Here is an 85,491-nt window from a genome sequence, read left to right on the forward strand (position 1 = left end):
TGTTCTTTCGTCCGACAAAAGATCATGCAGCGATCCGGATTTTCAGCGACGAGGACATCTTTCAAAATCGCGAATTTTGTCTTATCCGTTACCGAAATATAACTATGCGTGATTGTCGAGACGACGGTCTCACCCGCTTCGATTCGTTTTGGTGCGTCCATGTAGCGATTGCTCAACTGTTCGATATCATCAGGGAAGGTCGCAGAGAACAACAGTGTCATCCGCTCTTTTGGTAACTCGGACAGGATGGCATCGACTTGATCGAGGAAGCCCATATTCAGCATTTCATCCGCTTCATCTAAGACGACATAACGGACTTTCTCAAGCGATAACGTGCCTCGCTCGATATGATCGCGTACGCGTCCCGGTGTGCCGACGACGACGTGTGTCTTTTGTTTGAGCTCCGTGACTTGTCCGCGGAACGGTTGCTTGCCGAAGACAGCTGTCGCTTTGATGCGCTTATAACGTCCGATATTCATAATATCTTCTTTGACCTGTAAGGCAAGCTCACGTGTTGGTGTCAAGACTAAGACTTGTGGTTTATTTTCTTCCCACTCGACGAGTTCACACAGTGGAATCGCAAACGATGCCGTCTTTCCGCTCCCTGTCCGTGATTTGACGATGACGTCTTTTCCAGATAGTACGACCGGAATGACGGATTGCTGGACTTCGGTTGGTGTCGTGTAGCCGAGTTGCTCGATTGAATCGAGAATTGGTGTACTTAAGTTAAAATCATTGAATCGTGTACGTGTCATAGAATGTCCTCATTTCTTATCGTAAAAAAAGCTTCCCACCGAAACGATGAGAAGCCCAACGAATTATTTGGATGCTACTTTATCTTTTTTGATTTGCTTACTACGTAATTGACCACACGCCGCATCGATGTCTGTTCCGTGCTCAAGACGAACACCACAGTTCAAGCCGTTCTTTTTCAACGTATCGTAGAACGTCGTGATATCTTCAGACGTACTGCGCTGATATTGACCATGCTCATCGACCGGGTTGTACGGAATCAAGTTGACATACGTCAGGTGGCGTTTGTCTTCGAACAGTTTTGCGAGTTCGACTGCGTGTTCCTTTTGGTCGTTGACGCCACGAAGCAAGATGTACTCGATCGTGATTTTACGGTTCGTCGTTTGAACGTAATAGTCGATTGCTGGCATCAATTTCTCAAGCGGGATCGCCCGGTTGATTTTCATGATTTGCGTACGCAATTCATTGTTTGGTGCGTGAAGCGAGATCGCCAAGTTGACTTGGAGTTTCAAGTCAGCGAACTTGTAGATCTTGTCTGCCAAACCACTTGTCGAAACCGTGATGTGACGTGCACCGATTGCAAGACCATTGTGGTCCTTGATGACGTTCAAGAAATCGACCATGTTGTCGAAGTTATCGAACGGTTCACCGATACCCATGACGACGACGTGGCTGACACGTTCTTCGTTACCGACTGCATCGAGGTGATGTTGGACGTTCATGATTTGCTCAACGATTTCGCCTGCTGACAAGTCGCGGCTCTTCTTGATCAGACCACTTGCACAGAAGCTACAGCCGATGTTACAGCCGACCTGTGTCGTAACACAGACAGAAAGACCGTACTTATGACGCATTAGAACCGTTTCAATCAAGTTGCCATCATATAATTTGAAAAGGAACTTGATTGTTCCGTCTGCTGATTCTTGCTTGACCGCTTCTGTCATCGAGTCAATCGTAAAACTCTGATCTAACAACTCAAGGCAATCCTTGTTGACATTCGTCATTTCCGCGAAAGTCGTGACACGTTTACGGTAGAGCCAATCCCATACTTGTTTGGCACGGAATGGTTTGTGCCCTTGATTCGATAACCATTCTGTCATCTGCTCAAGCGTTAATCCATAAATGGATGGTTTATTCATTTCGAAAGACCTCATTTCTTTTTCCAGAACTACAACATTCCTTTATCTTAGTAAAAATCAGCGCTTGACGCAACGTTCAAATCCTAAATGTTCACTTTCTGTAAAGTTTTTGCGCCACTTTCGATCAAATCGACAGACTCCGACGTCCGAATTGAACGACTGCTCCGGTCAAGAACACGAGACAGAGGACGAGTAAAATAATCGAATGAAGAAGAAAATGATTCGTTCCTTCTAGTAATTGCGTCGTATTGAATAAGGAGAAGACGGATAGATAACGGAGCCACTCCGTCTTGTCACTTAGTTCCGACAGAATCGTCAAGACGATCGATAGGACAAGCACACTACCAGCAAGCGAAAAAGCACGACGTTCTTCGTCAAATAACGTCGCAACGAATAACGTAAAGGCACCGATCGCCAAGAGTAACAATAGCGCATTGAGTTGAATCCGCCATAAGATGACGTCATTGATCGAAATATCTGTCATCCACCAGTCGGATACCATCAAGACGAGTCCATTCAGTCCTACGAAAACCATACTTGCGATACCCATGACGATCGCGACAGCAAACGTATACGTATTCCGGGTGATCGGGGCTGCGAGATAGACGATCAGCTCTCCATTGTCGATTGGTCGCGCAACGAGTCGCGCTGCTAATGAGAGCAAGAATAGACTCGCAATGACTTGAAAAATCAGTCCATAATAGTTCCCCCCGAGCAGATCCAGTACATTCTCGAACCCTGTCATCTTATCGTATTGAAATGCTTTTAAGACTTCTGGAGGTAACGCTTCTAGTTTTGCTTCTAGTAAACCTGTCTTCATCATCGATGGATATAGCAACGCAAGTATCAATAAGTAGAGACTCGTTCCAATCGCATAAGCAAGCACGGGCTTTCTGACCTGCTTAAATAAAGAGCGGATCAGCAATATCACGACGATTCCTCCTCCCCATAATAATGCAAGAAGACCTGTTCTAAATCATCTGCTGACGGACGAATCAGCCGTACATCATACTGGGTTAAATAAGCGATCACCTGATTTAAGCTCAGCGTCTCGTCCGTTTGAAAACTGACTTCCAGCCGCTTCGGTTCAACACCGACTTGCATCGCGAACTGTGCCGCCTCCACCTCTGTTCGGAAGACGATCGTGTACGTCTTTCGACTCGATCGAACCAACTCATGAATATCCGATTCGACGATGATGCGCCCTGCTTTGATTAAAGCCGCTCGATCGCACGATTTTTCCATCTCCGGAAAGTGATGTGAACTCATCAGAATCGCTTTTCCAGCATGTTTCTCCTGTTCGATCCACTCTAAAAAACGCTCTTGCATCAAAGGATCGAGTCCACTGGTCGGCTCATCAAGTAGATAGACCGGTGCGTCCTTCATGAAGCAACCGACTAGTGCCAGTTTTTGTTTCATCCCTTTTGACATTTTGCGGATTTTCGTCTTCGTCTCAAACGGAAATCGTTTCAACAACAGTTGCCGCCGTGTCGGATCGCTACCATGTAGTCGTTGCATCAAATCGAGCATGTCTGTTCCTGTCATGTCTCCAGGTAAACTAATCTCTCCCGGCAAATAACCGACCAACTGCTTCACTTCTTTACTTTGCTTCCAGCAATCGAAACCGCCGATCGTCGCCTTTCCACCGTCCGCAGCCAGTAGTCCCATCAGATGTCGGAGTGTCGTTGATTTTCCAGATCCGTTTGGTCCGATGAAACCGAATATCGTCCCCGGATCAACTGTAAAACTGACATCGAATATTCCACGCCCCGGTGCAAACTCTTTCGTAACATGCTCTAAACGGATCATCATCCGACCTCCTTATCTTTTATTTCTTTCCTCACTGTATTCATACCCGTTTTGAAGCAGTTTGTTCGGATCAAAGCGATAGATGACGAACCGCTCGTCATGATTTTTTTCATAGAGGTCTCGTAATCGAATCTCATCGACTTGCTCGAATACGGTATGACGCTCCAGGTACTCCCGGTATTCATCGGTCGGGTAATACAAGATGAGATCAACCGAACGCGGGGAACGTTCGACCGAACTTAAAATGTGATCGATCACTTTCATGAAAATTTGTGAAGAGAATGGATTGAAGAAATAAAACTTATTCGTCTCATCCGGAATGGCATACTGCTCGGCATACGTCTGTTCAAATCGTAAACTTCCGGAACGCCGCTTCCGTCGACTTTGGTAGTTCGCCATATTCCGGAGTGCGTCCTCGTAAAATTGTCCGTTCATCTCGATTCCGATGACGGAACAATCGAATCGGTCGTGTAAGTAAAAGTTCAAACGCCCTTTCCCACACCCGAAATCAATGACCGTGTCCTGTTTTTGAAACAAATACGTTTCGCATAATTCGTCTAGTGCCGCATAAGGCGTTGGTTCATAGCGATTGTAGTGACTAAACACACCATAAAGATGTTGCATCTCAATGGTCTCGATTCGTAATCGTTGATCGTATTCCTGTTCATTCATTGTCGTTTGTTCCTTCTTTCCGGCATTCTTGCCTTCATCGTACTATACTGAAGAAGTACGTTACTCGTTTTTTGAAAGGGGATTTTATGATGATCGTCGTTACGAACCGGATTAAAGTCAAAAAAGGGATGGCTGCAGCTCTCGCTCCTCGTTTTACGCGTCCAAGTGGACTTGATACGATGGACGGATTCATCCGCGTCGAGGTCTTATTGACGCAAAACATCGAAGAACATGATGAAATGAACGTCAACATGTATTGGGAAGACATGAAGAGTTTTCAAGCATGGCGTGAGAGTGACGATTTCAAAGCGTCACATAGTCGACCTGCGAGTAGTGAGGCAGGAGAATCGCCAATGCTCGGCAGCGAGATTCTGACATATGAAGTTGCTTCGGTCAAAGAACGCGCATGATGCACGAAAAGGACTCGTCTCGAGTCCTTTTTTATATACCTATACACAAATAGTGAAAGGGTGTAATTGTCTCAAATGGTATTATTTGTTATTATAGTGCCAATACAGAGAGAGAGGGTTCTTCATGAATTCATTAACTATATTTGAACAAGCCATTCGTAGCTTACCTGATGATCGTACGTTACGACGTGATGAATTATGGACGGACGATTTTTTATTGCAACAGGAGAACGAGCTGACCGTCTATTACTCTCCGATTGGCGAATATGTCAATACTGAAGCAAAAGTCGTCATCATCGGGATCACACCAGGTTTTGAACAGATGCGAATCGCTTTCGAAGAAGCAACGGATGCCCTCCATCATGGGGCTTCACTAGAAGGGACGGCACGCATCGTCAAATATGCAGCCAGTTTTGCCGGAACGATGCGACGTAACCTCTTCCAGATGCTTGATACACTCGAGCTTCCAGCATTGCTCGGAATCGAGACAACAGCTAGCTTATTTCATCAACACCAGGAATTGTTACATCCGACGTCGCTGTTAAAGCAACCCGTCTTTTATCGCGAAAAGAATTACTCGGGTCATCAACCGAAGATCAATCGCAGTCCTTTATTGAGGCACTACGCGGAAGAACACTTCGTCGCTGAGATCAATCAGTTACAAAAACCAGCGTTATTAATTCCACTCGGTCGGGTCGTCGAGACGCAAGTCCGTGGATTGATTCAGGATGGACGAATCGAACAGCATCAGCTTCTTTCCAACTTCCCCCATCCATCTGGCGCGAACGGTCATCGAAAAAAACAATTCGAAGAAAACCAAGCCTATTTGATGAAACAGCTCATTCAACATTTTGCAGAGTAACTTATTCTTTTTTGTAAAAAATGACGCCATCCTCATACGGATAGCGTCATTTCAACTTAAACCATTAATAAACATACATCATTCGCGAACGCGACTGGATCCTCGAGTGGGAGTCCTTCGACAAGCAATGCTTGTTGATACATCAGTTTCGTATAGCGCTCGAATTTCGAACGATCGTTTTGATAAGCCGTCTCAAGAGACTCGAACACCGCGTGTGACGGATTCAATTCAAGAATCTTGACCGCTTCTACCCCTTCATTATTCGGCATCGCCTTCAGGATTTTCTCCATCTCGATCGAGACGGCGCCGTCCGTCGCAAAGCAGACGGGATGCGATTTTAGGCGCGTTGAGGCTTTGACTTCCTTGACTTGTCCACTCAACACTTCCTGCATGGCTTGGAACATCTCTACTTGTGCATCCGTCGTCTCCGCTTCTGCTGCTTCAATCCCTAAATCGCTGCTCGTGACCGACTTGAACGTCTTCTCGTTGTACGTCATAAGCATCTGGATCGCGAACTCATCGATCTCTTCCGTGAAGTACAAGATATCATACCCTTTATCACGGACGAGCTCGGATTGTGGTAATTTATCCAGACGATTCGTACTCTCACCAGCAGCGTAATAGATATGTGCCTGATCTTCCGGCATCGCTGCGACGTATTCTGCGAGTGTGATCAACTTCTTCTCCTTGGCTGAGTAGAAGAGGACCAGATCCTGCACCTGTTCTTTGTGCATGCCATAATCATTATACATACCGAACTTCAGCTGGCGTCCGAACGCTTGATAGAACGTTTCGTACTTCGTGCGATCCTCGCACAGGAGGGCTTCGAGTTGTGTCTTGATCTTACTTTGGATATTTTTCGCGATCAGCTTCAATTGACGATCGTGCTGTAGTAACTCACGCGAGATGTTGAGCGATAAGTCTTCCGAGTCAACCATCCCTTTGACGAAACTGAAGTGATCCGGCAACAAGTCGCTGCATTTTTCCATGATCAAGACACCGTTGGCATAGAGTTCAAGACCCTTTTCAAATTCCTTCGAATAATAATCGTACGGTGCCTGCTCTGGAATGAATAAGATCGATTGATAACGAACAGCGCCGTCAACACTGATATGAATGTGTTTCGCTGGTGTGTCGAAACCATAACGTTTTTCTTGGTAGAAGTTCGTATAGTCCTCGTCTGTCAATTCCCGTTTGTTCTTCCGCCAGATCGGCACCATACTGTTGATCGTCTTGACGACTTCGACCTCTTCCATTTCATCACTGCCTTCGATCGGCTGACGTTCGAGTTCCTTCATCTCGATCGGATAACGGATGAAATCCGAGTATTTTTTGATGATGCTACGCAGACGATATGTCTCGAGGTATTCGTCATACGATTCTTCTTCCTCGTTCGCCTTGATGTGGAGTGTAATCTCCGTTCCGACGGTTTCCTTGTCGACTTCCTCGATCGTATAACCTTCGACACCACGCGATTCCCATTTATAAGCGACTGCACTGCCGAACGGTTTCGTAACGACGGTAACGACGTCTGCGACCATGAAGGCAGAATAGAATCCGACACCGAATTGTCCGATGATATCATGACCATCTTGTGCTTCATTCTCTGCCTTGAAGGCAAGCGATCCACTCTTCGCGATCGTACCAAGATTCTCTTCTAGTTCTTCCTTCGTCATTCCGATTCCCGTATCACGAATGATCAGTTGACGCGCTTCTTTATTTGGTTCGATCGTAATTTTGTAGTGTTCCTTCTCGAACGAAATCGTCTCGTCCGTCAATGCTTTATAGTACATCTTATCCATGGCGTCACTTGCATTCGAGATCAATTCGCGCAGGAAAATCTCCTTATGCGTATAGATGGAATGAATCATCATCTCCAGCAATCGTTTTGATTCCGCCTTAAATTGTTTCGTTTCCATGCTCATTCTGCCTCCCTTTTTTAGCACTCAATCATATAGAGTGCTAATTCATCTCCTATTATTAGGGAGTTCGAAATATCTGTCAATCTCCTTTTTCACTGTATGTCGTGACTTTTTCAAGGACGATCATTCCGATCTGACGTAAGTGTTCTGCTGACCCATAGGTGCCATGGCTGACGCCGTTTTCATCCTTTCGATTACCGAGACCGATGAACTGTTCACTTGGTTTGAAATGGAGCCCGACGACGGGTACCTGAAATCGTGACGAAAAGCCAACTTGAAAGATCGCGTCCGGGTAATCCGTTGGTCGATAGGTCGTCCAATCGATGTGTGGTTCGAGCTTCGCAAATCGTTCCGTGTGTTCCTTACCGAGCAGGATGATTCCTTTTATCGAAAACAGTTCAAGCAGGCGTAACAAAAATGTCTGACCGAACAGACTATCTTCCAACAATCCACGTTCTTTGATTGCTCCCATGTAGTGGTGTGTCGGAAACGGGAAAAAATCCAAGTGAATGACTGGATCAAACGTCTTCTCGTAAAACGACGCACCCAATCCATTCAAGAATCCTTCGAGCTTACCGCCACCTGGTCGACCGAACCAGGTTCGGTACACATTTGGTTGTTTGAAGTAACGATTGAAGCGTCGAATCGATTCCGTCAATGTCTTTTCTTGTAAATACGCATTCCACGTCATGGATTGTGGACGTATGAAAAGTGGACCGTGCTCGTCAAATCGTAATGCACCTGTTCGGTCTAAAAACTGCGATCGGGATGGGTTCGTCGCGATCGTTACCCAACTGCTACGCGTCGCATCACCAAACCAGAGGACAGGTGTCGTTTGGTCGATCAATTCACTTGCGAATGCACTCTTCTCGAGTGTCATTTGGTACTGGACGGCTTCGTGTAATAAGTTTTTAGCAAGTTGCCATTGATTGGATGTCAGCGTTCTCATCTCCCTCTATATAGCGATTGTGCTGTTGTAGATGTACCCCCTATCCTCTAACACTAGACGCATCGATGGGTTTAATCTCCATTTCTCCGGGAATGTTTCATAAGGTGAACGATACGACTTAGGAGGGATTTAACAATGGGTAGACTCGATCAAAAAGTAGCTGTCATTACCGGCTCGGCAACAGGGATTGGACAAGCGACCGCGCTTGTCTTCGCAGAACAAGGAGCAACGGTCGTCTGTGCCGATGTCTCACTTGAAAAAGCACAACAAACAGTAGAACAGATTACACAACAAGGTGGGAAAGCGGAGGCCGTCCATGTCGACGTCTCAGACGTCGAGAGTGTCGAGCAACTTGCGAAGCACGTCAAAGAGACATACGGTACGATCGACGTCCTCTTCAACAATGCCGGAATCGATGAACAAGGCGGGAAAGTCCACGAGTATCCAATCGATTTCTTCGACCGGATCATCGCGGTCGACTTGCGCGGTACATTCCTCGTCAGTAAATTCTTGATTCCACTCATGCTTGATAACGGTGGTTCAATCATCAATACGTCATCGATGTCTGGTCGCGCAGCTGACTTGAACCGATCCGGTTATAACGCAGCGAAAGGTGGGATTGCGAACTTCACGCGCGCGATGGCAATCGATTATGCGCGTCATGGCATTCGTGTCAATTCGTTATCACCAGGAACAATCGAAACACCACTCATCGATACACTTGTCGGTGAAAAAGAAAAAGAGCAAGGCAAACAGTTCCGCGATGCGAACGCTTGGATTACGCCACTCGGACGACTCGGTAAACCACGCGAGATGGCAACGGTCGCTCTCTTCCTCGCTTCTGACGACAGCTCATATGTCACAGGTGAGGATATCACAGCAGACGGCGGCATCATGGCTTATACGTGGCCGGGGGAGATGTTGATTGATTCGAAGTGGAAAGACGAAGCAGAAAAAAGTGAATGAGCAAGGTACGGTGTAACCCTCTGGTTGCACCGTTTTCTTTTATCTCAAGACGTTCAGCTCCGTAAATTATTTTCCGAATTCGTTTACCTCCCTGAAGTATTTTTATCAGGGTACAGGATAGGTAAAGGGGGAAATACTTATGCAAACAGCAATTACTTACTTACAACGGTGTCTTCAAATTCCAAGCGTCAACCCGACGGACGGAGAGGAAGCCGTCGCACGTTATGTGTACAATGTACTGGTCGATCATCACATCTCGACAGAATGGATTGAAGTTTCACCAAAACGAATCTGTCTCGTCGCGACCGTTCCTGCGAGCGAGGAGTTTTCACGTCCTGCTGTACTCGGATTATCTGGTCATCTCGATACGGTTCCGGTCCAAGGAGACGGCTGGACGAAAGATTCATACGGTGGTGAAATCGAAGACGGACGCATTTATGGTCGTGGGGCTTCAGATATGAAATCAGGTGTCATGGCGATGGTGCAAGCGCTCATTCAATACAAGGAACGTCAAAACCGTCCGAATACCGTCAAACTTCTGATTACATCCGATGAAGAGAATGGCATGACAGGAGCTCGTCATTTGACCGAACAAGGGCATGCGGATGATTTAGATGCTCTACTGATCACAGAACCGACGAGTGGGATGATTGGGTATGCACAAAAAGGGGTCGTTGGGATTGAAGTGACGTGCCGCGGAAAAAGTGCGCACAGTTCTGCTCCACAACTCGGACGTAATGCGATTGATGACGTATATCGTGTCATCCAGGAAGTGAAGTCGGAACGCTTCTCGATCACGACGAATCATCACCCAGCACTCGGTCCGGTCGTCGCGTCAATCACATCCATAAAAGGAGGCGAAGGACCGAACGTCGTTCCGAGTCAAGCCTCGTTCTATATGGATATTCGGACGATTCCTGGATTCGGTCGAGCGGATGTTCTTGCTGCCTTTACGGATATGGAGCGTCGACTTGTTGCCGAAGATCCTGACTTTGACATGAGCGTAACCGTCATCAAGGATATTCCTTCCTGTGAAACCGATGAACAAGCGCCTTTCTTGCAACAGGTCGCGGATACGATGGAGCAGGTCAGCGGTGTGACACCGCGAAAAATCGCCATCCCAGGCGGAACGGATGGTGCGATGTTCAGCCAAGCAAAAAAAGCATTCCCGATTGCGATTGCTTCTTTCCATGATTTCCGTCTTGCGCATCAGGTCGATGAGTCGATTCCGTTATCCGAATATGAACAAACGATTGCGTTTTGCTTCAACTTGATCAACACACCATTACATCAACCTCTTCCATCACACTAAATAAAAGAAGGGACGACTTTCGGGTGCAATACCCAAAGTCGTCCCTTCTACTTTTACTGTGTTTAGTTTAGTACACACCAAGCTGTGCCAACGCCTCACTTAAATAACTTTGATCACTACGAAATTCTTGACTTGTTTGCCCATCAGACCAACTGATGAAGACACGACCAAGCCGGTCATATCGTAAACGGAGACGTATCACGCCCTGTTCGAATACGACTTCACCGTGTAACGACTCATGGACGCGAGCAAAGTTACGGATGAACGCATCATATTGATTAAATGTAACTGAAAACTCGTGTGCACTATCTTGTTCCGTCATCTGAATCATTAGTTCCTCTTGCTTTGGATATACGTGTAAGATGTCCCACGATAGACTGCTTTCTTCTCCTCGAAACACGATGCGATGCTTCATTCGATTTCCACCTCTGAGTTACAGGATATTTACTAGTCTTTCTCGAAAGTAACCGATATCTTCTTCATCCGAAAGGAGTCTGCTTATGTCTGATACGCCAAAAACAGGTCCTACCGAACAGTCCGTTGATGCTTTTCTGGCACAAGTCGAACCGCCATTACGTCAAGCAGATGGTATCACGTTACGTCAGTTCTTCGAAGATGTCACGGGATACGAAGCCGTCATTTGGGGGTCTTCCTTGATTGGTTTTGGTGCCTATCATTATCGCTATGCCTCTGGTCACGAGGGCGACAGCTTTTATGTCGGCTTTTCTCCGCGCAAGACGAACCTCGTCCTTTACCTCGCGCTTGGTGAAGACGATGTATCGGAACGACTGCTTGCCACTCTCGGTACGTATCGACGCGGCAAGTCCTGCCTCTACGTAAAACGACTGACTGACATCGATTTAAACGTCCTTCGGGAAATGATTGAGCACTCAATCCGCACGTTAAAAGACATGTACCCGTCTTGATTTCAATCAAAAACAGCCGAAGCGGATTCGCTTCGGCTGTTTTTTGAAATTAATGTCCGCCTTCTGTCCGATCGATATGGCGAATGTGTTTGAGATTGACCCCGATGATGATGACGGATAAGAGGACAAAGCCACTTCCGACATAAAACGGTAAGTTTGCGTTGAAGATTTCAGCCAATTTACCGGCCATGAATGGCGCGATGGCTGCCCCGAGAAAACGTAGGAAACTGTATGCCGCAGATGCTGTCGAACGTTCGACAGGTGCTGCGTCCATGACAGCGGTCGTGATGAGCGTGTTGTTATTCCCAAGCACGGCTCCCGCCAAGATGACACAGACGATGACGACGGCTGGTGTTTCCGTGAAGATCCCCATTAATAGAAGCAAGATTGCGAATGTGATCAACATCATGACCATCGCTTTGATTGTTCCGAACCATTGTTTCAGTTTCGGAGCCGTTAAGACCGATGTGATCGCAAGCAACATTCCCCAGCCGAGGAAAACGAATCCGAGTCCTTGCGCTGGTAGTTTCATGACGAATGGTGCATAGGCCATGATCGTAAAGAACCCCACGTTATAAAGTGCCGCTACGATCCCGAGCGTCAAGAGTGAACGATGCTTCATCGCTTGAAACGGTGCTTTTAATGATAACTTCTGTTTCGGTGCAGCAGATGCTGCTGGTTTTGGCATCAAGAAGAGCAAGACGAGGAACGCGATGACCATGATTGTTGCAACACCCATGAATGGCGCGCGCCATGTGATTGAACCGAGCGTTCCGCCTAACAGTGGTCCAATCGAAATCCCAAGACCAACGGCTGCTTCATACAAAATGATGGCTTTTGCTGTTCCGCCTGACGACAGCGAAACAATCGCAGCAAGTGCGGTTGCGACGAACAAAGCGTTCCCAAGTCCCCATCCACCGCGTAACGCGACGAGCGTCCAAATGCTATCTGCTTGTGAAGCAAAACCAGCAACGGTTGCGATGACGGCGATCCCGAGCATCAATGTTCCTTTTTGACCAATCCGTGATGAGATCGCGCCTGTAATTAACATCGCGAATGCCATGACGGCGTTATAACTTGTAAATAAGAGCGTTACTTCACTTTTTGACGCTTCTAAATTCTCGGCAATCGTCGGTAAGACGGGATTGACGAGACCCATTCCCATGAATGCTGTAATACTGGCGAAAAAGACTGCCCAAACAGCAACCGGTTGATGGAATAATCCATGTTTGCTTTCTGCTAATACCGTTTCCGGCTCAAGCGTCGTTGTTTTTTCAGCAAGTGCCATAGTGTCCCTTCTTTCTATTGAATGTGTTACATGAACTGTTTAAACGAATGGCGAATGACGTCGCCTCGACTAATGATCCCAACAAGCCGTCCTGCTTTCAGGATCGGAAGCTTTTTGATCCGTTTTGCGCCAAGTGTCGCCGCAATCTCTTCTATTTCTGTTTCAGCGTCCGCTGTTACGACTTTCCGACGTGCCAGTTCCATGACAGGTCGATTCAAGATATGACGAATCCGATCTTCGTAATCTTCTTCGTCTCCTTTGATGACATCTACATATAAGAATGTATCGACGATGATGTCCTTGTGTTTTCCAATCGCGCGCATGATATCTCCGTCACTGATATACCCGACGACCTCTTGCTCAGCATTAATGACAGGTACGCCGCTAATACCAGATTGAATGAATCGTTCGATGACCGTACGAATCAGATCTGTATCGTTTACTGTGATGACCTCTTGTTTCATCGACTCATAAGCTTTCATCTGAATTCTCCTTTGTCGTTCGTTTCTCATATGAAAAAGTTGTATGATACAATTAAAAGAACAAAAATGATTGTATAATACAACTACAACTCTGTCAAGCCTCCTGCTTTTCGCATTGACAGCTTATCCACATTGGGTAATCATGAGGGACAGAGAGACCTTATTGAAAGGGGAGATACCCGATGTCTCAACAAGCACTCGAAACCATTGAATTAGAGTTAGCAATTCTGATCCGGCGCTTGACGACAGCGACGGCAGACAATCGTAATTTGGATCGTGCTTCCTACCTTTTACTGCGACAACTAGCGGATTCCGGCAACGTCGGTGTCAAAACACTTGCTCGTGAACTCCAGCTTGATGTCTCGACCGTCAGTCGCCAAGCTGCAGCGCTCGATCAGAAGCAACTTGTGGAAAAAGTAAAAGATCCGACAGATGGTCGTGCCTTCTTCTATCATATTACGGATAAAGGACAAGAAGAGCTCACGATTTACCGGACAGCGCGCCTCGCGAGCATCGAACGTCTACTGACGGACTGGCCATCGGATGATGCCGAAGATTTTGGACGTCTATTGCAACAATTCAACCGTGCCTTGCGCGAGCGGTAACGAAATCACACCATTTAAAGGAACGGACGCGAAATCAATCGATTTCGCGTCCGTTTTTTCATCATTATTCATGATGTATGAGAAACCTGACAAACCGAACGAATTTGTGCGATATGTTCAGGTGACGTTCGGCAACAACCACCGATCAATCGTGCCCCTGCCTCATACCATGTCTTCGCGACGGTTTGGAACGATGTACACTGATTCGTACCTGACCACGTTTTTGCGACCGGATCATAGACCTCACCAGAGTTCGGATAGACGATGATTGGCACATCCGTCAACGCCTTGACGTGACGGATAAAGTCGGTCGCATAAGATGCCGGAAAACAATTTGCACCGATTGCTGCGAGCTGTGGATGTTGTCCGACCGTTTCAATACACGTCGCAAGTGCCGTTCCTTCACTAATGTGTGTCGCATCTTGAAGCGAGAACGTCAGCCAAGCAGATACTTCCGGATACGCTTCGAGAATCCGGAACAACACGACAGCTTCCTCGAGCGACGGAATCGTCTCAAATGCCAGCAGATCAGCCCCCGCTTCAATCAATGCTTCGATCCGTGGTCTGTGGAAGGCTTCTAGCACATCTGCTGACACCCCATAATGACCGCGATACTCAGAACCATCTGCTAAGTAGGCACCATAAGGACCCACTGATCCTGCGATTAATGCGTCACGCTTTCCGCTACGCGTGCGTGCGTTTTGCGCCAAGGTGACCGTTTGTCGAATCAGCGCCTGTGCTTCCTCTGTCGTGATATGACGTTGCTTGAACCCTTCGATACTTGCTTGATAGCTTGAAGTGATGGCGACATCAGCACCTACTTCAAAGTAATCACGATGGACACGCTCGATCTGTTCCGGTGCTTCGATCAAGAGACGTGCTGACCAAAGCGGGTCGTTCAGATCGAATCCCTTCTGTTCAAGTTCGGTTGCAAGGGCACCATCTAAAATGAGAAAGGGAACTTCCTGTAATCGTTGATCAACTGGATTTTTGATTCGGGACATCTTCAACACTCCGTTTCTGAGAAGAATTCGTGAACGCATGAACGATATAACAGATCACGATGAATGGAATACCACAGTACAAGGCAATTCGTTGTGTCGGATCAAATCCGATACCAATCAGAGAAATCAAACAAACGACGAAAGCGGCGATCGGTACGAATGGAAAGAGTGGTGTGCGATAGACCAATTCGTCGACCGTATGCCCTTCACGAAGAAATTGCTTCCGGAAGCGATACTGGGCAACGCTGATACTCATCCAAACGACGACGACAGCAAGACCGGAAATCGAGACGAGCGCGATATAGACACTCCCTGCTGCATAGATGCTAGACAGCAAGGCAAGTCCTCCGCCAAGCATGCTGAACAATACAGCTCGAAGTGGAACCCCACTTGGTGTCACCTGGGCGAAGAAGCGTGGAATCATACGTTCGTTCGCAAGCGACCAGAGCATCCGAGAGGCGGCGTAAAGTCCAGAGTTCGCTGCCGACAAAATCGCTGTCAAAATGACGAAGTTCATCACGTCTGCTGCGTAGGGAATTCCGATCCGTTCGAACACGGCGACGAACGGACTTTCGAGTACACCTTTCCCATCCGTTGGCAATAAGACGGCTAACACGATGATCGTACCGACGAAGAAGAGGACGAGTCGCAAGATCGTCGTCCGGATCGCAAGCGGAATCGTCCGTTTCGGATCGACTGCTTCACCCGCTGCGACACCGATCAGTTCCGTTCCCGAGTAAGCAAAATTCACGGCAAGCATCGTCATGAAGATGACGAAAGCACCATTTGGGAATAATCCACCTTCCGTTAAGGAAGAAAAGAATGGGGCTGGGCTACCATCTTGCAGTGGAATGAAGCCGACGATCGCTCCCGCACCAAGTAAAATGAACGCAATAATCGTCACGACCTTAATGGCGGAGAACCAAAACTCGACTTCAGCGAACACGCGAACCTTCAAGACGTTGATACCAAGGATCATCGCAGCGAATAAGGCACTGAACACCCAAACCGGAATCGATGGGAACCAACGTTGCATCAAAATGCCTGCTGCCGTGAATTCTGAACCAAGGGCGACCGTCCACGTCAGCCAGTAGAGCCAGGCTACTGTATAACCGGTGCCGGGTCCAATGTACTTCGTTGCGTACTTATGGAATGATCCGGTTTCCGGCATGTGCACGGCGAGTTCACCGAGACTTAACATGACTAAGTAAACGACGACGGCTCCGATCAAATACGATAAAATCGTTCCGACACGTCCTGCTTGTTCCAACGTATAACCTGTACTTAAAAATAATCCTGTTCCAATGACACCACCTAACGACAGCATGATCAGATGACGTGATTCCATCTTGCGTCGAAATGCTCCGCTCGTTTTCATGAATCCATTTCCTCCTCGTTCCACCTATTTCAAACAAAAAACGCATCCTCACGGATGCGTCGGTCGACAATTCGGAAATCTTATCGATCGGGTGCAGCACCCGCAGGAATTAGCACAGTATCTTTCGACCTGTTGCTGAGGTTTCATAGGGCCAGTCCCTCCACCTCTCTGGATAAGTATGTAATTGTTCCTAACCATATCAGAATGCAGATAATTCAGTCAACAGGCATTTCCCGATTTTTTTGATAGATCCATAAATTAGATTCAATCAGTTGAAGATGACGTGAAGAGCGTGTTTCGAGCAACGTACTAAAGAAATGTTTCACTTCGACGGGCTGACCCTTTTCCATGTCCCGTAACATTGACGATTTCATCGTGTCTTCCATTGCATGCATCTGCTTCAGCAAGACCGCTTCTACATCGTCATTAAAGACTGCGCCTTGTTCTTCCATCGCTTGCTTCGCTTCCTTCATGACGTCTTGAATCATCTGATGACCAATTGGGTCCTTGCGAATTGGACCGATGGCAGAGCGAAATAGTGTCGTCACGCCCGCAAATGTCGAAATGAAGAGGTACTTTTGCCACATGTCATCCATGATATGCATCGAGTACGCCATCGGTGCCTTCGCTTTCGCAAAACGTGTTGCAATCTCCTCTAAACGCGCTGTTGGTTTACCGGTTCGTGAACCAAACAATAGCCGATGCGACGGGCTTGTCTGTATAATACGCCCTTCTGCATCAAGCGTCGATTCAATGAAGCAAAGCCCGCCCAGTACTCGATCTTCTCCGAAGACTTCTGTTAACCGTCGTATATGCTGCATGCCGTTCAACAAAGGAATGATGTACGTCTCGCTCGAAACAAATGGCGCAAGATCCTGTAGGACATCATCCAAGTGATAGGCTTTCGTCGAAAGTAAGACGACATCAAATGTGTGATTCAGTCGCATGTCTCGTGTCACTAACTGAGGCGTGATCATAACATCACCATGAGGACTAGTGATCTGTAACCCTGTCTTTTGTAATTGTTCATAGCGCTTCGGACGAACAAGGAATGTCACCTGTTCCCCTTGCTCAGCAAGACGTCCCCCGAAATAACCTCCAACTGCTCCGGCACCTACGACTAAAACATGCATATGCATTACCTCCTTTTTAACTAATCGATTCGTTACTTACTCCTTCACCCTAACATATCGGAAACCATTTTCCTGATTCCTGCTTGAATCACTAAAATGTAAGTTAAGCGTTTGCATTTTAGAAAAAAACGTTTATACTAACTTGTATACAAGTATACTCACTTTAGAAATCAGGTGATTCCATGTCAGAACTGTTATACCCCTTGAAGTGGTTAGCAAAAGCTTCCGCTGGAGATCGTGTCGCACACGAGCTACGGATGCGCATCATTTCAGGAAAGATTGAAAGCGGTACCATTTTATCCGAAAACAAATTAGCCTCTGATTTTTCAGTCAGTCGCTCACCCGTCCGTGATGCGTTAAAGGTTCTTGCATCCGAACAATTGATTCGTCTCGAACGAATGGGAGCGGTCGTCGTCGGTTTGTCTGAGCGCGACATTCAGGAAATCTATGATGTCCGGCTACTCATTGAAACGTTCGTCTTCGAACGACTCGTCAAAATCGAACGGGCAGAACTCGTCCGTGAACTCAGTAAAATTCTCGAAATGATGAAAGTTGCCATCAAATACAAGGATGCCGATGAATTCTCCTTCCAGGACGTTCTGTTTCACGAAACAATCATCCGCTCGATTGATCATGGATATGTCAGCATGATTTGGCAAAATCTCAAACCGGTCATGGAAAGTTTCATCCTCCTATCGATGCGGGTACGATTCGAGGAAGACATCGAAGACTTCGAACGCATCCTCGCGAACCACGCCTTGTACATCGAAGCGATCGAGACAGGGGATCGTGAACGGATGGTCGCTTCCTTGCATCAGAACTTTGATGACGTCCAGGAAGTCGAAGATCTCTGGAAAACGCAACAAATGATGTCGAAAGGAGTCGATTCACATGACTGAATACATGTTAGGCGTCGATATCGGAACGACGAGTACGAAAGCGGTCTTATTTACGACAAAAGGAGAGGTCATCGGACAAACGAACGTCGGTTACCCGCTCCATACACCGAACCGCTCGACGGCAGAGCAGAATCCGGAAGAAATTTTTGATGCTGTACTCGAATCGATCCGTTTGATCACGAAACGTCATCCAAGCATGCCACCGAAGTTCGTCGCGTTCAGTAGTGCTATGCACAGCTTGATCGCGATGGACGCACAACATCAACCATTGACTGCCTGCATCACATGGGCAGACAGTCGGAGTGAAGCATGGTCGAACAAGATCAAGGAACAATATGGTCTATCGATCTATCACCGGACCGGAACACCGATCCATCCGATGTCACCGCTCAGCAAAATCAGTTGGCTCGTCGAAGATCGTCCTGATCTCCACGCTCAAACGAAAAAATATATCGGGATCAAGGAATTCGTGTTCCAAAGACTGTTCGGCAGATATGTCATCGACCACTCTCTCGCTTCAGCAACCGGTCTCTTCAACATTCATGAATTAGGCTGGGATACGGGCGCGTTACACGTCGCGGGAATCGATGCAAGCTACTTATCGGAACCCGTACCGACGACGACGTCATGTACTGGACTGAATGCTGATTACGCACGACAAATGGGACTCTCCGTCGATACGCCGTTCCTAGTCGGTGCCAGTGACGGTGTCCTTTCTAACTTAGGTGTCAACGCGATTCGCAAAGGGGAAATTGCGATCACGATCGGAACGAGCGGTGCCATCCGAACAATCATTGATCGTCCGCAGACCGATGAAAAGGGACGGACGTTCTGTTACGCGCTGACCGAGGACCACTGGGTCATCGGCGGACCCGTCAATAATGGTGGAATGGTCTTACGGTGGATCCGAGACGAACTCGCTTCAGCCGAAGTCGAGACAGCAAAACGCCTTGGCATCGATCCGTACGCTGTTTTGACGAAGATTGCCGAACGCGTCCGTCCTGGATCCGACGGGCTATTGTTCCATCCTTACTTGTCCGGTGAACGAGCGCCGCTCTGGAATCCGGATGTCAGCGGTTCGTTCTTCGGTTTGACACTTTCGCACAAAAAAGAGCATATGATCCGGGCGGCACTAGAAGGCGTCATCTACAATCTCTATACCGTCTTCCTCGCCCTAATCGAGTGCATGGACGGTCCCGTGACACGGATTCAGGCAACAGGTGGGTTTGCCCGGTCCGAAGTCTGGCGCCAAATGATGGCGGACATCTTTGAATCAGAAGTCGTCATTCCGGAAAGCTTTGAAAGTTCATGTCTTGGTGCTTGTATTCTCGGACTGTATGCGACAGGGGAAGTCGATTCGTTCGAAGTCGTCTCTGAGATGATCGGGGAAACGCATCGCCATATACCAAATGAAGAAGCGATGCATGAATATCGTCAGCTCTTACCAATTTTCATTAGTCTAGCGCGGACATTGTCTGAGGATCATAAACGAATCGCTACGTATCAACGGAGCTTGATTCAAGAAGAAAACTAACTTAATCTTTTGGGGGAAGTCATCATGCCTTTAGTCATCGTAGGAATTGGGATCGTCGCGTTGCTCGTTCTCATCATGGGGTTGAAATTAAATACGTTCGTCTCACTCATCATCGTTTCCTTTGGCGTTGCACTACTACTCGGCATGCCGCTCGATCAAATCGTCAAGACGATCGAAGCCGGTATCGGAGGAACGCTTGGTCACTTGGCACTGATCTTTGGTCTTGGTGCCATGCTTGGAAAGCTGATTGCTGACGCCGGGGGAGCGCAGCGAATCGCCATGACGCTTGTCGCCCGATTCGGGGAAAAGAACATCCAATGGGCAGTCGTCGTCGCTTCGTTCATCATCGGGATCGCCCTCTTCTTCGAAGTCGGACTCGTTTTGTTGATTCCAATCGTCTTTGCGATTTCACGTCAACTTCGTGTCTCGATTCTATATCTCGGGATCCCGATGGTCGCTGCCCTATCCGTCACGCACGGATTCTTACCACCTCACCCAGGTCCGACCGTCATCGCTGGGGAATATAAAGCCAATATCGGGGAAGTCTTATTGTATGGTTTCATCGTTGCTGTTCCGACGGTCATCATTGCCGGACCAATTTTTACGAAAATCGCAAAACGACTCGTACCTGAATCGTTTACACGGACAGGAAACATCGCGTCACTCGGGGAACAAAAAGAATTTGATTTAGAAGAGACACCAGGCTTCGGCATCAGTGTCTTCACGGCGATGCTACCGGTCCTCTTGATGTCGGTCGCAACGATCTTCACGCTCTTACAAGAAACACTCGGTTGGGGTGAAAATAGCGTCATCTCGGCAATCGAGTTCATCGGGAACGCTTCAACGGCGATGTTGATTTCACTACTCGTCGCGGTCTACACGATGGGGATCGCGCGTCAGATTCCGATGCAAACGGTCATGGAATCCTGCACGACGGCGATCGCCCAAATCGGGATGATGCTATTGATCATCGGTGGTGGTGGTGCCTTCAAACAAGTCTTGATTGACGGTGGTGTTGGGAAATACGTTGCGCACTTATTTGATGGATCAGCGTTATCCCCAATCCTACTCGCTTGGTTGATTGCTGCGATTCTGCGGATCTCACTCGGTTCCGCAACAGTCGCTGCCCTTTCGACAGCAGGTCTCGTCATTCCGTTACTGGAGCAATCCGACGTCAACTTAGCGCTCGTCGTTCTCGCGACTGGTGCAGGTAGTCTGATCGCTTCACACGTCAATGATGCAGGCTTCTGGATGTTTAAAGAGTATTTCGGATTATCATTAAAAGAAACGTTTGCGACATGGACTGTGCTTGAGACGATCATTTCCGTTTGTGGACTTGGGTTCGTTCTTCTCCTCAGCCTCGTCGTCTAAGAAAAGGAGTCGTTCTACTTATGCAACATTCTATCGGAGTCATCGGGCTTGGCGTCATGGGACGCAACCTGGCACTGAATATGGCGAGTCATCAAGAAGAAGTCGCCATCTATAACTACACACGTGATTTAACGGACGATCTCGTCGCACATGATGAAGGACTACCCCTTCATCCGTACTACGACATTGAAGCATTCGTTCAATCACTCGCTCGCCCACGTAAAATCTTCATGATGGTCACGGCTGGTAGCGCGATTGATTCAGTCATCGAATCGTTGCTTCCGCATCTCGAAACAGGCGATATCATCATGGATGGTGGGAACTCTCACTTCCTCGATACAGAGCGTCGTTTCGACGAGTTACAACGCCATGGGATCGAATACATCGGCGTCGGTGTATCGGGTGGTGAAGTCGGTGCGCGGACCGGTCCTGCGATCATGCCTGGTGGATCGAAAGAAGCTTACGAACATGTCGCACCGATCTTGACGAAGATCGCCGCTCACGTCGAAGGAGATCCATGTTGTGTTTATATTGGTCCGAAAGGCGCTGGTCACTTCGTCAAGATGGTCCATAACGGAATCGAGTATGCGGACATGCAACTGATCGCTGAAGCGTATAGCTTCCTTCGCTTCCGTCTCGGACTCGACGTCACGGAAGTCGCGGACATCTTCGCTGAGTGGAACGAAGGTGAACTGAAAAGTTACCTGATTGAGATCACAGCGGACATCCTCCGAAAAACGGATGACGAGACAGGGCAACCGTTGATTGATGTCATTCTCGATCAAGCCGGTCAAAAAGGAACTGGAAAATGGACGAGCCTACAAGCCATTGATAATGGGATCGCCTCTTCGATCATTACAGAAGCCCTGTTCGCGCGTTACCTTTCAGCTATCAAAGAAGAACGCGTCGCAGCGTCTGCTGTCCTAAAGGGACCAGAAGACTTGTCAACGCTTGAGCGAGACGCGTGGGTCGAACGGATTCGTCAAGCGCTTTATATGGGGAAAGTTGCCGCATACGCGCAAGGCTTCACCCAGTACCGAACGTCGTCTGAGTTGTATGACTGGAACTTACGCCTCGAGGAGATCGCCTTGATCTTCCGTGGTGGATGTATCATCCGTGCCGACTTCTTGAACGTCATCAGTGAAGCGTTCAAAAATGATGCGAACCTCTCGAACTTGATGCTTGCCCCTTTCTTCGCTGAGAAAGTACAGGCGTATCAAGAATCGTTACGTCACGTCGTTGCCGAAGGTGCGTTATCTGGTTTTGCACTCCCATCTCTATCGACGTCACTGACGTATTACGATAGCTACCGGACGGCGAATTCGAATGCCAACATGTTGCAAGCACAACGCGATTATTTCGGAGCTCACACGTATGCTCGGACAGATCGCGAAGGGATCTTCCACACGGACTGGCAATAAAGAATACAGCTCCCGACTCCTGTTTCATTTAGGAGTCGGGATTTCTTTTTTTGTTCACACAATCTTTCCTGAAATAAGAAATTGCCGATTATACCTTGACAAAAGTGTTGGTCTATATGAAATTAGTATTAGATTAGAATTATTCTAGTGTGATAAATACAGATTCCTTGTATGCACTAGAACAGATTCTAAAAATAGAACCCTTGAGGAGGATTTTTATCATGTCTTTAATCGGAAGTGAAGTAAAACCATTCAGTGCATCAGCATTCCACAACGGAGAATTCGTTGACCTAACGGATGCCAACCTTCGCGGTAAATGGAGTGTCGTATGTTTCTACCCTGCAGACTTTACATTCGTTTGCCCGACAGAACTCGAAGATCTTCAAAACCAATACGAAACACTCAAAGCGCTTGACGTTGAAGTTTACTCTGTTTCAACAGATACGCATTTCACACATAAAGCATGGCACGAAACATCAGAAACAATCGGTAAAATCGAGTACGTCATGATCGGCGACCCATCACACGTCATCTCACGTAACTTCGAAGTCTTGAACGAACAAGATGGTCTTGCTGACCGCGGTACGTTCATCATCGACCCAGACGGCGTCATCCAAACTGTTGAAATCAATGCAGGCGGTATCGGTCGCGATGCAAGCACGCTCGTCAACAAAATCAAAGCAGCACAATACGTACGTAACAATCCAGGCGAAGTCTGCCCAGCGAAATGGGAAGAAGGCTCTGCAACACTCACACCAAGCCTTGACCTCGTCGGAAAAATTTAAGGAGCGGATTCGCGATGGCTTTAGCACCAGACATTAAAGCACAACTCGCGCAATACCTCGAGCTTCTCGAAGGCGATCTCGTCCTAGCGGTTAGCGCTGGGACAGACGCCGTCTCGCTTGAGATGAGCGCACTCGTCGAAGAGATCGCAAGCATGACACCACGCATCTCCGTCGAGCAGGCAAGCCTTCCCCGGACACCAAGTTTCACAGTCAACCGTGTCGGTGAGACAAGCGGCATCACGTTCGCGGGAATCCCACTCGGTCATGAGTTCACGTCCCTCGTTCTCGCTCTGCTACAAGTCAGCGGTCGAGCACCGAAGGTCGATGCGGAAGTCATCAAGCAGATTCAAGGCATTCAAGAAACGTACCACTTCGAGTCGTACATCAGCTTGAGCTGCCACAACTGCCCAGATGTCGTACAAGCATTGAACGTCATGAGCGTCCTCAACCCGAACATCAGTCACACGATGATTGATGGTGCGGCATTTAAGGAAGAAGTCGAACAAAAAGAGATCATGGCTGTTCCGACGGTCTTCGTCAATGGCGAAGCGTTCGGTAACGGACGGATGTCACTTGAAGAAATCTTGGCGAAGCTTGGCACAGGTGCCGATGCTTCTGATTTCGCTGATAAAGATCCATACGATGTCCTCGTCGTCGGTGGTGGTCCAGCTGGATCGAGTGCTGCCATCTATGCAGCCCGTAAAGGTATCCGGACAGGAATCGTCGCAGAACGCTTCGGTGGACAAGTCATGGATACGATGAGCATCGAAAACTTCATCAGCATGAAGTACACGGAAGGACCAAAACTCGTCGCAAGTCTTGAGGAGCACGTCAAGGAATATGGCATCGACGTCATGAACCTACAACGGGCAACTCGCCTTGAGAAGAAGGACCTCCTTGAGCTCGAGCTTGAGAATGGTGCTGTCTTGAAAACGAAGAGTTTGATCCTTTCAACAGGTGCACGCTGGCGTAACGTTGGTGTCCCAGGCGAACTCGAATTCAAGAACAAAGGCGTCGCCTACTGCCCACACTGTGATGGTCCGTTGTTCGAAGGAAAACGTGTCGCAGTCATCGGTGGCGGAAACTCAGGAATCGAAGCAGCCATCGATCTCGCAGGAATCGTCAAGCATGTCACGGTCCTTGAGTTCGCACCGGAATTAAAAGCAGACGCTGTTCTTCAAGAACGCCTCGCTTCACTTCCGAACGTCACGGTCGTCGTCAACGCACAGACGAAGGAAATCACAGGAACGGACAAAGTGAACGGTATCACGTACATCGAGCGCGAAACGAACGTCGAACGTCACGTCGAGCTCGAGGGTGTCTTCGTCCAGATCGGTCTCGTACCGAACACAGACTGGCTCGGTGAAACGGTGAACCGTAACAAGTTCGGTGAAGTCCAAGTCGATCGCCACGGCGCAACGAACGTACCAGGCGTTTTTGCCGCAGGAGACTGCACAGATAGCGCGTATAAACAGATCATCATCTCGATGGGATCTGGTGCAACAGCTGCACTCGGTGCTTTCGATCACTTGATCCGGAATTAATGAAAAAGAGCGGAACTCAAACGAGTTTCGCTCTTTTTCTGCCTCAATAGTAGATTTCACCGTACCATGAACAATGATATTCTTTCGTGATGTGATGTCTTGTTAAGATGCCTTGCTTCGCGTATGTACCACTGACCGTTACGACCATCGTTTGCAAAGCATCGATTGGAGTACCGGAGAATCCGGTTTGCGTCCACTTTCCACCATCGATCGCAAGAGACGTCATCGAAAAGACATCGGATAATCGTTGGCGTTTACTCTGTTCCAAGAGTTCCGTCTCGAAATTTCCGATGATCCGGACATCGTTTCCACGTTCCGTACGTTCAAGCGTTCGTTCACTATCCCACTCTAAGCTCGTTTGGACACGTAGCGGCTTCAACCGTTCGAGTGCCCGTTCTTGAAAACGTTCCGGCGAAACCCAGTCCTCGTCTGCGAATTGATTTGCTGCAAGCAACGTGACGTCCGCATTTTCATGTGTCCGATTTATGTTTTCCACGATTTTTTCATATGCTGCGTAATAACGTTGGTGTTGTGTCGTCTGGTCCTTTGCCTCCGATGTGACTGATGACAATGAAGCGAATAAAAAAACAGCTGTCGCAATCTGATATTTCACTGACTTCCCCTCCCTTTCGCTGTTCATTGTACGAAAAAAACGAGGAATAGATTCGAAAACGACAACCGTTTTATGGATTTTTTCATTCAAGAGTGTATCAATAGATCGTACTCTTATGGAATTAAGAACAGATCAAGATTTGTATTCAAAACTGACCCCTATAAATAATTCAAAGTTGACACTTTTGACTAGTCCAGTCATCTGATAGATTGAAGATATCTAAAAATCTATCATAAAGAAGGTTAGCCACATGCAAAAAGCAGCACCGTATTCTAGCACTCGTACCCGCCAGCTCGTCATCACTGCGATGTCAATCGCACTTGTTCTTGTTGCAACGATGTTCATCAATATTAAATTACCCATCGCTCCAAACGGTGGTCTCATTCATATGGGAACAGCGATGCTCTTTCTTGTTGCCATTTTATTCGGTCCACGGACAGCATTGATTGCCGGTGCTGTTGGAATGGGCTTATTTGATCTTCTATTGGGCTATACGATTTGGGCCCCTGGTACGATCATCGCACGTGGACTTCAAGGGCTGATTGTTGGTTACATCGCGTGGTCAGGTGGTCGCAACGGAACGAATGTCACATTCAACTTGATCGGGATGATCGCTTCCGCTCCTGTCATGCTGCTCGTCTACTTCGTACATGAAGGGATTATGTTCAGCAACTGGGTCGCACCATTCGGTTCCATTACAGGAAATATCATTCAAAATGTCGTCGGAATCCTCGTTGCGATTCCAGTCGGGATCGCACTGAAGAAAACACGCTTCTTCCGTAACTTCCGCTAAATCAAAAAAACCGTCCGGCTCCTCGTAGAGTCGGACGGTTTTCGTTTAGCGAATCGGTTGACCTTGTTCGAGTTCGAGCGTTTTTGCTGTTTCGGCATGGATCTGTTCGAACAGCTCCGGATGTTCAACGAGTGAGATCCCGTAAGACGGAATCATCTCCTTGATTTTTGCTTCCCACGCTGGTAATTCGGACGGGAAACATTTTCCGAGTACTTCGAGCATGACTGGAACCGCTGTTGAGGCACCTGGTGACGCCCCGAGTAAGGCAGCGACAGATCCGTCGGCTGCACTGACGACCTCTGTTCCGAACTGGAGTGTCCCTTTTCCTTGTGGTGTATCCTTGATGACTTGGACACGTTGACCAGCGACGACGACATCCCAGTCTTCTGTCTTCGCATTCGGAATGAACTCTCGTAATTCGTTCATCCGTTGTTCCGTCGACAAGAGGACTTGCTCGATCAGATACTTCGTCAATCCCATCTCTTTAGCTCCCGCAGCAAGCATCGTCAAGACGTTGTTCGGTTTGACGGACGCAATCAAATCCAGATTTGATCCTGTCTTGAGGAACTTCGGTGAAAAGCCAGCGAACGGTCCGAAGAGGAGTGATTTCTTCCCATCGATATATCGTGTATCCAAGTGCGGTACTGACATCGGCGGTGCTCCGACTTTCGCTTTTCCGTAGACTTTCGCATGATGCTGTTCAATGATTTCAGGATTTTTACAGACGAGGAACAAGCCACTGACTGGGAAACCACCGATCTGCTTCGATTCCTCGATGCCTGTTTTTTGGAGCAATGGTAAACTACCGCCGCCACCCCCGATGAAGACGAACTGAGCCGTATGATGCTCGATCCGGTGATCGCGCTCATTCTTCACTTTGACTTCCCAACCTCCGTCAACACGTTTCAAATCCTCGACACCGTGCTGATAGTTGATCTCTACATCGTGCTGTTCGAGATATTCAAACAGGATTCGTGTCAACGCACCAAAGTTGACGTCCGTTCCTGAATCGATTTTTGTCGCAGCGATCGGCTCAGGTGACGTCCGACCGTTCATGATGAGTGGAATCCACTCGGCTAATTTCGCTGGATCCTCTGAATATTCCATTCCCGCAAACAACGGATTTGCTGATAGCGCTTCCAATCGTTTTTTCAGAAATTCGACGTTTTCTGTTCCTTCAACCATACTCATATGTGGAATCGGCATGATGAATTCTTTCGGATTCGGCAAGACACCTTCCTTGACGAGATGCGACCAGAATTGACGTGATAGTTGGAACTGTTCGTTTACTTTGACCGCTTTACTGATATCGATCGAACCATCAGCATTTTCCGTCGTATAGTTCAGTTCGCATAATGCGGCGTGACCTGTTCCTGCATTGTTCCACTCGTTCGAGCTCTCTTCCCCGGCACTCGCGAGTTTCTCGAATACCTTGATGTTGATCTCAGGCGCGAGTTCTTTTAATAAGACCCCTAACGTCGCGCTCATGACTCCGGCACCAATTAAAATAACGTCTGTTTTTTTAGGCATACTGCTCATGATATCCTTCCTATCCCCGTTGATATTATGGACTACCTGTCATGAAAAACTTCCCCCTCATGACGACAACTTACCTTTCCATTATAACCCTATCATAGCTTGCGCAGAAAGGAACTTCTTTTACATTCAGAAATGTGCCGAGGCAGCTGATTTTACAAAATCGTCTGCCTCTTTTCGAAGCAGACGATTCCGCTCATTTGATGCGTAATCCTAAGTTTCCTTTAATGGTTTCATACCAACGATAGGTGTGATAGCTTTTTTGAATCACTGGCTCCTCCATCGAAATAGCCATTACCTGCTGCCCATAGTCATCAAAGCGTAGATAAACAAGATAACTCCCCCGCTCCATTTGTTTGGGTAGCTCTACCCGCAAGCGATAATAATGATTTTCAAGATCTATGACATCTGTCTTTAAAAGATGCGTTTCTTCCATCCAATTACGATGTTGTAACGAAATCCCTTCTACACGAATTCGACGATCTCCAAGTGTTTGAACCGTTAGCTCGAGTCCCTTTTCTGTCAGTTCTAATTCGTGCACCTTCACATATAGAGGGAGAGCTAGCATTTGTTTCTGACCACTGCCTAATGGAATACTCCAGTAAGGTTGATCATCCACCCATTCGATTTCCTTTGTTTCTTTCGATTTCGACCACTTGACAGCATCCATGAAATCATCAAAACGTCCGGTGTTCCAGTAATGATACAACAGACGATTGAACGGCTTTTCAATCAATGAATCGATGGGATAGGAACGGTGTTGCGTAAATAAGGCAACGACGCGCGCAAACATTTGATGATAGGCTGACGGATCATGACTTTTGAGAAAGTGCTTTCGATCATATAAGCGTGTGATGCAGTCAAACTCAATCAGTCGATTGAGGATGAGACGCTCCTTTTCAACAGGTAATTTATATTCCAACACACGTCGTAAGACGATAAGATTTGTTTCCATCTTTTCCATGATATCAGTCTGCTTCGTTAATGAGTCATTTTCCTCGAGACGGTTCAAATAATAGATGGGAGCCGTGACCGTTGATATCGCATCCGTTCGTATTAAGACATCGATAAAAAATTGTTTATCTTCGGCGAATTTCATCGAAGGAAATTGAATCGCATGACGTAGCAGAAAGTCTCGACGCATCATACGGGCACGTGGACCGAGATGATAAAACGCATGCTTTAACGTATAAGGAGAAACGTGATCACGATTACGATTCGATTCGTGAACACCGATGATTCGGTTCGGTTGATTCGTAGACACTTGAATCGTACGTCCGACGGCGTAGTCCACTCCGGTTCGATCCATCGTCTCATTCAAAATTCGTAATCCATCATGCGCTAACCAATCGTCCGCATCCAAAAACGTAACATATTTCGATCGTGCAAGAGCCAAACCTAGATTACGTGGCATCGCAGGCGTGCCCGTATTGTTTTTCAGCAGTATGCTGACAAGTTGAGGATATAAGGAAGATAAGCGTCTTAACAGACGGCGTGAGCCATCTGTGGATTTATCATCTACCGCAATGATCGTCACGTTTCGAATACCGATCGTCTGTACTAAAACGGAGTTAATCGTTCGTTCAAGATAGATAATCGCGTTGTACACTGGAATAACGACTGTAACAGCAACATGACGTCTTAGACGTTTTGCATTTAAAACCTCATAGTCTTTTGGTACTGATGAAATCTTTGACCTCACTTGATTCACTCCTCATCCTCAAAGGTGATTCAATTTATCAACTATATTGGTTTTTAATGTAAAATACTTATAGTATAAACAAAATTTAATTGTCCTGCAAGTATCGTTTGGAACACACACGAACGTATGAATTTATTCAAAAAAGGTAATCATATAACAAAGATAAAGGAGGGACTCTCATGGCGACACGCTGGATATTTGGTAATCAATTGAATCACGATCTCCCCTTATTGCAGGAAGCAAACAAACAAGATGACGTCATCCTAATGGTCGAAGCGTCCTCACGCTCCAAATGGAAGACGTATCATAAACAAAAACTTGTCCTCGTCTTCTCGGCGATGCGGCATTTCGCGGAAGAACTACGCGAGAAAGGCTTCACCGTTGATTACCGGGAAGCCGACTCGTTCGATCAGGCATTCAAGGCGCACCGGAAAGATCATGATCCGGATCATGTATTCTATACGGCGATTACGGACGAACCGATGCGCAAGGCAATGCACAAGTGGCAAGACGCCTTACCGAAGAAGATCACGGTCGAGGTCTGTTCTGACGTTCCGTTGTTTTTACTGACACAGGAAGAAGCGATTGAAGCAATCGGCGACAAACCATACAAGATGGATCGGTTTTATCGCAAACTGCGTAAGGAACGAAACGTTCTCATGAACGGCTCTAAACCGATTGGTGGAAAGTGGTCGTTTGACGCCGAGAACCGAAAACCAGCGAAGTCCGGAACGACGTTTCCGGATCCCGTTCAGTTTCGTCCCGATCGCATCACAAAGGACGTCATCGACAAGGTCGAGCGTGATTTTTCCGATCATCCGGGAGCACTTGATTCCTTCCATTGGCCGGTTACGCGAAAGGAAGCGACGCGGGCTCTCCATCGTTTCATCGAAGAACGACTCGAGACGTTCGGGACATATCAAGACGCTATGCTGACCAGTGAAGATACGTTATCGCACTCACTCTTGTCAGCAGCAATCAATCTCGGCTTGCTGACACCGGAAGAAGTCATTCGTCAAGTCGAAGCTGCCCTCGAAGATCAAGATGCTCCGCTCAATGCGGTCGAAGGTTTTATTCGACAAATCCTCGGCTGGCGTGAATACATGCGCGCTGTTTACTTAGCCGAGATGCCGGACTATGCTTCCGTCAATGCGCTACGTCACGAAGCGGATCTACCGGACTTTTTCTGGACCGGGAAGACGAACATGAACTGTGTCGCAGAATCGTTACGTCCCGTCGTCGAGCATGCCCACAATCACCATATCCAACGCTTGATGGTGCTCGGGAACTTCGCTAATCTGTTTGCGATCTCGCCGCAACAGACGGCAGATTGGTTCAATGAGATGTACATCGATGCCTACGACTGGGTCGTCTTACCGAACGTCCTCGGAATGGCGCTTCATGCCGATGGGGGAACGTTATCGACTAAACCGTACATCGCTTCGGCGAATTACATCCATAAGATGAGTGATTATTGCAAGGGATGCCCGTTCCATCAAAAGGACATGCTCGGAGAGGATGCCTGTCCGTTTAACGCCTTGTACTGGGACTTCATCGACCGGCATGAAAAACGCTTCGCTGATAATCAGCGGATGTCGATGATGTATCGGCAATGGGGAAAGCGCGATGCGGACAGCAAACGCGATATTCGCAAGAAAGCGAAAGCACTTCGGAAACAATTACAGGATGGTGCTTTCGATACACCATAAAACAAGCCGGTCGGATTAGATCCGACCGGCTTGTTTTGGCTTACGCACTTTTTTGATTAGCTGCTTGTTGTTTCTTTTTTCGGAGGTGATACAGTCCGAATAGTCCGAGGAACCAGACCGGTGTCAACAACAAGGCTGGACGTGTATCGTCAGCAAACAGCATGACGACGAGAATGACTGCAAACAATCCGAGCACGAGGTAATTGACGAGTGGTGTCAATGGCGCTTTGAACGTCGACGCCGCATGCAGTTCCGGATTTTGTTTCTTGTACCGGAGATGACAGACGAGGATGACACCCCAGACCCAGATGAAGCAGATCGCACTAATCGTCGTGACGATACTAAATGCTTGTCCTGGTAACAGTTTACTGAGCAAAGCACCGACTGAGACGACGATCGTCGAGACGAACAAGGCGTTTGCCGGAACATGGTTTTTGTTCAACTTCGAGAACTTGTTCGATGCTTGCTGTTGATTTCCCAGGTTATACAGAATCCGGCTCGTTGAGAACATTCCGCTGTTACACGCAGAAGCAGCGGACGTCAGTACGACGAAGTTGATGATTCCTGCTGCGAGCGGAATCCCGATCAGACTGAACGTCTTGACGAACGGACTTTCTGTTGCACTTAATCCTGTCCATGGGTTGATCATCAAGAGGACGAGTAAGGCACCGACATAGAAGAATAAGATCCGAAGCGGAATCTTATTGATTGCGGACGGAATGTTCTTCTTCGGATCCGCTGTTTCTGCTGCGGATACCCCAACGAGCTCTACGCCGACATAGGCGAAGACAACCATTTGGAACGATAGCAGGAATCCAGTAATTCCGTTTGGCATCCATCCGTCATGTGACCAGAGATTCGATACCGTCACGGGACCAGCGTCTGTTTTAAAACCAATCGCGAGTAAGACGATTCCGACACCGATCAAGGCAAGGATCGTCACGACCTTGATCAAGGCGAACCAAAACTCGAGTTCACCGAACAATTTAACGGTTAATAAGTTAAAACCAAGTAAAATCAAGAGTGCAAGAACGGCTGGAATCCATTGCGGGATATCAAACCAATACTTGACGTATACACCGACGGCGATAATGTCCGCCATCGCTGTCATGATCCAGCAGAACCAATACGTCCAACCGGTCACGAACGCGGCACGTGGTCCGAGATAATCTTCTGCGATGTCTGTGAGTGACTGATAACCTGCTTTTGACAATAACAATTCCCCAAGTGCCCGCATGACGAAGAAGATCGCGATCCCGACGAGTAAGTAGGCAAAAATGATCGATGGTCCTGCGAGTTGGATCGCTTTTCCTGATCCTAAAAATAACCCTGTTCCGATTGTTCCACCAATGGCAATCAACTGTACATGACGATTCGATAAATCCCGCTTTAATCCTTGCTGTTCCAAACCTGAACTCCTCCTTGTGATGGTTTCTCTACGCTTCAGACCGTTCTGTCGGTCCTGAAAAAGAAAAAAAGAGACTGGACGAATGTCCAATCTCAACAAAATCAAAGGAATAACCCATACACGCCACTACGACATTCCATGAATGCCCGTCGCTGCATGTGATTACTCTTCTGTCCGTTTGCCTGAGATTGTGAACCCTTCGGCGCCGTGTCGACACGGTCTCTCCAGAAGCTGCTCCTGCCATAGTGTGACCCATGACAATCATAGCTTTCTCTTTATTTGATTATCCGATGCGTCGCTGCATCGATGAATTGTTTCTAATTCTAGTAATCTCTAAAGCGTTTGTCAACGCCTTTTTCAAAATGATTTTTCAATCTATGAAAAGGACTTTACCATCTTTTCCAGAAATCATACAGCACGACTTGATCACGAAAGGATGAAACATTCATGTCGACGATTTACTTGATTCGCCACTGTGAAACGACTGGTCAAGCACCGGAAGCCCCGTTAACACCTCGTGGAGAAGAACAGGCGCAACGACTGTGTACGCAGTTATTTGAGCTTCCAATCACACATCTTATTTCGAGTCCGTATCGCCGAGCGCTCGACTCGATTCAACCACTTGCGACTGCTCTGAAACTACCCGTTGCACAAGAAGAGGACTTAAAAGAACGACGGTTAAGTGCTATTCCACTTGACGATTGGCAGGATCATCTTCGTCGAACGTTCATCGATCCAGACTATACGTGTCCTGGTGGTGAATCTAGCCGGATAGCAACTAAGCGCATCACGCGTGTCGTTGAAGAAGCGTTGCAACAGCATGATGGTTCCATTCTCGTGACACATGGGAATTTGTTATCTTTATATCTGCATTCGATTGACCCTACGTTTGGATTCGAAGAAAGTTTACAGCTGAAGAATCCGGATATTTTTAAGGTGACACGTATTCAGCAACAAACAATCGTCGAACACTTGGAAGCTTTTTGAAAATCTATTCATTTTAGGCATATGACTTGATATAATCTATTCTTTTTACTTATGAAAAGCATAAGAACTATCTATTTTACTTCCCTTCGAAACGGCTTTATATTAAACGAATTGATAATAAAGTTAAGTAGTTTTCGATTCAGGTATGAAACGGAACTTCAGAAAAGAAGGGATTTTTATGTCTACCACAAAAAAAGGCTATTTCATGATGATCGTCCTCTGGTTCGCCTATGCGACCTTCGCCATGAACTGGGTTGCAGGTTCGTCGTTGACGCCACAAATCACGGCGCATTTCTTCGGCAATCAGACCGTTGACCCCCTCATCTCACAACTCGTCAATTATTCGATTACGACGGCGCGTGTCTTCGCCAACATTCTCGCCGCGCTCATCTTGATGAAGCTCGGTCCGAAAAAAGCACCGTTACTCGCACTGTTCTTCCTGATGATGTCGATTGTCGCCATCTACCTGCCGAACTACTGGGCGTATACGGTCGCTCGCATGGTCATGGGACTCGGTGGTTCAATGGTCATCGTCTATATGAACCCGGTCGTGACACGTTACGTTCAAGATCCGGCTGAAAAATTACGCATCAACGCTTTCAATACTGTCTCCTATAACGTCGGTGCATTCGTTGTTTCGCTCTTGTTCACCTTGTTCGCTGATCAATTCGTCAGTGACTGGAAACTGACGTTGACGATCTTCGCGAGTCTGACAGCGATCCTCTTCTTCGCATGGTGGATCGGTAGTGAATCGTTCGAGTTGAACGATGCTACGGACGCGGACGAAACGCCTTACGGTTACGGAAATGCTGTTCGTGATCCATTCCTCTGGAAATATGCGGTTGCTTTCGGCGGTTTCCTGACGCTCTATATCTTATCGCTCGTTGGCTTGAAACCTGTGTTCGATACGTACACGCAGTTGAACGGTTCGCTCGTCAATCTGCTAGTCTCCGGTGCCGGAATCGTCGGAACGTTCGTTGGTCTACGGATCGGTAACAAAGGAACACCTCGTAAACCGATTCTGTTGATCAGCGGGACGGTCATGATCGCGAGTTTCCTCGTCACGGTCTTGTTCGGAAACATCTCGCCACTCGTTTCGTATGTCTTTGCGTTCATTTCCGGATTTGCGATGTACATCCAGTATCCGATCTTCATGAACTTGGCACACGAACGAAAAGGGATGACACCGCAAAAGATTACCGTCTTATTCGGTCTCTTCTGGGCAATCGCTTATGCGACGCAGACGATCTTTACGATCATTTGGAGTTACGCACTCGGCCATGCGGGATATACGGTCTCGATGATCGTCTTCTTCCTCTGCTGTTCCGTGTATCTGTTCTTTACGTTCTTCTTACCAGAAACAAAACCAAAACGGACGAATGCACTTCGCAAATCCGCTTAATCAAGCAACAAGCCCTTCCGAATTACCGGAAGGGCTTGTTTTTATGTCTCGTTATGCGCGCCGTAACTATGGCGAAGGGCAAATAACAGCCGAATCAATGATTCATGATAACCGATGAACCATCCTTCTTCGATTCCGTTGACGATGGCTTCTTCTGTCATCCAAGCGACGCGTTGGACTTCTTCTTCCTGCAACGTCAGCGTCGTCAAATCCACTTCCTGCTCGACGAGATAATAATCATCAAAACCGATTTCAAACGGAATCGTCAGATGAGGACGAATGCCTGTGAAATCGATATCGAGTCCAAGCTCTTCCAACAGTTCCCGTTGCGCTGCCATCTGACTCGTATCCCCACTAATCGCACTGCCTCCGACCGTCACATCCCACATGTTCGGCCAACCGGATTTGAACGGTTGCCGTTGTTGGACGAGCATCTCTCCTTTGGCGTTAAAAACACAGACGTGAATCGTCATGTGATAATCGCCGGCTGTATGTGGCGTTCCCCGTGTCCAGAGCCGTCCTGTTTTCTTACGATCTGCTGTGTATACGTCCCACTGTTCCATCCTAAATCATGCCCCTTTTAATCAATGAAAGATGTAGAGTTTGAACTTTCCTCCGCCTTGACGCAATCAATCGCGACGACGAGGGCGATCAACAATTCTTCCATTGCTTCATCTTCGACTTCAATGATGTACTGATCGGTCCAAGAAATCCATTTTTTCTGCACGCGACCAATCCGTTGTCCCTGTTGTAGAACTTCAAAATCGACATCCCACCAGTCACCCGTCACTTCGAACTGATCCGAGTTAATCGTATAGCGGTCCTTGAAGAAGGTAAGCTCTTTAATAATTTCAAATGATTGCCCTGCTGCTTCGACATAAAAGACCGGTCGGAAACTGAACGTTTTCTTCTCGATTTCGGCGACGACTTCTCCGTTTCGGTTCGTTACGGTAAAGGTCTTCGGTAATTTCATAAAACTACCCTCGATGTGATAGGCATCGTGCCCTACCTCGTCTTGAATCGAGAATCGTCCACGTAAACTGAACGCTTTTTCTTTCATATAGAGTGTATGCATACCGGTCTCCTCCTTTAGTGTATAGTCTCATTTACGCGATCATCGACGGAAAAGATTCAATATCTGGAAATTATCGTTTGTGTCCGGAATTTCGGTGGTATCAACTTACATATCACGAATCTACGGGAAAGAAGGAATTTTGATGTCTATCGATACGATTGTTCTCTTCATTTTACTCGCCATCGCCCTGTTGATCATACTTGTCCCACCGCTTCTTCTTTGGCATGTCTGGCGCGCCGATCGTCGTCAGCAAGAACACGCGGTCCTGCGAAACTTCCCTGTCCTCGGAAAAATGCGCTATATCCTCGAGAACATGGGACCGGAACTCCGCCAATACTTATTTCTCAACAATAACGAAGGGAAACCCTTCTCCCGTAATGAATACAAGACGGCCGTCCTTTCCGGCAAATATCAAAGTCGGATTCTCGGTTTTGGATCGGAACGTGATTTTGAAGAAGCTGGTTTTTATGTACAAAACGCCCTCTTTCCAACGAATCGTCAGGAATTACGCATCGACCAGTCGGAACGTGTCGACACACACATCTATCAGATTGACCGCGATGAACTATTTACACGTAAAGAACATCTCGTTGCGAAGCAAATTTCACCATACCTCTTAAAAGAGGAGGATGCTCCGGTCATTGGCGCGACGACGTGTCGGCATCCCTATCAAGTGAAAGGACTGATCGGTCAATCCGCGATGAGCTTCGGGGCACTCGGTGACCGGGCGATCACTGCGCTCTCGATCGGACTGGGTCGCGCTAAAGGCAGCTGGATGAATACCGGTGAAGGTGGGCTATCCGATTTTCATCTAAAAGGTGACGTCGACATCATCTGTCAGATTGGTCCCGGTCTGTTCGGTGTCCGAACGGAAGACGGTGACTTTTCGTTCGATGAGTTCCAGAAAAAAAGTGAGTTACCGCAAGTCAAAGCCTTCGAACTCAAGCTCGCCCAAGGGGCTAAGACACGCGGTGGTCACCTCGAAGGATCAAAGGTTACGGAAGAGATTGCTGCTGTCCGGAAGGTCAAAGTCGGTGTCGGCATCGATAGTCCGAACCGCTTCAACGAATTCACGACACCAGAGACGATGCTCGACTGGGTCGAACGTCTACGTGAGATCGGCGGGAAACCGGTCGGAATCAAAGTCGTCGTCGGTAATCTTGAAGACATGCGGCAGTTGATTGCTTATATGAAAGAATCCGGACGTCATCCGGACTTCATGACGGTCGACGGAGGTGAAGGAGGAACAGGCGCGACGTTCCAAGAACTCGCGGATGCTGCCGGTCTACCACTCTTTTCCGCCTTACCGTTCGTCCACCAACTCCTGACGGAAGCTGGTTTACGCGACAAGGTCAAAGTGTTTGCGTCCGGTAAGCTGATCAGTGCCGATAAGATTGCGATAGCTCTCGCCCTCGGTGCCGACTTCGTCAATATCGCACGTGGTCTGATGTTTAATGTCGGCTGTATCCAAGCGCAAGTCTGTCACACGAATCACTGTCCGGTCGGTGTCGCGACGACCGACCCGAAGCTGCAAAAGGCGCTGATCGTCGACGAAAAAAGTTTCCGCGTGACGAACTACATCATTTCGTTACGAGAAGGTCTTTATAACCTGACGGCGGCAGCAGGACTCGTCTCGCCGACGGAACTTCGCCCAGAACACGTCATCTACAAGGACGAAGCCGGACACCTGATTCCGGGACCGGACTGGATGACACGGCATATGATGGATCGCTCTCTTTCCTCACGGTAACGAATAGCACTCACTTGCACTTTTTAGCCAGAGCGCTTAAAGTGTATAGTTGATGAAATTCTTTAACCACACATGTGCATTACCTTAAGGAAAGGGTTTAATATACTATGAAAAAGAACTTTTGGCAGGACTTACCACGACCATTTTTCGTCTTAGCACCGATGGAAGACGTCACCGACGTCGTCTTCCGCCACGTCGTCGCAAAAGCGGCGCGTCCGGACGTCTTCTTCACGGAATTTACGAATACAGAAAGCTATTGTCATCCGAAAGGCAAGCAGAGCGTCCGCGGACGTCTCGAGTTCACGGAAGATGAACAACCAATGGTTGCTCACATCTGGGGCGACAAACCAGAATATTTCCGCGAAATGAGTATCGGCATGGCAGAGATGGGCTTTAGCGGGATCGACATCAACATGGGCTGTCCCGTCCATAACGTCGCCGTGAACGGAAAAGGCTCCGGCTTGATCAATCGTCCGGAAGTCGCGGCTGAACTGATCCAAGCTGCAAAAGCGGGCGGTCTCCCAGTCAGCGTCAAAACGCGTCTTGGCTACACGAAGGTCGAAGAGTGGTACGATTGGTTGCGTCACATCCTCGAACAAGATATCGCGAACCTCTCGATTCACCTCCGGACACGTAAAGAGATGAGCGCCGTTCCAGCGCACTTCGAATTGATTCCGGAAATCAAAAAGTTACGCGATGAGATCGCACCACAGACGTTACTGACGATCAACGGGGATATCAACGATCGCCAGCACGGGCTTGAACTCGTCGAGAAATACGGTGTCGACGGTGTCATGATTGGTCGCGGGATCTTCCACAACCCGTTTGCGTTCGAAGTCGAGAAAAAAGAACATTCGAGCCAAGAACTCCTCGATTTGTTACGTCTCCAGCTTGATCTGCACGATCATTACTCGGCTCAATTCGAGCCACGTCTCTTCAAACCATTACGCCGGTTCTTCAAGATTTACGTCCGCGGATTCCGCGGCGCGAGTGAACTGCGGGTCAAATTGATGGAGACGAACTCAACAGATGAAGTACGTGCCTTACTCGACGCTTTCGTTGAAGAAGAAGGAATTCACGAGGTCAACTCGTTTTCAATTTAACAGCAAAGCACGCCTCCTCGTCTCGAGGAAGCGTGCTTTTTCGTGTCACCAGTGTTCGACGGTTTGCCGCGTATCCGCACACCACTGTTCAAAGTCAGACTGATGCGTCAGCAACAGGAAGCGCCGTTTACCGAGTCGTCGGTCGAGACGTGCGATGCCACGGATGAAAGGATGTGGATGAACGAGCGCTTGTTCAAACGCAAGGTTCGGGTACTGCAACAAGTCCTGTTGCATCTCGTAGTTCTCCATGTACCCGTCCTGTTTGACCTGTCGTTCACTCTCAGCGGATAACGCATGCGACTGCTTCAACCAGTCGGACTGCCATAACGATCCGGCTGGTTTTTCCGGTAACTGTGCAGCTTGTAATGCATAACGCCGCTCGACTTCCCGCTCGAAGTGAAAGTCGTCTGCTCCGAGAATCTCTTCTCCGTCAAACGTCACCCAGACGCGACTAGGACTATCTTGAATCCGGTAGACAGCTGCATGAAAAGCAATCCGTCCCTGTAACGACGGGGCGAGTAGTTGCTCGACCCGTTTTTTGATGATGGAAAACTGCACGCAATCCGTCCTTTCCGTCCGGCTAATCTAATCAGCCGTTCTTCATATGAAACGATTCCGCAAGCGTAAACGTCAACTCTTTTAACTCGAGACCACCGAGTGCAAAGTAGAGTTTCAAATAGTTGTGCGGGTTGAAGACGAAGACGTCCTTCGTCTGACTGATCCACTCGCCGTTCGTTCCATTGAAGGTGAAGGTCGCAACCGGCATGTTGTTCGCAAACAATGTCACTGGCATCTGCGCCAGTTCACCAGCATTCGAACGTGCCGTCAACGTGACCTGATACATCCCTGTCTCTTCCGCCGTGACAGCGAAGACATGACTGCTTCCTGTCGTCGTCGTGACGTCCGTTAACGGGAAGGCATCTCCACTGATGAGGCGTTGGTGCGAGACCGCTTGCTCTTCGAGCGTCTCCTCTTCGACCGGTGCCCCGAGAACTTCGACCGGTGATACTGTTCCCATCACACGGTCCATGACCGGTGAGCGTAACAGGAACTGACAGATGTTCGCAGCACTCCGCAGTAACTCGGAACGTCGAAGTGTTCCGTCAGCGAGAGCCGTCAACGTATCATCCTCGAACGGATTCGTTCCCGGTTCGCCGACGACCATATAGAGATCGTTTTGCGAACGGACCATCGTCGCCGTTTGCTGACGGTTTGCTTCCGTTCCTTCGGCGTTGATCTTCGCCCACCAGTCGGTCATGACGATTCCGTCAAAGCCCCACTCATCGCGCAAAATACGTGTGTTCTGATCATATAAGCCGGCAGTCCAGATGCCATTGACGGCACCATACGTTGTCATGATCGAGTAGGCTTTCCCGTCCTTGACTGCCATCTCGAACCCTTTCAGGTACAACTCACGTAACGCCCGTTCTGATACGATCGAATCCAGATCATGCCGGTGGAACTCTTGGTTGTTGGCACTGAAGTGCTTCAATGTTCCCGTCACACCAACCCGGTGCATCCCGTCGAGCTGTGCCACGGCCATTTTTCCAGTCAGATACGAATCCTCCGAGAAATACTCGAAGTTCCGTCCGTTGAGTGGATGACGGTGAAGATTCATCCCTGGTCCAAGCAACGTATCGATCTCGTTCTTCCGTAACTCAAGACCTGTCATCTCAAATAGATTGGCGATCAACGTCGTATTGAACGTCGAAGCCAGCAACGTTCCGTTCGGTAACGAGAAGGCTTTCGTTCCGATGTCCATCCGGATTCCGGACGGACCATCCGCACAACAGCCTGCTGGAATGCCAAGTGCTTCGAGTTCTGTCGTCACGCCACCAAAGGCACCCGCCGTTCCTGGTGTGACACGCGGTGAGTTCATCCCTTCCCCCCGGACGATTGCCGCGAGATCCGCATCCGTCAATTGATCGAGGAACGTCTCGAGCGTGACACGTTCTTCTTTGACGTCGCGTAACTTCCAACCAGCGTCTTCCGTCTGCGTCCGCTCAACGGGACGCTCCTGTTGACGACGTTGTTCCGGATCAATCGTCCGCAATGGTGTCGCTTCATACGTCACCGTATATCCCGTTTCGGTCGCTTGCGGTTTGATGCGTTCAAACGCCTTCACCGGTGCCATGTTCTCCGTTAAGACGTCCGTGACGTCAAGCGTCTCGACGGAATGGCTTGCGACTGGAACCGCCGACCTGACGTCCGTTCCGAGATAGAGCTGATACGTGCCAGGTTCTATGACATAAGACGATTTATGCCCGGTGACGCCACTATCGTCATAACTCGCAAATGAGGCGAACGGTACGACGAGTGTGAGAGATTCTTGCTCACCTGGTGCGAGTTCTTCTGTCTTTCCGAACGTAACAAGTTGACGCGTCGGGTTCCCGAGTTGTCCCTGTGGTTTCTCGAGGTATCCTTGTACGACTTCCTTCCCACTCGTCTGCCCGGTATTCGTCACCGTCGCTGTAACAGTCCAAGCATCAGCTGACGTCGTCACGTCTGTCGTAAGGTCAAACGACGTATACGATAATCCATAACCGAACGGATACAAGACCGCTTCCGGTGCGAACGTCTCGAAGTAACGGTACCCGACATAGATGTCTTCTTGATACAACGCGCGATCAGCATGACCGAAGTGTGGTGTTGACGGATAATCATCGAGTGAACGGACGATCGTATCTGGTAATTTTCCGGACGGCGAGACGCGGCCGAGCAAAAGATCACTCAGTCCAGTTCCGCCTTCCATCCCTCCTTGCCACGCGTAAAGGACAGCACTTGGCGCCGTCTCTTCGACCCAGCGCATATCGATGATATTCCCGACGTTCAAGACGACCACAGTTTGTTTGAAGTGTGTCGTCACGAGTCGGAGCATCTCCCGTTCCGTCTCCGTTAAAAAATAACTCCCTGGGTCCGCTGTATTGTCGCGGTCTTCCCCAGCCGTACGACCGATCATGATCAAGGCAACATCGGAGTCAAGCGCTGCTTGCTGAACGAGTGTCGCGTCAAGCGGCATCTCTTCTTGCGACCACGGCTCGGCTGCCCAGCCTTCACCTTGGTCAAACGGATGGTCTTCAAGCCACGTCTCGTACGCCTTGAGGACGTCTGCGTTCAGCGTTACGTCTTCGCGTAGCATATCGAGCGGACTGACGACGTTCGTAACGTTGACCATCCCGCCTGATCCTGTTCCACTTTTATAGTAGTTGAACTGATTACGTCCGAAGACAGCGACCGTCGATGCGGGTTGCAACGGGAGCACACCATCATTTTGTAAGAGGACTGCCCCTTCCGCGACGGTTTGTCGAGCGAGTTTTGTATAGGCTTGCCAATCGAGTGTGTATGTCATACGTCATCCACCTTTATTAGTTAGTTTGAGAAAAGAGTCGTTTTAAGTCCTTCGCAATTTCGTCTAAGCTGTCTTCGGCTTGCGGATACAGACCGAGTTTATCAAGAAAGGCATGTTCCATCCCGCGGTAGTGGAGATAACGAGTCTTGACGCCAGCGCGTGCCAGTTTTTTCGCATACGCTTCCCCTTCAAGACGTAAGTAATCAAACTCTCCTGTAATGACGAGTGCCTCTGGTAGATCATCGAGCGTCGCGAACAACGGTGAGATCCGTCGATCCGTCGAATCACTTGCTTGAACATACCATTGCTCGAGGACACCTTCTTCATCTTGAAGCGACAAAATGATCCGTTCGAGTAACTGCGGTTCCGTTTGTCGGTCATACGCTTCAAGCGTCCAGTCATATTCCGAATTTGGATGTTCCCCAACGTTGACGACTGGATAATACAAGACTTGATAGCGGATATACGGTATCGGACGCTCGCGGTCGAGCAAACAACAGACCGTCGCTAAGTTCCCACCGGCACTATCACCGGCGACAGCGATTGCACCTGGATCAATCCCAAGTCGATCAGCGTGCTCGACTGCCCAATCGATCGCTGCATGACAATCCATAAGCCCTGTCGGAAACGGATGCTCTGGCGCCAATCGATAACCAACGGACAAGACGGCGACGTTCCCTTTATCGGCTAATGCCTTACACGGATTCTCGACCGTCTCGAGCGTGCCCCCGAAAAAACCACCGCCATGGAAATAGACGACGAGCGGGATTGGACGCGCCGCTTCCGGACGATACAGCCGTGCTTCGATCGTGGTACCGGATCTTGGAATCACGAGGACATCCGTCGCAATCTGTCGGGTCGTCACGTCTTCGTTGTCCCAGCCCATGCCGGCACGCGCCAGTTCGACTGGCGACGCCCCTTCTGGAATCGAGACCGATGGACGCTGCGTGAGGACGACCTCACGGACACGCGGATCGAGTGTTCCTGGAGTCGAGACGTCAGGAATCGGCTTATCGACGATTTCGAGTCCATCTTGATGAATCGATGAACGATTTCGTAACGTTCGTAGTAAATCTTGCATCGATGCGGTAGACAAATGGATCGCTTCCTTTCTTGTCAAACTGCTATCGAAAGCGCTTTCGATAACTACTAAAAAAATTTCGAATGCCTCTTTTTCAAAAAAGAGACCGCTTACATCACAATATACCTGTCTTTGACAGGAGAAGCAAATGTTTCACCTAAAAAAATCAGCGCAGTCGCCTGCGCTGATCCTCATCGTAATTGTTCTTGTGAAACGATCGTAAAGCCATCGATGACCGTGTCTTCCTCGACCTCGATCAACAAGCAGCGTTTTCCTTGGTAGTTGACTTGTTTGACGTACTTCAAGTCTTGCGGACTGATCGCGATGTTTGCGACCTTCGTATTGATTTTAATCGATTTCGCTTCATAGTTCGGGACGATATTACTCGCCTTCATCTCGTACGTCGGATCATCAACAACCGTCTTGAACGCCCGTTCGACTTGTTCTGTACTGACGTCTTCGACACCGCTTGCCTTGAGGACACGCTCGACTTCCTGAACGTCGAGCATCGGTACTTCTTCTTCATCCTGATCCTCTTCGACGACGATCAACTGGTTGATGTTTTCATAGACACCAGCTAACGTCTTCGTATCCATCGATTCACCCACGACTGATTTGACGATTTCCTCGAAGATCGCTTTATCCTCATCTGCCGTGACGATCGGTTGACCGTTCAAGACGTTTTCAAGGAAGCCAAAATCCGGTTTATTCGGCTTGCCCGCCGCATACAAGACATGATTGACGTCTGCTGCGTTGTCGGTGAAGGTCGGGAAGAGAAATCCACCGATCGGCGATGCCAGTTTGATGACCGGATTGATGAATAAGTTCGACTTGAATTCGCGTTCGACAAAATCAAAGACGAGTGATTGTTTCGGTAACTCCGTTAAGTTAAGGCTGCCGAGAATGAACGGTGTCGTATAGACGTCGTCATTCGGATCGATCTCTGTCTCATCTGCTTGGCGCTTCGTCGTTTTATAGTATTGTCCGCGAATGAACGTGACGACGAGGTCATTCTCGTACTGGACGTCTTGAACCATCTTCAACGCCATCGTCTGCATCTGTTCGACCCAGTCCTCCGGCTCTTCCGCATACAGTCCTTCGTAAAGGAGCTGCTGCGTATGACCCGTCTCCCCTTCTTCCGGATGCGTGAACTTGACCTCGAACAGCTTGACGTCGAGTTTTCCACCTAGTACCTTCTTGAAGTTCGCAAGGAACAGCTCCTGTTGCTCCGGATCAAGCAATGGAAACGGTCGGGCTTCCTCATGATAGATTTCACTCGTCTCTTTTCGAATATAGACGTTGTAGATTTCATGGATTTTTAGTAAATCGGCATCCATCTTGAAGTGACGACGGATGTCGGCGATGTCTTTTTTATTCATGCATACCAGCTCCTCGAATCATTAAAATCCTGCTTCCTGAAAAGCGTACCATATGCGAGATGACCCGACATCTTTTAGAAAATCAATGCGCACGGAATGAATACGCGCGTGTGACAGGATTAACGATCTCATATTCATATTCCTGGTGGGCAGCGCGAGCTTGCGCGATACAATTTTCTAGTTCTTTTGTGTTGAAATAACGTTGCGCTTCCGTCAACGTGCCACTTACGACTAAAAAGATTCCGAACACGATCAACCATCCTCTGATTCGTTCGTTCATTATGTAGTCCCCTTTCTTCTCCACCTAAATCCTAACATCAGACCCTTCTATATAATGACAAAAGTTTAATTTTAATAACATTTACACGATATTCATTTTTTCCTAAATAAGTGATGCCATACTAAAAATTGTGAAGGGTGTCTTCACATCATCTCGTCTCATACATAGGAGGAATGACACGTGTTCAAAGCCATCAAGTCCATCGTCATCACTACGCTCGTCTGCCTGACCGCTTTCCAATTCGATACGACGTCTGTTTCCGCGTTACCATCGGGCATCTCATCGAAAGCGACGGCCCAGTCTCAACTCGATGCCTTAACGGTTAAAACAGAAGGCAGCATGACCGGTTATTCGCGTGATTTGTTCCCGCACTGGAGCAGTCAAGGAGGCGGCTGTGATACACGACAAGTCGTCTTAAAACGTGACGCTGATTCATATGTCGGATCGTGCCCCGTTACATCTGGTTCTTGGTATAGTTACTATGACGGACTGACATTCACGAATCCGTCTGACCTCGACATCGATCACGTCGTACCGCTTGCGGAAGCATGGCGTTCAGGAGCAAGCAGCTGGACGACGACGACACGTCAAGCATTCGCAAACGATTTGACAGGTCCGCAATTGATTGCTGTCTCTGCAAGCTCGAACCGTTCAAAAGGGGATCAGGATCCGTCGACATGGAAGCCGACACGGGCAGGTGCGAGCTGTGCCTACTCGAAGATGTGGATCAATACGAAGAGCCGCTGGAACCTCAGCTTACAATCGAGTGAAAAAACAGCGCTACAGACGATGTTGAACACATGTACATACTAAAAAGGAGTCGATTCGATGGAAACGAAAACCTCTACCTTTACTGCCACACATGGTGTGATGACGCAAGAAGTTGGTGTCATCAGCGGTGAACTCGAACTCCGGACGACTTGTCAGGAAAACGGAACGTTGGAACTGAAGATTGCTTACGTCGGGGCGATAGACATCTATACGTTACCTGGCAGTTATCGTGTCCACGATGTCCGGGATCATGACGTCATCCATCAGATGCTCGTCAATGTACTGGAGCGAACATAATGAAAAACAGACGCCGTCCAAGTTAATGGACGGCGTCTGTTTTGTTCTCAACTATTTTAAATGAGATTGTTATTATTTGGTTCATCACCATAACGCTTGGTCGTTAATTTAACGACCCTCAAGGCGCTGCATCCAGAAAGACAGAAGTGACTGCTTTCGCCATCCCAGGTGCAAAATCACTGACTACAGAACGAACACCTCCCAGTACATCTTGGAGCACAGCCGTAATCGCCGATACATCCCGCCCGAGACGATGGATAGAAGACGTCCAGCCTTGGCATCAAGAATGATTTTCGCATAGTGATGTCCTTTTCTCGTGGCGAACTCCTCGATAAGGATGTGTATCACCTGTCCCACTGTATCGACTGAAGCGTACTGATAAAACAACCGTTCCACAGTCGTATAAGGAAGTTCATATTCACGTGCTACATCTGAAATCGTCCGGCCATGGCAACGTGGCAGCAATGAGAACGCCGATGACCTTCTGCATGAATTCTTCCCAAAAGGAACGAACTTCGGGATGGTTGACTCAGCAGAACTAGATTACGCACTCTCTCGAATCAACAATCGTCCACGAAAGTGTCTCAATCGGAAAACAGCATACGAGGTCTTTTCTGAAGAAGTGTTGCTCTTAATTTGACAAACCGTCCCAATAGAAAAGCAGATGGTTTTGAAATCCATCTACTTACTTAGTATCATTTCGTCTTACTCGACCACAATCCAATTCAATTGTGACAAACTTTGCTTGAGTTCATTCAATTTTTTCAATCTTTGTATGAAAAATATCTCAATCTCATCTATGTGGTCTTGTGTACTTAAGAAATGCGTCAAAGATTGGTCAGCGTACAACATAAACCAGTCATTTCGCTCTTCTGGCGCTTCATAGACCCATCCTTCATTCACTTCTGCGAATTGTTTGAATGCATCCATCAAAATTAATCTGTGTTTACTGTTCGGGTGAACCTCTATATAGACAGACACTTCTGGATAATCAGCTTGTTCAAAACTAAATCCGCAGCCGATAAATTTCCAATCACTTTGATCATTTTGAATGACGTACCGATTATAATCACGAAGTTCAATCGCACGATTCCCCCATGGTTTCGGCTTTCCAAATAAATTCGTAAACATGTGCATCGTCTTTTCGTTGAGACATTGATCTAACATCGAAATGGTTCTTCCTAAGTTTTGAATCGCATATACATCTTGAGGTAGGAATGTTCTTGATTTATTCAATTCAATATCCTCCATATATTTGAGCACTTGTTTGTAGTACAAATCCTGTTTGTTATTTTCCTGCAGCATCATGTAAAGTTGAAACCATTGCAATTGAAAGAACTTGGTTGAGAATGTAGCAACTTGTTTGGGATCAAAATATTGAGTGATATAAAACAGGTATGTCGAAAATCCTTCTTCTTCACTTTGCTCAAGATGTTCTCGATAACGTTGCAATTGATGATGTCCTTCACCGCTACCTAACTTATTCTCGATAAATACAATGTGTGGAGTTTCCCTTTCACTAAACGTGATGACGAGATCGGGTCGACTGTCGGTATCATGTGTGTGTAGTTTATTATACGTTTTTTGTGTATATGCCTTCACATGACTAATTTCATACAAATCCACATTTGCAAACCGTTTAAAAAAATTCGTCAATAAATCCGGTTGTTCGAAAATCGGAGCAATGATTTCGGTCAAATAATCTTCGTAGGGATTAGATTCAGATTGACGTAACAGGTTATAGATTTTCGAATACGATGACAACATCAGCTTCGCTCCCTTCGCAGAGTTTTAGCATTTTACCAACATATATTAAAACATTTTTCAAAAATCTTTACCGTTAGTCCTCTAGAATACGGATACATTATATATTTCAAAAATACATATTCATTTAATCCATTTTATTCTATGGTAATCCAGAAAGGAGAATAACGTCGGACTATTCCATTGGTCAAGCTGCCAAAACGAGTAATTCATTTCTCAATTACGCTATTATGATAATCAAGGACTCTTGCCTTTTCTAAAGCGTATCCCAAAAGAAAATCGTATCTTTGATGAAGATGCTATGATTAAACAACACGAAACCAATGTTATCCGTAAAATGCGTGAAACAGAAGAGTGCTTAAAAAATCCAAGTAAAATCACCCGGCTAGAAAAAGAATTAGATAAGTAAGTATGTTGTCCCCCCTAAGCTACATTGCTTAGGGGGGACAGTTTATATGAGTTCAACAAAACTAGCTTGTCACATTTAATCTATTAATCTTACTTAAATTAGGGCAAGCTCATTGTATTTGATTTAAGTGATATGGTCCATTTCTATACTCACTTCATTTTTCCTTACATCTTCATTTGAATAGGAGATAGAATTCAATCCAATTAATTCAATACCATTCTTTCTTTAAATAAAATTTAATAGATCTGTCGAATAGTGATCATAATGATGCTTCCTGACTTTTGTTTAGAAATTTACTTATGATACGGCTCATTCCGATTAATCCGATACGCCCGATAAATCTGTTCACAGAGGATCATCTTCATCAACTGATGCGGGAATGTCATCTTCGAAAACGAGATTGTATCATTTGCACGCTGCATCACTTCTGGTGCAAGACCGAGTGATCCACCGATGACGAAGGCAATCTTGCTCTTGCCGTATGTCGCGAGTTGATCGAGTTCTTTTGCGAACTGTTCACTCGTCCGTTGTTTTCCTTCGATAGCAAGTGCGAGGACATGAACGTCTGGTCCAATCTTCGCTAAAATCCGTTCGCCCTCTTTTTTCTTCACTTGCGCCATCTCCGCTTCACTCAACTGCTCCGGTGCCTTTTCTTCCGCGACCTCGATTTCTTGGATCGAACAGTAGGCGCCGAGACGCTTCGTATATTCGGCGATGCCTTGTTTCAAATACTTCTCTTTTAGCTTTCCGACCGTAATGATGGTAATTTGCATCTTTTTTCTCGCTTTCTGACAGAAAATTCAGGAGTTATCCACAGAGTTATCCACAAATCCACATGTTGATATTTATTTTTTGCTTGACACAAGATATGTTGCCGGTGCCTCGCAGTATTCACAGATAATGTTTTTTTCTGGATTTAGCTGATCGAGAATCGGGTATTGTTCTGTTTCATCTACGATTTCGTCAAGCGCAAGCTCGACATGTTCTAAGCAGACGTACTTATCCACAGGTTGTCTCCTCCTTTCACTTATCCACATTTATCCGCTTCCAGTATAACAAATATCGACCTTCCTGACCGAAAAAGTCGCAGGTTTCCATACTCAAAAAAACCATCCACAGGTCGGACCTGTGGATGGTTTTTAGGTGATACCTTACTGAACGGTTGGCGACTGAGCCGACAACTTCACATCTGCTTTCTGTTTTTCACCGCCACGGTAGAACGTGACTTTGACCGTATCACCGACTTTTGCATCCCGGTAGAGAACGCTTTTTAGATCGGCGAACGATGCGATCGCTTTTCCGTTGATCTCAACGATGACATCGTTTGCCTTCATTCCCGCTTTTTCGGCTCCACTATTACGGGTTAGACCAACGACGACGATTCCTTTCGTGACATCATTCGGTAATTTCAGTCGATCTTCGCGGTACCCGCTTGGGAATTCCTGCACGTCACGAATCTGAATCCCGAGCTGTGGACGAACGACTTCACCATTTTGCTCGAGGTCACGCATGATTGGTAACGCTTCGTTGATCGGAATCGCAAATCCGACCCCTTCGACACTTGCTTCTGCAATCTTCATCGAGTTGATCCCGATCAATTGACCGGCTGTGTTGATGAGCGCTCCACCGGAGTTCCCCGGGTTGATTGCTGCATCGGTTTGAATGACTTCTGTATTAAAGTCTTGCTGCCCATCCTTGTTCGTATCGACGGGGACAGACCGTTCCTGCGCACTGATGACACCTCGCGTGACGGAGTTCGCAAAGATCCCGAGTGGGTTTCCGATCGCAAGCACCGTTTCACCGGCACGTAACGTATCCGAATCCCCCAGTTTTGCGACTTGTGTCACTTTCGATGAATCAATCGAGAGGACCGCTAAATCGTACGTCGGATCTTCCCCAAGGACTTTTGCCTCGAGTGCTGTTCCGTCAGATAACGTGACAGACAAGCGGCTCGCCCCTTCAACGACGTGGTAGTTCGTAACGACGTAAGCTTTATTGCCGTCTTTTTTATAGATGACGCCGGACCCTGCACCCGTTTCCTGATCGGTTCCTTGGAACGAGCTCTGAAGGTTCGTCACGCTCACGACGGCTTCCTTCGTCTTACCGACCGCACCGACGATGTCGGCCTCATCCTCTGTCGTCTGTGTCGCAGTCTGTTCCGCTGTCGTCGACGAAACCGGAGTCGGACTCGTCATCTCATCGCGGACGAACGGCCACGCGACGAGGGCAATCAACAAGGCTCCGACGATTCCGCCGATCAGACCGACGAAAAAGGCTTTTCCGGCACCGCGACGACGCGGTGGTTCTGGTTGTTCTTCATATGGTTCACGATAAGGGCTGACCGGTTCGCTCGTTGCCGGCTGACGGGGCGGGAAGCCGCTCTCATCGGATGACTGTTCGTATCGTTCGGATTCGTTCCGTGGTTCTTCCGGTCGATCCATCGACATACGCCTCCTTTATGACTCTCTTTACACAAGTATACCCCCATCACGTGGCAAGTGAGCCAAATGTGGGGGTCTTTTGAGCATATTCAGTAATTTCCCATAATCAAAGCTTTAGGAGCGGTGTCGGAATGACCGGATCCGTGTCGAGAAGCTGAATCTTACTCAAATCGACGTCACGGCTCGCGAGCGTCTGGGAGACGCTCATCCGGGCGAGTTCCTTCATGTTGTTGTCCTTGCTCAAGTGGGCCATGTGGATCCGTTTCGTCCGGTCATCCAGGACCTCGCTCATCGCGATCGCGGCGTCCTCGTTCGAGACGTGTCCGTAATCTCCGAGGATCCGTCGTTTGACGCTCCACGGGTAATGTCCCATCTGAAGCATGCCGATATCATGGTTCGCTTCGAAGATATAGGCATCAGCGCCCCGAATGACACCTTTCATCCGGTCCGAGACGTATCCGGTATCCGTGATGTGCGCCAACCGTTTTCCTTCGTGCGCGAACTGGAAGAACATCGGATCCGCTGCATCATGACTGACGTTGAACGATTCGACTTCGATGTCACCGAACTGCTTGACCTCTCCGACTTCCCAGAGGAACTTCAGCGCCGGATCAATCTTACCGATCTTCGCTTCCATCGCCGCCCACGTCTTTTCATTCGCATAGAGCGGGATATTGTACTTCCGTGCCATGATGCCGACGCCTTTGATATGGTCGGAGTGCTCATGGGTGACGAACAGACCATCGATGCCATGTGGCGACCGGTCGATCTGGTCGAACAAGGCGAGCATCGCCTTGCCGGTCAATCCCGCGTCGACGAGCAAGCGGGTCTGTTCACTTTCGATATAGAGGGCGTTCCCCGTCGAGCCACTGGCCATGACGCTGTAGTGTAGGCTCATCGTGCATTCCTCATTTCTCTGAGACTGTATCCAATCGTTCGACGGTCTGGACACCGCCGTCAATCGCATTGACGAAGTAGACTTCCTCGTTGTCGAGCTCGATTTGCCACGTCGGCGGCAGGATTTGAACCGATTCCGTGCCTTCCGTGACGAGACAGAAATAACCGAGCTTGTGACTCGTCAACCGCTTCGATGCCGGGAACAAGCCTTGCTCCGACAACTGGACGATCGCTTCACTTGCCGATAACAACGTCACGTCCTGCGCTTGCCGGACGACCTTGTTCAAGTGGCGTTGTTTGTAGCTGACGATTTCCTTCGCATCGTTGAGCTGCAAGACGAGCAGGGACGGTCCGATCATCGCATCGTCCTCACGCGACTGCTGTGGTGTCGAATAGAGCGGCTGTCCCTTATACGTCTGAACGAATGTCATCTCCTGATACTTACTATCATACTTCCAAAATGTATATTCGGCACCATACCGAACGGACGCTTGAACAAACGATGAAGCGGAATCCCGCATCGTCTTCGCATCGAGTCGATACGGTTTCGTCAACCGGACCGACCACTCGACATCGTTCTTGACGGAAGCGACCGCGTCACGAATCGGTGAACTCGCAAGTGGCGCCAGTGTTCGCGCATCGACTTCGGCTGTTAAATAGCCGATGTCTCGCGTAACCGGTTGTAGTTTTTTCTCATCGATTTGACGATCCTTCAAGATCGATTTACCGGTCGCACTCGTCGCGACGATCCGCGGCTCGACCATCCGGTCCATCAATTGAATGGCAAGGTAGACGTTCAGGATCAAAAAGGTCAGCATCAATAAGGTCTTCGCTTTACTCCAGTCCATTCATCCTCACCCCTCATTCCCGACAGCTTGATTGATCGATTGCCAGACACCGTCAATTTTGATGAACCACGTTGGCTCAAAGACGGCATAGCGGCTCGTTGAAATCTTATACGTCATCTCATATCCAATCCGGATTCCACTGATCTCTTTTAAGAGGTCAGCACGACTCAGACGTTCGAGAACCGTTTCAACAGCTGGCACCGTCTCTTCCCGAAGGATGAGCTTCCGCTTCGCTCGGAGCATGCTACGACTGAGCGACCGGACTTGATTTTCCTCATACATGATCTTCAGTGTCGCGAGATCGAACTTCGTCTGTTCGAGCAGCGGACCACTCTCCCCAAATACCGGATACCGGTTCAGATACAATCGGAACGTCGCCGTCTGTTCCTCACTCTTTTTACTCATCTGATCAAAGTAATACCGGAAACCACTGCGTTGGGTATCTTGATCGAGCCAGCCCCCATGAATGTTGACATAGCTGACGAGCGTGCTGTAATCGACGGTCGAGCTTTGGGTATTCGGCGATAACGTGTTGAAGCGATAGACATTATAGTTTCGGTCATACGTCGAAACGCTGACACCGTCCGTCAAGACGTCGAGATCATCCCGACTCTTGATTTGCTGGACGTTCGAGTTCTCGGCAAAAAAGGCACTCCGGATGCGATCGAGTGGTTTTGGCGATTGTCCGACCTCGTCATAGACGAAGACTTGCTCTAGTCGCGTCGTACCACTCGCGACATACGTATAATCGCCACCTTTGAGCTCGACGCGTGTCATCGGTTTTTTCTTATCATGTGCGAACAGTCGCTTCAGAACCGTCTCATCGCCGACGAGCTTGAAGTCCTTCAGGCGACCGGTCGCCGACTCGAGACGGAGAATTGGTCCATCATAATCGAGTAAATAGAGCCGTTTGATTGGTTCCGAGAAGGCGATTTGTTTTTCGCCGAGTAACTCTTCAAGAATCGTCGCACTGATCGGTGTCGGGAAAATCATCTCGACACTCCGGTCACCAACCGGGATGTTATTCGCTTTATCCGTCAAGACGAGGACACCGATGTTAAACGACGCACCGATGCGGTTAAGGAAGGTCCGACCGATGATTTGTGTCTGATAGATCCCTTCCTGATCCGAATAGACGAGTAGTTCCGGGTTAATCAGTTGGTTGCTTTCAATCGTCTTTGAGGCATCGATCTCGTTAAACGAGACCTGTTCCCGCTCGATTGATTCACTGCTTGGATGATAGGTCCAGAGCATCGCTGTCTGAGCGATCGAACCGGCGACAAGTAGGACGAGTAACAGCGAACTCCAGTGTTGTTTCTTCATCCGGCATCCACCTCTTCGATCACCTCATACGGAAGCGTGAAGTAAATCGTCGTGCCGCGTCCCCACTCACTTTCTGCCCAGATGTCGCCACCATGTGCTGAAACGACGTCTTTTGCGATCGACAGACCAAGACCGGTGCCGCCGATTTTACGGGCACGGGCTTTATCGACACGATAGAAGCGTTCGAAGATTTTTTGGAGATTCGCTTTCGGGATTCCGACACCTTCATCCTTGATGCTGATGACGATCCGTTTTGCCCGGAGCATCGTCCGGACGGTGATCGTTCCGCCTTCCGGTGAGTACTTGATTGCATTCGTCAGGATGTTGTCTGCGACCTGAATCAATTTATCCTGATCCCCACGGATATAGACTTTCCGCTTCATGATCTTACGACGGAAACGAATCCGTTCCGGCTTCGTCATGTCATGGCGATCGAGAATCTCATTCAGGAACTGAATGTAATCGAAGCGGACCTTGTTCATTTTGTATTCCTTACTGTCCATCTTCGACAGTTGTAAGAGATCGGTGACGAGGCGGATCATCCGCTCCGTCTCGTTTTGTGTCGTCTCAAGGAAACGCGGGGCGAGTTCCTCGTCCTGATACGCGCCTTCTGCCAAGGCTTCAAGATAGCTGCGCATCGTCGTCAGTGGTGTCCGGAGCTCGTGACTGACGTTCGCGACGAATTCGCGACGATCCTGTTCGACTTGCTCCTGTTCCGTGACGTCATGCAGGACGACGATCATCCCGGTTATTGGACCACTGTGTTTCTTGACGGGCGAGAAGAATGCCCGGACGAGGAACAGTTCATCCTCACTACTGAAATCAAGCAGACGCGGTGGCATCGTACCGTCTTCCGGAATCATGAAATCATCACCGAGTGCCAGTAAGTCCTTCAGGTTCGTGCCGACGACGCTCGCATCATCTGCACCGACGATATCCTTCGCTTGATCGTTCATCAAGATGACGCGCAGCGTCCGGTCCGTCGCGATGACGCCATCGGTCATGTTCTCTAGGACGCTCGTCAACTTCCGCCGTTCAGCTTCCGTCGTCGCGTTTGCTTCGAGCAACTCATCCGTCAATTCGTTGAACGAACGGGCAAGCTGACCGATCTCATCGTCCGAATAGACCTTAACCTTCCGCGAGAAGTTCCCGCGTCGCATCTCGATCGCTTGACGCCGCATATCGGAAATCGGGCGCGTGATCGTCCGCGACAGCAAGACACCAAGAATCGACGTGATGACGAGAGCGATGACCGTTCCGGTCGCAAGAATCCGCGTGACCTGTTGCATCTGCGAATAGATCGACTCCATCGAGGCGCGGACATAAATCATACCGGTCGTGACGCCGTCTCGTTCCGAGGTGACCGGTACGGCAAAGATCCGGATCTTATCCTCTGATTCCGGATCAAGCACGGTGTCCGTCCGGGTCGAGCTCGTTGCCTGTGCTTTTTTAATCAATGAATTCGTCGCTCGTTGTCCGACCGCCGACTGGTTCTCGTTATCCGATGTCGCCTGGATGATCGAGTCCTGGTCGATGATTTGAACTTCGAGGATGTCGTTCCTTGAGGTGGAGCCATTACTAAACTCAGACAGCAGTTGCCCTAGTGATTGGGACAACTGCCGTTTGGAGGCTTCATCATCGCCTGTTTTATCGAATTCCTTCCCGACGTTATAAGCGACAAGACCTGCCCGGTCCTCGACCGACTTCGAGAAGTTCGTAATGTACTGCTTTTCAAGGGAACGAACGAAATAGACGCCAATGACCTGCATCGCCACTAAGATCAATAAGGCATAGATGACGACGAGTTTCCATTGGATGGATTTAAAGAAGTTCGTTCCTTTTAACATCGTTATTCATTCTCCCCGTCTTGGAGATAGTAGCCGACACCACGACGCGTCATGATATAGACCGGCGTACTTGGGTTGTCTTCGACTTTCTCACGGAGACGACGTACTGTCACGTCGACTGTCCGGACGTCACCGAAGTAGTCATAGCCCCAGACCGTCTGTAACAAATGCTCACGTGTCATGACTTGACCGATGTTTTTCGCGAGGTAGTGCAACAATTCGAACTCACGCTGCGTCAGCTCGATTTTTTGATCCTTACGTGTCACCGTATGCGAATTCGTATCGATATACAGTTCTCCGACTTTGAGTGGACCTGGTCCAACGGGTTGTGGTGTAGCTTCCGGACTCGTGTTGCGTAAATGGACTTTCACGCGGGCAAGTAACTCGCGCGAGCTAAATGGCTTCGTCACGTAATCGTTCGCGCCAAGCTCAAGACCAAGTACCGTATCGATTTCGGAATCCTTCGCTGTCAACATGATGATTGGAATCTTCGACGTCTTCCGGACTTCCCGGCAGACTTCCATCCCGTCCATTAACGGGAGCATGATGTCGAGCAACATCAAATCCGGTTTGAACTCCTCGAATTTCTCTAATGCCTCCACGCCGTCATTTGCGATCGCGACCTGGTAGCCTTCTTTTTCTAATTTAAACTTGAGTATATCTGCAATCGGTAACTCGTCATCGACGACTAGAATTTTGCGTTCCGTCACTGGGTGTGCCCCCTTAAAAATTTCTATTCAATCTATTTTACCTGTTTTTTCGGCATATAGAAAGGTGGCGACGGAAACTCCCGGCGCCACTCTCTCTGCTGTTCGTCGTCTCACGAGAGAGGTTCCACGTGAAACACTGTATTTAGTATACCTGTTTTTGCTTCCGTTTGTGAACCATTTCGCACAAAAAACGGTGCTGACTCAAAAGTCAGTCTCGACAAAGATAGGGGTGGCAGAATGATGATCTGCCACCCCTATTCCGTAATAAAAAGAATGACGCTCACACGCCACTCCTACAGGAAAAGCGCATTGATGCGCTGTCAGAGACAAACAAGACCCGCTTTCCTGCTTAAATGAAGCAGGAAAACTGGCTTGTGTCTCGCCTGAGGAAAGGGCGTGAAAAGACGCGTCATTCTTTTTTAAGTCAGTCCTGTTGAGACTTATGCTTCTTCGTAGAGATCACGCAAGACGACTGTCTGTTCACGACCCGGTCCGACCGAGAACGTGACGAGCGAGATACCTGTGAGATCCGCAATCCGCTTAACGTAGTTCTGTGCGTTCAACGGTAGATCTTCAAAGCGACGGACACCTGTGATGTCCTCTTTCCAGCCCGGCAGTTCTTCGTAAACTGGAACACATGCTTCGAGATCACGGAAGCTTGCTGGGTACTCATCGATCTGTTTTCCGTTGAATTCGTATGATGTACAGATCTTCAACGTGTCGAGTCCTGTCAAGACGTCGATCGAGTTGAGCGCAAGATCCGTCAACCCACTTGTACGGCGCGAGTGGCGAACGACAACAGAGTCGAACCAACCAACACGACGCGGACGTCCTGTCGTTGTTCCGTATTCACGACCGACTTCACGGATTTGGTGCCCGATGTCATCGAACAATTCCGTTGGGAACGGACCGTCACCGACACGTGACGTGTACGCTTTACAGACACCGACGACGTGGTCGATCCGAGCTGGACCGACACCGACACCTGATGCGACACCGCCAGCTGATGCGTTCGACGATGTAACGAACGGGTACGTTCCGTGGTCAAGGTCGAGTAAGACACCTTGTGCGCCTTCAAACAACACTTTTTCGCCGTGATCAAGGCTATCGTTGACGACGACGGATGTATCGCAGACGTATTTCGCGAATTCTTGTCCATAGGCATAGTATTCTTCGAAGATATCGTCGAACGCGACTGGTTCAGCGTCATACATCTTCGTGAACATGCGGTTCTTTTGGTCGAGAACGATCTTCAACTTCTCAGCGAACGTTTCTTTGTCGAGTAAGTCTGCCATCCGGATACCGATTCGTGCGGCTTTATCCATGTAGCACGGTCCGATTCCTTTTAGCGTCGTTCCGACTTTTGCGTCGCCCTTCGCTTCTTCTTCTAACTGATCCTGCAACTGATGATACGGCAAGATGACATGCGCCCGATTCGAAATTAACAAGTTATCCGTTGAAACACCACGATCGTGCAGATACTTCAATTCCTTGACGAGTGATTTCGGGTTAACGACGAGACCGTTCCCGATGACACATTTCTTATCCGAGTAAAAAATACCTGATGGGATCAAGTGCAATTTGTACGTCTCGTTATTGAATACGATCGTATGTCCTGCATTGTCTCCACCTTGATAACGTGCTACGACGTCGGCTTGTTTCGAAAGAAAATCGGTGATTTTCCCTTTTCCTTCGTCGCCCCACTGTGTTCCGACTACTACTACTGATGACATCTTATCATCCACCTCCACGTACGATTCAAAACCACGACTAAGTGTAACGCGATAAAAAAAAGAAGTCAACCAAATACCGAACAATTAATTGTTACAATTCTCTTTCGTTCGTTTAATTATCGTTTTTGATGAATAAACTGAGAATCTTTAGGTGAAAATAAAAAAAGCTACGTTTTGTCTCCGATGATCGAAGACAAAGCGTAGCTTGGATTAAGCTGGTGGCGCATACGAGTTACTTGGCTCGAGATCCACGAACTTGTTGAATTCTTTTCGGAAGGCGAGTTTGACCGTTCCGGTTGGACCATTCCGCTGTTTTGCGATGATGATCTCAATCGTATTCGCATCTTCCGTTTCTTTATTGTAGTAATCGTCACGATACAAGAAGGCGACGATATCGGCATCTTGCTCGATCGCTCCCGATTCCCGGATATCCGACATCATCGGTCGTTTATCTTGACGACTCTCAACTCCACGGGAGAGCTGCGATAAGGCGATGACGGGGACTTCGAGTTCACGCGCGAGTGATTTCAAGGAACGGGAGATTTCCGAGACCTCTTGTTGACGGTTGTCGCTGGAGCGACCATTCCCTTGAATCAGCTGCAAGTAGTCGATCATGATCATCCCAAGACCGTGCTCCTGCTTCAAACGACGGCACTTCGCCCGGATATCGTTAACCCGAATCCCTGGTGTATCGTCGATGTAGATGCCGGCTTGAGACAGGTTACTCATCGCAAGCGATAACTTGCCCCAGTCCTCTTCTTCGAGTTGACCAGTCCGCAGACGCTGCGCATCGACGTTTCCTTCGGCACAGAGCATCCGCATGACGAGCTGTTCGGCACCCATCTCAAGACTAAAGATGGCAACGTTCTCGTCAGCGCGTGTCGCGACGTTTTGCGAGATGTTCAAGGCGAACGCCGTCTTCCCGACCGATGGACGTGCTGCGACGATGATTAGATCGTTACGCTGGAAGCCGGCCGTCATCTTATCGAGATCCTGGAAGCCAGTCGGAATCCCCGTCGTCTCGCCGCTTTGCTTATGCAATTTATCAATCGTTGCATAGGCACTCGTCAAGACGTCCGAGATCGGGATGAAGCTCGCGCTCCCTTTTCCTTGTGATACTTCGAGAATCTTCCGTTCTGCCTCGTTCAGCAGGACATCGACCTCGTTTTGCCGCTCGTATCCATCAGTGACGATTTCACCCGCCGTCCGAATGAGACGCCGAAGCGTCGACTTCTGGTCAACGACGTTGACGTAGTAATTGATGTTGGCTGCGGTTGGTACACCTTCCGCTAGTTCCGCTAGATACGGTAGACCACCGATCTCATCTAGGATGCCAAGCGTACTCAGCTCGGCTGTGACCGTGACGAGGTCGATCGCTTCGCCTCGGTCGGACAGCACGAGCATCGCTTCGAAGATCCGTTGGTGAGAGGCACGGTAAAAGTCCTGCGGTAACAGACGTTCTGATGCACTGATCAAACGATCCGCATCAATCATGATCGCCCCTAGGACGGCTTGTTCTGCCTCGATACTTTGGGGAGGCATATTTTGCATGACTTCACTCATCACCGTTCCCCTTTTCTACTCACGCCTCTTTGACCTGAACGTTCAGCGTCGCTGTCACTTCGTTGTGTAGCTTCAATGGTACCTTCGTAAAGCCGAGTGCCTTGATTGGGTGCTCGAGCTCGATTTTACGTTTGTCGATTTTGTAGCCCATGCTCTTGAGTGCTTCCGCGATCTGTTTGCTTGTGACAGAACCGAAGACACGACCGCCTTCACCGGCTTTCGTCGAGACGACGATCGTCTCTTTTTCGATTTTCTCTTTTAACGCTTGTGCGTCAAGCAAGTTCTGTTTCGCTTCTTCTGCTGCTTTACGTTCATGTGCTTCATGTTGCTTCAAGTTGCCAGTCGTCGCAGGACGCGCCAACTTTTTCTTGAAGAGTACGTTATTTGCATAAGCATCGGCCACGTCTTTGACGTCTCCTGCTTTACCTTGTCCTTTTACATCTTGTAAGAAAATAACCTTCATTCTGATTCCTCTCCTTTTGTCTCATCTTCTAGATATTGATCGATCGCTTTACGCAACGCATCCGCGACCGTGACGACCGATTCTGACATCTGTGTCGCCGCGTTCGTCAAGTGACCGCCGCCTCCGAGCGTCTCCATGATCAACTGGACGTTGACTTCTCCGAGTGAACGGGCACTGATCGCTGTCCGTCCGTCTTGAAGTTCCGCAATGACGAAGGCAGCACGAATGCCTTGAAGCGACAACAATTGATCAGCCGCTTGTGCGATCAAGACTTGATCGTGAATGACGCCAGGTTCTGCTGTCGCAATCGCCATCCCTTTCGTATAGACCTCGGACCGCTCGAGGATATGTGACTGCTCAACGTACGTCTCAAGATCCTGACTGAGGAACTCTTGCACGAGCACCGTGTCAGCACCTTGTGAACGCAAGTAAGAGGCAGCATCGAACGTCCGCGAGCCGGTCCGAAGGGCAAAGCCTTTCGTATCGACGATGATTCCGGCAAGTAACGCCGTCGCCTCAAGCATCGATAGCTTCTGATTCGTCGGCTGGTACTCGATCAACTCGGTGACGAGTTCTGACGTCGACGATGCGTAAGGCTCGAGATAAACGAGGACCGCATCTTCGATGAAGTCCTCCCCACGCCGGTGATGATCAATCACGACCATATGCTCGAATCGATCGAGTAACGTCGGCACGACGACGAGCGACGGTTTGTGGGTATCGACGACGACGAGTAACGTCTGATCGTCAATTAACTGATCGGCTTGAAACGCATTGACGAACCGTGTCTCGAGTTGTGGTACTTCAGCGATCTCGTCCATCATCCGGCGAATCCCACGACCGATTTCTTCTGGCGGTAAAACGATATGCGCTTCCTTATCGTTCATTTCCGCAAGCTTCAAAATGCCGATCGCTGATCCGAGTGCATCCATATCCGGATTCTTATGCCCCATGATCAGGACACGGCTCGATTCCTGCATTAAGTCACGAAGCGAGTTGGCAATGACACGTGCTCGGACACGTGTCCGTTTTTCTGTCGGATTCGTCTTGCCGCCATAAAAGCGGACTTTTCCATCGCGTTTGATGACGACTTGGTCGCCTCCCCGTCCTAATGCGAGATCGAGACTCGACTGAGCCATCAGACCAAGCGCCGGAATCGGGTCACTTCCGCAACCAATTCCGATCGATAACGTCAACTGGACACCACGCTGACTCGTCTCTTCGCGCACGGTATCGAGAATCGTGAACTTCGATCGTTCGAGAATCCGAAGATTCTCTTCTGTCGTGACGATGAAGTACCGATCAGATGCGGTTCGTTTGATATACGTTCCGTGTTCGGCTGCCCAGTGATTCAACAGTTGCGTAACTCGGCTGTTCAACTCACTGCGCAACTGATCTTCGATACCTTGTGTCATCTCATCGTAGTTATCGAGATAGATAACGCCGATGACTGTCTGATTATCGACGAGTTGTTGTTCGACTTGTGCTTCTTCTGTCATATCGAACAGATAGAACGTCCGATTCTCATGATTTGAAAAAACGCGATATACGGCATCACCGATTTCAAGCGTCGCTTGGTCCTCGTTCGTCGCGACCATTTCGATGAATAAGGGATCGAGCTCATTGAGCGTCTGTCCCATCGCTACATCATCAAAGATCTCCCGCATCGGATCATTGAACCAGGTGACGAGGGTTTCCTCATCGTATAACAAAATCCCGATTGGCATGTTCGTCAACGCATCTTGTCCCGTCTCCTCGACTTGCATCGAGATTCCGGCGACGTATGCCTCCCATGCCCTGCGTGCACGGCGTTCTTCGAATAGGTGCAATCCGAAGAGGAGGGCAGTCACGACGGCTCCGATAGCAGAGATGATCGGTTCACGTACAGCGACGACGAGAAGCAGACCGACGATTAATAGATACGGAATGAAGCGAACGATGCGTCGTTCTCGTTCCGGTGATACTTGTTGACCTGACTCCATCGTGTCCTCCTTATATGCTCTATAGGGTTCATTTAAATTTTTAGTAACTTGTTTATTATAACCGAAAAGCAGGAGGGGATGAAAGGGAAGCGAAAAAAAGCACCATCCTCACGCATGAGGATGGTGCTACGAAATCAGTCAGCCACGTATGGGATTAAAGCCATTTGACGTGCGCGTTTGATTGCGATTGTAAGTGGACGTTGGTATTTCGCTGAAGTACCAGTCACACGACGTGGAAGAATCTTACCGCGTTCCGAAATGAAACGTTTGAGAAGTTCTACGTCTTTATAATCGATATGAGTGATGTGGTTCGACGTGAAGTAACATACTTTACGACGACGTTTTCCACCTGGACGACGTGCCATGTGATTAACCTCCTTTTTAACTTGGATTTTTCAGGACGATTTCCTTAGAACGGGAGATCGTCGTCTGAAAGGTCGATCGAACTACCGCCGCTGAACGGATCAGCGCCGAAGCCCGAATTCGATGAAGCGGGTGCTGGCGAGGAAGAGTTGTTCTGCTGTTGCTGTGAACCCCATCCTGCAGCATTCCCGTTTCCACCAGTAGATGAAGCGTAGCCTTCGCTACCATCCGAAGAACGGCTCGCGTTACGTGACTCAAGGAAGCGGACGCTATCAGCGACGACTTCCGCACGATAACGGCGTTGCCCTTCTTTATCGTCGTAGCTGCTAATCTGGAGGCGACCCTCTACACCAGCAAGACTACCCTTCTTCAAATACTGAGCAACGTTCTCTGCTTGCTTGCGCCAAACGACGCAATCGATGAAATCAGCTTCTCGCTTCCCATCTTGCCCTGTGAAAGGACGGTCACATGCGAGTGTGAATCGCGTTACCGCAATCCCGCTCTGCGTATAACGCATTTCCGGGTCACGAGTTAACCGACCGACTAAAACGACGCGGTTAATCATCAGAATCACTCTCCTGTTTCAGCTTATTTCTCGTCTTTTGTGATCATTAAGCGAACGATATCGTCACTGATCTTCATGAGACGGTCAAGTTCTTTTGTAGCTGCTGGTTCAGCAGAAACATTAAGAAGAACGTAGAACCCTTCACGCATATCATTGATTTCGTAAGCGAAACGACGTTTACCCATTTCAGTTGTTTTATCAACTGTACCACCGTTATCAGTGAGGACTTTGTTGAAACGCTCCACTGTTGCTTTGCGTGCTTCCTCATCAAGTTCCGGACGGATGATGTAAAGTACTTCGTATTTACGCATATCTGTCACCTCCTCTTGGACTGGCGGCTCGAATGTTCGAGCAAGGAGCAATAATTCATTACTCACATTCGTTAATACTACCAAAGTATTTTGCTTTATGCAATAACGATTCGTTTTCGATTAGACGTTGAAGCGGAATGTGACGACATCGCCGTCTTGGAAGACATATTCCTTACCTTCTGAGCGGTAACGTCCTTGTTCCTTGACTGTCGCCATGTTGCCTGCCGCTGCTAAATCTTCGTACGAAACGACTTCTGCACGGATGAATCCACGTTCGAAGTCCGAGTGGATGACACCCGCACATTGCGGAGCTTTCATCCCTTTTTTGAACGTCCAAGCGCGTACTTCTTTTTCACCTGCTGTGAAGTATGTCGCAAGACCAAGCGTGCTGTATGCTGCATGGATCAATTGATCAAGACCTGATTCTTCGATTCCGAGATCGACGAGGAACTCTTGACGTTCTTCTGGCTCAAGCTCTGCAATCTCTTCTTCAATCCGAGCACAGATGACGATGACTTCAGAACCTTCTTTTTCTGCGAATTCGCGTACGAGACGGACGTTTTCGTTATTGTCCGCGTCTGCGACTTCATCTTCGCCAACGTTTGCAACGTAAAGCATCGGTTTCATCGTCAACAATTGGAAGTGTTTGACGAGAGCTGCTTGATCTTCGTTCAATTCAGCGAGACGTGCTGGTTTCTCGTCTTCGAGTAATGCTTGCACGATTTCAAGTGCTTCGAGTTCAGCCGCTGCGTTTTTATCGCGTGACTTGACTTGTTTTTGGACACGCTGAATCCGTTTTTCGACTTGCTCGAGGTCTGCGAGGATCAATTCGAGGTTGATCGTCTCGATGTCATCGATCGGTGAGACTTTTCCGGCCACGTGTGTGATGTTTTCATCGACGAAACAACGCACGACCTGACAGATCGCATCTACCTCACGAATGTTCGCGAGGAATTTATTTCCGAGACCTTCCCCTTTAGACGCGCCTTTTACGATACCTGCAATATCCGTGAATTCGAATGCTGTCGGGATCGTCTTTTTCGGGTTGACGAGTTCCGTCAATTTCCGAAGACGTGCATCTGGTACTTCAACGACACCGACGTTCGGGTCGATCGTTGCGAACGGGTAGTTCGCTGCCTCTACACCTGCTTGTGTGATGGCGTTAAAAAGTGTTGATTTTCCTACGTTTGGTAAGCCAACGATTCCTGCTGTTAATCCCACTTGGAATTCCTCCTTTTCGGTATTTCCTAGGAAATCCGTGCTAGCGGCCGCAGTGGGTAGAATGATTACACCACGTCAGCACATCTTTCACAATTATAGATAGTTCAATTTTTTTAAGCAAGGAGCTCGACCGTCTTTTTTACTCACGTCCTAACCGAACGCAACCGCTCCACTTAAGCAAGACAACAAAAAAGCGAATCTAATCACGAGGATCAGATCCGCTTTTCATTACTCTGGTAAGACTTTTTTCAATCGTTTATCAAAATCACGACGTGGCATCAAAATGCTTGCCCCGCAACCTTGACATTTGATTCGGATATCCATGCCGACCCGAATGATTTGCCATCGGTTCGTACCACATGGATGCTGCTTCTTCATCTCAACATAATCATGGAGTTGATACGTTTTTGGAATCATCCGTTTGTCCACCATTCTTTTGTTCTGGATTCATCATGACCATCCGTGGATACGGGATCTTGATGTTTTCTTCTTCTAGTCCTTGCTTCAATTCCTTCCGGATTAGACGACCGGCTTGGAAATGTTGCATCGGTGGTACTTCTGCCATCAAACGATAGACGACTTCAGAAGGACCAAGCGTCTGGACGCCAAGCATCTGAATCGGTTCGACGAACATATCGACATACTTCTTCGTTGTCCGGTCCGCGATCTCATGCAAGACTTGTTCGACCCGTTCGAGATCTTCGTCATAGGAGACTTGAACATCAACGAGCGCAAAACTGTTGTCGACCGAATAGTTCGTGACTTGCAAAATCTGACCGTTCGGGATGATGTGGATCTCCCCGTTGAGTCCTTTTAGTTTCGTCGTCCGGATTCCAAGTTCCGTTACGACTCCTTCGATCACACCGACGCGTACATAATCTCCGACTTTGAACTGGCGTTCGAAGATGATGAACGCTCCGGTAATGATATCTTGCACCAAGTTCTTCGCACCGAACGAAATCGCAAGACCGGCAATCCCCGCACTGGCGACAAGACCGGTGATGTTGATTCCGAACTGACTGAGTACCGTCAACAACATGACGATTCCGAGCACGTAACGAATCGCATTTTGGAGCAACTTCAGTAATGTCTCGTTCTGACGTTGCGCCAAGTAGTCCTGTTCATTGATTTTCCTAATCGTAAAGAGACGCGAGACTGCCCCAGTCAAAACGCGCGTTAACACATAGAACGCCGCGATGATGATGAGCGCAATCAGTAGTTTCATCCCAAAACGAATCCACATATCCGCATCCATTACTTGATTGATTAGTTTATCGACTTGGGCGACGGATTCTTGTACATCTTGATTGGTAGCCATTCTCTCATCCTTTCTTGTTCTCTCTATTACGACAGTATACGTGATTTTAATTGAGTTTCAACCAAAGAGCCGATTTTGACGTTAGATTTTTGGAAAAACCGGGAAAGGAAAATCATCTAAGAACCCTTCACTCTTGCCAATCCACCACGACACCGACACCAAGAGAAGAAAGGATGATTTCGATGAATTTCCGCTTTCATTCGCACGAGCCCAAGCCCTATTCTTTCTTTTTAGAATATACGGAACCGTTCGCGAAAGAACGCTTAGCCGAACAATTATTCGAACAAATCTCCGCAGTCCAGGAAAAACGACCAATCGTACTCGTCTGCATTGGTTCTGATCGTTCGACGGGCGACTCACTCGGTCCACTTGTCGGAACATTCCTTGAAAAACAAGCACCTGCTCATCTCCACGTTTACGGTACACTCGCTAAACCCGTCCATGCACTGAATCTCGCTGAAACGATTCACTCGATCCAAACGACCCATTACCGTCCGCTCGTCATCGCAATTGATGCGTGTCTTGGTCGACTTTCAAGCGTTGGGCACGTCTTCTTCTCGGAAGGTCCACTCGCACCCGGTGCCGGCGTTCAAAAAGAATTGCCTGCGGTCGGTGACTTCAACATTAAGGCTGTCGTTAACGTCAGTGGATTCATGGAGATGATGATTCTCCAAAATACACGGTTACATCTCGTTTATGAACTAGCAGAACTTGTCGCGAACAGTTTCCACATGCTCGATGCGAAACTATCCGCTGAGTCGACACGGACGACGATTTCCTTCACACCCCGTTCGATGTAATGAAAAAGAAGCGAACCGTCACCGGAACGCTTCTTTTTCATTGATCCGATTCAGGTAATAACAAGTCGAGCAACCGATTGAGGTCGTCTTCATCTGCAAAATCAATCTCGAGTTTCCCTGCTTGTTTGCCTTGTTTGATCCGTACCGTCGCCCCGTATTTTTCGCGAAGCGACTCTTCGACGAATTGGACAGCAGTCGCTTGTTGCGGACGAGTGGATTCTTTCCGTTCTCGAAGCGCCTGCTCTAATCGACGGACGTTCCAATTTTCCGCCATGACGCGTTCTGCCATCTGCTCGATTTTCTTTGGATGCTTTAGCGACAACAGGGCACGGGCATGTCCCATCGATAACCGCTCATCCATGACGGCTTGTTGAACGAGTAGCGGCAATTGTAGTAACCGAAGACTGTTCGTGATGTGCGAACGACTTTTGCCGACACGCTGCGCAAGCTCTGCTTGCGTGATGCCGAATTCCTCGATCATCTCCGCATACGCCATCGCCTCTTCAATCGCGGATAAATCCGCCCGTTGGATGTTTTCGATCAAAGCGAGCTCCATCACGCGTGTCTCGTCTGCTTCGATCACGAGGACCGGTACACGTTCGAATCCTGCGCGACTCGCTGCTTGATACCGTCGTTCGCCGGCGATGATTTCATAATAGCCATCACGTGGTCGGACGACGATCGGTTGGATCATCCCGTGCCGAACGAGCGATTGGGCTAACTCTTCTAATGCTTTTTCATTGAATCGTTTCCGGGGTTGAGTCGGATTCGGGCGAATCGCCCGAACAGGTAATTCGTTCACTTGCCTTCTCTCCTAAACGTAGCGGAAGGCACGACCGCTTATTCCGGACGTGCCTTCACGATGCGAATCCGCACCTCTACATAGTCTTCACAATCGACTTCTTCTTTTTCAATCGTCAATCCGGTTTGCTCGATCATATCGACGGAATCGCGAAGGGTATTTAACGCAATCCGTGTATCGCGAGCAAAGCTCTTATGACGTTTTTTCTTCGGTGGCTGTGGTGTCATCAATCGTTCCACCCGGCGCTCCGTCTCCTTGACGTTCCATTCCCGTTCCAGAATTTCAGCGAGTACCGTTACTTGTAGCGCTTCATCCTTGAGCGGTAATAACGCACGGGCATGACGCTCCGTGATCGTCCGTTGCTTCAACGCTTCCCGGACATCCGTTGGCAATCGAAGCAAACGCAATTTGTTAGCAATCGTCGATTGACTACGTCCGAGCTTACGAGCTAACACTTCTTGCGTGATGTCTTGTAACGCAAGCAAGCGCTCATAGGCTTCTGCTTCTTCGATTGGTGTCAAATCTTCGCGTTGCAGATTTTCAATCAATGCCAGTGAAGCAGTCGTCTCGTCCGTCATCTCTTTGACGATGGCAGGAATCGTTTCCCAGCCAAGCGAGCGCACTGCCCGGTATCGTCGTTCTCCCGCAATGATTTCGTATCCTGTTCCTTGTTTTCGAACGACGATCGGCTGGAGTAATCCATGCTCTTCGATCGTAACGGCTAGCTCTTCAATTCGGTCCCCATCAAACACTGTCCGTGGTTGGAACTGGTTCGCGACAAGTTCTGTCAATGGTAATTCCTGAACCGTCTCTTGTGGGTCAAGCTCGATCGTAGCAGGTTGCCCTCCCTTACCGAGCAGCTTGGCAATTGCATTTCTCACGTTGGCGCACCTCACCTTTATCAGTCATCGTTTCACGTGAAACGGTGTTTAGCTTAATGGATCTTTTGCAGGCGTACCCGCTTTACGCGGATATTTCCCGGGTGTTGTTCGTTTTTTATCTACAATAACGATATTACGCTCACTTTCCTCGCCTGGCAATTGGAACTGGAAACTTTCCCGTAAATTCCCACCGAGTACTTTTAAGGCAATCGCACCATCCTCGAGCTCTTCACTGACTTTCGCTGCCTTCAAGGCAACGAATTGACCCCCGACTTTCGCAAGCGGTAGGCAATATTCCGCGAGAACGGACATCCGGGCGACCGCACGTGCTGTCACGACATCAAACCGTTCGCGGAATTGTTTATTTTTACCGAACTCTTCGGCGCGTCCATGATGGAACGCGACACCTTCGAGTCCGAGTTCCGTCGCCAAATGATTGAGGAAGCCGATTCGTTTGTTCAGTGAATCGACGATCGTCACTTGGAGATGTGGGAACATGATCTTGATCGGCAGACTTGGGAAACCAGCGCCCGCTCCGACATCACAAACCGTCGTGACCGTCGTGAAATCGAAATAGAATGCTGCTGTGATCGAATCATAGAAGTGCTTGAGATAGACATCTTCTTCGTCCGTGATCGCCGTCAGGTTCATCTTTTCATTCCACTCGACGAGCAGTTCATAATACCGTTTGAATTGATGCAACTGATGTTCTGAGACCTCAAGTCCCTGTGCTGCCAATGCTGTTACGAATTGCTGTTGGTTCATCTCGTTCACTCCGCAGTCAATGCGTATTGGCCTTGCTCGATGTAGACAAGCAGAATCGAGATATCAGACGGGTTTACCCCTGAGATCCGGGATGCTTGTCCGATCGAGAGCGGACGCACTTGGTTTAGTTTTTGTTTCGCTTCAATCGCTAATCCACTGATCGCATCGTAATCGAGACGATCCGGAATCCGTTTTTGCTCCATCCGCATCATTTTTTCGACTTGATCAAGTTGTTTATCGATGTACCCGGCATATTTGACTTGGATTTCGACTTGTTCTGCTGCTTCTGCAGACAGTGGTGTTTCCGGTGGTGTCATCTGTGCGATCATCGCATACGTGATTTCCGGGCGTTTCAGCAACGTGATCGCATGCAGCGCTTCCTTGAGTGGTGATGCACCAATTGCTTCTAGCTGTGCATTCACGTCCGCTGTCGCTTTGATGACGACCTTCTCAAGACGTTTCATCTCAAGACGGATTTGTTCTTGTTTATCGAGCAACTTCGCTTGGCGCTCTTCCGAGATCAATCCGAGTTCATGTCCGATTTCCGATAGGCGAAGGTCCGCATTATCATGACGGAGCAACAACCGGTACTCGGCGCGTGACGTCAAGAGACGGTATGGTTCGTTCGTACCTTTCGTAACGAGATCATCGATCATGACACCGATATAGCCTTGTGAACGTGACAAGATAAGTGGTTCTTTGCCTTGGACTTGTAGTCCGGCATTGATCCCTGCCATGATTCCTTGCCCCGCTGCTTCCTCATACCCACTTGTTCCGTTGATTTGACCCGCTGTGAATAAACCAGGAACCCGTTTTGTCTCGAGCGTTGGCCAGAGTTGTGTCGGAACAACGGCATCGTACTCAATCGCATAACCAGGACGCATCATTTCTGAATTCTCAAGCCCTGGAATCGAGCGGAGAATATCGTGTTGGACGTCTTCCGGCAAGCTTGTTGATAATCCTTGCACGTAGACTTCTTCCGTATCGCGACCTTCTGGCTCAAGGAAGATTTGGTGACGCGGTTTATCGTTGAACCGGACGACCTTATCTTCGATCGATGGGCAATAACGTGGACCTGTTCCTTTGATCATTCCAGAGAACATCGGGGAGCGGTGCAGGTTCGCATCGATCAATTGATGCGTATACTCCGTCGTATACGTCAACCAGCATGGAATCTGTTCTGTGATCATCTGAGTCGTTTCATGACTAAACGGAAGTGCTACTTCGTCACCTGGTTGGATCTCCGTCTTCGAGTAGTCAATCGTTTTCCCGTCGATTCGTGGTGGTGTACCTGTTTTGAAACGCGCGAGCTCAAATCCGAGTTCTTCAAGATGTTTCGATAGATTGATCGACGGCATCTGATTGTTCGGACCACTCTCGTACGACAATTCACCGATGATGATTTTTCCGCGCATGAACGTTCCTGTCGTGATGATGACCGCTTTTGCCCGGTATTCCGCCCCTGTATTCGTGACGACACCAACGCAACGTCCTTCGTCGTTAATCAATAACCGTTCGACGAGCGCTTGACGTAAGAGCAGATTCGGCTCATCCTCGAGCGCTTTTTTCATTCGGTTTTGGTATTCGAATTTATCCGCCTGTGCCCGTAGTGCTCGCACGGCAGGACCTTTTGATGTGTTTAACATTTTCATTTGAATATACGTTGCATCGATCGCGCGTGCCATTTCGCCACCGAGCGCATCGATTTCCCGGACGACGATTCCTTTTGCTGGACCACCGATCGACGGGTTGCAATACATGAATCCGACCATATCGGGATTCATTGTCAACATGACCGTTTTCGAGCCCATTCGTGCCGCAGCAAGAGAGGCTTCGATGCCGGCATGTCCGGCTCCGACGACGATGACGTCGAATTCACCTGCTTGATAAGCCATAGTACTGGTTCCTCCTTCTTATTCCACACGCAGTCGTCTCAAATTATTTCCCGAGACAGAACTGCGAAAACAACTGATCCAATAAACTATCCTGTGCTGTATCACCATTGATTTCGCCAAGCGTATCCCACGCTCGTCGTAAATCGATCTGTACCATGTCGATCGGCATCGCTGCTTCTGCTGCACCGAGAGCATCTTCAATCATTTGACTCGCTCGTTTGATGAGCTGGATGTGACGCGCATTTGAGACGTACGTCATATCCTGACTTTCGACACCCTGTTCAAAGAACAGACTCGCAATCGCTGCTTCGAGATCGTTGACGCCTGCTTCTTCGAGCAAGGATGTCGTGACGATTGGTCGACCATCAGCAAGCTCCGTGACACGCGCTAAGTCAATCTGTTGCGCCAAGTCACTCTTGTTGACGATGATGATCGCGTTCATCCCTTTGATTGCTTCAAACAGCAAGACGTCCTCATCCGTCAGAACATCATTCCCGTTTAGGACGAGTAAGATTAAATCGGCCGTCTTCAAAGCCTGACGCGACTTTTCAACACCCATCCGTTCGACGATATCTTCCGTCTCGCGAATCCCTGCCGTATCAATCAACTTCAGCGGTACACCGCGAACATTGACGTACTCCTCGATCGTATCGCGTGTCGTTCCCGCGATATCCGTGACGATGGCCTTTGCTTCTTGCACCAATGTGTTGAGCAAAGACGACTTTCCGACGTTCGGACGACCGATGATCGCTGTGGATAACCCTTCGCGCAAGATTTTTCCTTGGCGTGCCGTTGTTAATAACTCTGCCAAAATCGCGCGGACAGCACCAGCATCACGTTCGACGATCTGTTGCGTCATCTCTTCTGCATCGTATTCTGGGTAATCGATGTTGACTTCGATCGCAGCAATCGTCTGTAACAATTGTTGACGTAAGTCTTGGACGAGTTTCGAGAGACGTCCTTCAATCTGACTGACGGCGACATGCATCGCTCGGTCCGTCTTCGCCCGGATCAGATCCATGACGGCTTCCGCTTGTGATAAATCGATGCGTCCGTTCAAGAACGCACGTTTCGTAAATTCACCAGGTTCCGCCAGCCGGACTTCCGGTTGGGCGAGGATGAGTTCGAGGACACGATTGACCGCGACGACTCCTCCATGACAATTCAATTCGATGACATCTTCACGTGTAAACGTCTTTGGTGCGCGCATGACACTCACCATTACTTCATCGACGACACGGTCCGCCTCATGGTCGACCAATTTCCCGTAATGAATCGTATGGGTTGGTACTTCCGTCAAGCGGTTGCTCCCTTTATAAACACGGTCGGCTACAGCGACTGCATCAGGACCTGATAAGCGCACGATCGCAATCGCCCCTTCTCCCATCGGCGTCGAAATCGCGGCAATCGTATCAAATTCCATCATCCGTTCTTCCACCTCGTTTTTCTTCTGTCTTTTTATGAGTATTTAATCCTTAATCGTTGCAATGGGTATAACGAAACAACTATACACGAAATGACGCAAAAGAAAAAGAGCGACACTCTGTCAAAACAAAGCGTCGCTCTTCACGTATTAGCGTTTCTTTTTCGATTTTTTAGGAGCCGGAGCTGCTTGTGCCGCTTCTTTTTCACGTTTAGCAGCCATTGTTGCTTCCGTCTGCAACTTAATCTTTTCACGCATCGGCTTCATGATGACGATCGTGACGATGATCGAGAAGATGTAACCGACGACCCAGTAAAGCGAAAGGGCAGATGGGAGTGTAACACCCATGATGAAGATCATGATTGGGAAGACGTAGAGCATGATTTTCATTTGTGGATTGTCTTCTTGACCTGCCATCGAGATCTTTTGTTGCAGATACGTCAGTACCGCAGACATGATCGGCAAGATGAAGAATGGATCCGGTTTACCAAGGTCGAACCAGAGGAATGTGTGTTGGAAAATAGCCGGTGTATAAATGATGGCGTTATAGAACGCGATCAAGATCGGCATTTGGATCAAGATCGGTAAACAGCCTGCGAGTGGATTGACGTTGTGCTCTTGGTAGAGCTTCATCATTTCCTGTTGCAATTTCTGTTGCGTCTCTTGGTCTTTTGAGCTGTATTTCTCACGAAGCTTCATCATTTCAGGCTGGATGACTTGCATTCCACCCATACTCTTCGTTTGTTTAATCATCAATGGAAGGATGACAAGACGAACGAGAAGTGTCGTAATGATGATTCCAATACCGTAATCACCGCTAAAGAACTGTGAAATCTCACGAATCAACCACGCCATCGGCCAAACGAAGTAATGTTTCCAAAAACCTTCTGTGTCTGCTGTGATCGGTTCACCAGTACCATACGAACTAGGTGTACAGCCGGATAATACGATCGCGAGCACGGACATGAGTCCGAGAGTTAACCAAATCTTAGTTCTCTTGTTCATAATTCCTCCTAGAAATTGTTTACGCTTTGTCGAACGCCATCTTCTTCTATAGTAAGGCAAGGAAAGGGAGCGCCGTACAAATCAACAGGATGCATTGCTACGATTCATTTTTTTGATCGCATCCAGACACCGGAACGTTTGAGCACGTGACGGAGACTGTCAGCCACTTCTTGCGCGGTCATCTTCGCGGCCGGATTGCGCGCGATGATCACCAAATCATAATTCGGGGCAATCGAGGCTTCATGCTGCTGGCATGCTTCCCGAAGATACCGTTTTACCTGATTCCGGACGACGGCATTCCCGATTTTCTTACTGACGGATAAACCAACCCGAAAGTGAGTCTGTTGCTCCTTTTTCAAGGCATACACGACAAATTGCCGATTTGCGACAGAGGCTCCTTTAGTAAACACCGCTTGGAACTCCTTGTCTTTCTTGACGCGGTATTCCTTCTTCACCTTATTCACACTCCATCCTGACACTACGAAAATTCGTCGTCTCTCATCATATCATAGAATAAACATGCGACGCGATAGGGCGCATGTGACAAAAGCAGGAACACACGAAAAAACATAAAAAAAAATCACCTCGGATCATGCCCGAAGTGATGGATGCATCAATGCATTAGACAGTCAAGGCTTTGCGGCCCTTAAGACGGCGAGCAGCCAAGATACGGCGGCCACTCTTCGTAGCCATACGCGCACGGAATCCGTGAACTTTTTTACGCTTACGGTTGTTTGGGTTGAAAGTTGGTTTCATTCGTCTGCACCTCCTTTAAAAGATCTTTATAACCAATTGTTATTTTCTACTTTAAGGCAGTCTTGTACATTATATAAACTGATTGTGGCATTGTCAATGAAAGTTCAGAAGATTTCTTGTCCTGCTTAAGGGAGTTCTAGTTTGAAAACAGGCAATAGGATTCGACTGTGCAAACTCTATTACGCGATAGAATACATATGGGTCATAGAGGGGATGTGTGTAGACTTATCCACCTATCCACAGACTTATCCACATTATCCACACTTTCCGTGGATAACTCTTCACTTTGTCTACGATAGTATTTTTTAAAATCGACGTCAATCCTCGATTTTGGATTTCCTTTTTCCACTTCTTTTGTATTTTGTGAATAACTCTTTTTCAACGCTTCCTCTTTCGAAAAGTTATCCACCTCTTATCCACAATTTATCCACACTATCCACAGCTTGTGGGTAACTACCTGTGGACGGTTTAATTTACTTGTGGATAAATCATTCCAACCATTGCCAGGGCTCATTTCTTTTGATACACTAATTGTGCATAACATGATCCTGATTGTTCAGGACAAAACAAGTTATACACACCCTGTGGATAACTTTATACACAGATTCAACTGCCTGTGGATAACGTTATCCACAGTTTTTACGTTATGGGGATAAGTCGAGTTTCTTCATTAACTTTGTCTGTGTATAAGCCTGTGTACAAAAATTTTCTATCTTGATAAAAAAAGGGGGGTATTTATGAAAAACGCTGCCGAACTTTGGCATAATGTCTTATCTGTGATCGAGGAAGAGGAACGAACACCGAAAGCTAGTTATGATATGTGGTTGAAATCCACAGAAGGCGTCACGCTAAATGGAACGACACTACTCGTTTCAGCACCAGCTGCATTTACGGTGACATGGCTCGAGCGCCAGTACTTATCTTTACTCGAAGACACAGTTGAGGAAGTAACAGGAAGCCGACTCGATATTCAGTTCATTGAAGAGGGACAAGCGAAGAAAATGCTCGATCGACAAGAAGAGGAACGTGTTGAGGCAACACCGACTCCGAAATCGCGTCCATCGAACATGCGGAGACCAACAGAGGAACTGACGATGAGTGAACTCGGACAATTAAATGAGAAGTATACGTTCGATACATTCGTCATCGGATCGGGGAACCGTTTTGCGCATGCCGCTTCACTCGCTGTTGCGGAAGCGCCTGCTAAAGCATACAATCCGCTTTTCATCTATGGTGGCGTTGGTCTTGGCAAAACCCATCTGATGCATGCCATCGGACAGTACGTTCAAGATCAAAATCTCGGGACACGGATTGCCTATGTCTCTTCTGAACGCTTTACGAATGACTTCATTAACTCCATCCGCGATAATAAAACGGTTGAGTTTCGAAATAAATACCGTAACATCGATGTCCTCTTAATTGATGACATCCAGTTCCTTGCGGGCAAAGAACAGACGCAAGAAGAGTTTTTCCACACATTCAATGCCTTGCACAACGACCAAAAACAAATCATCATCTCAAGTGACCGACCACCAAAAGAGATTCCAACGCTTGAAGATCGGCTTCGTTCTCGTTTCGAATGGGGATTAATCACCGACATCACGCCACCGGATCTCGAGACACGGATTGCGATTTTACGGAAAAAGGCGAATGCGGAGCAACTTGACGTCTCAAACGAAGTCATGCTTTACATCGCAAGTCAAATTGATACGAATATTCGTGAGCTCGAAGGAGCGTTAACCCGCGTTATCGCTTATGCGAATCTCGTCGGACGACCAATCGATCCAAATGTTGCTGCGGAAGCCTTGCATAACATCATGCCGGTCGCTGAACCGCGTAAAGTTACGATTCGTGACATCCAGGAGTCGGTCAGTAAGCACTTCAATTTGCCATTTGATGATCTGAAGGCGAAAAAACGGACGAAATCGATTGCCTTCCCACGTCAAATCGCGATGTATCTCTCACGCGAGATGACGGAGAGCTCTTTACCGAAAATCGGAGAAGAATTCGGGGGACGCGACCATACGACCGTCATCCATGCCCATGAAAAGATCAGTATGTTGATCAAATCGGATGGGGAAACGGGAAAAGTCATCGAACAAATCAAACATGAATTGAAGCATTCATAAAACTGTGGATAAACATGTGGATAAAGTAGGGTGGTTATCCACAACTTATCCACACCGTTTTTGGCTTTATACCAAGTTATCCACCGACTTATCCACACTATCCACAGCCCCTAAGACTATTATTAAAAAAATATATTATTATGTTATGATGGGCGCATGCCCATTATTCTCGAGAGGAGTCTAACGACGATATGCATATCACCATTCAACGCGAAGCTTTAATTCAAGCAGTACAAGATGTAGCCAAAGCGGTCTCATCCCGCACGACGATTCCGATTCTGACAGGAATCAAACTCGAAGCTCATGGAGATGGTATGACGCTGACAGGAAGCGATACAGAAATCTCGATTGAACGGACGATCTATGCAGAAGAGAATGGAACATCTTATGTCACGGTTCACCGTGCTGGTAGTGTCGTCTTGAATGCCCGCTTCTTCGGCGATATCGTCAAAAAGATGCCAAAAGACGAAGTCACACTCGAAGTCTCACCGAACTTCATGACACGGATTCAATCAGGAACAGCGGAATTCCATTTGAACGGTCTTGATCCAGATGAGTTCCCACGCCTTCCGCAAGTCGATGGGGGACAACGTTTCCGTTTACCGGCTGATCTCTTACGTTCGATGATTCGTCAAACAAGCTTTGCTGTCGCTGTTCAAGAAACACGTCCTGTTCTGACAGGTGTGAACTTCTCAGCTGACAAAGGCATCTTGACGTGTGTCTCAACGGATAGTCACCGTTTAGCCCTTCGTCGTGCTCAGTTTGAGACAGATACAGATATCTCGTTCCAGAACGTCATCGTTCCAGGGAAGAGCTTAAATGAATTATCGAAGTTGCTTGGGGACGGTCATGTGGATATCACGATCACGAACCAACAAATCTTGTTCAAGATGAAGCACGTCCTCTTCTTCTCGCGTCTACTCGACGGAAACTATCCGGATACATCACGTTTGATTCCAGAAGAGTACCGGACAGCTGTCCGCATGAATGCGAAAGAATTGCTTCAAGCGATCGATCGCGCGTCGCTGCTTGCACGTGAGGACCGTAACAATGTCATCAAGTTCGCAGCTGAAGGAACGACAGCGGTCGAGATCTCTTCGCATTCACCAGAAGTCGGGAAAGTCTCGGAGCAAGTCAGCATCCTGTCGCTTGAAGGGGAAGAGCTGAAAATCTCGTTCAACTCGAAGTACATGATGGATGCTTTGAAGGCGCTTGACGCGACAGATATCGAAATCCAGTTCACGGGTTCGATTCGTCCATTCATCTTGCACCCAGTCGATCAAGATAACGTCCTGCAACTGATTCTTCCAGTACGGACAGCGTAAGCATCAACAGAAAACACGTGACAAGACGGGTTCGATCGTTTCGACATCGGACCCGTCTTTTCGTATACCGTATATACGTTCGGGGATTTTGCTAAATCGCTCAATGTTTAGTACAATAAAGAGTACGTCATTTATAATATGTAGGTAGGAGGAGTCAATCCATGCAAGAAATCAGAATTACAACGGAATACGTCACATTAGGGCAGTTCCTGAAGCTATCGGATATCATCTCAAGCGGAGGACAAGCTAAACCGTTTTTAGCAGAGGTACCGATTCTAGTCAACGGCGAGGTCGATCAGCGACGTGGTCGTAAATTACGGGATGGAGACATCATTGATGTAGAAGACTACGGTCAGTTCATCATCAAGAACGAGGGCAACTAACGTGCGGCTGGATTCAGTCCGACTCAGTCATTATCGCAACTATGACGCACTCGAACTGTCATTCTCCGAAAAAACGAATGTCCTGATTGGTGAAAATGCACAAGGGAAGACGAACTTATTGGAAGCGATCTATGTTCTTGCTCTCGCGAAGTCGCACCGGACGACGCATGACAAGGAACTGATCGGTTGGGACCAAGAAACAGCGCGCGTCGAAGGACGCGTCGTCAAGCGGACCGGCTCCCATGTTCAAGAGATCGTTATCTCGGGTCGCGGGAAAAAAGCAAAGCTGAATCATCTAGAGCAACGACGCTTGAGTGATTATGTCGGAGCACTGAACATCGTTTTATTCGCCCCGGAAGATTTGCATATCGTCAAAGGCAGTCCACAAGTCCGCCGGCGATTTCTCGATATGGAGATCGGTCAAGTCAGTCCGGTCTATCTGCATGAATTGAGCCAGTACCTGAAAGTGTTGAAGCAGCGGAACGCATTGCTGAAACAACTGTCCATGAAGGGAGGAGACGAGACCTTCCTTGATATCTTGACGGAGCAAATGATTACGCTAGCCGTTAAAATCGTTCAGCGCCGGCATCATTTCATGGCCCAGCTCGAAAAATGGGCACGACCGATTCATGACGGAATCAGTCGTGGACAGGAAGAACTCGCGCTCATCTATCGTTCGGACACATTCGGCGACGAATTACTCGATGTCGAAGGAATGACTGCGTCCTACACGCGGAAGTTTGGTAAAATAAAAGAAAATGAAATCCGAAGAGGAGTTACGTTGTTTGGACCACATCGCGATGACTTCGAGATGGAAGTCAATGGACGAAATGTCCAAACGTATGGTTCACAAGGACAACAACGGACAGCAGCCCTCTCGTTAAAGCTTGCGGAGATCGAATTGATTCATGAGGAAGTAGGGGAATATCCGCTTCTTCTGCTCGACGATGTCTTATCCGAACTTGATGATCATCGTCAGACACATTTGCTCGATACGATGCAACAAAAGGTCCAGACGATCCTGACGACGACAAGCGTCGACGGGATTGCGCATGAAACGATCAACCAAGCGAAGTTGTTCCACGTGAAACAAGGGACGGTCGATTTGGAAGAGACATCATATAAAGAAACAGTAGGTGAGAAAACCGATGAGTAATCATGAAGATATGGAATTGGAACAAGGGTACGGTGCCGATCAGATTCAAGTACTTGAAGGATTAGAAGCAGTACGTAAACGTCCAGGGATGTATATCGGCTCGACGGCATCAAAGGGTCTCCATCACCTCGTATGGGAGATCGTCGATAACTCGATCGATGAGGCGCTCGCAGGGTACTGTGACACGATCAAGGTGACGATCGAACCAGGGAACTCGATCTTAGTCGAGGATAATGGACGCGGTATTCCAGTCGACATTCAAGAGAAGATGGGTCGTCCTGCCGTTGAGGTCATCCTGACAGTCCTCCACGCCGGTGGTAAGTTCGGCGGCGGCGGATATAAAGTATCGGGTGGACTACACGGTGTTGGGGCTTCGGTCGTTAACGCCCTGTCGACGAAACTTGAAGTATTCGTCAAACGGAACGAGAAGCTGTATTACCAAGCGTATCATCGCGGTGTACCAGCGCAAGATCTCGAAGTCATCGGAACATCAGAAGAGACAGGAACGACGATTCGTTTCTTCCCAGACGGTGAGATTTTCCAAGAGACGCTCGAGTATGACTATGATTTGCTAGCGACACGCCTGCGGGAACTTGCTTTCTTGAACAAAGGCTTGAAGATCATCATCACGGACGATCGTGCGGATGAGCCGATGACGCGTAGCTTCCACTACGAAGGTGGGATCAAGTCCTACGTCGAACACTTGAACCGTTCAAAAGAAGTCGTTCATGCGGAACCCGTTTATGTACACGGTACAAAAGACGGCATCGAAGTCGAAGTCGCACTTCAGTATAACGACGGATTTGCGTCAAACATCTACTCGTTCACGAACAATATCCCGACGCATGAGGGTGGTACGCATGAGACGGGCTTCAAGACGGCTTTGACACGGGTCATCAATGACTACGCAAAGAAGTTCGGTTTGATGAAGGATGCAGACGGCACGTTATCCGGTGAGGACGTGCGTGAAGGAATGACCGCGATCGTTTCCGTCAAACACCCGAACCCACAGTTCGAAGGTCAGACGAAAACGAAACTCGGGAACTCCGACGCGCGTACGGTTACGGATTCACTTTTCTCTGGTGCATTTGAGCAGTTCATGCTCGAAAACCCAACGAATGCACGCGCAATCGTCGAAAAAGGGATGATGGCGTCACGCGCCCGGATGGCAGCGAAACGCGCCCGTGAACTGACACGCCGTAAAGGTGTTCTCGAAGTGAGCTCGCTTCCAGGTAAACTGGCCGACTGTTCGTCACGTGATGCCTCGATTTCCGAATTGTACATCGTTGAGGGTGACTCAGCGGGTGGTTCGGCGAAATCTGGACGTGATCGTCATTTCCAAGCCATCTTACCGATTCGCGGTAAAATCTTGAACGTGGAGAAAGCACGTCTCGATAAGATTCTCGGAAGCAATGAGATTCGGACGATCATCACAGCACTCGGAACAAGTATCGGTTCTGAGTTCAATATTGAAAAAGCACGCTATCACAAAGTCATCATCATGACCGATGCCGATGTCGATGGTGCCCACATCCGGACACTCTTGTTGACGTTCTTCTACCGTTACATGCGTCCGCTTGTCGAGCATGGGTATGTCTATATTGCTCAGCCACCGCTATACGGGATCAAACAAGGGAAGAACATCACGTACGTGCATAACGAACGTGAATTGACAGAGGCGCTTGCAGCGCTTCCTGAAAACGCACGGTACGACATTCAGCGCTACAAAGGTCTTGGGGAGATGGATCCAGAGCAACTTTGGGAAACGACGATGGATCCAAGTGGTCGTCAAATGTTACGTGTCGAGCTTCAAGATGCGATCGAAGCAGATGAAGTCTTTGATATCTTGATGGGAGATCAAGTCGAACCACGACGCGACTTCATTCAATCACACGCACATTACGTCAAGAACCTGGATATTTAACGCTGAACAGAGAGGGTGGCCAGAAGCATGTCCGAACAAAATCACGGAATCATCAAGGATATTAATATCAGTCAAGAGATGCGTACGTCCTTCATGGACTACGCGATGAGCGTCATCGTCGCACGTGCTCTTCCGGACGTACGGGACGGCTTAAAACCCGGACACCGCCGGATTCTCTATGCTATGAACGACCTCGGTATTCGTGCCGATAAACCACATAAAAAGTCTGCCCGTATCGTCGGGGAAGTCATCGGTAAGTATCACCCGCACGGGGATTCTGCCGTCTATGACACGATGGTCCGCATGGCGCAAGACTTCAGCTACCGTTACGAACTCGTCGATGGACACGGAAACTTCGGGTCTGTCGATGGGGACTCAGCGGCAGCGATGCGATATACGGAAGCCCGTATGTCAAAAATCGCGATGGAGATCGTTCGCGATATCAACAAAAACACAGTCGATTTCAAAGATAACTACGATGGTTCGGAACGCGAACCGGAAGTCTTACCGTCGCGCTTCCCGAACTTACTCGTCAACGGTTCGAGCGGGATCGCGGTCGGGATGGCAACAAACATTCCACCACATCAGCTTGGCGAAGTCATCGATGGTGTCTTAGCCTTGTCGCACGATCCAGAAATCACGATCCAAGAACTGATGCAGCACATTCCGGGACCTGATTTCCCGACAGCTGGTGAAATTCTTGGTCGGAGTGGGATTCGTCGCGCTTATGAGACAGGACGTGGCTCAATCATCGTCCGTGCGAAAGCAGAAATCGAACAGACGAAGAAAGACCGGGAACGGATCATCGTGACGGAGCTTCCTTATCAGGTCAACAAAGCCCGCCTCGTTGAAAAGATTGCCGATCTCGTTCGCGAGAAAAAGATCGAAGGTATCACCGATTTACGAGATGAGTCAGATCGCCGCGGTATGCGCATCGTCATGGAAATCCGTCGTGACGCCAATGCGAGCGTCATCTTAAACAACTTGTATAAACAGACGTCGATGCAAACGACGTTTGGTGTCAATATGCTTGCGATCGTCGGCGGACGTCCGAAAACATTGACGCTCAAGGAAATGCTTTATCATTACCTCGAGCATCAAAAAGAAATCGTGCGTCGTCGGACACAGTTCGATCTCGAAAAAGCAGAAGCACGTGAACACTTACTCGCTGGTCTACGGATTGCACTCGATCATTTGGATGAAGTCATTCAAATCATCCGCGGGAACCGGACAGCAGACGCAGCACGTGAACAGTTGATGGAGCGTTTTGCGTTATCCGAGAAACAATCACAAGCGATTCTTGATATGCGCTTGCAACGCCTGACAGGTCTTGAACGGGAGAAGATCGAAGCAGAGTATGACGAAATCATGCAATTGATCGCGGAACTGAACCGCATCCTTGCGAGTGAGGAAGTCTTGCTTGATTTAATCCGGACAGAGCTCGAGGAGTTGAAAGAACGTTTCAACGACGAACGTCGGACGGAAATCCGCATGGACCACATCGAATTCGAAGACGAAGATTTGATTCCGGAACAGGATATCATCATCACGTTGACAAGCAGTGGCTATATCAAACGGATGACGACGGATTCGTACCGGACACAACGCCGCGGCGGACGTGGGGTTCAAGGAATCGGAACGAATGACGAGGATTACGTCACGCGTCTCTTATCTTGTTCGACTCATGATACGATCCTATTCTTTACGAACCGCGGAAAAGTCTACCGGATTCGTGGATATGAAGTACCGGAGATGAGCCGGACATCAAAAGGTGTACCGATCATCAACCTCATCCAAATCGAACGCGACGAAAAGGTCGAGACGATGATTCCAGTCAACTTCAAACGTTATCTCGAGGAGCAACAAGCAACTGAAGCACCTGTCGAGGTGATTGAGGGAGAGATTGAAGAGACGGAAGAAACGCTCGAAACGGAAGAAGTCGTTCAAGATGAGCAAAAATCATTGATCTTCATGACACGTAAAGGACGCGTCAAACGTTCACCGTTGTCTGCGTACGCACGGATCAACAAAAACGGTTTGATCGCGATTCGATTGTTTGAAGACGACGAGTTGACATCGGTTCGTCTCGCATCGACGGACGATGAAGTCTTTGCTGTTTCAACAAGTGGGAAAGCGATTCGTTTCCCAATCACGAATGTCCGCTCGATGGGACGTGGCGCTCGTGGTGTCAAAGCGATGACGTTACGTCCAGACGATTTCGTCGTCGGGATGGAACTTGCACGTGATGCCCAAGATGTTCTTGTCATTACGGAAAAAGGATTCGGTAAACGGACACCGATGACCGAGTTCCGTAGCCAGTCTCGTGGTGGTAAAGGATTGATCGCGAGTAAGGTGACAGAACGCGTCGGTCAAATCGTTGCCATGCGAATCGTTGATGTCGATGATGACATCATGATCATGACAGAGAGCGGGATCGTCATTCGGACAGACTCGCAATACATCTCACGTGTCGGCCGGAATACCCAAGGGGTGAAGGTCATTCGAATTGAAGAAGGTGACCGTGTTGCAACGGTTGCCAAACTGAAACGCGAAGAGACTGATGAAATGGAAGAAGACACTGATATCGTGTCTGAAGAGAATGTAGTCGAATCGGATGCTTCAGAAGAAGCGGAAGAGTAAGTAAGACATCAGCAAGGAAGCAGCAGAGTGATACTACTCTGCTGCTTTTATCTACATATATAGATAGAAAGAAAATAAAATAAAAAAGGAGACGAAACGATATGCGAGTGGCAAGTAATCAATTACGCATCGGGGATCGTTTAACGGAACCCATCTATTTACATACAGATCATCCAATCGTAGAAGCAGGTAAAAAGATAGAAACGGATGAGTTACGGCGGATTCAACGATTTTTGATTAAAGAAGTCGTCATCGAAGATCGACCGGATTTAATCGAGAGCGAGGAGGCGCAAACTGAAACCGTAGCGGCTCATACAGAAAATCCGTTTGAAGCATTCATTCGTTCTTACAATAAAGTCTTCATGTCATGGGAACAGGGAATAAAGCCGAATGTGTATGAAGCATTGAGCTGGGTCAAACAGTCCGTTCCAGAACGGATTACGAGACAAGATGTCTTACCATTCTTCCTCGAGCGAGGAACGGAAGCTTATACCGTTCGACATGCCATCTATCGAGGGGCAATTGCGCAAATGCTTGCTGAAGCAGTCGGAAAAGATCGGAAATTAATCCATGAGTTATGGACAGCTTCTTATTTTGCTGACTACGGTCTCGCGCGAATCATGGAATGGCGTCATACGAAACGCTATGAAGCAATGCAACAAGAAATCTTCCACCGGCACCCCGCAATGGCATATCAAGCATTGCAAAAGGAGACGATCATTTCAGATACGGTCAATCGCTTGATTGTTCAACATCATGAACGACTAGATGGAACGGGTTATCCTTTAAAGGTAAAGGGAGATAAGATTACGGATCATAGTCGACTTTTTATTGTGGCAGATGTCTTTGCTGCGATGACAAGTTGGCGTCCATATCGAGAAGCATATACACCGTTTGATGCATACCGTCATTTAAAAGCACGACCGATGCAATATTGCTCGAAGTATGTCCTATTGCTCGGACAGTTACTTTTACCAATCGAAGTCGGTGATCGTGTCCTGATGAGTAATGGAAAGATTGCAACGATCGTTCGAAAGAATACAATTTTTGATCGACCTGTTATTTCATATGAAGAACAAGGACGGATGATAGTCATTGATTTAATGGAAGAACGGCAACATAGCATCATTCAGTTGATGGATTAATAGGAAATACGTAGCCTCTTGAGCCGGAATCGTAAGGTTCAAGAGGCTTGTTCATGATTTTAAAAACAATTTTAAAATAAGTGTTGCACAATAATAAAACGCATGATATATTATTACATGTCCTTAACAATGACAAGCGCTTGAAACAAACAAAAAAACAATTTCAAAAAAGTTGTTGACTTCTTGTTTCAAACTTGGTATTCTAATTGAGTCGCCAAAACAGGCGCGGACGAACTTTGAAAACTGAACGATGAGGCAAAAATCGTATTCTACGGAATACAAAAACGAATGAAGCGCAAGCTTCG

At 48.2% G+C, this 85,491-nt stretch carries 80 protein-coding genes, 1 pseudogene and 2 riboswitches (1 of these 83 running past the window's edge); of the genes and pseudogenes, 30 read left to right on the forward strand and 51 right to left on the reverse strand.

Features of this window, described 5'->3' with window-relative positions; all coding sequences use genetic code 11:
• The 5 genes from NOM72_RS13910 to NOM72_RS13930 form a co-directional block, all read right to left on the reverse strand.
• Positions 1-755: the 5' portion of a DEAD/DEAH box helicase gene (locus NOM72_RS13910; RefSeq protein WP_255999358.1), read on the reverse strand. It extends 682 nt beyond the left edge of the window; 755 of the gene's 1,437 nt are visible here — the first part of the coding sequence; its start codon is at positions 753-755; its stop codon lies beyond the left edge, outside the window.
• A 63-nt stretch (positions 756-818) separates the two neighbouring features.
• Positions 819-1,892 carry a dual-specificity RNA methyltransferase RlmN gene (rlmN, locus tag NOM72_RS13915; protein ID WP_023469793.1) on the reverse strand — a complete coding sequence of 358 codons (1,074 nt, stop codon included), beginning with the start codon at positions 1,890-1,892 and terminating at the stop codon, positions 819-821.
• A gap of 124 nt (positions 1,893-2,016) precedes the next feature.
• Positions 2,017-2,823, reverse strand: coding sequence for an ABC transporter permease subunit (locus tag NOM72_RS13920; RefSeq protein ID WP_255999359.1), 807 nt, complete (start codon positions 2,821-2,823; stop codon positions 2,017-2,019).
• On the reverse strand, positions 2,820-3,701 hold the full coding sequence (locus NOM72_RS13925; protein WP_255999360.1) for an ABC transporter ATP-binding protein: 882 nt from the start codon (positions 3,699-3,701) through the stop codon (positions 2,820-2,822). Before NOM72_RS13925 ends, NOM72_RS13920 begins: the two co-directional genes overlap by 4 nt.
• Before the next feature lie 12 nt (positions 3,702-3,713).
• Positions 3,714-4,373 carry an SAM-dependent methyltransferase gene (locus NOM72_RS13930; protein ID WP_081637345.1) on the reverse strand — a complete coding sequence of 220 codons (660 nt, stop codon included), beginning with the start codon at positions 4,371-4,373 and terminating at the stop codon, positions 3,714-3,716.
• Between the two features lie 89 nt (positions 4,374-4,462).
• Between NOM72_RS13930 and NOM72_RS13935 the strand changes: the two genes are divergently transcribed.
• Entirely contained in the window at positions 4,463-4,783 is a 321-nt protein-coding gene (locus tag NOM72_RS13935) for a heme oxygenase (RefSeq protein WP_023469797.1), read from the forward strand.
• A 124-nt stretch (positions 4,784-4,907) separates the two neighbouring features.
• The gene (locus tag NOM72_RS13940) at positions 4,908-5,645 is read left to right on the forward strand and encodes a uracil-DNA glycosylase family protein (RefSeq protein WP_255999361.1); all 738 of its coding nucleotides are present in this window, start codon (positions 4,908-4,910) and stop codon (positions 5,643-5,645) included.
• Positions 5,646-5,701: 56 nt separating this feature from the next.
• On the opposite strand, the gene htpG is transcribed toward NOM72_RS13940, so the two are convergent.
• Together htpG and NOM72_RS13950 are read right to left on the reverse strand one after the other, a co-directional pair.
• Entirely contained in the window at positions 5,702-7,564 is a 1,863-nt protein-coding gene (htpG, locus tag NOM72_RS13945; RefSeq protein WP_255999362.1) for a molecular chaperone HtpG, read from the reverse strand.
• An 82-nt stretch (positions 7,565-7,646) separates the two neighbouring features.
• On the reverse strand, positions 7,647-8,516 hold the full coding sequence (locus tag NOM72_RS13950; protein WP_255999363.1) for a hypothetical protein: 870 nt from the start codon (positions 8,514-8,516) through the stop codon (positions 7,647-7,649).
• A 135-nt stretch (positions 8,517-8,651) separates the two neighbouring features.
• On the opposite strand from NOM72_RS13950, the gene NOM72_RS13955 reads away from it, so the two are divergent.
• Both NOM72_RS13955 and NOM72_RS13960 read left to right on the forward strand, forming a co-directional pair.
• Complete coding sequence (locus NOM72_RS13955) at positions 8,652-9,482, forward strand: SDR family oxidoreductase (protein ID WP_255999364.1); 831 nt, start codon at positions 8,652-8,654, stop codon at positions 9,480-9,482.
• A 139-nt stretch (positions 9,483-9,621) separates the two neighbouring features.
• Positions 9,622-10,794 (forward strand): M20 family metallopeptidase, encoded by a 1,173-nt coding sequence (locus tag NOM72_RS13960; protein ID WP_255999365.1) that lies wholly within the window; start codon positions 9,622-9,624, stop codon positions 10,792-10,794.
• A 67-nt stretch (positions 10,795-10,861) separates the two neighbouring features.
• Here NOM72_RS13960 and NOM72_RS13965 read toward each other — a convergent pair whose 3' ends face one another.
• Complete coding sequence (locus tag NOM72_RS13965) at positions 10,862-11,209, reverse strand: hypothetical protein (RefSeq protein WP_023469803.1); 348 nt, start codon at positions 11,207-11,209, stop codon at positions 10,862-10,864.
• Between the two features lie 85 nt (positions 11,210-11,294).
• On the opposite strand from NOM72_RS13965, the gene NOM72_RS13970 reads away from it, so the two are divergent.
• Positions 11,295-11,720, forward strand: coding sequence for a DUF1801 domain-containing protein (locus NOM72_RS13970; RefSeq protein ID WP_023469804.1), 426 nt, complete (start codon positions 11,295-11,297; stop codon positions 11,718-11,720).
• Between the two features lie 49 nt (positions 11,721-11,769).
• Here NOM72_RS13970 and NOM72_RS13975 read toward each other — a convergent pair whose 3' ends face one another.
• Together NOM72_RS13975 and NOM72_RS13980 are read right to left on the reverse strand one after the other, a co-directional pair.
• Positions 11,770-13,008, reverse strand: a complete 1,239-nt coding sequence (locus NOM72_RS13975) for an MFS transporter (RefSeq protein WP_023469805.1) — start codon at positions 13,006-13,008, stop codon at positions 11,770-11,772.
• Positions 13,009-13,034: 26 nt separating this feature from the next.
• Positions 13,035-13,490 (reverse strand): CBS domain-containing protein, encoded by a 456-nt coding sequence (locus tag NOM72_RS13980; protein ID WP_055969726.1) that lies wholly within the window; start codon positions 13,488-13,490, stop codon positions 13,035-13,037.
• Between the two features lie 182 nt (positions 13,491-13,672).
• On the opposite strand from NOM72_RS13980, the gene NOM72_RS13985 reads away from it, so the two are divergent.
• Positions 13,673-14,095: a MarR family winged helix-turn-helix transcriptional regulator gene (locus tag NOM72_RS13985; protein WP_035395500.1), complete on the forward strand. Its 423-nt coding sequence runs from the start codon at positions 13,673-13,675 to the stop codon at positions 14,093-14,095.
• A gap of 68 nt (positions 14,096-14,163) precedes the next feature.
• Here the strand turns inward: NOM72_RS13985 and mmuM are convergent, their stop codons facing one another.
• The 3 genes from mmuM to NOM72_RS14000 form a co-directional block, all read right to left on the reverse strand.
• Complete coding sequence (mmuM, locus tag NOM72_RS13990) at positions 14,164-15,099, reverse strand: homocysteine S-methyltransferase (RefSeq protein WP_058713694.1); 936 nt, start codon at positions 15,097-15,099, stop codon at positions 14,164-14,166.
• A complete protein-coding gene (locus NOM72_RS13995) occupies positions 15,074-16,477 on the reverse strand; it encodes an amino acid permease (protein WP_058265628.1) in 1,404 nt (467 codons plus the stop codon). The genes mmuM and NOM72_RS13995 overlap by 26 nt, the downstream gene beginning before the upstream one ends.
• Before the next feature lie 77 nt (positions 16,478-16,554).
• A riboswitch (SAM riboswitch) is annotated at positions 16,555-16,656 on the reverse strand.
• A gap of 36 nt (positions 16,657-16,692) precedes the next feature.
• Complete coding sequence (locus tag NOM72_RS14000; protein ID WP_023469810.1) at positions 16,693-17,610, reverse strand: ketopantoate reductase family protein; 918 nt, start codon at positions 17,608-17,610, stop codon at positions 16,693-16,695.
• 182 nt (positions 17,611-17,792) lie between these two features.
• On the opposite strand from NOM72_RS14000, the gene NOM72_RS14005 reads away from it, so the two are divergent.
• The 6 genes from NOM72_RS14005 to ahpF all read left to right on the forward strand — a co-directional run bounded on the left by NOM72_RS14005 (position 17,793) and on the right by ahpF (position 25,164).
• A complete protein-coding gene (locus tag NOM72_RS14005) occupies positions 17,793-18,509 on the forward strand; it encodes a GntR family transcriptional regulator (protein ID WP_023469811.1) in 717 nt (238 codons plus the stop codon).
• Positions 18,502-20,043: a gluconokinase gene (gene gntK / locus NOM72_RS14010; protein ID WP_255999366.1), complete on the forward strand. Its 1,542-nt coding sequence runs from the start codon at positions 18,502-18,504 to the stop codon at positions 20,041-20,043. The genes NOM72_RS14005 and gntK overlap by 8 nt, the downstream gene beginning before the upstream one ends.
• A gap of 24 nt (positions 20,044-20,067) precedes the next feature.
• On the forward strand, positions 20,068-21,414 hold the full coding sequence (locus NOM72_RS14015; protein WP_174316716.1) for a GntP family permease: 1,347 nt from the start codon (positions 20,068-20,070) through the stop codon (positions 21,412-21,414).
• Positions 21,415-21,434: 20 nt separating this feature from the next.
• Positions 21,435-22,835 carry a decarboxylating NADP(+)-dependent phosphogluconate dehydrogenase gene (gene gnd / locus NOM72_RS14020; protein WP_035395489.1) on the forward strand — a complete coding sequence of 467 codons (1,401 nt, stop codon included), beginning with the start codon at positions 21,435-21,437 and terminating at the stop codon, positions 22,833-22,835.
• Between the two features lie 221 nt (positions 22,836-23,056).
• Positions 23,057-23,620 carry an alkyl hydroperoxide reductase subunit C gene (ahpC, locus tag NOM72_RS14025; protein WP_023469815.1) on the forward strand — a complete coding sequence of 188 codons (564 nt, stop codon included), beginning with the start codon at positions 23,057-23,059 and terminating at the stop codon, positions 23,618-23,620.
• Positions 23,621-23,634: 14 nt separating this feature from the next.
• Positions 23,635-25,164, forward strand: a complete 1,530-nt coding sequence (gene ahpF, locus NOM72_RS14030) for an alkyl hydroperoxide reductase subunit F (protein ID WP_055969738.1) — start codon at positions 23,635-23,637, stop codon at positions 25,162-25,164.
• A gap of 43 nt (positions 25,165-25,207) precedes the next feature.
• Here ahpF and NOM72_RS14035 read toward each other — a convergent pair whose 3' ends face one another.
• Positions 25,208-25,777, reverse strand: coding sequence for a hypothetical protein (locus NOM72_RS14035; protein ID WP_023469817.1), 570 nt, complete (start codon positions 25,775-25,777; stop codon positions 25,208-25,210).
• Positions 25,778-26,027: 250 nt separating this feature from the next.
• Between NOM72_RS14035 and NOM72_RS14040 the strand changes: the two genes are divergently transcribed.
• Positions 26,028-26,570 (forward strand): ECF transporter S component, encoded by a 543-nt coding sequence (locus NOM72_RS14040; RefSeq protein ID WP_255999367.1) that lies wholly within the window; start codon positions 26,028-26,030, stop codon positions 26,568-26,570.
• A gap of 45 nt (positions 26,571-26,615) precedes the next feature.
• Here the strand turns inward: NOM72_RS14040 and NOM72_RS14045 are convergent, their stop codons facing one another.
• Positions 26,616-28,109 (reverse strand): malate:quinone oxidoreductase, encoded by a 1,494-nt coding sequence (locus NOM72_RS14045; RefSeq protein ID WP_023469819.1) that lies wholly within the window; start codon positions 28,107-28,109, stop codon positions 26,616-26,618.
• A 193-nt stretch (positions 28,110-28,302) separates the two neighbouring features.
• Positions 28,303-29,808: a glycosyltransferase family 2 protein gene (locus NOM72_RS14050; RefSeq protein ID WP_255999368.1), complete on the reverse strand. Its 1,506-nt coding sequence runs from the start codon at positions 29,806-29,808 to the stop codon at positions 28,303-28,305.
• A gap of 179 nt (positions 29,809-29,987) precedes the next feature.
• Between NOM72_RS14050 and NOM72_RS14055 the strand changes: the two genes are divergently transcribed.
• Positions 29,988-31,517, forward strand: coding sequence for a cryptochrome/photolyase family protein (locus NOM72_RS14055; RefSeq protein WP_255999369.1), 1,530 nt, complete (start codon positions 29,988-29,990; stop codon positions 31,515-31,517).
• A 40-nt stretch (positions 31,518-31,557) separates the two neighbouring features.
• Here the strand turns inward: NOM72_RS14055 and NOM72_RS14060 are convergent, their stop codons facing one another.
• A complete protein-coding gene (locus tag NOM72_RS14060) occupies positions 31,558-32,925 on the reverse strand; it encodes an amino acid permease (protein WP_255999370.1) in 1,368 nt (455 codons plus the stop codon).
• Positions 32,926-33,085: 160 nt separating this feature from the next.
• A riboswitch (glycine riboswitch) is annotated at positions 33,086-33,163 on the reverse strand.
• Between the two features lie 209 nt (positions 33,164-33,372).
• Here NOM72_RS14060 and NOM72_RS14065 point away from each other — a divergent pair.
• On the forward strand, positions 33,373-33,912 hold the full coding sequence (locus NOM72_RS14065; RefSeq protein WP_055969751.1) for a histidine phosphatase family protein: 540 nt from the start codon (positions 33,373-33,375) through the stop codon (positions 33,910-33,912).
• A gap of 178 nt (positions 33,913-34,090) precedes the next feature.
• Entirely contained in the window at positions 34,091-35,314 is a 1,224-nt protein-coding gene (locus tag NOM72_RS14070; protein ID WP_255999371.1) for an MFS transporter, read from the forward strand.
• A gap of 41 nt (positions 35,315-35,355) precedes the next feature.
• On the opposite strand, the gene NOM72_RS14075 is transcribed toward NOM72_RS14070, so the two are convergent.
• Both NOM72_RS14075 and NOM72_RS14080 read right to left on the reverse strand, forming a co-directional pair.
• Positions 35,356-35,877: an NUDIX hydrolase gene (locus tag NOM72_RS14075; protein WP_174316725.1), complete on the reverse strand. Its 522-nt coding sequence runs from the start codon at positions 35,875-35,877 to the stop codon at positions 35,356-35,358.
• A gap of 17 nt (positions 35,878-35,894) precedes the next feature.
• Positions 35,895-36,389 carry an LURP-one-related/scramblase family protein gene (locus NOM72_RS14080; protein ID WP_055969757.1) on the reverse strand — a complete coding sequence of 165 codons (495 nt, stop codon included), beginning with the start codon at positions 36,387-36,389 and terminating at the stop codon, positions 35,895-35,897.
• A 142-nt stretch (positions 36,390-36,531) separates the two neighbouring features.
• On the opposite strand from NOM72_RS14080, the gene NOM72_RS14085 reads away from it, so the two are divergent.
• Entirely contained in the window at positions 36,532-38,139 is a 1,608-nt protein-coding gene (locus NOM72_RS14085) for an FMN-binding glutamate synthase family protein (RefSeq protein ID WP_055969760.1), read from the forward strand.
• Between the two features lie 107 nt (positions 38,140-38,246).
• Positions 38,247-39,242: a tRNA dihydrouridine synthase gene (locus NOM72_RS14090; RefSeq protein ID WP_174316727.1), complete on the forward strand. Its 996-nt coding sequence runs from the start codon at positions 38,247-38,249 to the stop codon at positions 39,240-39,242.
• Positions 39,243-39,287: 45 nt separating this feature from the next.
• Here NOM72_RS14090 and NOM72_RS14095 read toward each other — a convergent pair whose 3' ends face one another.
• From NOM72_RS14095 to NOM72_RS14115, 5 genes are all read right to left on the reverse strand, one after another.
• Positions 39,288-39,800 (reverse strand): SF0329 family protein, encoded by a 513-nt coding sequence (locus tag NOM72_RS14095; protein ID WP_255999372.1) that lies wholly within the window; start codon positions 39,798-39,800, stop codon positions 39,288-39,290.
• 31 nt (positions 39,801-39,831) lie between these two features.
• Positions 39,832-42,591 (reverse strand): glycoside hydrolase family 3 protein, encoded by a 2,760-nt coding sequence (locus NOM72_RS14100; protein ID WP_255999373.1) that lies wholly within the window; start codon positions 42,589-42,591, stop codon positions 39,832-39,834.
• A 16-nt stretch (positions 42,592-42,607) separates the two neighbouring features.
• On the reverse strand, positions 42,608-43,672 hold the full coding sequence (locus NOM72_RS14105; RefSeq protein ID WP_023469830.1) for an alpha/beta hydrolase: 1,065 nt from the start codon (positions 43,670-43,672) through the stop codon (positions 42,608-42,610).
• Between the two features lie 191 nt (positions 43,673-43,863).
• Positions 43,864-45,051, reverse strand: coding sequence for a DUF4317 domain-containing protein (locus tag NOM72_RS14110; protein WP_035395462.1), 1,188 nt, complete (start codon positions 45,049-45,051; stop codon positions 43,864-43,866).
• A gap of 82 nt (positions 45,052-45,133) precedes the next feature.
• Positions 45,134-45,331: a hypothetical protein gene (locus tag NOM72_RS14115; protein ID WP_050678572.1), complete on the reverse strand. Its 198-nt coding sequence runs from the start codon at positions 45,329-45,331 to the stop codon at positions 45,134-45,136.
• A 192-nt stretch (positions 45,332-45,523) separates the two neighbouring features.
• Here NOM72_RS14115 and NOM72_RS14120 point away from each other — a divergent pair, with 192 nt between their 5' ends.
• From NOM72_RS14120 to NOM72_RS14130, 3 genes and pseudogenes are all read left to right on the forward strand, one after another.
• Positions 45,524-46,144, forward strand: a complete 621-nt coding sequence (locus tag NOM72_RS14120; protein WP_029343013.1) for an HNH endonuclease family protein — start codon at positions 45,524-45,526, stop codon at positions 46,142-46,144.
• 15 nt (positions 46,145-46,159) lie between these two features.
• Positions 46,160-46,399, forward strand: coding sequence for a hypothetical protein (locus tag NOM72_RS14125; protein WP_055969774.1), 240 nt, complete (start codon positions 46,160-46,162; stop codon positions 46,397-46,399).
• A gap of 448 nt (positions 46,400-46,847) precedes the next feature.
• A pseudogene (locus NOM72_RS14130) lies at positions 46,848-47,039 on the forward strand (IS30 family transposase); the annotation flags it as partial.
• A gap of 65 nt (positions 47,040-47,104) precedes the next feature.
• On the opposite strand, the gene NOM72_RS14135 reads toward NOM72_RS14130, so the two are convergent.
• A complete protein-coding gene (locus tag NOM72_RS14135) occupies positions 47,105-48,166 on the reverse strand; it encodes a PD-(D/E)XK nuclease family protein (protein ID WP_255999374.1) in 1,062 nt (353 codons plus the stop codon).
• Between the two features lie 244 nt (positions 48,167-48,410).
• Between NOM72_RS14135 and NOM72_RS14140 the strand changes: the two genes are divergently transcribed.
• Positions 48,411-48,572, forward strand: coding sequence for a hypothetical protein (locus NOM72_RS14140; RefSeq protein WP_255999375.1), 162 nt, complete (start codon positions 48,411-48,413; stop codon positions 48,570-48,572).
• Positions 48,573-48,865: 293 nt separating this feature from the next.
• Here the strand turns inward: NOM72_RS14140 and rlmH are convergent, their stop codons facing one another.
• From rlmH to NOM72_RS14230, 18 genes are all read right to left on the reverse strand, one after another.
• Positions 48,866-49,345: a 23S rRNA (pseudouridine(1915)-N(3))-methyltransferase RlmH gene (gene rlmH, locus NOM72_RS14145; protein WP_255999376.1), complete on the reverse strand. Its 480-nt coding sequence runs from the start codon at positions 49,343-49,345 to the stop codon at positions 48,866-48,868.
• A gap of 72 nt (positions 49,346-49,417) precedes the next feature.
• On the reverse strand, positions 49,418-49,579 hold the full coding sequence (locus NOM72_RS14150; RefSeq protein ID WP_082487265.1) for a CxxH/CxxC protein: 162 nt from the start codon (positions 49,577-49,579) through the stop codon (positions 49,418-49,420).
• A gap of 144 nt (positions 49,580-49,723) precedes the next feature.
• A complete protein-coding gene (locus NOM72_RS14155; RefSeq protein WP_255999377.1) occupies positions 49,724-51,013 on the reverse strand; it encodes a S1C family serine protease in 1,290 nt (429 codons plus the stop codon).
• 106 nt (positions 51,014-51,119) lie between these two features.
• Positions 51,120-51,911 (reverse strand): MBL fold metallo-hydrolase, encoded by a 792-nt coding sequence (locus NOM72_RS14160; RefSeq protein ID WP_023469840.1) that lies wholly within the window; start codon positions 51,909-51,911, stop codon positions 51,120-51,122.
• Between the two features lie 10 nt (positions 51,912-51,921).
• Positions 51,922-52,758 (reverse strand): two-component system regulatory protein YycI, encoded by an 837-nt coding sequence (locus NOM72_RS14165; protein WP_023469841.1) that lies wholly within the window; start codon positions 52,756-52,758, stop codon positions 51,922-51,924.
• A gap of 6 nt (positions 52,759-52,764) precedes the next feature.
• Positions 52,765-54,081: a two-component system activity regulator YycH gene (gene yycH / locus NOM72_RS14170; protein ID WP_023469842.1), complete on the reverse strand. Its 1,317-nt coding sequence runs from the start codon at positions 54,079-54,081 to the stop codon at positions 52,765-52,767.
• Positions 54,078-55,928, reverse strand: a complete 1,851-nt coding sequence (walK, locus tag NOM72_RS14175) for a cell wall metabolism sensor histidine kinase WalK (protein WP_055969786.1) — start codon at positions 55,926-55,928, stop codon at positions 54,078-54,080. Before walK ends, yycH begins: the two co-directional genes overlap by 4 nt.
• Positions 55,929-55,930: 2 nt before the next feature.
• Positions 55,931-56,638: a response regulator YycF gene (gene yycF / locus NOM72_RS14180; protein ID WP_023469844.1), complete on the reverse strand. Its 708-nt coding sequence runs from the start codon at positions 56,636-56,638 to the stop codon at positions 55,931-55,933.
• A gap of 440 nt (positions 56,639-57,078) precedes the next feature.
• Positions 57,079-58,371 carry an adenylosuccinate synthase gene (locus NOM72_RS14185; protein ID WP_035395447.1) on the reverse strand — a complete coding sequence of 431 codons (1,293 nt, stop codon included), beginning with the start codon at positions 58,369-58,371 and terminating at the stop codon, positions 57,079-57,081.
• 210 nt (positions 58,372-58,581) lie between these two features.
• Positions 58,582-59,934, reverse strand: a complete 1,353-nt coding sequence (gene dnaB / locus NOM72_RS14190) for a replicative DNA helicase (protein WP_023469846.1) — start codon at positions 59,932-59,934, stop codon at positions 58,582-58,584.
• 19 nt (positions 59,935-59,953) lie between these two features.
• Positions 59,954-60,397 (reverse strand): 50S ribosomal protein L9, encoded by a 444-nt coding sequence (gene rplI, locus NOM72_RS14195; RefSeq protein WP_023469847.1) that lies wholly within the window; start codon positions 60,395-60,397, stop codon positions 59,954-59,956.
• Positions 60,394-62,379, reverse strand: a complete 1,986-nt coding sequence (locus NOM72_RS14200; RefSeq protein WP_035395443.1) for a DHH family phosphoesterase — start codon at positions 62,377-62,379, stop codon at positions 60,394-60,396. Before NOM72_RS14200 ends, rplI begins: the two co-directional genes overlap by 4 nt.
• A 134-nt stretch (positions 62,380-62,513) precedes the next feature.
• Positions 62,514-62,744, reverse strand: coding sequence for a 30S ribosomal protein S18 (gene rpsR, locus NOM72_RS14205; protein WP_023469849.1), 231 nt, complete (start codon positions 62,742-62,744; stop codon positions 62,514-62,516).
• 44 nt (positions 62,745-62,788) lie between these two features.
• Complete coding sequence (ssb, locus tag NOM72_RS14210) at positions 62,789-63,307, reverse strand: single-stranded DNA-binding protein (RefSeq protein ID WP_023469850.1); 519 nt, start codon at positions 63,305-63,307, stop codon at positions 62,789-62,791.
• Between the two features lie 23 nt (positions 63,308-63,330).
• Entirely contained in the window at positions 63,331-63,618 is a 288-nt protein-coding gene (rpsF, locus tag NOM72_RS14215) for a 30S ribosomal protein S6 (RefSeq protein WP_023469851.1), read from the reverse strand.
• Between the two features lie 120 nt (positions 63,619-63,738).
• On the reverse strand, positions 63,739-64,839 hold the full coding sequence (gene ychF / locus NOM72_RS14220) for a redox-regulated ATPase YchF (protein WP_023469852.1): 1,101 nt from the start codon (positions 64,837-64,839) through the stop codon (positions 63,739-63,741).
• Positions 64,840-65,067: 228 nt separating this feature from the next.
• The gene (locus NOM72_RS14225) at positions 65,068-65,256 is read right to left on the reverse strand and encodes a DUF951 domain-containing protein (RefSeq protein ID WP_023469853.1); all 189 of its coding nucleotides are present in this window, start codon (positions 65,254-65,256) and stop codon (positions 65,068-65,070) included.
• On the reverse strand, positions 65,228-66,157 hold the full coding sequence (locus tag NOM72_RS14230) for a mechanosensitive ion channel family protein (protein ID WP_023469854.1): 930 nt from the start codon (positions 66,155-66,157) through the stop codon (positions 65,228-65,230). The genes NOM72_RS14225 and NOM72_RS14230 overlap by 29 nt, the downstream gene beginning before the upstream one ends.
• Before the next feature lie 182 nt (positions 66,158-66,339).
• Between NOM72_RS14230 and yyaC the strand changes: the two genes are divergently transcribed.
• Positions 66,340-66,957 carry a spore protease YyaC gene (gene yyaC, locus NOM72_RS14235; RefSeq protein ID WP_034786343.1) on the forward strand — a complete coding sequence of 206 codons (618 nt, stop codon included), beginning with the start codon at positions 66,340-66,342 and terminating at the stop codon, positions 66,955-66,957.
• A 37-nt stretch (positions 66,958-66,994) separates the two neighbouring features.
• On the opposite strand, the gene NOM72_RS14240 is transcribed toward yyaC, so the two are convergent.
• From NOM72_RS14240 to rpmH, 8 genes are all read right to left on the reverse strand, one after another.
• On the reverse strand, positions 66,995-67,759 hold the full coding sequence (locus NOM72_RS14240; protein WP_035395440.1) for a ParB/RepB/Spo0J family partition protein: 765 nt from the start codon (positions 67,757-67,759) through the stop codon (positions 66,995-66,997).
• Between the two features lie 38 nt (positions 67,760-67,797).
• Complete coding sequence (gene noc, locus NOM72_RS14245; protein WP_055969791.1) at positions 67,798-68,640, reverse strand: nucleoid occlusion protein; 843 nt, start codon at positions 68,638-68,640, stop codon at positions 67,798-67,800.
• Positions 68,641-68,688: 48 nt separating this feature from the next.
• Positions 68,689-69,405, reverse strand: coding sequence for a 16S rRNA (guanine(527)-N(7))-methyltransferase RsmG (rsmG, locus tag NOM72_RS14250; RefSeq protein WP_023469858.1), 717 nt, complete (start codon positions 69,403-69,405; stop codon positions 68,689-68,691).
• A gap of 5 nt (positions 69,406-69,410) precedes the next feature.
• Positions 69,411-71,300, reverse strand: a complete 1,890-nt coding sequence (gene mnmG / locus NOM72_RS14255) for a tRNA uridine-5-carboxymethylaminomethyl(34) synthesis enzyme MnmG (protein ID WP_174316735.1) — start codon at positions 71,298-71,300, stop codon at positions 69,411-69,413.
• Between the two features lie 43 nt (positions 71,301-71,343).
• On the reverse strand, positions 71,344-72,726 hold the full coding sequence (gene mnmE / locus NOM72_RS14260; RefSeq protein WP_023469860.1) for a tRNA uridine-5-carboxymethylaminomethyl(34) synthesis GTPase MnmE: 1,383 nt from the start codon (positions 72,724-72,726) through the stop codon (positions 71,344-71,346).
• Positions 72,727-72,873: 147 nt separating this feature from the next.
• Positions 72,874-73,728, reverse strand: a complete 855-nt coding sequence (gene yidC, locus NOM72_RS14265; protein WP_023469861.1) for a membrane protein insertase YidC — start codon at positions 73,726-73,728, stop codon at positions 72,874-72,876.
• Between the two features lie 104 nt (positions 73,729-73,832).
• Positions 73,833-74,183, reverse strand: a complete 351-nt coding sequence (gene rnpA / locus NOM72_RS14270; RefSeq protein ID WP_023469862.1) for a ribonuclease P protein component — start codon at positions 74,181-74,183, stop codon at positions 73,833-73,835.
• A 166-nt stretch (positions 74,184-74,349) separates the two neighbouring features.
• A complete protein-coding gene (rpmH, locus tag NOM72_RS14275; RefSeq protein WP_012371910.1) occupies positions 74,350-74,484 on the reverse strand; it encodes a 50S ribosomal protein L34 in 135 nt (44 codons plus the stop codon).
• 737 nt (positions 74,485-75,221) lie between these two features.
• Between rpmH and dnaA the strand changes: the two genes are divergently transcribed.
• The 7 genes from dnaA (at position 75,222) to NOM72_RS14310 (ending at position 85,186) form a co-directional block, all read left to right on the forward strand.
• Positions 75,222-76,613: a chromosomal replication initiator protein DnaA gene (dnaA, locus tag NOM72_RS14280; protein ID WP_023469863.1), complete on the forward strand. Its 1,392-nt coding sequence runs from the start codon at positions 75,222-75,224 to the stop codon at positions 76,611-76,613.
• A gap of 191 nt (positions 76,614-76,804) precedes the next feature.
• Positions 76,805-77,938: a DNA polymerase III subunit beta gene (gene dnaN / locus NOM72_RS14285; protein ID WP_023469864.1), complete on the forward strand. Its 1,134-nt coding sequence runs from the start codon at positions 76,805-76,807 to the stop codon at positions 77,936-77,938.
• A 161-nt stretch (positions 77,939-78,099) separates the two neighbouring features.
• Positions 78,100-78,321: a S4 domain-containing protein YaaA gene (yaaA, locus tag NOM72_RS14290; protein WP_023469865.1), complete on the forward strand. Its 222-nt coding sequence runs from the start codon at positions 78,100-78,102 to the stop codon at positions 78,319-78,321.
• A 1-nt stretch (position 78,322) separates the two neighbouring features.
• A complete protein-coding gene (recF, locus tag NOM72_RS14295) occupies positions 78,323-79,477 on the forward strand; it encodes a DNA replication/repair protein RecF (protein WP_023469866.1) in 1,155 nt (384 codons plus the stop codon).
• Positions 79,478-79,487: 10 nt separating this feature from the next.
• Positions 79,488-81,401, forward strand: a complete 1,914-nt coding sequence (gene gyrB, locus NOM72_RS14300; RefSeq protein ID WP_200864062.1) for a DNA topoisomerase (ATP-hydrolyzing) subunit B — start codon at positions 79,488-79,490, stop codon at positions 81,399-81,401.
• 27 nt (positions 81,402-81,428) lie between these two features.
• Positions 81,429-84,041, forward strand: a complete 2,613-nt coding sequence (gene gyrA / locus NOM72_RS14305; RefSeq protein WP_023469868.1) for a DNA gyrase subunit A — start codon at positions 81,429-81,431, stop codon at positions 84,039-84,041.
• Positions 84,042-84,142: 101 nt separating this feature from the next.
• Positions 84,143-85,186, forward strand: coding sequence for an HD-GYP domain-containing protein (locus NOM72_RS14310; protein WP_255999378.1), 1,044 nt, complete (start codon positions 84,143-84,145; stop codon positions 85,184-85,186).
• Positions 85,187-85,491: the final 305 nt, after the last annotated feature.

The organism is Exiguobacterium sp. LL15 (assembly GCF_024436095.1).
In the GTDB taxonomy this organism is placed as follows: Bacteria; Bacillota; Bacilli; order Exiguobacteriales; family Exiguobacteriaceae; genus Exiguobacterium_A; species Exiguobacterium_A indicum.

Bases quoted from the DNA above. Each gene is read 5' to 3' on its own strand.
- NOM72_RS14000 (WP_023469810.1), bottom strand. From the start codon at position 17,610: ATGCATGTTTTAGTCGTAGGTGCCGGAGCAGTTGGAGGTTATTTCGGG.
- NOM72_RS14045 (WP_023469819.1), bottom strand. From the start codon at position 28,109: ATGAGCAGTATGCCTAAAAAAACAGACGTTATTTTAATTGGTGCCGGA.
- NOM72_RS13955 (WP_255999364.1), top strand. From the start codon at position 8,652: ATGGGTAGACTCGATCAAAAAGTAGCTGTCATTACCGGCTCGGCAACA.
- NOM72_RS13965 (WP_023469803.1), bottom strand. From the start codon at position 11,209: ATGAAGCATCGCATCGTGTTTCGAGGAGAAGAAAGCAGTCTATCGTGG.
- NOM72_RS14085 (WP_055969760.1), top strand. From the start codon at position 36,532: ATGTCTATCGATACGATTGTTCTCTTCATTTTACTCGCCATCGCCCTG.
- rpmH (WP_012371910.1), bottom strand. From the start codon at position 74,484: ATGAAACCAACTTTCAACCCAAACAACCGTAAGCGTAAAAAAGTTCAC.
- ahpF (WP_055969738.1), top strand. From the start codon at position 23,635: ATGGCTTTAGCACCAGACATTAAAGCACAACTCGCGCAATACCTCGAG.
- yycH (WP_023469842.1), bottom strand. From the start codon at position 54,081: ATGAAGAAACAACACTGGAGTTCGCTGTTACTCGTCCTACTTGTCGCC.
- NOM72_RS14005 (WP_023469811.1), top strand. From the start codon at position 17,793: ATGTCAGAACTGTTATACCCCTTGAAGTGGTTAGCAAAAGCTTCCGCT.
- ahpC (WP_023469815.1), top strand. From the start codon at position 23,057: ATGTCTTTAATCGGAAGTGAAGTAAAACCATTCAGTGCATCAGCATTC.
- NOM72_RS13935 (WP_023469797.1), top strand. From the start codon at position 4,463: ATGATCGTCGTTACGAACCGGATTAAAGTCAAAAAAGGGATGGCTGCA.
- NOM72_RS13960 (WP_255999365.1), top strand. From the start codon at position 9,622: ATGCAAACAGCAATTACTTACTTACAACGGTGTCTTCAAATTCCAAGC.
- NOM72_RS13950 (WP_255999363.1), bottom strand. From the start codon at position 8,516: ATGAGAACGCTGACATCCAATCAATGGCAACTTGCTAAAAACTTATTA.
- mmuM (WP_058713694.1), bottom strand. From the start codon at position 15,099: ATGTCCCGAATCAAAAATCCAGTTGATCAACGATTACAGGAAGTTCCC.
- NOM72_RS14225 (WP_023469853.1), bottom strand. From the start codon at position 65,256: ATGATTCCAAAAACGTATCAACTCCATGATTATGTTGAGATGAAGAAG.
- gyrB (WP_200864062.1), top strand. From the start codon at position 79,488: ATGGAATTGGAACAAGGGTACGGTGCCGATCAGATTCAAGTACTTGAA.
- NOM72_RS14310 (WP_255999378.1), top strand. From the start codon at position 84,143: ATGCGAGTGGCAAGTAATCAATTACGCATCGGGGATCGTTTAACGGAA.
- dnaN (WP_023469864.1), top strand. From the start codon at position 76,805: ATGCATATCACCATTCAACGCGAAGCTTTAATTCAAGCAGTACAAGAT.
- NOM72_RS13980 (WP_055969726.1), bottom strand. From the start codon at position 13,490: ATGAAAGCTTATGAGTCGATGAAACAAGAGGTCATCACAGTAAACGAT.
- gnd (WP_035395489.1), top strand. From the start codon at position 21,435: ATGCAACATTCTATCGGAGTCATCGGGCTTGGCGTCATGGGACGCAAC.
- NOM72_RS14090 (WP_174316727.1), top strand. From the start codon at position 38,247: ATGAAAAAGAACTTTTGGCAGGACTTACCACGACCATTTTTCGTCTTA.
- NOM72_RS14055 (WP_255999369.1), top strand. From the start codon at position 29,988: ATGGCGACACGCTGGATATTTGGTAATCAATTGAATCACGATCTCCCC.
- NOM72_RS14065 (WP_055969751.1), top strand. From the start codon at position 33,373: ATGTCGACGATTTACTTGATTCGCCACTGTGAAACGACTGGTCAAGCA.
- rpsR (WP_023469849.1), bottom strand. From the start codon at position 62,744: ATGGCACGTCGTCCAGGTGGAAAACGTCGTCGTAAAGTATGTTACTTC.
- NOM72_RS13930 (WP_081637345.1), bottom strand. From the start codon at position 4,373: ATGAATGAACAGGAATACGATCAACGATTACGAATCGAGACCATTGAG.
- yyaC (WP_034786343.1), top strand. From the start codon at position 66,340: ATGAATTTCCGCTTTCATTCGCACGAGCCCAAGCCCTATTCTTTCTTT.
- rlmH (WP_255999376.1), bottom strand. From the start codon at position 49,345: ATGCAAATTACCATCATTACGGTCGGAAAGCTAAAAGAGAAGTATTTG.
- NOM72_RS13970 (WP_023469804.1), top strand. From the start codon at position 11,295: ATGTCTGATACGCCAAAAACAGGTCCTACCGAACAGTCCGTTGATGCT.
- NOM72_RS14160 (WP_023469840.1), bottom strand. From the start codon at position 51,911: ATGAGCCTACACTACAGCGTCATGGCCAGTGGCTCGACGGGGAACGCC.
- NOM72_RS14040 (WP_255999367.1), top strand. From the start codon at position 26,028: ATGCAAAAAGCAGCACCGTATTCTAGCACTCGTACCCGCCAGCTCGTC.
- rsmG (WP_023469858.1), bottom strand. From the start codon at position 69,405: ATGAACCAACAGCAATTCGTAACAGCATTGGCAGCACAGGGACTTGAG.
- NOM72_RS14125 (WP_055969774.1), top strand. From the start codon at position 46,160: ATGGAAACGAAAACCTCTACCTTTACTGCCACACATGGTGTGATGACG.
- NOM72_RS13995 (WP_058265628.1), bottom strand. From the start codon at position 16,477: ATGAAAACGAGCGGAGCATTTCGACGCAAGATGGAATCACGTCATCTG.
- walK (WP_055969786.1), bottom strand. From the start codon at position 55,928: ATGTTAAAAGGAACGAACTTCTTTAAATCCATCCAATGGAAACTCGTC.
- NOM72_RS14015 (WP_174316716.1), top strand. From the start codon at position 20,068: ATGCCTTTAGTCATCGTAGGAATTGGGATCGTCGCGTTGCTCGTTCTC.
- NOM72_RS14165 (WP_023469841.1), bottom strand. From the start codon at position 52,758: ATGGACTGGAGTAAAGCGAAGACCTTATTGATGCTGACCTTTTTGATC.
- NOM72_RS14075 (WP_174316725.1), bottom strand. From the start codon at position 35,877: ATGGAACAGTGGGACGTATACACAGCAGATCGTAAGAAAACAGGACGG.
- NOM72_RS13925 (WP_255999360.1), bottom strand. From the start codon at position 3,701: ATGATCCGTTTAGAGCATGTTACGAAAGAGTTTGCACCGGGGCGTGGA.
- rpsF (WP_023469851.1), bottom strand. From the start codon at position 63,618: ATGCGTAAATACGAAGTACTTTACATCATCCGTCCGGAACTTGATGAG.
- NOM72_RS13940 (WP_255999361.1), top strand. From the start codon at position 4,908: ATGAATTCATTAACTATATTTGAACAAGCCATTCGTAGCTTACCTGAT.
- NOM72_RS14115 (WP_050678572.1), bottom strand. From the start codon at position 45,331: ATGAACGAACGAATCAGAGGATGGTTGATCGTGTTCGGAATCTTTTTA.
- mnmE (WP_023469860.1), bottom strand. From the start codon at position 72,726: ATGATGGAATTTGATACGATTGCCGCGATTTCGACGCCGATGGGAGAA.
- NOM72_RS13975 (WP_023469805.1), bottom strand. From the start codon at position 13,008: ATGGCACTTGCTGAAAAAACAACGACGCTTGAGCCGGAAACGGTATTA.
- gntK (WP_255999366.1), top strand. From the start codon at position 18,502: ATGACTGAATACATGTTAGGCGTCGATATCGGAACGACGAGTACGAAA.
- dnaA (WP_023469863.1), top strand. From the start codon at position 75,222: ATGAAAAACGCTGCCGAACTTTGGCATAATGTCTTATCTGTGATCGAG.
- ssb (WP_023469850.1), bottom strand. From the start codon at position 63,307: ATGATTAACCGCGTCGTTTTAGTCGGTCGGTTAACTCGTGACCCGGAA.
- yidC (WP_023469861.1), bottom strand. From the start codon at position 73,728: ATGAACAAGAGAACTAAGATTTGGTTAACTCTCGGACTCATGTCCGTG.
- htpG (WP_255999362.1), bottom strand. From the start codon at position 7,564: ATGGAAACGAAACAATTTAAGGCGGAATCAAAACGATTGCTGGAGATG.
- NOM72_RS14135 (WP_255999374.1), bottom strand. From the start codon at position 48,166: ATGTTGTCATCGTATTCGAAAATCTATAACCTGTTACGTCAATCTGAA.
- rlmN (WP_023469793.1), bottom strand. From the start codon at position 1,892: ATGAATAAACCATCCATTTATGGATTAACGCTTGAGCAGATGACAGAA.
- NOM72_RS14070 (WP_255999371.1), top strand. From the start codon at position 34,091: ATGTCTACCACAAAAAAAGGCTATTTCATGATGATCGTCCTCTGGTTC.
- NOM72_RS14230 (WP_023469854.1), bottom strand. From the start codon at position 66,157: ATGGCTACCAATCAAGATGTACAAGAATCCGTCGCCCAAGTCGATAAA.
- mnmG (WP_174316735.1), bottom strand. From the start codon at position 71,300: ATGGCTTATCAAGCAGGTGAATTCGACGTCATCGTCGTCGGAGCCGGA.
- NOM72_RS14100 (WP_255999373.1), bottom strand. From the start codon at position 42,591: ATGACATACACACTCGATTGGCAAGCCTATACAAAACTCGCTCGACAA.
- NOM72_RS14185 (WP_035395447.1), bottom strand. From the start codon at position 58,371: ATGTCATCAGTAGTAGTAGTCGGAACACAGTGGGGCGACGAAGGAAAA.
- dnaB (WP_023469846.1), bottom strand. From the start codon at position 59,934: ATGAGTGAAGTCATGCAAAATATGCCTCCCCAAAGTATCGAGGCAGAA.
- rplI (WP_023469847.1), bottom strand. From the start codon at position 60,397: ATGAAGGTTATTTTCTTACAAGATGTAAAAGGACAAGGTAAAGCAGGA.
- gyrA (WP_023469868.1), top strand. From the start codon at position 81,429: ATGTCCGAACAAAATCACGGAATCATCAAGGATATTAATATCAGTCAA.
- NOM72_RS13985 (WP_035395500.1), top strand. From the start codon at position 13,673: ATGTCTCAACAAGCACTCGAAACCATTGAATTAGAGTTAGCAATTCTG.
- NOM72_RS14105 (WP_023469830.1), bottom strand. From the start codon at position 43,672: ATGCAAGATTTACTACGAACGTTACGAAATCGTTCATCGATTCATCAA.
- NOM72_RS14110 (WP_035395462.1), bottom strand. From the start codon at position 45,051: ATGAATAAAAAAGACATCGCCGACATCCGTCGTCACTTCAAGATGGAT.
- yaaA (WP_023469865.1), top strand. From the start codon at position 78,100: ATGCAAGAAATCAGAATTACAACGGAATACGTCACATTAGGGCAGTTC.
- NOM72_RS14200 (WP_035395443.1), bottom strand. From the start codon at position 62,379: ATGGAGTCAGGTCAACAAGTATCACCGGAACGAGAACGACGCATCGTT.
- NOM72_RS14155 (WP_255999377.1), bottom strand. From the start codon at position 51,013: ATGGATCGACCGGAAGAACCACGGAACGAATCCGAACGATACGAACAG.
- NOM72_RS14080 (WP_055969757.1), bottom strand. From the start codon at position 36,389: ATGCATACACTCTATATGAAAGAAAAAGCGTTCAGTTTACGTGGACGA.